The organism is Duganella sp. CF517, assembly GCF_900110275.1.
In the GTDB taxonomy this organism is placed as follows: Bacteria; Pseudomonadota; Gammaproteobacteria; order Burkholderiales; family Burkholderiaceae_D; genus Rugamonas.
This window is the reverse complement of record NZ_FODC01000007.1, coordinates 171,122-286,464: the sequence shown is the minus strand read 5'-3', so window position 1 is coordinate 286,464 and position 115,343 is coordinate 171,122. Positions and strand designations below refer to the sequence as shown.

The 115,343-nt window shown below is 64.8% G+C and carries 101 protein-coding genes, 1 pseudogene and 1 riboswitch (2 of these 103 running past the window's edge); of the genes and pseudogenes, 41 read left to right on the top strand and 61 right to left on the bottom strand.

Going from position 1 to position 115,343, the window contains the following annotated elements:
• On the bottom strand, window positions 1-1,398 hold the 5' portion of the coding sequence (locus BMX85_RS25215; protein ID WP_090325345.1) for a M48 family metalloprotease. The gene continues 327 nt to the left of window position 1, outside the view; 1,398 of the gene's 1,725 nt are visible here — the first part of the coding sequence; the start codon lies at window positions 1,396-1,398; its stop codon lies beyond the left edge, outside the window.
• Window positions 1,399-1,522: 124 nt separating this feature from the next.
• On the opposite strand from BMX85_RS25215, the gene moaC reads away from it, so the two are divergent.
• A complete protein-coding gene (gene moaC / locus BMX85_RS25210) occupies window positions 1,523-2,029 on the top strand; it encodes a cyclic pyranopterin monophosphate synthase MoaC (RefSeq protein ID WP_090325343.1) in 507 nt (168 codons plus the stop codon).
• Window positions 2,030-2,232: 203 nt separating this feature from the next.
• Window positions 2,233-2,943, top strand: coding sequence for a flagellar brake protein (locus BMX85_RS25205; RefSeq protein ID WP_090325341.1), 711 nt, complete (start codon window positions 2,233-2,235; stop codon window positions 2,941-2,943).
• 56 nt (window positions 2,944-2,999) lie between these two features.
• On the opposite strand, the gene BMX85_RS25200 is transcribed toward BMX85_RS25205, so the two are convergent.
• The 6 genes from BMX85_RS25200 to recA all read right to left on the bottom strand — a co-directional run bounded on the left by BMX85_RS25200 (window position 3,000) and on the right by recA (window position 8,590).
• Entirely contained in the window at window positions 3,000-3,464 is a 465-nt protein-coding gene (locus BMX85_RS25200; RefSeq protein WP_304529060.1) for a pilin, read from the bottom strand.
• Between the two features lie 190 nt (window positions 3,465-3,654).
• Window positions 3,655-4,230 (bottom strand): FHA domain-containing protein, encoded by a 576-nt coding sequence (locus BMX85_RS25195; RefSeq protein ID WP_090325340.1) that lies wholly within the window; start codon window positions 4,228-4,230, stop codon window positions 3,655-3,657.
• A gap of 70 nt (window positions 4,231-4,300) precedes the next feature.
• Window positions 4,301-5,182, bottom strand: coding sequence for a succinate--CoA ligase subunit alpha (sucD, locus tag BMX85_RS25190; RefSeq protein ID WP_019923788.1), 882 nt, complete (start codon window positions 5,180-5,182; stop codon window positions 4,301-4,303).
• Between the two features lie 13 nt (window positions 5,183-5,195).
• Window positions 5,196-6,365, bottom strand: coding sequence for an ADP-forming succinate--CoA ligase subunit beta (sucC, locus tag BMX85_RS25185; RefSeq protein ID WP_090325339.1), 1,170 nt, complete (start codon window positions 6,363-6,365; stop codon window positions 5,196-5,198).
• 575 nt (window positions 6,366-6,940) lie between these two features.
• Window positions 6,941-7,405 carry a recombination regulator RecX gene (gene recX, locus BMX85_RS25180; RefSeq protein ID WP_090325338.1) on the bottom strand — a complete coding sequence of 155 codons (465 nt, stop codon included), beginning with the start codon at window positions 7,403-7,405 and terminating at the stop codon, window positions 6,941-6,943.
• Between the two features lie 75 nt (window positions 7,406-7,480).
• Window positions 7,481-8,590: a recombinase RecA gene (recA, locus tag BMX85_RS25175; RefSeq protein WP_090325337.1), complete on the bottom strand. Its 1,110-nt coding sequence runs from the start codon at window positions 8,588-8,590 to the stop codon at window positions 7,481-7,483.
• Window positions 8,591-8,763: 173 nt separating this feature from the next.
• Here recA and BMX85_RS25170 point away from each other — a divergent pair, with 173 nt between their 5' ends.
• The 9 genes from BMX85_RS25170 (at window position 8,764) to BMX85_RS25130 (ending at window position 20,351) form a co-directional block, all read left to right on the top strand.
• The gene (locus BMX85_RS25170; protein WP_090325335.1) at window positions 8,764-9,480 is read left to right on the top strand and encodes a response regulator; all 717 of its coding nucleotides are present in this window, start codon (window positions 8,764-8,766) and stop codon (window positions 9,478-9,480) included.
• A 23-nt stretch (window positions 9,481-9,503) separates the two neighbouring features.
• Window positions 9,504-11,018 (top strand): sensor histidine kinase, encoded by a 1,515-nt coding sequence (locus tag BMX85_RS25165; RefSeq protein WP_373924146.1) that lies wholly within the window; start codon window positions 9,504-9,506, stop codon window positions 11,016-11,018.
• On the top strand, window positions 11,011-11,313 hold the full coding sequence (locus BMX85_RS25160; RefSeq protein ID WP_090325331.1) for a DUF4212 domain-containing protein: 303 nt from the start codon (window positions 11,011-11,013) through the stop codon (window positions 11,311-11,313). Before BMX85_RS25165 ends, BMX85_RS25160 begins: the two co-directional genes overlap by 8 nt.
• Window positions 11,310-13,373, top strand: coding sequence for a sodium:solute symporter family protein (locus tag BMX85_RS25155; protein ID WP_090325329.1), 2,064 nt, complete (start codon window positions 11,310-11,312; stop codon window positions 13,371-13,373). Before BMX85_RS25160 ends, BMX85_RS25155 begins: the two co-directional genes overlap by 4 nt.
• Window positions 13,374-13,468: 95 nt before the next feature.
• Entirely contained in the window at window positions 13,469-15,511 is a 2,043-nt protein-coding gene (locus BMX85_RS25150; RefSeq protein WP_090325327.1) for an alpha/beta hydrolase family protein, read from the top strand.
• Window positions 15,512-15,598: 87 nt separating this feature from the next.
• On the top strand, window positions 15,599-17,650 hold the full coding sequence (locus tag BMX85_RS25145) for a S9 family peptidase (protein WP_090325326.1): 2,052 nt from the start codon (window positions 15,599-15,601) through the stop codon (window positions 17,648-17,650).
• Window positions 17,651-17,702: 52 nt separating this feature from the next.
• A complete protein-coding gene (locus tag BMX85_RS25140; RefSeq protein WP_090325324.1) occupies window positions 17,703-18,917 on the top strand; it encodes a 6-phosphofructokinase in 1,215 nt (404 codons plus the stop codon).
• 19 nt (window positions 18,918-18,936) lie between these two features.
• Window positions 18,937-19,629 (top strand): purine nucleoside phosphorylase YfiH/LACC1 family protein, encoded by a 693-nt coding sequence (locus BMX85_RS25135; protein ID WP_090325322.1) that lies wholly within the window; start codon window positions 18,937-18,939, stop codon window positions 19,627-19,629.
• A complete protein-coding gene (locus BMX85_RS25130; RefSeq protein ID WP_143068063.1) occupies window positions 19,590-20,351 on the top strand; it encodes an alpha/beta hydrolase in 762 nt (253 codons plus the stop codon). Before BMX85_RS25135 ends, BMX85_RS25130 begins: the two co-directional genes overlap by 40 nt.
• Before the next feature lie 33 nt (window positions 20,352-20,384).
• Here BMX85_RS25130 and BMX85_RS25125 read toward each other — a convergent pair whose 3' ends face one another.
• The 3 genes from BMX85_RS25125 to purM form a co-directional block, all read right to left on the bottom strand.
• Window positions 20,385-20,834, bottom strand: coding sequence for a type VII toxin-antitoxin system HepT family RNase toxin (locus BMX85_RS25125; RefSeq protein WP_090325310.1), 450 nt, complete (start codon window positions 20,832-20,834; stop codon window positions 20,385-20,387).
• Window positions 20,815-21,228, bottom strand: coding sequence for a type VII toxin-antitoxin system MntA family adenylyltransferase antitoxin (locus BMX85_RS25120; RefSeq protein WP_307174209.1), 414 nt, complete (start codon window positions 21,226-21,228; stop codon window positions 20,815-20,817). The genes BMX85_RS25125 and BMX85_RS25120 overlap by 20 nt, the downstream gene beginning before the upstream one ends.
• Before the next feature lie 67 nt (window positions 21,229-21,295).
• Window positions 21,296-22,339 carry a phosphoribosylformylglycinamidine cyclo-ligase gene (purM, locus tag BMX85_RS25115; protein WP_090325308.1) on the bottom strand — a complete coding sequence of 348 codons (1,044 nt, stop codon included), beginning with the start codon at window positions 22,337-22,339 and terminating at the stop codon, window positions 21,296-21,298.
• Window positions 22,340-22,695: 356 nt separating this feature from the next.
• Between purM and hda the strand changes: the two genes are divergently transcribed.
• The 5 genes from hda to panB all read left to right on the top strand — a co-directional run bounded on the left by hda (window position 22,696) and on the right by panB (window position 26,946).
• Window positions 22,696-23,382 (top strand): DnaA regulatory inactivator Hda, encoded by a 687-nt coding sequence (gene hda, locus BMX85_RS25110; protein WP_090325307.1) that lies wholly within the window; start codon window positions 22,696-22,698, stop codon window positions 23,380-23,382.
• A gap of 10 nt (window positions 23,383-23,392) precedes the next feature.
• Window positions 23,393-24,064 carry a histidinol-phosphatase gene (locus BMX85_RS25105; protein ID WP_090325306.1) on the top strand — a complete coding sequence of 224 codons (672 nt, stop codon included), beginning with the start codon at window positions 23,393-23,395 and terminating at the stop codon, window positions 24,062-24,064.
• Window positions 24,057-25,469, top strand: a complete 1,413-nt coding sequence (pcnB, locus tag BMX85_RS25100; RefSeq protein ID WP_090325305.1) for a polynucleotide adenylyltransferase PcnB — start codon at window positions 24,057-24,059, stop codon at window positions 25,467-25,469. Before BMX85_RS25105 ends, pcnB begins: the two co-directional genes overlap by 8 nt.
• A gap of 15 nt (window positions 25,470-25,484) precedes the next feature.
• Complete coding sequence (gene folK, locus BMX85_RS25095) at window positions 25,485-26,000, top strand: 2-amino-4-hydroxy-6-hydroxymethyldihydropteridine diphosphokinase (RefSeq protein WP_090325304.1); 516 nt, start codon at window positions 25,485-25,487, stop codon at window positions 25,998-26,000.
• A gap of 67 nt (window positions 26,001-26,067) precedes the next feature.
• A complete protein-coding gene (gene panB, locus BMX85_RS25090; protein WP_177196882.1) occupies window positions 26,068-26,946 on the top strand; it encodes a 3-methyl-2-oxobutanoate hydroxymethyltransferase in 879 nt (292 codons plus the stop codon).
• A gap of 42 nt (window positions 26,947-26,988) precedes the next feature.
• Here the strand turns inward: panB and BMX85_RS25085 are convergent, their stop codons facing one another.
• Window positions 26,989-27,660: a PEP-CTERM sorting domain-containing protein gene (locus BMX85_RS25085; RefSeq protein ID WP_229210659.1), complete on the bottom strand. Its 672-nt coding sequence runs from the start codon at window positions 27,658-27,660 to the stop codon at window positions 26,989-26,991.
• Between the two features lie 257 nt (window positions 27,661-27,917).
• On the opposite strand from BMX85_RS25085, the gene tkt reads away from it, so the two are divergent.
• Entirely contained in the window at window positions 27,918-29,978 is a 2,061-nt protein-coding gene (tkt, locus tag BMX85_RS25080) for a transketolase (RefSeq protein ID WP_090325300.1), read from the top strand.
• Window positions 29,979-30,064: 86 nt separating this feature from the next.
• On the opposite strand, the gene tal is transcribed toward tkt, so the two are convergent.
• The 9 genes from tal to BMX85_RS25035 all read right to left on the bottom strand — a co-directional run bounded on the left by tal (window position 30,065) and on the right by BMX85_RS25035 (window position 40,987).
• The gene (gene tal / locus BMX85_RS25075; protein WP_090325298.1) at window positions 30,065-31,135 is read right to left on the bottom strand and encodes a transaldolase; all 1,071 of its coding nucleotides are present in this window, start codon (window positions 31,133-31,135) and stop codon (window positions 30,065-30,067) included.
• Complete coding sequence (locus BMX85_RS25070) at window positions 31,132-31,815, bottom strand: HAD family hydrolase (protein WP_090325296.1); 684 nt, start codon at window positions 31,813-31,815, stop codon at window positions 31,132-31,134. Before BMX85_RS25070 ends, tal begins: the two co-directional genes overlap by 4 nt.
• Entirely contained in the window at window positions 31,812-32,831 is a 1,020-nt protein-coding gene (gene gnd, locus BMX85_RS25065; RefSeq protein ID WP_090325288.1) for a phosphogluconate dehydrogenase (NAD(+)-dependent, decarboxylating), read from the bottom strand. The genes BMX85_RS25070 and gnd overlap by 4 nt, the downstream gene beginning before the upstream one ends.
• A 171-nt stretch (window positions 32,832-33,002) precedes the next feature.
• Window positions 33,003-34,364, bottom strand: a complete 1,362-nt coding sequence (locus tag BMX85_RS25060) for an aspartate aminotransferase family protein (protein WP_090325286.1) — start codon at window positions 34,362-34,364, stop codon at window positions 33,003-33,005.
• Between the two features lie 10 nt (window positions 34,365-34,374).
• Entirely contained in the window at window positions 34,375-35,712 is a 1,338-nt protein-coding gene (locus tag BMX85_RS25055; protein WP_090325284.1) for a glutamine synthetase family protein, read from the bottom strand.
• A 17-nt stretch (window positions 35,713-35,729) separates the two neighbouring features.
• The gene (locus BMX85_RS25050; RefSeq protein ID WP_090325282.1) at window positions 35,730-37,217 is read right to left on the bottom strand and encodes an aldehyde dehydrogenase; all 1,488 of its coding nucleotides are present in this window, start codon (window positions 37,215-37,217) and stop codon (window positions 35,730-35,732) included.
• A 36-nt stretch (window positions 37,218-37,253) separates the two neighbouring features.
• Window positions 37,254-38,705, bottom strand: coding sequence for an aspartate aminotransferase family protein (locus BMX85_RS25045; RefSeq protein WP_090325280.1), 1,452 nt, complete (start codon window positions 38,703-38,705; stop codon window positions 37,254-37,256).
• Window positions 38,706-38,733: 28 nt separating this feature from the next.
• The gene (locus tag BMX85_RS25040) at window positions 38,734-40,104 is read right to left on the bottom strand and encodes a glutamine synthetase family protein (protein ID WP_090325279.1); all 1,371 of its coding nucleotides are present in this window, start codon (window positions 40,102-40,104) and stop codon (window positions 38,734-38,736) included.
• 124 nt (window positions 40,105-40,228) lie between these two features.
• A complete protein-coding gene (locus tag BMX85_RS25035; RefSeq protein WP_090325277.1) occupies window positions 40,229-40,987 on the bottom strand; it encodes a gamma-glutamyl-gamma-aminobutyrate hydrolase family protein in 759 nt (252 codons plus the stop codon).
• Between the two features lie 98 nt (window positions 40,988-41,085).
• Here BMX85_RS25035 and BMX85_RS25030 point away from each other — a divergent pair, with 98 nt between their 5' ends.
• Window positions 41,086-42,612, top strand: a complete 1,527-nt coding sequence (locus BMX85_RS25030; protein ID WP_090325447.1) for a MocR-like pyridoxine biosynthesis transcription factor PdxR — start codon at window positions 41,086-41,088, stop codon at window positions 42,610-42,612.
• A complete protein-coding gene (locus BMX85_RS25025) occupies window positions 42,609-43,622 on the top strand; it encodes an SRPBCC family protein (protein WP_143068062.1) in 1,014 nt (337 codons plus the stop codon). Before BMX85_RS25030 ends, BMX85_RS25025 begins: the two co-directional genes overlap by 4 nt.
• Window positions 43,623-43,629: 7 nt before the next feature.
• Here BMX85_RS25025 and BMX85_RS25020 read toward each other — a convergent pair whose 3' ends face one another.
• The 18 genes from BMX85_RS25020 to BMX85_RS24935 all read right to left on the bottom strand — a co-directional run bounded on the left by BMX85_RS25020 (window position 43,630) and on the right by BMX85_RS24935 (window position 65,017).
• Window positions 43,630-44,475 (bottom strand): ABC transporter permease, encoded by an 846-nt coding sequence (locus tag BMX85_RS25020; protein ID WP_090325272.1) that lies wholly within the window; start codon window positions 44,473-44,475, stop codon window positions 43,630-43,632.
• Window positions 44,472-45,380 carry an ABC transporter permease subunit gene (locus tag BMX85_RS25015; protein WP_090325270.1) on the bottom strand — a complete coding sequence of 303 codons (909 nt, stop codon included), beginning with the start codon at window positions 45,378-45,380 and terminating at the stop codon, window positions 44,472-44,474. Before BMX85_RS25015 ends, BMX85_RS25020 begins: the two co-directional genes overlap by 4 nt.
• Window positions 45,381-45,392: 12 nt before the next feature.
• Complete coding sequence (locus BMX85_RS25010; RefSeq protein ID WP_090325268.1) at window positions 45,393-46,520, bottom strand: ABC transporter ATP-binding protein; 1,128 nt, start codon at window positions 46,518-46,520, stop codon at window positions 45,393-45,395.
• A 113-nt stretch (window positions 46,521-46,633) separates the two neighbouring features.
• The gene (locus BMX85_RS25005; RefSeq protein ID WP_090325266.1) at window positions 46,634-48,004 is read right to left on the bottom strand and encodes a glutamine synthetase family protein; all 1,371 of its coding nucleotides are present in this window, start codon (window positions 48,002-48,004) and stop codon (window positions 46,634-46,636) included.
• Window positions 48,005-48,055: 51 nt separating this feature from the next.
• Entirely contained in the window at window positions 48,056-50,779 is a 2,724-nt protein-coding gene (locus BMX85_RS25000) for a nitrate reductase (RefSeq protein ID WP_090325264.1), read from the bottom strand.
• 24 nt (window positions 50,780-50,803) lie between these two features.
• Window positions 50,804-52,042, bottom strand: coding sequence for an NAD(P)/FAD-dependent oxidoreductase (locus BMX85_RS24995; protein ID WP_090325262.1), 1,239 nt, complete (start codon window positions 52,040-52,042; stop codon window positions 50,804-50,806).
• A complete protein-coding gene (gene nirD / locus BMX85_RS24990; protein WP_090325260.1) occupies window positions 52,039-52,386 on the bottom strand; it encodes a nitrite reductase small subunit NirD in 348 nt (115 codons plus the stop codon). Before nirD ends, BMX85_RS24995 begins: the two co-directional genes overlap by 4 nt.
• A gap of 11 nt (window positions 52,387-52,397) precedes the next feature.
• The gene (gene nirB, locus BMX85_RS24985; RefSeq protein WP_090325258.1) at window positions 52,398-54,929 is read right to left on the bottom strand and encodes a nitrite reductase large subunit NirB; all 2,532 of its coding nucleotides are present in this window, start codon (window positions 54,927-54,929) and stop codon (window positions 52,398-52,400) included.
• Window positions 54,930-54,946: 17 nt separating this feature from the next.
• Entirely contained in the window at window positions 54,947-56,251 is a 1,305-nt protein-coding gene (locus BMX85_RS24980) for an MFS transporter (protein WP_090325256.1), read from the bottom strand.
• 414 nt (window positions 56,252-56,665) lie between these two features.
• Window positions 56,666-57,337, bottom strand: coding sequence for a methyl-accepting chemotaxis protein (locus tag BMX85_RS24975; protein ID WP_090325253.1), 672 nt, complete (start codon window positions 57,335-57,337; stop codon window positions 56,666-56,668).
• Window positions 57,337-58,143, bottom strand: a complete 807-nt coding sequence (locus BMX85_RS24970) for an ABC transporter ATP-binding protein (protein WP_090325251.1) — start codon at window positions 58,141-58,143, stop codon at window positions 57,337-57,339. The genes BMX85_RS24975 and BMX85_RS24970 overlap by 1 nt, the downstream gene beginning before the upstream one ends.
• 11 nt (window positions 58,144-58,154) lie before the next feature.
• Window positions 58,155-59,051, bottom strand: a complete 897-nt coding sequence (gene ntrB, locus BMX85_RS24965) for a nitrate ABC transporter permease (RefSeq protein ID WP_090325249.1) — start codon at window positions 59,049-59,051, stop codon at window positions 58,155-58,157.
• 26 nt (window positions 59,052-59,077) lie between these two features.
• Window positions 59,078-60,250 carry a CmpA/NrtA family ABC transporter substrate-binding protein gene (locus BMX85_RS24960; RefSeq protein WP_090325247.1) on the bottom strand — a complete coding sequence of 391 codons (1,173 nt, stop codon included), beginning with the start codon at window positions 60,248-60,250 and terminating at the stop codon, window positions 59,078-59,080.
• A 419-nt stretch (window positions 60,251-60,669) separates the two neighbouring features.
• The gene (locus tag BMX85_RS24955; RefSeq protein ID WP_090325445.1) at window positions 60,670-61,293 is read right to left on the bottom strand and encodes an ANTAR domain-containing response regulator; all 624 of its coding nucleotides are present in this window, start codon (window positions 61,291-61,293) and stop codon (window positions 60,670-60,672) included.
• Between the two features lie 77 nt (window positions 61,294-61,370).
• Window positions 61,371-62,243, bottom strand: coding sequence for an ABC transporter permease (locus BMX85_RS24950; protein ID WP_090325244.1), 873 nt, complete (start codon window positions 62,241-62,243; stop codon window positions 61,371-61,373).
• The gene (locus BMX85_RS24945; protein WP_090325243.1) at window positions 62,240-63,097 is read right to left on the bottom strand and encodes an ABC transporter ATP-binding protein; all 858 of its coding nucleotides are present in this window, start codon (window positions 63,095-63,097) and stop codon (window positions 62,240-62,242) included. The genes BMX85_RS24950 and BMX85_RS24945 overlap by 4 nt, the downstream gene beginning before the upstream one ends.
• 4 nt (window positions 63,098-63,101) lie before the next feature.
• A complete protein-coding gene (locus BMX85_RS24940; protein ID WP_090325242.1) occupies window positions 63,102-64,121 on the bottom strand; it encodes an ABC transporter substrate-binding protein in 1,020 nt (339 codons plus the stop codon).
• Between the two features lie 26 nt (window positions 64,122-64,147).
• On the bottom strand, window positions 64,148-65,017 hold the full coding sequence (locus BMX85_RS24935) for a TauD/TfdA dioxygenase family protein (protein ID WP_090325241.1): 870 nt from the start codon (window positions 65,015-65,017) through the stop codon (window positions 64,148-64,150).
• 308 nt (window positions 65,018-65,325) lie between these two features.
• Between BMX85_RS24935 and BMX85_RS24930 the strand changes: the two genes are divergently transcribed.
• From BMX85_RS24930 to BMX85_RS24915, 4 genes are all read left to right on the top strand, one after another.
• Window positions 65,326-68,055, top strand: coding sequence for a type VI secretion system Vgr family protein (locus BMX85_RS24930; RefSeq protein ID WP_090325239.1), 2,730 nt, complete (start codon window positions 65,326-65,328; stop codon window positions 68,053-68,055).
• Window positions 68,052-69,716: a hypothetical protein gene (locus BMX85_RS24925; protein ID WP_090325238.1), complete on the top strand. Its 1,665-nt coding sequence runs from the start codon at window positions 68,052-68,054 to the stop codon at window positions 69,714-69,716. Before BMX85_RS24930 ends, BMX85_RS24925 begins: the two co-directional genes overlap by 4 nt.
• Window positions 69,713-70,312: a HEAT repeat domain-containing protein gene (locus BMX85_RS24920; protein ID WP_090325236.1), complete on the top strand. Its 600-nt coding sequence runs from the start codon at window positions 69,713-69,715 to the stop codon at window positions 70,310-70,312. Before BMX85_RS24925 ends, BMX85_RS24920 begins: the two co-directional genes overlap by 4 nt.
• Window positions 70,313-70,774: 462 nt before the next feature.
• The gene (locus BMX85_RS24915) at window positions 70,775-71,089 is read left to right on the top strand and encodes a PAAR domain-containing protein (protein WP_307174233.1); all 315 of its coding nucleotides are present in this window, start codon (window positions 70,775-70,777) and stop codon (window positions 71,087-71,089) included.
• Window positions 71,090-71,282: 193 nt separating this feature from the next.
• Here the strand turns inward: BMX85_RS24915 and can are convergent, their stop codons facing one another.
• From can to BMX85_RS24865, 10 genes are all read right to left on the bottom strand, one after another.
• Complete coding sequence (gene can / locus BMX85_RS24910) at window positions 71,283-71,960, bottom strand: carbonate dehydratase (RefSeq protein WP_090325232.1); 678 nt, start codon at window positions 71,958-71,960, stop codon at window positions 71,283-71,285.
• Between the two features lie 110 nt (window positions 71,961-72,070).
• A complete protein-coding gene (gene dnaJ / locus BMX85_RS24905) occupies window positions 72,071-73,201 on the bottom strand; it encodes a molecular chaperone DnaJ (RefSeq protein ID WP_090325230.1) in 1,131 nt (376 codons plus the stop codon).
• Between the two features lie 128 nt (window positions 73,202-73,329).
• Window positions 73,330-75,285 carry a molecular chaperone DnaK gene (gene dnaK / locus BMX85_RS24900; protein ID WP_090325224.1) on the bottom strand — a complete coding sequence of 652 codons (1,956 nt, stop codon included), beginning with the start codon at window positions 75,283-75,285 and terminating at the stop codon, window positions 73,330-73,332.
• Between the two features lie 108 nt (window positions 75,286-75,393).
• Window positions 75,394-75,933: a nucleotide exchange factor GrpE gene (gene grpE / locus BMX85_RS24895; protein WP_090325222.1), complete on the bottom strand. Its 540-nt coding sequence runs from the start codon at window positions 75,931-75,933 to the stop codon at window positions 75,394-75,396.
• 316 nt (window positions 75,934-76,249) lie between these two features.
• Entirely contained in the window at window positions 76,250-77,371 is a 1,122-nt protein-coding gene (hemH, locus tag BMX85_RS24890; protein WP_090325221.1) for a ferrochelatase, read from the bottom strand.
• Between the two features lie 81 nt (window positions 77,372-77,452).
• The gene (locus BMX85_RS24885; RefSeq protein ID WP_090325219.1) at window positions 77,453-79,414 is read right to left on the bottom strand and encodes a hypothetical protein; all 1,962 of its coding nucleotides are present in this window, start codon (window positions 79,412-79,414) and stop codon (window positions 77,453-77,455) included.
• A 101-nt stretch (window positions 79,415-79,515) separates the two neighbouring features.
• Entirely contained in the window at window positions 79,516-81,450 is a 1,935-nt protein-coding gene (locus BMX85_RS24880; protein WP_090325218.1) for a hypothetical protein, read from the bottom strand.
• Between the two features lie 240 nt (window positions 81,451-81,690).
• The gene (gene recN / locus BMX85_RS24875) at window positions 81,691-83,349 is read right to left on the bottom strand and encodes a DNA repair protein RecN (RefSeq protein WP_090325216.1); all 1,659 of its coding nucleotides are present in this window, start codon (window positions 83,347-83,349) and stop codon (window positions 81,691-81,693) included.
• Window positions 83,350-83,366: 17 nt separating this feature from the next.
• Complete coding sequence (locus BMX85_RS24870) at window positions 83,367-84,275, bottom strand: NAD kinase (RefSeq protein WP_090325215.1); 909 nt, start codon at window positions 84,273-84,275, stop codon at window positions 83,367-83,369.
• A 187-nt stretch (window positions 84,276-84,462) separates the two neighbouring features.
• Complete coding sequence (locus tag BMX85_RS24865; RefSeq protein WP_090325213.1) at window positions 84,463-85,458, bottom strand: DUF3667 domain-containing protein; 996 nt, start codon at window positions 85,456-85,458, stop codon at window positions 84,463-84,465.
• A 144-nt stretch (window positions 85,459-85,602) separates the two neighbouring features.
• On the opposite strand from BMX85_RS24865, the gene BMX85_RS24860 reads away from it, so the two are divergent.
• The 4 genes from BMX85_RS24860 (at window position 85,603) to gloA (ending at window position 88,290) form a co-directional block, all read left to right on the top strand.
• Window positions 85,603-85,854, top strand: a complete 252-nt coding sequence (locus BMX85_RS24860; RefSeq protein WP_090325443.1) for a hypothetical protein — start codon at window positions 85,603-85,605, stop codon at window positions 85,852-85,854.
• A gap of 86 nt (window positions 85,855-85,940) precedes the next feature.
• Entirely contained in the window at window positions 85,941-87,284 is a 1,344-nt protein-coding gene (locus BMX85_RS24855) for a PQQ-dependent sugar dehydrogenase (protein ID WP_090325212.1), read from the top strand.
• A 94-nt stretch (window positions 87,285-87,378) separates the two neighbouring features.
• Window positions 87,379-87,810 carry an OsmC family protein gene (locus tag BMX85_RS24850; RefSeq protein WP_090325210.1) on the top strand — a complete coding sequence of 144 codons (432 nt, stop codon included), beginning with the start codon at window positions 87,379-87,381 and terminating at the stop codon, window positions 87,808-87,810.
• Window positions 87,811-87,882: 72 nt separating this feature from the next.
• Window positions 87,883-88,290 (top strand): lactoylglutathione lyase, encoded by a 408-nt coding sequence (gloA, locus tag BMX85_RS24845; RefSeq protein WP_090325208.1) that lies wholly within the window; start codon window positions 87,883-87,885, stop codon window positions 88,288-88,290.
• A gap of 13 nt (window positions 88,291-88,303) precedes the next feature.
• On the opposite strand, the gene BMX85_RS24840 is transcribed toward gloA, so the two are convergent.
• From BMX85_RS24840 to BMX85_RS24825, 4 genes are all read right to left on the bottom strand, one after another.
• On the bottom strand, window positions 88,304-89,653 hold the full coding sequence (locus BMX85_RS24840; RefSeq protein ID WP_090325207.1) for a TolC family outer membrane protein: 1,350 nt from the start codon (window positions 89,651-89,653) through the stop codon (window positions 88,304-88,306).
• A gap of 85 nt (window positions 89,654-89,738) precedes the next feature.
• Window positions 89,739-90,062, bottom strand: a complete 324-nt coding sequence (locus tag BMX85_RS24835; protein ID WP_090325206.1) for a rhodanese-like domain-containing protein — start codon at window positions 90,060-90,062, stop codon at window positions 89,739-89,741.
• A gap of 14 nt (window positions 90,063-90,076) precedes the next feature.
• Window positions 90,077-90,730 carry a protein-L-isoaspartate O-methyltransferase family protein gene (locus BMX85_RS24830; RefSeq protein WP_090325204.1) on the bottom strand — a complete coding sequence of 218 codons (654 nt, stop codon included), beginning with the start codon at window positions 90,728-90,730 and terminating at the stop codon, window positions 90,077-90,079.
• Window positions 90,731-90,899: 169 nt separating this feature from the next.
• Window positions 90,900-91,544 (bottom strand): TetR/AcrR family transcriptional regulator, encoded by a 645-nt coding sequence (locus BMX85_RS24825; RefSeq protein WP_090325202.1) that lies wholly within the window; start codon window positions 91,542-91,544, stop codon window positions 90,900-90,902.
• Between the two features lie 148 nt (window positions 91,545-91,692).
• Here BMX85_RS24825 and BMX85_RS31605 point away from each other — a divergent pair.
• Window positions 91,693-91,863, top strand: a pseudogene (locus BMX85_RS31605) (hypothetical protein); the annotation flags it as partial.
• An 11-nt stretch (window positions 91,864-91,874) separates the two neighbouring features.
• Here BMX85_RS31605 and BMX85_RS30600 read toward each other — a convergent pair.
• Window positions 91,875-92,021 (bottom strand): hypothetical protein, encoded by a 147-nt coding sequence (locus BMX85_RS30600; protein WP_177196881.1) that lies wholly within the window; start codon window positions 92,019-92,021, stop codon window positions 91,875-91,877.
• A 147-nt stretch (window positions 92,022-92,168) separates the two neighbouring features.
• Window positions 92,169-92,399: riboswitch (cobalamin riboswitch) on the top strand.
• A 157-nt stretch (window positions 92,400-92,556) separates the two neighbouring features.
• On the opposite strand from BMX85_RS30600, the gene BMX85_RS24815 reads away from it, so the two are divergent.
• Entirely contained in the window at window positions 92,557-94,659 is a 2,103-nt protein-coding gene (locus BMX85_RS24815) for a TonB-dependent receptor (RefSeq protein WP_090325201.1), read from the top strand.
• Window positions 94,660-94,776: 117 nt separating this feature from the next.
• Here BMX85_RS24815 and BMX85_RS24810 read toward each other — a convergent pair whose 3' ends face one another.
• From BMX85_RS24810 to BMX85_RS24790, 5 genes are all read right to left on the bottom strand, one after another.
• The gene (locus BMX85_RS24810) at window positions 94,777-97,260 is read right to left on the bottom strand and encodes a glycoside hydrolase family 95 protein (protein WP_218147406.1); all 2,484 of its coding nucleotides are present in this window, start codon (window positions 97,258-97,260) and stop codon (window positions 94,777-94,779) included.
• Between the two features lie 30 nt (window positions 97,261-97,290).
• Window positions 97,291-99,258, bottom strand: a complete 1,968-nt coding sequence (locus BMX85_RS24805; RefSeq protein WP_090325199.1) for a sialate O-acetylesterase — start codon at window positions 99,256-99,258, stop codon at window positions 97,291-97,293.
• A 240-nt stretch (window positions 99,259-99,498) separates the two neighbouring features.
• Window positions 99,499-100,899, bottom strand: coding sequence for a glycoside hydrolase family 88/105 protein (locus BMX85_RS24800; RefSeq protein ID WP_229210658.1), 1,401 nt, complete (start codon window positions 100,897-100,899; stop codon window positions 99,499-99,501).
• 208 nt (window positions 100,900-101,107) lie between these two features.
• Complete coding sequence (locus BMX85_RS24795; protein WP_090325197.1) at window positions 101,108-101,920, bottom strand: DUF2145 domain-containing protein; 813 nt, start codon at window positions 101,918-101,920, stop codon at window positions 101,108-101,110.
• Window positions 101,917-102,411 carry a hypothetical protein gene (locus BMX85_RS24790; protein ID WP_177196880.1) on the bottom strand — a complete coding sequence of 165 codons (495 nt, stop codon included), beginning with the start codon at window positions 102,409-102,411 and terminating at the stop codon, window positions 101,917-101,919. The genes BMX85_RS24795 and BMX85_RS24790 overlap by 4 nt, the downstream gene beginning before the upstream one ends.
• Window positions 102,412-102,545: 134 nt before the next feature.
• Between BMX85_RS24790 and BMX85_RS24785 the strand changes: the two genes are divergently transcribed.
• The 3 genes from BMX85_RS24785 (at window position 102,546) to BMX85_RS24775 (ending at window position 104,764) form a co-directional block, all read left to right on the top strand.
• On the top strand, window positions 102,546-103,562 hold the full coding sequence (locus tag BMX85_RS24785; RefSeq protein WP_090325190.1) for a M14 family zinc carboxypeptidase: 1,017 nt from the start codon (window positions 102,546-102,548) through the stop codon (window positions 103,560-103,562).
• A complete protein-coding gene (locus BMX85_RS24780) occupies window positions 103,559-104,347 on the top strand; it encodes an alpha/beta fold hydrolase (RefSeq protein WP_090325188.1) in 789 nt (262 codons plus the stop codon). Before BMX85_RS24785 ends, BMX85_RS24780 begins: the two co-directional genes overlap by 4 nt.
• A 138-nt stretch (window positions 104,348-104,485) precedes the next feature.
• Window positions 104,486-104,764, top strand: coding sequence for a YkgJ family cysteine cluster protein (locus tag BMX85_RS24775; protein WP_090325186.1), 279 nt, complete (start codon window positions 104,486-104,488; stop codon window positions 104,762-104,764).
• Here BMX85_RS24775 and BMX85_RS31340 read toward each other — a convergent pair.
• Window positions 104,761-104,892 carry a hypothetical protein gene (locus BMX85_RS31340; RefSeq protein WP_255372394.1) on the bottom strand — a complete coding sequence of 44 codons (132 nt, stop codon included), beginning with the start codon at window positions 104,890-104,892 and terminating at the stop codon, window positions 104,761-104,763. The genes BMX85_RS24775 and BMX85_RS31340 overlap by 4 nt on opposite strands.
• A gap of 155 nt (window positions 104,893-105,047) precedes the next feature.
• On the opposite strand from BMX85_RS31340, the gene BMX85_RS24770 reads away from it, so the two are divergent.
• The 5 genes from BMX85_RS24770 to BMX85_RS24750 all read left to right on the top strand — a co-directional run bounded on the left by BMX85_RS24770 (window position 105,048) and on the right by BMX85_RS24750 (window position 110,235).
• Complete coding sequence (locus tag BMX85_RS24770; protein ID WP_090325184.1) at window positions 105,048-105,959, top strand: LysR substrate-binding domain-containing protein; 912 nt, start codon at window positions 105,048-105,050, stop codon at window positions 105,957-105,959.
• A gap of 74 nt (window positions 105,960-106,033) precedes the next feature.
• Window positions 106,034-106,774, top strand: a complete 741-nt coding sequence (locus tag BMX85_RS24765) for a substrate-binding periplasmic protein (RefSeq protein ID WP_090325183.1) — start codon at window positions 106,034-106,036, stop codon at window positions 106,772-106,774.
• A 245-nt stretch (window positions 106,775-107,019) separates the two neighbouring features.
• The gene (locus BMX85_RS24760) at window positions 107,020-107,859 is read left to right on the top strand and encodes an undecaprenyl-diphosphate phosphatase (RefSeq protein ID WP_090325175.1); all 840 of its coding nucleotides are present in this window, start codon (window positions 107,020-107,022) and stop codon (window positions 107,857-107,859) included.
• A 25-nt stretch (window positions 107,860-107,884) separates the two neighbouring features.
• A complete protein-coding gene (gene recQ / locus BMX85_RS24755) occupies window positions 107,885-109,708 on the top strand; it encodes a DNA helicase RecQ (RefSeq protein WP_090325173.1) in 1,824 nt (607 codons plus the stop codon).
• Between the two features lie 2 nt (window positions 109,709-109,710).
• The gene (locus tag BMX85_RS24750) at window positions 109,711-110,235 is read left to right on the top strand and encodes a DUF1993 domain-containing protein (RefSeq protein ID WP_090325171.1); all 525 of its coding nucleotides are present in this window, start codon (window positions 109,711-109,713) and stop codon (window positions 110,233-110,235) included.
• 5 nt (window positions 110,236-110,240) lie between these two features.
• Here BMX85_RS24750 and BMX85_RS24745 read toward each other — a convergent pair whose 3' ends face one another.
• Window positions 110,241-111,155 carry an AraC family transcriptional regulator gene (locus BMX85_RS24745; RefSeq protein WP_090325169.1) on the bottom strand — a complete coding sequence of 305 codons (915 nt, stop codon included), beginning with the start codon at window positions 111,153-111,155 and terminating at the stop codon, window positions 110,241-110,243.
• A 104-nt stretch (window positions 111,156-111,259) separates the two neighbouring features.
• Here BMX85_RS24745 and BMX85_RS24740 point away from each other — a divergent pair, with 104 nt between their 5' ends.
• Genes BMX85_RS24740 through BMX85_RS24725 form a run of 4 tightly spaced genes read left to right on the top strand, consistent with a single transcriptional unit; the run spans window position 111,260 to window position 114,924 of the window.
• Window positions 111,260-112,156, top strand: coding sequence for a DMT family transporter (locus tag BMX85_RS24740; protein WP_090325167.1), 897 nt, complete (start codon window positions 111,260-111,262; stop codon window positions 112,154-112,156).
• A 12-nt stretch (window positions 112,157-112,168) separates the two neighbouring features.
• Complete coding sequence (locus tag BMX85_RS24735; RefSeq protein ID WP_090325164.1) at window positions 112,169-113,965, top strand: amidohydrolase; 1,797 nt, start codon at window positions 112,169-112,171, stop codon at window positions 113,963-113,965.
• Window positions 113,966-114,004: 39 nt separating this feature from the next.
• The gene (locus BMX85_RS24730) at window positions 114,005-114,523 is read left to right on the top strand and encodes a hypothetical protein (protein ID WP_090325160.1); all 519 of its coding nucleotides are present in this window, start codon (window positions 114,005-114,007) and stop codon (window positions 114,521-114,523) included.
• Entirely contained in the window at window positions 114,523-114,924 is a 402-nt protein-coding gene (locus BMX85_RS24725) for a hypothetical protein (protein WP_090325158.1), read from the top strand. Before BMX85_RS24730 ends, BMX85_RS24725 begins: the two co-directional genes overlap by 1 nt.
• Here BMX85_RS24725 and trmB read toward each other — a convergent pair whose 3' ends face one another.
• On the bottom strand, window positions 114,925-115,343 hold the 3' portion of the coding sequence (gene trmB, locus BMX85_RS24720) for a tRNA (guanosine(46)-N7)-methyltransferase TrmB (RefSeq protein WP_373924115.1). Its footprint extends 301 nt past the window's final position; only the last 419 of its 720 coding nucleotides appear in the window; its start codon lies off the right edge, out of view — the gene reads right to left on this strand; its stop codon occupies window positions 114,925-114,927.

Below are 115,343 nucleotides of genomic sequence, written 5' to 3'. Positions count from 1 at the left end.
GCCGCCCTGCAACACATACGACTCCGCCAGCGCCAGGTGCTGCAAAGCCATCTTGCCCTGCTTCGCATACGCCTGCGCCAGCAAATCATAGGCGTTCGGGTCTTCGCGGTAGGACTGCACCTGGTCGCGCAGATAGCTGGCCGCCTCCTCGTATTTTCCGGCGGCGATCAGCGCCTCGCCGTACAGGTGCGCGATGCCGCGCGACAGCGGATAACGCTGGTGCGCCGCTTCGGCGTCGACCACCGCCTGCGCGAGGACGGCCTTGTCGTTGGACTGCGCCAGCTTGATCTCGATGGCCGTGCTGACGAAGATCGCATCCGACGATGGTTTCGGCGCCGCGCTGAAGGTGCCGGCGGCGGGCGCCTTGCCGAACGTCGCGCGCGCCTTGTCCAGCCACACCTGCGCGTTGGCGGTATCGCCTTTTTTCAGCGCCAGGAAGGCCATGCCGTACTGCCCCGCCGTCAGTTGATGGCGGTTCTCCTGCAACATCTGATTCTCGAAAAACGTCCTGGCCTCGACATAGCCCTGCGAGGTCTGGTCCTGCAACACGCGGGCGCGCGAACGCACCAGATAGAAATCGAGGCTGTCGACGCGCTGCTTGTACGGCTGGTCGCGGATGCGCGCCTGGATGTCGGCGATGCGCTCGGTCGTCAGCGGGTGGCTCTGCAGATAAGCCGGCACCAGATCGCTGTAATTGCGCGACGCGGCCTGCATGCGCTGGAAGAAACCCACCATGCCGGAAGTATCGAAACCGGCCTCGCCCATGATCTGGAAGCCGATGCGGTCGGCCTCGCGTTCGGCGTCGCGGCCGAAATTGAGTTGCCGCTGGATCGCCAGGCCCTGCCCGCCCATGAACACGCCCATGGCCGCGTCGCCGCCGGCGCGCGACGCCAGCGCGGCAAGGATCATCGCCGCCAGCGGGATCAGCGCGTCCTGCTTTTGCTGGCCGATCGAACGGGCGATGTGGCGCTGCGCCACGTGGCCGATCTCGTGGCCGAGCACGGACGCCAGCTCCGATTCGGATTGCGCCGCCAGCAGCAGCGCCGAGTGCACGGCGATGAAGCCTCCCGGCAGCGCGAACGCGTTCAGGTTCGGGTCGCGCACGGCGAAGAAGTAATAGTCGAAATTGGCCTCGCCGCGCGCGTCGGGGCGGGCCGCCACCAGCGCGTTGCCGAAGGTGTTCAGGTATTCGAGGATGGGGCCGTCGTCGAGGAAATCGCGGTCGCGGCGGATATCGCGCATGATCTCCTCGCCCAGCTTGCGCTCCATCAGCGGCGACAAGTCCTGGCGTTCGGTATCGCCCAGCGCCGGCAGGTTGGGGATCCTGGCGGGCGCGAGCGCGTTCTGCGCCATGGCCATCGGCATGGCGACCAGCAGGGCGGCGGCGATCATGCGCATGCGCAGCGGACGGCGGCCATCGGAGGGAGGGGGGCAACGGTTCGATTTCACGGTGATATGATACCCGCATCTCGGGTGCTCACGCACAGTGCCCGCCACCGAAATATTTTGTTAGCCCTTCATCATGACCGACACCACTTCCGCCCCGCCATCCGACCACCTGACCCACTTCGACGCCTCCGGGCAAGCCCACATGGTCGACGTCGGCGCCAAGCAGGAAACCCACCGCATCGCGGTCGCCAGCGGCACCATCCGCATGAAGCCGGAGACGCTGGCGATCATCACCGGCGGCACGGCAAAAAAAGGCGATGTGCTCGGCATCGCGCGCATCGCCGCGATCATGGCGTCCAAGCGCACCAGCGACTTGATTCCGCTGTGCCATCCGCTGGCGTTGACGCGGGTGACGGTCGATTTGGAGACCGATGTGGCCAATTCGAGCGTTCACTGCAAGGCGCAGGTCGAGACCTTCGGCAAGACAGGCGTGGAAATGGAAGCGCTTACCGCGGTCCAGGTCGGCCTGCTGACTGTGTATGACATGTGCAAGGCGGTCGATCGCGGCATGGTCATGAGCGATATCCGGGTCATGGAAAAGCACGGCGGCAAGTCGGGGGATTGGAGCGCGACCAGCTAGCTGGCAACCAGATTAAGCGATTGGTCTTGCTTGGTTTTATGGTCGAAACACAACGCTTTGCTTGCTTGCTCGCTGTCCATGACAGCCTCGTCGATTGTCGCTTTGTTACTTTTCATTAACCTGTATATAATAAATAGCACGGAAGTAATTTTTTGACAGCCACCTTGCCGTGGCCGCCCACGCGTCTACGAGAAAGAAATTGAATGAGCAGCAACCCTCCCCCGAGCGAAGCCAAGACTCAGGAATACGAATTCGAACAGATGAACCTGCAGGTGGGCGGCAGGATCCAGTTCATCACCCATCGCACCATCAAGCCGATCCAGCACTTTTCGACCATCATCGGTTGGGTCAAGGACGAATACATGATCGTCAAGGTGCCGTTCGAGAACAACGCGCCGATCTCGATCAACGAGGGCGACAAGCTGACCATCCGCGTGTTTTCCGGCGTGAACGTGTGCTCGTTCTCGTGCGTCGTCCAGCGCGTGTTTCCCCGCCCATTCTTCTATGCCCATCTGTCGTTCCCGGTGTCGATTCAGGGAACCAGCCTGCGCGCGGCGATGCGGGTCAAGGTGGATATTCCGGCGCAGGTGACGACGCCGGTCGGCACCACCTCGGTGTTCCTGGTGAACCTGAGCGTGTCGGGCGCGCTGATCGAGTCGGCGAAACGGTTGCCGGAGGATGACGCGCACGTGGCGTTGTCGTTCTATTTGATCGCGCAGCCGGGGAATCGGCAGGTGCGCGTGAATCCGAAGGCGACGATCCGCAATATCAATGTGGTGAAGCCGGCGGCCGGGGACAAGCCGGAAGTGTTTACCTACGGCGTGCAGTTTGTCGATCTGGACCCGGTGCACTACACGATGTTGCAGAATTTGACGTACGAGGCGTTGATCGCGGATCGGCAGAAGATCGTTTGAAGAAGCCGCAGCGAAAAAAAACCGGCGTAGCCGGTTTTTTTTTACCGCTTGCGGAGTTACGGTACGATGTTGTTTTTGGTCAGCGCAGTTTTGGCCGCGTCGTTGGTGGCTGTCGTGCTGACCTTCCAGGTCAAATTCGTCGCGCCGGCCGCAATGGTCGGTTCGTAGACCACATTGCCGGTGACGCCAGTGCCGAGACCCGAGGCCAACACCATGGTGATCGTGCCAGCGGTGACAGTTGCCGAGGCGACTTCCTTGGTCGGGGTAAATGCCGGCACGCCGTTGCTGCCGGTGGTGCAATCCGTCACCACACCGCCGGCTTCTTGCGCGCACAATGCCACCGCGGTTTTCAGCGAGTCCGCCGCCCCTTGAACATTGGCGATTTTGGCTTTGATCGTGTAGTCGCTGTACGCAGGGATCGCGACCGCCGCCAGAATGCCGATGATCGCGACGACGATCATCAGTTCGATCAGGGTGAAGCCGGCCTGGGCTTGTTTCTTCATCATTTTCATGGATTTCATTTTGCGACTCCTGTGGGGTGAAAAAATTGGGTGGTACACCTGTCTTATCGCAAGCGGTGTGCCAGCCTCTTTTTCAGGCAAAACGGGCCGGAACATTTTCATTAGCGCCATTTTAGCCCCCTGCGCTGCCGTTTTTTGTCAGTTCCGACCGCCGCGTTTTGTCAGCCGTGACAATCTGTGACAATTATTGTCAGCCGATGCGGAAGGCCATTCGCGTGCCGCCGAGGTCGATCACGTCGCCATCCGCTAGCCGCCAAACCTGCTCGCCGAGCGCGACGCCGTTGACCAGCGGCGCCTGCGCCCCCTCGCTGTGCGTCAGCGTATAGGCGTCCGGCCGGCGCTCGACCACCACGACCTGCACGCCGGCGCGGCCGAGCGTGGTCTGCGGCTTGGTCAGCGCCATTTGTTTACCAGCATTGTTGCCATTTAAGACTTCGATGTGGGCCAGCAGCGGTTCGGCGGCCATGCTCGGCCGCACGCCGTCGGCCAGAAACTCGACCTGGAACCTGGCCATCTTGATGACATCCTGGTGTTGCAGGAAGTGCTTGCCGATGCGGTGGCCGTTGACGAAGGTGCCGTTGGTGCTGTGCAGGTCTTCCAGGAAGGAGTCGTCGAGGATGGTGACGATGACGGCGTGCTCGCCGCTGACGGCCGGATGCGTCAGCACGATGTCGTTGCGCGGATGGCGCCCGATGGTCATCCGTTCTTTGCCCAGCTGAACCTGCCGTTCCACCAGGCCGTCGCGCGTGACGATGATCTTCGCCAATCCGGTTCTCCAAAAGATAAAGGGGAGCACGAGGCTCCCCTTTATTATTCCACATTCAACCGGGCTGTTATTACAGCATGGCTTTCAGCAGACGCGCCATTTCGGACGGGTTCTTGGTGACAGTGATGCCGCAAGCTTCCATGATTTCCAGTTTGGCTTGCGCGGTGTCGGCGCCGCCGGAGATCAGCGCGCCGGCGTGGCCCATGCGCTTGCCCGGAGGAGCGGTAACACCGGCGATGAAGCCGACCACCGGTTTTTTCATGTTGTCTTTGATCCAGTAAGCCGCGTTGGCTTCGTCCGGACCGCCGATTTCGCCGATCATGATGACCGCGTCGGTATCAGGATCGTCGTTGAACATCTTCATGACGTCGATGTGCTTCAGACCGTTGATCGGGTCGCCGCCGATGCCGACTGCCGACGATTGGCCCAGGCCCAGCGCGGTCAGCTGGCCGACTGCTTCATAGGTCAGGGTGCCCGAACGCGAAACCACGCCGATGCGGCCCTTCTTGTGGATGTGGCCCGGCATGATGCCGATCTTGATTTCGTCGGGGGTGATCAGGCCTGGGCAGTTAGGGCCCAGCAGCAGGGTCTTCGAGCCGGCTTTGGCCATGCGGTCCTTCAGGGCCATCATGTCGCGGACAGGAATGCCTTCGGTGATGCAAATTGCCAGGTCCAGCTCGGCTTCGACGGCTTCCCAAATAGCGGCGGCGGCGCCTGCTGGCGGGACGTAGATGACCGACACGTTGGCGCCGGTTTCTTTTTTCGCTTCAGCGACGTTGGCGAAAATTGGAATGCCTTCGAAGTCTTCGCCGGCTTTCTTCGGGTTCACGCCGGCGACGAAGGCATTTTTGCCGTTCGCGTAGTCGCGGCAGCCGCGGGTGTGGAACTGGCCGGTCTTGCCGGTGATCCCTTGGGTAACGACTTTGGTATCTTTATTGATCAGAATGGACATGTTGATTCCTTAATTAAGCTTGACCGGCAGCGGCTGCTACGACGCTCTTCGCTGCATCTTCCATGGTGTCGGCAGCGATGATAGGCAGACCGGAATCGGCCAGCATCTTCTTGCCCAGGTCTTCGTTGGTGCCCTTCATGCGGACCACCAGCGGCACGTTCAGCGAGACAGCCTTCACCGCGGTGATCACGCCTTCGGCGATCACGTCGCAGCGCATGATGCCGCCGAAGATGTTGACCAGGATGGCTTTCAGGCCCGGGTTTTTCAGCATGATCTTGAATGCTTCGGTGACTTTCTCAGCCGTCGCACCGCCGCCCACGTCCAGGAAGTTGGCCGGCTCGCCGCCGAACAGCTTGATGGTGTCCATGGTGGCCATGGCCAGACCGGCGCCGTTGACCAGGCAGCCGATGTTGCCGTCGAGGGAGATGTAGGCCAGGTCGAATTTCGATGCTTCGACTTCGGCTGGATCTTCTTCGTCCAGATCGCGGTAGGCGACGATTTCCGGTTGACGGAACAGCGCGTTGGCGTCGAAGTTGAACTTGGCGTCCAGCGCGATGACCTTGCCCGAACCGGTCAGTATCAGCGGGTTGATTTCGGCCAGCGACGAATCGGTTTCCCAGTAGGCTTTGTACAGGCCTTGCAGGTTGGCGCGGGCGTCGGCGATCGACTCGGCAGGCACGCCGATTTTGGTCGAGATCGCGTCGGCATCGGCGTCGGTCAGGCCGACGGCCGGATCGATGGCGATCGAGTGCAGCAGTTCAGGGTGGGACTCGGCGACTTCTTCGATGTCCATGCCGCCTTCCGACGAGGCCATCAGCACGACGCGCTGCGAGACGCGGTCGGTGACCAGCGACACGTACAGTTCTTTTTTGATGTCCGCGCCTTCTTCAATCAGCAGGCGGCGTACTTTTTGGCCTTCAGGGCCGGTCTGGTGCGTGACCAGCTGCATGCCGAGGATCTGCTCGGAGAATTCTTTGACTTGTTCCAGCGATTTCGCCACTTTCACGCCGCCGCCTTTACCACGGCCACCGGCGTGGATTTGTGCTTTCACAACCCAGACCGGGCCGCCCAAGGTTTCCGCAGCTTTGACTGCTTCTTCAACGGACATGCACGGAATACCGCGCGGAACCGTCACTCCGTATTTTCGGAGGATTTCTTTGCCTTGATACTCATGGATTTTCATGCTGGCTTCCCTTCTGATGCTGATGTGTATAAATCGGTTGATACTGCGAAATGTGTGATGCTAGATAAGCAGATGTTGCTACGCGCTACCCGGTGCTGCTTTGTCCACCCAGCGCGGGTAAAACCGGCCCGTGCGACGGCGTCGTGACGCAGTGCGGGGCGATGTTTTGGAATTGGGGGGTAAGGCGACGATCAGGGGGGTGCAGCCAGCGCGATGGCCGGAGGTGAAACAGGCGTCAATCTTCCATAGGCAACCGGTATGCGGATATGCTGGGACGACCGTGCGCAACGCACGACAGTGATCAGGTATTGACAGTGACATAAGAATATACCGCTCTCGCGGCATGAGTTAGTTAGCAGCCTTGCGCATTTCTCTTATCGAAAATGCACGTTGCCGTAGCTTCTACGGACAACCACCGCACCCACGGTGCTGCAAAAACCCTAAAAGTGTAGCACACCCCAGCCCGACTTGCGACGTGCCTGATGCCAAGTAATCATAAATGCTGCGGTGCGGGGGGACGATGTCGCGCGCGCGCACCGCTTTGTCGGCGCGGCGGATCGGTGGCGCGCGTACGATCAGTTGCCGTCGAACTCGTCGAGGTCGGCGCCCTTCATCGCCGCTTGCACGGCGCGCTGGGAAAAACCGCGCAGCATCATGAACCGCATCTGCTTGTTGCGCTCCTTGGGGTCGCTGGCGACGACGCCGAATTTACGCTCCCACACCTCGCAGGCGCGCGCGGTTTCGCTATCGGCCAGGCCGGCCTTGAGTTCCTGCAGCGCTTCGCCCTTGACGCCGTGGCTTTGCAGTTCCGCCACGATCCGGCTGTTGCCGAACCGCGCGGACCGGCGGTGGATCAGCGATTCCGAAAACCGCTGCTGCGACAGCCAGTTGTTTTTTTCCAGCAGGTCGAGCAGCGCTTCGATGTCGTCGCCCTCCTCCGCGTACTTGGACAGCTTGCGGCCCAGCTCCAGCCGGCTGTGCTCGCGCATCGATAAAAACCGCAGCGCGCGTCCCTTCAGACTAAGTTGAGGTGCGGCCATAAAACCCTCTGCACAATGAGAAAACCACCGGCCATGGGAATGGCACGGTGGCTGCGGTCAGGACCACGGGCGAATTTACGCCGCGTCGGCCTTGTCGCCCTTGTCCGCCTTGTCGACCGACTTCAGCTTGACGACGCTGTCGGCCTTGTCGGCCGCCAGCGGCGGCAAGGTGCGCACGCCCAGCGATTCGCGGACCTTGTTTTCGATTTCCCACGCCAGCGCCGGACGCTCCTGCAGGAAAATACGGGCGTTGTCCTTGCCCTGGCCGACGCGCTCGCCGTTGTAGCTGTACCACGAACCGGACTTCTCGACGATCTTCGCTTCCACGCCCAGGTCCAGGATCTCGCCTTCGCGCGAGGTGCCGGCGCCGTACAGGATGTCGAAGTGCGCTTCCTTGAACGGTGGCGCGATCTTGTTCTTGACGACCTTGACCTTGGTTTCGTTGCCGATCACCTCGTCACCCGATTTGATCGAGCCGGTGCGGCGGATGTCCAGGCGCACGGAGGCGTAGAACTTCAGCGCGTTGCCGCCGGTGGTCGTTTCCGGCGAACCGAACATGACGCCGATCTTCATCCGGATCTGGTTGATGAAGATGACCAGCGTGTTGGTGCGGTTGATCGAGCCGGTCAGCTTGCGCAGCGCCTGCGACATCAGACGCGCTTGCAGGCCCGGCAGCGAATCGCCCATGTCGCCTTCGATCTCGGCGCGTGGCGTCAGCGCGGCGACGGAGTCGATGACGACCAGGTCGACCGAGCCCGAACGCACCAGCGCGTCGCAGATTTCCAGCGCTTGCTCGCCGGTGTCCGGCTGCGAGATCAGGAGTTCATGCAGGTTGACGCCCAATTTTTGGGCATAGCCGACGTCCAGCGCGTGTTCCGCGTCGATGAACGCGCAGGTGCCGCCCAGTTTTTGCATTTCGGCGATGGTTTGCAGCGTCAGCGTGGTTTTACCGGACGACTCGGGACCGTAGATTTCCACCACGCGGCCGCGCGGCAAGCCGCCGACGCCCAGCGCGATGTCCAGGCCCAGCGAGCCGGTCGACACCACTTGCACGTCCTCGATCGGCGCGTTGGCGTCCATGCGCATGACGGAGCCTTTGCCGAATTGCTTTTCAATCTGTGCCAGCGCGGCGGCCAGCGCCTTGGCTTTTTCAGATGCGGGAATTACAGCTTTTTTGTCGTCCATAATGTGCTTTCAACCAGTGGGTGGTGGGACAATTCGTCGGTTCAGGCAGTACTGTATAAAAAAACAGTGATCAATGCAAGCGGATTTGTATCGAATCGCCCAAATCGTACAAAAACTCGCCACCTTGCGGGAAATGAAACACAATACGATCTTCTGCAGCCGGAGTGCCTTACATGCGTATTTTACTTGCCGAGGATGACAGCGTGCTGGCCGATGGGCTGACGCGTTCGCTGCGCCAGTCCGGCTACGCCATCGATTGCGTGCGCAACGGCCAGGAGGCCGACACCGCCCTGTCGACCCAGGAATTCGACCTGCTGATCCTGGACCTGGGCTTGCCCAAGCTGTCCGGGCTGGAGGTGCTGCGGCGGCTGCGCGCGCGCGCGTCGCTGCTGCCGGTGCTGATCCTGACGGCGGCCGACTCGATCGAGCAGCGGGTCAACGGCCTCGACCTGGGCGCCGACGATTACATGGCCAAGCCGTTCGCGCTGTCCGAGCTGGAGGCGCGGGTGCGCGCGCTCACGCGCCGCGGCGCCGGCGGCGGCGCCACCATCATCAAGCACGGGCCGCTGGCGTACGACCAGGTCGGCCGCAGCGCCTATATCAACGACCAGATGCTGGACCTGTCGGCGCGCGAACTGGGCCTGCTGGAAATCCTGCTGGCGCGCACCGGCCGCCTGGTGTCGAAAGAGCAGCTGGTCGACCACCTGTGCGAATGGGGCGAGGAAGTGAGCAACAACGCCATCGAGGTCTATGTGCACCGGCTGCGCAAGAAGATCGAGGTCGGCGGCGTGCGCATCGCCACCGTGCGCGGGCTCGGCTATTGCCTGGAGAAATATTCCGACGCGGCCCGCGCCAGCGCCAACGCCGACCTCGGCGACGCCGCCAAGTGAACCGCCTGCCCGCGCCCGAGCCCATCGCGGACGCGGAGGCGGACGGCCCGGTCTACCAGCCGCCCGCCGCCGAGGTCGACGAGGGCGTGCAAAATTCGCTGTTCGGCGAAATCCTCGACTGGATGCTGGCGCCGCTGCTGTTGCTGTGGCCGATGAGCATCGCCATCACCTACCTGGTCGCCAAGTCGATCGCCAACCAGCCGTTCGACCACGCGCTGGAGGACAGCGTGACGGTGCTGGCGCAGCAGGTGCGCACGGTCGACGGCAAGATCATCAAGAGCCTGCCCGGCTCGGCGCGCGACATCCTGCGCGCCGACGACGTCGACAATGTGTACTTCCAGATCCACGGCCCGCGCGGCGAACACATCGACGGCGACCGCGACCTGCCGGCGCCAACTATGGACGAGGACGAGCGCTACCGCGCCGGCAGCGTGCGCTTCCGCAACGACAGCATGCACGGCACGCCGGTGCGCGTGGCCTATTCGTATGTGCGGCTGGAACCGGTGGGCGACGACGCGCCGCGGCTGGCGCTGGTGCAGGTGGCCGAAACCCTGGAGAAGCGCGGCCAACTGGCCAACGAGATCATCAAGGGCGTGATCCTGCCGCAGTTCATCATCCTGCCGATCGTGCTGGCGCTGGTGTGGTTCGCGCTGGCGCGCGGCCTGTCGCCGCTGGCGCAACTGCAGGAGCGCATCCGCGCGCGCGGGTCGGACGACCTGAGCCCGATCGAGTCGAGCGACGTGCCGGAGGAAATTTCTCCGCTGGTGCGCTCGCTCAACGAGATGCTGGCGCGGCTGTCGCTGTCGATCGAGATGCAGAAACGCTTCATCGCCGACGCCGCGCACCAGATGCGCACGCCGCTGGCGGGCATGCGCATGCAGTCGGAGCTGGCGCTGCGCCAGACCGACGGCGGCGAGATCCACCGCTCGCTGGAGCAGTTGGCCAAAAGCTCGCAGGCGGCCACGCGGCTGGTGAACCAGCTGCTGGCGCTGGCGCGCGCCGAAAACCAGCCGCAGACCGGCGCGGCGATGCTGCCGCTGGAACTGTCCGAACTGGCGCGCGGCGTGGTGCAGGACTGGGTGCAGGCGTCGTTCGCGCACCGCATCGACCTGGGCTACGAGGCGCCGCCCGAGCCGGTGCAGATCGTCGGCGATCCGACCATGCTGCGCGAACTGCTGTCCAACCTGATCGACAACGCGCTGCGCTACACGCCGGCCGGCGGCAGCGTCACGGTGCGGGTGCGCGGCCAGCACGGCGAACCCGGCTACCTGGAAGTGGAGGACACCGGCCCCGGCATCGCCAAGGCCGAGCGCGAGCGGGTGTTCGAGCGCTTCTACCGCATCCTCGGCCACGCCGCCGAAGGCAGCGGCCTGGGGCTGGCGATCGTGCGCGAGATCGCCCAGCAGCACGGCGCCGAGGTCGATATCTACAGCAATCCCCGTTCGCTGCAACCGAAGCTGCCGGGCTGCCTGTTCCGCGTCGGCTTCCCGCCGCCGCCGGCGCCGGAAGCGGAAAGCGAAGCGCCACACTATGGATGACACCAAAGCCCCGTCCGGCGCGCCGCTGACGCGCAAACAGCATTGGCGCAAGACCCGCGCGATGACCGGCTGGCTGTTGCTGCTGTGGCTGCTCACGGGATTTTGCGTCGCCTTCTTCGCGCGCGAGCTGACCGGCCTGAGCGTGTTCGGCTGGCCGCTGTCGTTCTACCTGGCCGCCCAGGGCGCGTCGCTGGTGTCGCTGGCGATCCTGGCGTTCTACGCCTGGCGCATGCGCCGCCTCGACCTGGCCGCCGCGCCGCGCCAACCCTCCGCCATCAAGGAGCCACCCGTTTGAAAGAACCCGGCACCTTCTTCCGCCGCCTGAGCCGCTACTACCTGCTGTTCACGCTCGGCTTCGTCTTCTTCCTGATCTCGCTGGCGGTGCTGGAACAGGAGGGCATGCCGCGCGTGTGGATCGGCTACCTGTTCATGTTCGCCACCATCGTGCTGTACGCCACGCTCGGCGTGCTCAGCCGCACCTCCAACGTGCTGGAATACTACGTCGCCGGGCGCCGCGTGCCGGCCATGTTCAACGGCATGGCCACCGCCGCCGACTGGATCTCGGCCGCCAGCTTCATCAGCCTGGCCGGCGGCCTGTACCTGCACGGCTTCGACGGCCTGGCCTACATCATGGGCTGGACCGGCGGCTACTGCCTGGTGGCGCTGCTGATCGCGCCCTACCTGCGCAAGTTCAGCCAGTACACCATCCCCGACTTCCTGGCCGTGCGCTACGGCGGCGCCAGCGACGACAGCCGCGGCGGCCGCGCGGTGCGCGTCATCGCCGTGATCGCCACCATCATCGTTTCGTTCACCTACGTGGTGGCGCAAATCTACGCGGTGGGACTGATCGCCTCGCGCTTCACCGGCGTCGACTTCTCGGTCGGCATCTTCCTCGGCCTGGCCAGCATCCTGGTCTGCTCGTTCCTGGGCGGCATGCGCGCGATCACCTGGACCCAGGTGGCGCAATACATCATCATCCTGGTCGCGTTCCTGATGCCGGCCATCTGGCTGTCGGCCAAGCACAGCGACAACCCGATCCCGCAGGTGGCCTACGGCAAGCTGCTGCCGCAACTGAGCGCGCGCGAAGCGGTGCTGCAGGAAGACCCGAAGGAGGCCGAGGTGCGCGCCATCTTCCGCCAGCGCGCCGACGACTACCAGTTGCGCCTCAACACCCTGCCGTCGTCGTGGGAGGCGGGCCGGCTGCAAATGCAGCGCAAGCTCGACGACGTCAAGCTGCGCAACGCCTCGTTGCTGGAGATCCGCAACGCCGAGCGCGCGCTGATCGCCTATCCGAAGGACGCCGACGAGGCGGCCCGCATGTGGTCGGACGCGCGCGCCCAGAACCTGGCCCGCGCCGAGCCGATCACGCCGCACGCCACGCCCTACCCCGGCGATCCGGCCACCTCCGACATCAAGCGCAACAACTTCCTGGCGCTGGTGTTTTGCCTGATGCTGGGCACGGCCGCCTTGCCGCACATCCTGATGCGCTCGTACACCACGCCGTCGGTGCACGAGACGCGCGTGTCGGTGTTCTGGACCCTGTTCTTCATCCTGCTGATCTACCTCACCATCCCGGCGCTGGCGGTGCTGGTCAAGTACGACATCTACAGCGCGCTGGTCGGCAGCGACTTCGCCCACCTGCCCAACTGGGTGTCGTACTGGAGCAATGTGGACAAGGTCAATCCGCTGTTCAGCATCAGCGACATCAACCGCGACGGCGTGGTGCAGCTGGCCGAGATCACCATCGACGCCGACGTGCTGGTGCTGGCCACGCCGGAGATCGCCGGCCTGCCGTACGTCATCTCCGGACTGGTGGCGGCCGGCGGGCTGGCGGCCGCGCTGTCGACCGCCGACGGCCTGCTGCTGGCGATCTCCAACGCGCTGTCGCACGACATCTATTACAAGATCGTCGACCGCACCGCCTCCACGCAAAAGCGCGTGACGATCTCCAAGTTGCTGCTGCTGGGCGTGGCCTTCATCGCCGCCTACGCCGCCTCGACCAAGCCGGGCGACATCATCTCGCTGGTGGGCGCGGCGTTCTCGCTGGCCGGCTCGGCGATGTTCCCGGCGCTGGCGCTGGGCGTGTTCTGGAAGCGCGCCAACTACCAGGGCGCGGTGGCCGGCATGATCGCCGGCTTCTCCGTGTGCCTCTACTACATGCTGCACACCAACCCGATCCTCGGCGGCAGCGCGGCCGGCCAGTGGTTCCACATCGCGCCGATTTCGGCCGGCATCTTCGGCGTGCCGGCGGGCCTGCTGACGATGCTGGCCGTCAGCCTGATGACGCCGGCGCCGGCGCCGGAGACCGCCGCCCTGGTCGACTACATCCGCGCGGCCGAACCCAAGGAGATGTAACGTTACATTTCAAGCATCGCGTCGATGTGGCGGATTTGATAACTTGGTGATACGCTCCCGGCGTCATCCCCATTATCCTACTTTCATAGCGCGCCATGAGACTCCAGCAATTGTTCGTCCGCTCCACCCTGATCGCCCTCGCAGTGCTGAGCTTGTCGCCGCTGGCGGCGGCGGCCGACACGCCGCCGGCCGCCGCCGCGCGCCCGCCGATCGCCGACTTCTTCAGCAATCCCGAGTTCAGCGGCGCGCTGCTCTCGCCCAGCGGCAAATACCTGGCCGTGCGCCTGGGCAAGAAGGACCACCGCGACGCGCTGGCCGTCATCACCTTGAGCGACAACAGCGTCAAAGGCGTGGGCAACTTCAGCGACGCCGACATCGGCACGTTCGACTGGGTCAACGACGAGCGGCTGGTGTTCACCGCCACCGACCGCAGCGTCGGCCAGGGCGATGCGCGCTACGCCCCCGGCCTGTACGCGGTCAACCGCGACGGCAGCAAGTTCGTGCAACTGGCCAGCCGCGCCGGCAAACCGTTCATCACCAGTGGCGGCGCCACCGCCATCCGCAGCCGCGAGCTGCTGCCGTGGAATACCTATTTGCTGGGCCAGCAGGACCGCCAGGATTCGGAATTCGTCTACGTGGTCAAGCCCGCCATCCAACCGACCCGGCAAATCGACTATGTCGAGCTGCAGCGCCTCAACACGCTCACCGGCCGCTACACCTCGGTCAAGCGTCCGGGCGACAGCATGCACTGGCAGCTGGACCTGAACGGCGAGCCGCGCTTGACGACCACGATCGAGAACGGCGTCAGCACGATCTACCACCGCGACCCGGCCAAGGACCCCGAGTGGCACAAGCTCGTCAGCTTCAGCACCTTCACCGGCGGCAAGGGCGCGTTCACGCCGCTCACCTTCGGCCCGGACGGCACGCTGTATGTGACCAGCAGCGCCGGCCACGACAAGTCGGCCGTCTACACCTTCGATTTCGCCACCAACAAAATCGCCGACAAGCCGCTGATCGTGCTCGACGGCTACGATTTCAGCGGCAATCTGATCTTCGGCAACAACAAACTGCTGGGCGTGCGGCGCCTCACCGACGCCTGGGACACGACCTGGCTCGACGCCGGCATGAAAGCGATGCAGGCCAGGATCGACGAGATGCTGCCCAACACCATCAACCTGCTGACCCTGCCGACCAAACCGGAGTCGCCGTGGGTGCTGGTGGAGGCGTACTCGGACCTGTTCCCGTCGCGCACCATGCTCTACAACGGCGACACCAAAAAGCTGACCCTGGTCGGCGGCCGTTTTCCGCAAATCGATCCGGCGCGGATGGCGCAGCAATCGCTGGTCCACTACAAGGCGCGTGACGGCCTGGTGATTCCGGCGTGGCTGACGATGCCGCGCGGCGCCGCCAAGAACCTGCCGCTGGTGGTGCTGGTCCATGGCGGCCCCTACGTGCGCGGCGGCAGCTGGGGCTGGGACGCCGACGCCCAGTTCCTGGCCTCGCGCGGCTACGCGGTGCTGGAGCCGGAATACCGCGGCAGCACCGGCTTCGGCAAAACGCTGTTCCGCGCCGGCTGGAAGCAATGGGGCTTGAAGATGCAGGACGACATCGCCGACGGCGCCCGCTGGGCGATCGCCCAGGGCACCGCCGACGCCAAGCGCGTCTGTATCGCCGGCGCCAGCTACGGCGGCTACGCCACCCTGATGGGCCTGGTCAACGATCCCGACCTGTACAAATGCGGCATCGACTGGGCCGGCGTGACCGACATCAACCTGCTGTACGACGGCCAGTGGAACTTCAGCTCCGACATGCAGGACGCGTGGAAGCAATACGGCATGCCGGCGCTGGTCGGCGACCAGGTCAAGGACGCCGAGCAATTGAAGGCCACCTCGCCGCTGCTGCAGGCGGCGCGCATCAAGCAGCCTCTGCTGTTGGCCTACGGCGGCGCCGACCTGCGCGTGCCGCTGCCGCACGGCACCCGCTTCTATAAGGCCGTCAAGCAGGGCAATCCCGACGTCGAATGGATCGAGTACGAGGAAGAAGGCCACGGCTGGGCGCTGCCGAAAAACCGCATCGACTTCTGGGGCCGGGTGGAAAAATTCCTGGACCAGCATATCGGCCCGGGCGCCACGCCGTAGGCGGCCAACAACAGCGCCAAGGGGAAATGTGGCGGATTTGATAACGCGGTGGTATCGTGCGGGACCTCCACCATTTCCCGACCGCCCATGCGATTCCATCAGTTGCTCGTCGGCGCCACCCTGACGGCCGCCGCCGCGTTGTCGCACCCGCCGGCCGCCCATGCCGCCGACGCGGCGGACCCGGCCGCCGACGCCACGCCGCCGCCGATCGCCGCCTTCTACGACAATCCCCAGTTCAGCGGCGCGCTGTTCTCGCCCAGCGGCAAGTACCTGGCGGTGCGCGTGGCCGGCATGGACGGCCGCGACCGCCTGGGCGTGATGACCTTGAGCGACGCCAGCGTCAAGGTGGTGGGCGCCTTCGCCGACGCCGACATCGGTTCCTTCCAATGGGTCAACGACGAGCGGCTGGTGTTCACCGCCACCGACCGCAGCGTCGGCCAGGGCGACGCGCGCTACGCGCCGGGGCTGTTCGCGATCGACCGCGACGGCGGCAAGTTGCTGCAACTGGTCAGCCGCAGCGGCAAACCGCTCAACGGCGGCGGCGGCGGCGGCGGCGGCGGCCCGGGCGCCCGCGGCCGCGAACTGCTGCCGTGGAACACCTATCTGCTGGGCCAGAAGAACGGCCAGAATTCCGACGACATCTACGTCACCTACCGCGCCGGCACCAAGCGGGGCCAGCTCGACTATGTCGATCTGCAACGCCTGAATACGAAGACCGGCCGCTACACGTCGTTCAAGCGTCCCGGCGGCAGCCGCAGCTGGCTGCTCGACCACAATGGCGAACCGCGCCTGACCACCACGCGCGAGGGCAGGGTCAGCACCATTTATTACCGCGACCCGGCCAACGGCGACGAGTGGCGCAAGCTCGTCAGCTTCGACGTGTACACCGGCGGCAAGGACACCTTCAGCCCGCTGGCCTTCGGGCCCGACGGCACTTTGTACGTGGCCAGCCACGCCGGCCAGGACAAGTCGGCCGTGTACACCTTCGACTTTGCCACCAACAAGATCTCCGACCAGCCGGTGGTGCGCTTGGCGGACTACGATTTCTCCGGTAGCCTGCTGTTCGGCAAGGGCAAGCTGCTCGGCGTGCGCCGCCTGACCGACGCCCGCGACACCGACTGGCTCGACGACGACATGAAGGCGATGCAGGCCCGGGTCGACCGCATGCTGCCCAACACCGTCAACCTGCTGTCGCTGCCGACGCGGCCGGAGTCGCCGTGGGTGATGGTGACGGCCTATTCGGACCAGTCGCCGGCGCGCACCATGCTCTACAACAGCGACACCCAAAAGCTGCGCTTGCTCGGCAGCAGCCATCCGCAGATCGATCCGCAGCGGATGGCCCGGCAAACGCTGGTGCGCTACACGGCGCGCGACGGGCTCGAGATCCCTGCCTGGCTGACCGTGCCCAACGGCGGCGGCAAGAACCTGCCGCTGGTGATGCTGGTCCACGGCGGCCCGTATCTGCGCGGCGGCAGCTGGGGCTGGAACGCGAACAGCCAGTTCCTGGCCTCGCGCGGCTACGCGGTGCTGGAACCGGAATTTCGCGGCAGCACCGGCTTCGGCGAAAAGCACTTCCGCGCCGGCTGGAAGCAATGGGGCTTGAAGATGCAGGACGACATCGCCGACGGCGCGCGCTGGGCGATCGCCCGGGGCACCGCCGACCCCAAGCGGATCTGCATCGCCGGCGCCAGCTACGGCGGCTATGCCGCCCTGATGGGCCTGATCAACGACCCGGACCTGTACCGCTGCGGCATCAACTGGGCCGGCGTCACCGACATCAACTTGTTGTACGACGGCCACTGGAACTTCAGCTCCGACATGCCCGACGGCTGGAAGCAGTACGGCATGCCGGAACTGGTCGGCGACCAGGTCAAGGACGCCGGACAACTGAAGGCCACCTCGCCGCTGCTGCAGGCGGCGCGCATCAAGCAGCCGCTGCTGCTGGCCTATGGCGGCGCCGACCGGCGCGTGCCGCTGCCGCACGGCACCAAGTTCTACCAGGCCGTCAAGGAAGGCAACCCCGACGTCGAATGGATCGAGTACGAGGAGGAGGGCCACGGCTGGGCGCTGCCGAAAAACCGCATCGATTTCTGGGGACGGGTGGAAAAGTTCCTGGATAAAAACATCGGTGGCAAATAAAAATTTCGCTGTATAGTCACGGCTCAGTCTTATCCACGATAAGGAGCGGAACATGTCTTCAGGCAAAATTCTGGTCGCCCAGGGCGGCGGCCCGACCGCCGTCATCAACCAGTCGCTGGCCGGCGTGGTGCTGGAGGCGCGCCGCTTCCGCGACGTCACCCGCGTCTACGGCGCCATGCACGGCGTGCGCGGCATCGTCAACGAGGACTTCGTCGACCTCACGCGCGAGACCAGCAACAACCTCGAACTGGTGGCCGCCACGCCGTCGTCGGCGCTCGGCTCGACCCGCGACAAGCCGGACATGAAGTATTGCGAAGAGATCTTCAAAGTGCTGCGCGCGCACCAGATCGAACAGTTCTACTACATCGGCGGCAACGACTCGTCGGACACGGTGCGCATCGTCAGCGAGCAGGCGCAGCAAGCCGGCTATCCGCTGCGCTGCATGCACATCCCCAAGACCATCGACAACGACCTGGTCGGCAACGACCACACGCCCGGCTTCCCGTCGGCCGCGCGCTTCGTCGCGCAAGCGTTCGCCGGCGCCAACCTCGACAACGCCGCGCTGCCGGGCGTGTACGTCGGCGTGGTGATGGGCCGGCACGCCGGCTTCCTGACCGCCGCCGCCGCGCTGGGCAAGAAATTCCACGACGACGGCCCGCACCTGATCTACCTGCCCGAGCGGGTGTTCTCGCTCGACCGCTTCCTGCTCGACGTCAAGGACGTCTACGAGCGCTACGGCCGCTGCGTGATCGCCGTCTCCGAAGGCATCCACGACGCCTCCGGCGAAGCGATCGCCAGCCTGCTGGCCAAGGAAGTGGAGCGCGACGCGCACGGCAACGTCCAGCTGTCGGGCACCGGCGCGCTGGCCGACCTGCTGTGCGACGAGATCAAGGCCAAGCTGGGCATCAAGCGCGTGCGCGGCGACACCTTCGGCTACCTGCAGCGCTCGTTCATCGGCTGCGTCTCCGACGTCGACCAGCGCGAAGCGCGCGAGGTGGCCGAAAAGGCCGTGCAGTTCGCCATGTGGGGCGACCGCGACGGCTCGGTCGCCATCAAGCGCACCGGCTTTTACTCGGTCGACTACGAACTGCAGGCGCTGCAAGCGGTGGCCGGCAAGACGCGCGTCATGGAGGACGAGTTCATCAGCGCCAGCGGCACCGATGTCACGGACGCCTTCCGCCTGTATTTGCGGCCGCTGCTCGGCTCGGGCATGCCGGACGCCTTCCGCCTGCGCCCGGCGCCGGTGGAGAAAATCCTTAAACGATAGAAAGAGTTAGCAGCAAACGATGGTTATCAGAAGCACGGTTTTAGCGTCGGTGGAATCGGTCGTGCACGGCTTCGGCGGGCGGCACGACGACATGGCGCGGCACTTTCCGCACTACTGGGCGCGGCGGCCGATGCAGCACGAGCGGCACGGCACGCACATCGCCATCGCCGACCGCGAGCGCCAGGACTGCGGCGAGGCCGACGGCATGTTCACCGAGCGCCCCGGCCTGCTGCTGGCCATCGCCACCGCCGACTGCGTGCCGGTGCTGCTGGCGCGCAAGGACGGCAAGGCCGTGGCCGCGTTGCACGTGGGCTGGCGCGGCGCCTACGCCGGCATCATCGCGCGCTTCGGCGGGATGCTGGCCGCGCGCGGCGAACAGGCCGGCGACTGGCTGGCCGCGACCGGACCGGCGGCGGGCGACTGCTGCTATCAAGTCTCGCCCGAACTGATCGCGCAATTCGGCGCGCGTTACCCCATGCCGGCGCGCGTGATCGCGTCGGAGGCGGGCAATTTGAACCTGGCAGGCATCACCGCCTGGCAACTGGCGCGCGCCGGCTTCACCACTTTCTCCGCCGCGCCGGAATGCACGATGTGCCATCCCGGCGACGCCGGCTTCGCCTTTCACAGCTACCGGCGCGACCGCGAAACCCGCACGCCGATCAAGGATGTCCAATGGTCCGTCATCGCAATCTCCGAATCATCTCCGCGCTGATGCTGTCGCTCGGCGGCGCCGCCCCGGCCGCGTCGGCCGCAAGCCTGGACCTGACCTTGCAGGACCAGGCGCGGCAGCGCGCGATCCCGATCGAACTGTCGCTGCCGGCCGCGCCGTGCACCAAGGCGCCGTGTCCGGTGGCGCTGCTCAGCGCCGGCTACGGCAACGGCTACAAGCAATACCGCTTCCTGGTCGAGGCGCTGAACCGGGCGGGCTGGCTGGTGGTCAGCGTCGACCACCAATTGCCGACCGACGCCAAGCTGGACAGGAATGAAGACGTCGGCCCGCAACTGAAGACCATGCGCCGCCGTGGCGTCGCCAACCTGCGCTTCGTGCAGGACAGCCTGAGCAAATCGCATCCCGGCTACGACTGGCGGCACGTGACATTGATCGGCCACTCGCTGGGCGGCGACATCTCGGCCGAGCGCGCCGGCGAAGGCGACCCGACGATCACCCGCGTGGTCACGCTGGACAACCGGCGCGGCGCGCTGCCGCGCACGGCGGCGGTCAAGGTGCTGTCGATCCGCGCCAGCGACACGCAAGCGGACCCCGGCGTGCTGCCGGACGCGCAAGAGCAAAAACAGTACGGCACCTGCATCGTCAAGCCGCCCGGCGCCAGGCACAACGACATGTACGACGGCGGCCCGGCCGAGCTTAAGGCGGCGATCGCCAAAATCACGCAAGCGTTCCTCGTCAAAAACGCCTGCGAAGCCGCCCCATAATCAAAAGCAACTCCGGGGTCAGGTCCACCATTGCTACACGGGCTGGTGTGTATGAGGCCTCCCCCGTTGCAGCATGGACTTACTGAAGCGCAAAAAGTCCTCCAGGTGCTTATCAATGATGGTCACAACGATAGGCAAGTGCAAAATCTGGTAATCGTGTACGGCGATGTTGCGAAAGCCGACCATTCGTTTTAGCGCGTCGGCCAGTTCGGCCTGGATGATGTGCGCCTTGGACAACAAATCGAACACATCCCTCGCACTCTGCGGTACGCCGAGGCGTTCGCTGCGGATGACATGCTGTCCTATATCGAGCGCGGCTTGGCATGCGCGCTGAATGTTCATGATCGCAGCATCCTGGCGCGTGAAATCGCGATCAAAGGTCGCCGGATCTTTCAGATACTCCTCGCGGGCTCGGGCGACGCAGCGCTCGATCGTGGCGGCTTTGTTAAGAACGACATCATCATTACCGTTGGGTGCTGCCATACACTTGTCCTTCGCGTTGTATATCCACAAGCAAGCCCGCCCTTGCCTCGTCGAGCTCGGTTTTATCGCTGAGAATAAAGCATTCGTATAACGCGGCTTGGCTGTCTTTTTTCCACAGGAGTATCCCTGTCGTGATGACTTGGTACTGCATGACCGTTGACGCGCCACGCAGGTCGACCAGATCGACATCGCAGTTGGCCTGATTGGCTAACAGTTGAGCAAGTTCCCACGTCGTGACCGGATCGAGCTTGCCGGCCACCAGCACGGCCATATCGACATCGCTGTCCGGCCCCGCGCGACCGTTCGCGCGGCTGCCAAACAGATAGACCGCCAACAACGCCGGCAACCGTTGCCGCAAGATGGCGACCAGGCGCCCCCTCATCATCTCATCCATGCCGATTCTCCATAAAAAAAGCGGACCACGCCAAGGCATGGTCCGCTCTTTCCGCTCGCATGTAAAGTTACACGACGATGGTCTGGTGCTCGTCGCCGACGCGGGCGCGGATCTTGCCGATGGTGTAGACGATCTCGCCGGCCTCTTCCAGCTGCTCGATGGCGGCGGCGGCGTTTTCCTGCGAAACGATGACCGTCATGCCGATGCCGCAGTTGAACACGCGGTGCATCTCGGCGTCGGCCACGCCGCCGTGCTGCTGCAGCCACGTGAACAGCGGTGGCAAGGTCCAGGATTTCGAATCGAGCTCGGCCACCAGGCCCGGCTGCAATACGCGTGGAATATTTTCCACCAGCCCGCCGCCGGTGATGTGCACCATGCCTTTGACTTCCATCGAGGCCATCAGCGCCAGCAGCGGCTTGACGTAGATGCGGGTCGGCTGCATCAGCACGTCCGCAAGCTTCCTGCCGTGGAAGTCGCCTTCCAGGTCCGGCTTGGCCACTTCGATGATCTTGCGCACCAGCGAGTAACCGTTCGAGTGCACGCCCGACGAGGCCAGGCCCAGGATGACGTCGCCCGGGGCGATCTTGGTGCCGTCGATGATCTTCGATTTTTCCACCGCGCCGACCGCGAAACCGGCCAGGTCGTATTCGCCGGCCGGGTACATGCTCGGCATTTCGGCCGTTTCGCCGCCGATCAGCGCGCAACCGGCCTGCTCGCAACCCTGGGCGATGCCCTTGATGACGTCGGTGGCGATGGCCACGTCGAGCTTGCCGCAAGCAAAGTAATCCAGGAAGAACAGCGGCTCGGCGCCCTGCACCAGGATGTCGTTGACGCTCATGGCGACCAGGTCGATGCCGACCGTGTCATGACGGTTGAGCTCGAATGCCAGCTTGAGCTTGGTGCCGACGCCGTCGGTGCCGGACACCAGCACCGGCTCCTTGTACTTCTTGCTGATCTCGAACATGGCGCCGAAACCGCCCAGGCCGCCCATGACGCCCTCGCGCAGGGTGCGCTTGGCGAAAGGCTTGATTGCTTCGACTAAAGCGTCGCCCGCGTCGATATCGACGCCGGCGTCACGGTAGGACAGGGAAACATTTGAAGTTTGGCTCATGGTGTATTTCGCAGCGGAGGCGGTAAAATAGAAGGCGGAGACCGTTTCGTAACAAAATCGCACGTTTTCAGCGCTATTCTGCACAAATCCGCGCAAATAAGCCTGCGCGAACCCGGTCAATCCGCTATTTTATCAAAATGCCCCGTCCACCTGCCGTTTTTAACCATCTAAATCACATTCCATGCCATTTCCCCTCGCGCTAGAGCACAAGCACACGGCATTCTGGCTGGCGGCACGGGCGACCCACCCTTGGCATTTCGGCACCACGCGCCCCGGCGCCCCTCTATAATGCGTGACGTATCTAAAAAAAGCGTCAAGAAAAGCGTTATGCAAACGATCAAACCAAGGCGAACGCCATGAAACAGCTGGTGCTCGATTTAGGCGCGGACCAGGCGCACAGCCTCGCATCGTTCGAGGTGGGACAGAACGCCGAGGCGGCGGCGCTGATGGCGCAATTCGCCGATCGCAGCTCGCGCGAGCACTTCGCCTACCTGTGGGGCCTGGGCGGCGTGGGCAAGACCCACCTGCTCAAGGCGCTGGCCAGCGCCGGCGGCGAGGACGAACAGCGGCGCGCGCGCTACATCTCGCCGTTCTCGATCGAGTCCGAATTCCAGTATTCGCCCGAGGTGGACCTGTACCTGCTTGACGACTGCGAAAAACTGTCGCCGGTGGCGCAGATCGACGCCTTCGCGCTGTTTAACGAAATCCGCGCCAACAACGCCTTCATGGTGTGCAGCGGCGCCGTCGCCCCGGCGGTGCTGCCGGTGCGCGAGGACCTGCGCACGCGCATGGGCTGGGGCTTGATCTACCAGATCCACGGCCTGACCGACGACGAAAAGGTGGCCGCGCTGGGCGCCGCCGCCACCGCCCGCGGCTTGACGCTGTCGCCCGGCGTGATACCCTACCTGCTGTCCCATTTTCAGCGCGACATGCGATCGTTATCGACGATGCTCGACTCGCTGGACCAGTATTCCCTTGAAACCCAACGCCCGATCACCCTGCCGCTGTTGCGCGAGTGGTTGCAGGCGGAAGCGAAAGAATGACGAATCCCGCATGAAGCTTGCCCTCTTTGACCTTGACCACACGCTGCTGCCGATCGACTCCGACCACGAGTGGGGCGAGTTCTTAGTGCGCATCGGCGCCGTGGACGCGGCCACCTTCAAGCGCCGCAACGACGATTTCTACGCGCAGTACCAGGCCGGCACGATCGATCCGGTCGAATACCTGGAGTTCGCGCTCGGCACCCTGGCCGGCTTCCCGCCGGTGAAGCTGGCCGAGATGCAGGCGCAATTCATGAACGAGGTGATCGTGCCGGCGATCCGCCCGGCCGCGCTGGCGCTGCTGAAAAAACACCAGGACGCCGGCGACCTGGTGGCCATCGTCACGGCCACCAACCACTTCGTCACCGAACCGATCGCCAAGGCGCTGGGCGTCGAGCACCTGATCGCGGCCATGCCGGAACGCGACGCCGACGGCGTCATGACCGGCCGCCTGCTTGGCACGCCGACCCAGGGCGCCGGCAAGATCGTCCACACCAAGGCCTGGCTCGAAAAGATGGGCAAGACCCTGGAGGACTTCGACACCGTCTACTTCTACAGCGACTCGCACAACGACCTGCCGCTGATGTCGATCGTCTCGCACCCGATCGCGACCAACCCGAACGCCACCCTGAAAACGCACGCCACCGCTCAAGGCTGGGCATTAATTGAACTATTCAATGATTAAGAAACTGATCCGAAAAATCCTCGGCACCAAAGACAAGACCGCCAAGGCCCGCGACACCAACACGCCGGTGATACTCGGCCCCGACGCCCACGGCATCGATCCGAAGCTGCTGTCGTCGAACGCGGTGCGCGTCACCAGCACCTTGCAGGAAGCCGGCTTCGAGGCCTTCGTCGTCGGCGGCGCCGTGCGCGACCTGCTGCTGGGCGTGAAGCCGAAAGACTTCGACATCGCCACCAACGCCACGCCGGAGCAGGTGCGCAAGCTGTTCCGCCGCGCCTTCATCATCGGCAAGCGCTTCCAGATCGTGCACGTGATGTTCGGCCAGGACCTGCTGGAGGTGACCACCTTCCGCGGCACCACGCTGGACAACGCGCCCAAGGACGACCATGGCCGCGTCCTGCGCGACAACACCTTCGGCTCGCAGGCGGAGGACGCGGTGCGGCGCGACTTCACCATCAACGCCATGTACTACAACCCGGCCAACCAGCAGGTGCTGGACTACCACGGCGGCATCGAGGACATCCGCGCCAAGACCTTGCGCATCATCGGCCAGCCGGAAGCACGCTACCGCGAAGACCCGGTGCGCATGCTGCGCGTGGTGCGCTTCGCGGCCAAGCTCAAATTCACCATCGAACCGGTCACCGCCGCGCCGATTCCCGTGATGGCGTCGCTGATCGACAACGTGCCGCCGGCGCGCGTGTTCGACGAGATGCTCAAGCTCCTCATGAGCGGCCACGCGCTGGCCTGCCTGCAGCAGCTGCGCAAGGAAGGCCTGCACCACGGCCTGCTGCCGCTGCTCGACGTGGTGCTCGAGCAGCCGCTCGGCTTCAAGTTCGTCACGTTGGCGCTGGACTCGACCGATTCGCGCATCGCCGCCGGCAAGACGGTGTCGCCGGGCTTCCTGTTCGCGTCGCTGCTGTGGCACCAGGTGCTGGAGAAATGGACCGCCTACCGCGCCGCCGGCGAGCAAACCATCCCGGCGCTGCACCTGGCCGCCGACGACGTGCTCGACTCGCAGACCGAGAAGCTGGCCTTGCAGCGCAAGATCGGCACCGACATGCGCGACATCTGGTCGATGCAGCCGCGCTTCGAGCGCCGCACCGGCAAGTCGCCTTACAAGCTGCTGGAGCACCTGCGCTTCCGCGCCGGCTACGACTTCCTGCTGCTGCGCTGCGCCTCCGGCGAGATCGACGCCGAACTGGGCGAATGGTGGACCGCCTTCTACGAGGGCGACGAGGCCACCCGCGAGGATTTGATCGCGACGGCCGGCCAGTCGTCGTCGGCCACCGGCGGCGCGGCGAGCAAGCGCAAACGCGCACCGCGCCGCGGCGGCCGTAGCAAGGGCCCTGCCGAGGCGGCCGAAGGCGGCGCGCCCGGCACCGGCGGCAACGGCGGCGGCGAGTAAACCGCACTCGCGACCATGGGCATCATCGGCAAAAAGGATGAAGGCGGCTTCGCCTTCACCATCGCCTACATCGGCATCGGCGCCAACCTTGGCGACGCGCGCGCCAACGTCGCCGACGCCGTCGAACGCCTGCAAAGCCTGCCCGGCTGCACGCTGATGGCCACGTCAAACCTGTACCGCACCGCGCCGATCGACTCCGGCGGCGACGACTACATCAACGCCGTCGCCCGCGTCGCCACCACCCTGGACGCCGAGGCGCTGCTGCGCGCGCTGCACGACATCGAACAGGCGCACGGGCGCGAACGCCCGTACCGCAACGCCCCGCGCACGCTGGACCTGGACCTGCTGCTGTACGGCGACGCCGTCATCGCCAGTCCGACCTTGACGGTGCCGCACCCGCGCATGACCGAACGCGCCTTCGTGCTGGTGCCGCTGCTGGAACTGGCGCCGGCGATCCATATTCCGGGACGCGGCCCGGCGCGCGATTACGCGGCCGGCGTCGCCGGCCAGGGCATCGCCCCGGCCACCTGACCTTCTGCACGCGATAGCATTCAGGACTACACTATCGCGGTCCGACTTCATCTCTAAAGGAACCACCATGTCTGGTTATTTGCAAGGAAACGAACTGGCCGCGAGCCAAAAGCCCGCCGCCACCACCTCACCTGCACCGGCCAAAGCGGCCGCCACCAAGGCTGTCACCGTGCACACGCTTGCCGCCCTGCGCGCCGCCGGCGAAAAAATCTCCATGCTGACGTGCTACGACGCCAGCTTCGCCTCGCTGATGGACCGCTGCGGCGTTGAGATCCTGTTGATCGGCGATTCGCTCGGCATGGTCTGCAACGGCCATCAATCGACGTTGCCGGTCACCGTCGCCGAAGTGGCGTACCACACCGCCTCGGTCGCGCGCGGCAGCAAGTCGGCGCTGATCATGGCCGACCTGCCGTTCGGCGCCTACGGCACGCCGGAGACGGCGTATGCCAACTCGGTGCAGCTGATGCAGGCCGGCGCGCACATGGTCAAGCTCGAAGGCGGCGCGTGGCTGGCCGATACGGTGCGCTTCCTGACCGAGCGCGCCGTTCCGGTGTGCGCGCACCTGGGCCTGACGCCGCAGTCGGTACACCAATTGGGCGGTTACAAGGTGCAGGGCAAAACCACGGAAAGCGCGGAACTGCTGAAAGCCGACGCACTGCGCATGCAGCAGGCCGGCGCTTCGATGGTGCTGCTCGAAGCGATCCCCGCGCAGCTGGGCAAGGAGGTCACCGACCTGCTGGCGATACCGACGATCGGCATCGGCGCGGGTCCGGACTGCACCGGCCAGGTGCTGGTGATGCACGATCTGCTGGGTGTCTTCCCGGGCCGCAAGGCGCGCTTCGTGAAGAACTTCATGGAAGGCCAGACCAGCATCGACGCCGCCATCGGCGCCTATGTCGCGGCGGTCAAGGACGGCAGCTTCCCGGCGCTGGAGCACTGCTTCTAACAAGGCATCGGCGGTCCACGGCCGCCGATGCCCCGCTGCCGATTACGCCCGCTGGCGTTTGCGACGGGCGATAAACCCTAGCACGCCCAGGCCCGCCAGCATCATGCCGTAGGTTTCCGGTTCCGGCACCGGCGTCGTCACCGCGGCGGGGCCCGACAGGTGCAGGTCGTTCACCGTCGCCCATACGCCCGGCTGGTCGCCCGCCGTGACGCTGAAGGACACCAGGCTGCCCGTCGAGACGAAGCCGACGAACGAATTAAACTTCGGCGTGTTCAGCGTGAAGCTCACGGTCGACCCGGTGCTGTCGGTGGCCGACAAAGTCAGGTAGGCGGCCGGCGTCGAAAACCCGAACAGGTCGGAGCCGAAGAAGAAGCCGCCGACACCCGCGAGCGGCGCGCTCGGCGCGAACGTCACCAGATCCAGGCGGTTGCCGCCGGTGAGCCAGATATCCGAGAAGTCGTCGGTCGCCCCCCAGATTTCCCCCGAATTCGGCGCCGCGCTGACCGTGTAGCCATAGCCGCCGGCGGTGCGCGTCAGCGGGCCGTCGTATCCGGTGGATTCGAGATCGTCGAAGGTATCGACGCCGGTCGTACCGACCGCCGCCAGATAGGATGACTGGCTGGTGTAGGTGGTGATGTCGGCATGGGCGGCGCTGGCGGCCAGCAGGAAAACGGCGGATGCGAGGACGGATTTGGCGGAAAACAATTTACCCAAGATAGCGCTCCTAATCAAAAGTTAATTTGCGAAGACTTCAACTGGTTTTTTTGCGTGCGACGTAGCGACTATAAGCTTGTCATTTCAGCATTGCAAATATTATATTCATTTTTGATAAGCGCTTTTTCTTCTTAGCGAAGCGCGCACGGCAAGGTGGCGTGCCGCACAGAGCCGGAAGCATTGCTGGGCTAGCCTGACGGAGGCGGCCGCCCCATTCCGGCGTCGGCCTCCTATGTATGTGCTACGAGGAGTCACGCATGAACAACACCGATCAGCTCAGCGTCAACACGCTGCGCTTCCTGGCCGTCGACATGGTCCAGCAAGCCAACAGCGGCCACCCCGGCCTGCCGCTCGGCGCCGCCCCCATGGCCTACGTGCTGTGGACGCGCTTTCTGAAACACCACCCCGCCGATCCGCACTGGTTCGACCGCGACCGCTTCGTGCTGTCGGCCGGCCACGGCTCGGCCCTGCTCTACGGCCTGCTGCACCTGAGCGGCTACGACCTGTCGCTGGACGACCTGCGCCAGTTCCGCCAATGGGACAGCCGCACGCCCGGCCATCCGGAGCGCGGCCACACGCCGGGCGTGGAAATCACCACCGGCCCGCTGGGCCAGGGCTTCGCCAACGGCGTCGGCATGGCCATCGCCGAAGCCAGCCTGGCCGCGCGCTACAACCGTGAGGGCCACAACGTCATCGACCACCACACCTACGGCATCGTCAGCGACGGCGATTTAATGGAGGGCGTGGCGTCGGAGGCGGCCTCGCTGGCCGGCCACCTCAAGCTGGGCAAGTTGATCTACCTGTACGACGACAACCAGGTCACGCTGTCGGCCGGCAGCGACATGACCTTCAGCGAGGACCGCGCCGCGCGCTTCGCGGCCTACGGCTGGCATATCCAGACGGTGGAAGACGCCAACAACATCGAGGCGATCGAGCAGGCGCTGGCCACCGCGCGCGCCGAGGTGCACAAGCCCTCGCTGATCCTGGTGCGCAGCCACCTGGGCTTCGGCTCTCCCAACAAGCAGGACAAGATCGACGCCCACGGCTCGCCGCTGGGCGCCGACGAAGTGGCGCTGACCAAGCGCGCGCTGGGCTGGCCGGAAGACCCGCCGTTCTTGATTCCCGACGGTGCGGCCAGCCCCTTCACCAACGGTGGCGCCCACGGCGCGCGCCACCAGGCCGAATGGATGGACCGGCTGGCCGCCTACGAACAAGCCTTCCCCGACGAGGCGCGCGAACTCAAACAGCTGATGCGCGACGGCGCCGGCGAGCTGCCTGCAGGCTGGGATACCGACATCCCCGTGTTCCCGGCCGACGCCAAGGGCGTGGCCACGCGCACCGCCGCCGGCAAGGTGGCCAACGCCATCGCGGCCAGGCTGCCGGCGCTGATCGGCGGTTCGGCCGACCTCGATCCGTCGACCTTCACCGCGCTGGCCGGCTTCGGCGACTTCCAGCCGGACGGCATGGACGAGAGCACCGGCGACCGCCAGGGATCGAACGGCGGCGGCTGGAGCCGGCGCGGACGCAACCTGCACTTCGGCGTGCGCGAACACGCGATGGCGGCCATCAGCAACGGCATCGCCGCGCATGGCGGCGCGCTGCCGTTCAACGCCACCTTCTTCGTGTTCTCGGATTACATGCGGCCGGCGATCCGCTTGTCGGCGATGATGGGGCTACAAGTGGTGTACGTGTTCACGCACGACAGCATCGCCCTGGGCGAGGATGGCGCCACGCACCAGCCGGTGGAACATCTGGCCAGCCTGCGGGCGATACCGGGGCTGGTGGTGATCCGGCCGGCCGACGCCAACGAAACGGCGGTGGCGTGGAAGGTGGCGGTGGAATCGTCCGGCCGACCGGTGGCGCTGGTGCTCACGCGCCAGCACGTGCCGACCTTGGACCGCGAGCGATATGCGGCGGCCGAAGGCTTGCGGCGCGGCGCGTATGTGGTCAGCGAGGCGGACGGCGGCAAGCCGGAACTGGTGTTGATCGCGACCGGCTCCGAAGTGGACCTGGCTTTGCGGGCGCAGGCGCGGTTGTTGGAGGACGGCGTGCGCGCGCGCGTGGTGTCGATGCCAAGCTGGGAGTTGTTCGAGGATCAGCCGCAGGCGTATCGCGACGAGGTGCTGCCGCCGGCGCTCGATGCGCGTCTGGCGATCGAGGCCGGCGTGGCGCAGGGGTGGCATCGCTACGTCGGGCAGCGCGGCAAGGTGCTGTCGATCGAGGGCTATGGCGCCTCGGCGCCGGGTGAGCGGCTGCTGCGGGAGTATGGTTTCGGGGTGGAGAATGTGCTGCTGATGGCGCGGCAGGTTCTGGGCTAACGAACCTGCACGCCGAACGTGCTTGACACGTAAAACACGTAGGGCCGATTACGCTGCGCGCCGTAATCGGCCCTACGTCAACCGGCTCACCGCCCGCTCTTCTGCTCTATCACCTCGAGCAGCTTCGCCCACGATTTGCTGAACGCCTCCGCGCCCTCGCGCTGCAATCGTTCCGCCAACTCGTCGCCGTCAATGCCAGCATCGGCGAACTTGGCGATCACCTTCTCCGCATCGCCCCCCTCTGGCGGCATGCTGCCATTGACGATGCCATGGTCGGCGAACGCCAGCAAGGTCTTCTCGGGCACGGTGTTGATCGTATTCGGCGCCGTCAGCGACGTCATATACAGAACATCCGACGCCTCGGGGTCCTTCGTTCCTGTGCTGGCCCACAGCAGCCGCTGCGCCAACGCGCCCCGCTCCGCCAACAGCTTCCAGCGCTGCGACGCCAGCAACTCGCGATACGCCACATAGGTGCGGCGCGCCATCGCGATTCCCAGCGTGTTGTTCGCGCCCTCCGGCCCCTTGTCCTTCACCGCCGTATCCCAGCGGCTGACGAACACCGACGCCACCGACGCCACCTTCGGATCGAGCCCCTTCTCAAGCCGGCGCTCGACGCCGCGAATATACGCCTCCGCCGCAGCCAGATACTGCTCGCGCGAGAACAGCAAGGTCACATTGACCGGAATGCCGGCGAAGATCGCCTCCTCGATCGCCTTCACGCCCTCGGGCGTGCCGGGAATCTTGATGAACGCGTTCGGGCGGCCCAGCCGCTCGTGCAGCGTCTTCGCCTCCCGCAGGGTGCCCTCGGCGTCGTGCACCAGCAGCGGCGAGACCTCCATCGAGACCCAGCCGTCATGCCCATCCGACGCTTTATGCATCGGCAGGAACAGATCGGCGGCGGCGCGCAAATCCTCCAGCGCCAGCTCCAGGAACAGCGCCTCCCCCGACTCGCCGGCGGCGCTGCGTTGCGCGATCGCCTTGTCGTAGAAATCGGCGCCGTGGATGGCCGCCTCGAAGATGCTCGGATTCGACGTCAATCCTTTCAGGTCGTACTCGCGGATGTACTTCTCCAGCGTGCCGCTGGTGAGTAGTCCGCGCGTGATATTGTCCAGCCACAGGCTTTGCCCGAGCTCATACAGACGCAATGCAGGGTTCATGGTGTGCTCTCCTTTTCACGGCCGGCGAACGCCGGCAACTGGTGCTGCAAAAGATCGCCGATACGTTCGACGGTCAAATCGGGGGTGGTGAAGCTGGCGACATCTGGCGCGGTGGCGTAGTGTCCCTGGCGCGGAAACACCGTGGTAAGGCGATCGCCCCAGCCGGACTTCATCGCCGCCAGTATCCTCACCTTGTCGTCGACCATCACATAGTGGCGCGCCGGGTAGGCCTTCTCGACCTCGCACAGCATGGTCTCCTTGTGGATGTAGATCAGCACCCGGCCTTCGACCGCGTCCCACAGGCCGGAATACTCCACCTTGCGCGGCTGGAAGACCACGTCGCCATCCGACAGGATCACCACCTTGCCCCACTGGCCAAGGTGCTTGATGACATCCAGCGCCTGCGGATACAGGCGGTCGGCGAAGCGATAGTTCATCAACCAGCCGGCCATCAGCAGCAGGCGCGGCTCGTTGAGCGCGTCGACGCGGTAGCGCTGCAGCGCGCCCAGGTAGTCGGCGTAGCCGAGCTCCGAGCGCAGCTCCTCGAAGATCTCCCAATAGCGGTCGCGCGCCTCGGCGCCGAACTCGCGTTCCAGATGGTCGCGCAGGTCACGCTGGACGGCATCGTTGTCCATCAGCGTGTTGTCGCAGTCGACCAGAAAAACGATATCGTCCATCATGGCTTGGCCGGTTTCTCGGCGTGGCCGCCGAAGCCGGCGCGCATCGCCGACAGCACCTTGCCGGAGAATTCGGCGTTGCCGCGCGAGCTGAAACGCTCGAACAGCGCGGAACTCAGGATCGGCACCGGCACGCCTTCATCGATGGCGGCGTTGATGGTCCAGCGGCCCTCGCCGGAATCGGAGACGCGGCCGGCGAATTGGTCCAGATGCGGGTCCTTGAGCAGCGCGTCGGCGGTCAAATCCAGCAGCCACGAGCTGATCACGCTGCCCCGGCGCCATACCTCCGTGATCTCGCCCAGATCTAGGTCGTACTGGTAATGCTCTGGATTGCGCAATGGCGTGGTCTCGGCGTCGACTTCGTGTTCGAGTTTGCCGATATTGGCGTTGCGGAGGATGTTCAGCCCTTCGGCGTATGCGCCCATGATGCCGTACTCGATGCCGTTATGGACCATCTTGACGAAGTGACCCGCGCCATTCGGCCCGCAATGCAGGTAGCCCTGTTCGGCGCTGCTGTTTGGCTTGTCGCGGCCCGGTGTCGGCGTGGCCGCCGCGTGGCCCGGCGCCAGCGACACGAACAGCGGCTCGAGATGGCCGACGATCTCCTTCTCGCCGCCGATCATCAGGCAGTAGCCGCGCTCCAGGCCGTGCGTGCCGCCGCTGGTGCCGACATCGACGTAGTGCAGACCGAGCTCCTTGAGCTGCGCGCCGCGCCGGATATCGTCGTGGTAGTGCGAGTTGCCGCCGTCGATGACGATGTCGCCCGCTTGCATTAGTGGCTTGAGGGTGTCGAGCGTGGCGTCGACCGACGCCGCCGGCACCATCAGCCACAGCACGCGCGGCGTCTCCAGCTGCGACACCAGATCCCCCAGCGAGGAGGCGCCGGTGACGCCCTCGCGCAGTACCGACTTCACCGTCTCCGCGTGCCGCGCATAGGCGACGCACTGGTGACCGTTCCTGGCGAGCCGCCAGACCATGTTGGCGCCCATGCGCCCCAGACCTATCATGCCGATTTTCATATCATATCCTCGCACTGTCAAAGTGCGCGGGCATGTCGAAATGCAGGCCCCGCGCTCTGACGAGGGTAGACCTGGCGGGCGATCGTATCGGTTCGGTGGAGCACATAGCGAGCTCATCGTTGAGCCGTTGGTGCGTCGATTTGTATCCCGATTGTTTCAGTGGCGGTTTTGTTAGACCAGCTCCCGCAGGCAATCGTCGAAGGTGGACAGCAAGCGGGCGACATCGGCCTCGCCGGTGCCGGGGCAGACCAGCAGCATGTTGTGGAAGGGTGTGATCAACAGGCCGCGATTGAGCAGGTACAAATGGATGATCTGTTCCAGTTCGCCGTCGAGGATCGCCTGCGCCTCGCCGCCGTTGCGCGGCGCGGTGGGGGCGAACTGGAATTCCGTGCGGGCGCCAACCCGCGTCACGCACCATGCCAGCTTGTGGCGGGCGATGACGTCACCCAGCCCCTGCGCCAGCGTCGCCGCCAGCGCGAACATGTGCCGGTATGCCGCGTCGGTCATGACCTGTTCGAGATTGGCGCGCATCGCGGCCATCGCGAACATATTGGCGCTCAAGGTGGTGCCGACACCCGAGTGGCCCGGCGGCGCGCCGCGTTTGGCCTGCTCGACCCTGCGCGCCAGCTCTTCGGTGAAACCATACACCGCGCAGGGGATTCCACCGCCGACCGGTTTGCCGATCACCAGCGCGTCCGCCCGCATGCCGTGCGCCTGGGCGTAGCCTCCCGGGCCGCTGCTGATCGTGTGCGTCTCGTCGATCACCAGCAGCGTGCCGTGACGCTGGATGATCCGCTGCGCCGCTTCCCAATAGCCGGGCTGCGGCAGCACCATGCCGATATTGGTCATCACCGGCTCGGCCAGCACGCAGGCGACATCGCCTTTCGCCAGCGCCGCTTCCAGCGCCGGCAAATCGTTGAACTCGACGACCACCGTGTGATCCGTCAGCGCGTGAACCTGCCCTAGCAGGCTATCGCGCTGGGTCGGCACGCCGTCGACCAGGTCGACGAACACGTCGTCCACCGTGCCGTGATAACAGCCATTGAAGACCAACACCTTGTCGCGCCCCGTCGCCGCGCGCAGCCAGCGCAGCACGAAGCGGTTGGCGTCCGAAGCCGATAGCGCGAACTGCCAATAGGGCAAGCCGAAGCGCCGTGCCAGTTCCGCCGCCACCGGCGCCGCGTCCGCCGACGGCAGCATGGCCGTGTAGCCGCGCGTGGCCTGGCGCTCGATCGCCCGCGCCACAGGGGGCGGCGCATGACCAAACATGGCCCCCGTATCGCCCAGACAAAAATCGACGTATTCATGGCCGTCGACGTCGCGGAAGCGCGCGCCGGAAGCCTCGTCCACCGCCAGCGCGAAGGGCGTCGACCAATCGTTCATCCAGTGCATCGGCACGCCGAACAGGAGATTCCTCCCCGACTCCGCCGCCAGCCGCGCCGATTCGGGATTGCTTGCCACGTAGGCTGCGCGTTCCCGCGCCGCGAGCGCCTGCGCGCGCGGCCAGTTCAATCCATCGCGTGTGTTGCGCATCGCCCCCTCCTCACACCAGCAGCATCAGATGCTCGCGCTCCCAGGAACTGATCACGCGGCTGTAGGTGGCGAATTCCAGCTCCTTGACTTCGCAGAACGCCTGCACGAACAGATCGCCCAATATATCGCTCAAGGGTTTGCATTCACGCAGCCGCAAGATCGCATCCTCCAGATTGCGCGGCAGCTGGTCATGCACATGCTCGGCGCTGCCCTCGGTCGGCTCGGAAGGCGTCAGGCCGTCGACCATGCCGAGGTAGCCGCACGCCAGCGTCGCGGCCATCGCAAGATAAGGGTTCACGTCGACGCCGGGCACGCGGTTCTCCACCCGGCGATTGGTCGGCGTGGAGTTGGGAATACGGAAGCCGCAGGTGCGGTTGTCGTAGCCCCAATGGACATTGGTCGGCGCCGACATGAAGCGCGACAGCCGCCGGTAGGAATTGACGTGCGGCGCGAACAGCAAGGTGGCCGCCGCCGTGTAGCGCTCCAGGCCCGCGATATAGTTGAAGAACAGGGGGCTCGGCTCACCTTTTTTGTCGCTGAAGATGTTGTTGCCGGTCGCCGCATCGAGGATGCTTTGGTGGATGTGCATCGCGCTGCCCGGCTCCGTCTCCATCGGCTTGGCCATGAAGGTGCCGAAGATCCCGTGCCGCAGCGCCGTCTCGCGTACCGCGCGTTTGAACAGGAACACGCGGTCGGCCAGTTCCAGCGCGTCGCCGTGGGTGAAGTTGATTTCCATCTGGCCGGCGCCGGCTTCGTGGATAAGCGTCTCGACGCCCAGTTGATGCTGCTTGCAGAAGGTCGATAGCTCGAGGAAGAAGGGATCGAAATCGTTGACCGCGTCGATCGAGTACGACTGCCGGCCGGATTCGGTCTTGCCGCTGCGGCCCAGTGGAGGCGTCAGCGGCTCGTGCGGATTGCTGCTGCGCGCGACCAGGTAGAACTCCATTTCCGGCGCCACCACCGGCTGCCAGCCACGGTCCGCGTACAGCTTGAGGACCTTGCGCAGCACCGCGCGCGGTGACAGGCCGACCGGCGTGCCGTCGAAGTTCTGGCAATCGTGGATCACCAGCGCGACGTTTTCCGCCGCCCACGGCACCTGCCGCAAAGTGGCCAGATCCGGCACGCAGATCATGTCCGGATCGGTGGCGCCGGTGTAGGGCAGGTTGTTCGGCTGTTCGCCATTGACGGTGTTGAGCAGGACGCTCTTAGGCAGGCGCATCTCGCCCTCGCTGAGGAACAAGTCCTTCGGCAGGATTTTCCCGCGCGCGATGCCGGTCATGTCGGCGATCACGCACTCCACCTCGTGGATATTGCGCTCGCGTAGAAAATCCTTCATTGCCTGGCTCATCGCCGTCTCCCTTTTCGCTAGCCTATCTGAATCCAGGTGGTTTTCAGTTCGGTGTATTTATCGAACGCGTGCAGCGACTTGTCGCGGCCATTGCCGGACTGCTTGTAGCCGCCGAAAGGCACGGTGATATCGTCGCCGTCGTACTGGTTCACGTGCACGGTGCCGGCCCGCAGCGCGCGCGCCGTTTGTATAGCCTTGGTCATGTCGGACGTCCACACGGCCGCCTGCAAACCGTAGGGCGTGGAATTGGCTTGCTTGATCGCTTCCTTCAAGTCGGTAAAGGCCAGCACCGAGAGCACCGGCCCGAAAATCTCTTCGCGCGCGATGGTCATGCCGCTGTCGACCTGGTCGAACAACGTCGGCTCGACGAAGAAGCCGCCGCTCTCGGTGCGCGCCTGCCGTCCGCCGGACAGCAGCTTGGCGCCGCCCGCCTTGCCGGCCTCGATATAGCCCATCACCGTTTTCAGCTGCGTCGCGTCGACGATGGCGCCCATCACCGTGTTCTCGTCGAGCGGATCGCCCGGCTGGAAGTCAGGCATCATCGCCAGCGCCTTCTCGATGAACTGGTCCTTGATCGACGCTTCGACGAACAGCCGCGATGGCGCGTTGCAGCTCTCGCCCTGGTTGAAGTAGATCGAGCCGATGGCCGACGCCACCGCCGCATCGAGGTCGGGACAATCGGCGCAGACGATGTTGGCGGACTTGCCGCCCAACTCGGTCCACGCGCGCTTGAGGTTCGACTGGCCGGCCATCTGCAAAATCTGCTTGCCGACGCGCGTGGAGCCGGTGAAGCCGATGCAGTCGACATCCATGTGCAGCGCTAGCGCGGCGCCGGCCTCGTGGCCATAGCCGGGCAGCACATTGAACACGCCCGCCGGAATGCCCGCCTCCAGCGCGATGTCGGCCAGGCGCAGCGCCGTCAGCGGCGACTTCTCCGAAGGTTTGAGCACCACGCTGTTACCGGCGGCGAGCGCCGGCGCGATCTTCCACGCCGCCATGATCATCGGATAGTTCCACGGTACGATGGCGGCGACCACGCCGACCGGCTCGCGGGTGATCAACGCCAGGCTGTTCTCGGCGGTCGGCGCGATCTCGTCGTAGATCTTGTCGATCGCCTCGCCGTACCAGCGCAGGCAGTTGGCGGTCGCGCCCACGTCCACGCTCTGGCTGTACTTGATCGGTTTGCCCATGTCCAGCGTCTCGAGCAGGGCCAGCTCCGGGCCGTACTTTTGCACCAGATCGGCGAACTTGATCATGATGCGCTTGCGCTGGGCCGGCGACTTGCCCGCCCAGCTGCGCGCTTCGAAGGCCTCGCGCGCGCTGGCGACCGCCGCGTCGACATCGGCGCCGTCGCAGCGCGCCACCATGCCCAGCTTGCGTCCGTCGATCGGCGACAGGTTCTCGAACTGCTGTTCGTTCTTGGCCCATACGCGCTGGCCGCCGATGAAGGCGCGGCCATCCATCTGCAGGCCGGCCGCCTGCTCATGCCACGATGCTGGCACCATCTTTGTCGTCATTTTTCGCTCCAATCCAATTCGGGTTTAGACCCAGCCGCGTTCCTTGATGTCGGCGTAGGTCAGGTCCAGACACTTGCGGATCAGCGCCACCATCTCGTCGATCTGGGCCACGGTCATCACCAGCGGCGGCGCGATGATCATGCGGTCGCCGACGGCGCGCATGATCATGCCGTTGTCGAACATGTATCCACGGCAGACCATGCCCACGCCCAGCGCCTCGTCGAACGTCACGTTGTCGTGCGCGATAGCTCCCTTGCTGCGCACCAGATTCAGGCCCGCGACGAAGCCGCAGCTGTCAGCGTATCCGACCAGCGGATGGTCCGACAGTTCCGCAAAGCGCTTCTTCAGATATGGCCCGGTTTCGTTGGCGACGCGCTCGACCAGCTTCTCGTCTTCGATGATGCGGATATTTTCCAGGGCGGCCGCGCAGGCCACCGGGTGGCCGGAATAGGTGAAGCCGTGATTGAACTCGCCGCCCTGCCCGATCAGCACATCGGCCACACGGTCGCCGACCAGCACACCGCCCAGCGGCACGTAGCCGGACGTGACGCCCTTGGCGAAGGTGATCAGATCGGGCTTGATGCCGAACAGCTCCGACGCGAACCACTTGCCGAGCCGCCCGAAGCCGCAGATCACCTCGTCGGCGATCAACAGGATGCCGTACTTGTCGCAGATGCGCTGGATCTCGGGCCAGTAGGTGGCGGGCGGGATGATCACGCCGCCGGCGCCCTGTACCGGCTCGCCGATGAAGGCCGCCACCTTGTCGGCGCCGACCTCCAGGATTTTCTGCTCCAGCCACGAAGCGGCCTCGATGCCGAATTCGTCCTCGGTCATGCCGCGCCCGGACTCCAGGTAATTGGGCTGGCCGATATGGACGATGCCGGGAATCGGCAAGCCGCCCTGCGCGTGCATGCCGTCCATGCCGCCCAGCGAAGCGCCGGCGACGGTGCTGCCGTGATAGGCGTTGTGGCGGCTGATGATGGTGTGGCGTTCCTTGTAGCCCAACACGTCCCAGTAGCGGCGCACCATGCGCAGATTGGTGTCGTTGCCTTCCGAGCCGGAGCCGGTGAAATAGACGTGGTTGAACTGCGGCGGCGATACCTTTACCAGCTTGGCCGCCAGCTCCACCGCCGGCACGTTGGTGGTGTTGAAGAAGCTGTTATAGAACGGCAGCGTCTCCATCTGCCGGTACACCGCTTCAGAGATGCTGGTGCGGCCGTAACCGACGTTGACGCACCACAGGCCGGACATGCCGTCGAGGACCTTCTTGCCCTGCGAGTCCCACAGGTAGATGCCTTCGCCGCGCACCATCACGCGCGCGCCCTTTTCGCCCAGCGCCTTGTGGTCGGTGAACGGGTGCATGTAGTGGGCGGTATCCAGCTTCTGGATCGCGGCGGTGTCGTACACCTGCGGCGCGGCGGGATTTTTTACCGACGCGACCAGCGCGGCGCTTGGTGCCAATGAGTTGTTAGCCATAGTGATTCCTTGTTGGAGAGTTGGACGGTCAGACGTGCAGCAGCAGGTGTTCGCGTTCCCACGGGCTGATGACGGTCATGAATTCCTGATGCTCCAGGTCCTTGATGGCGGCGTAGACGTCGATGAAACGGCCGCCCAAAACGCTGCGCAGCTTGTCCTCGGCGCGCAGGTGCTGCAGCGCCTCCGGCAGGCCTTGCGGCAGTTCTACTTTGAGGTCGTAGGCGCTGCCCACGGTCATCGGCGTCGGTTCCAGCTGTTCGGTCATGCCGAGATAGCCGCAGGCCAGCGTGACGGCCAGCGCCAGGTACGGATTGGCGTCCGCGCCGATGATGCGGTTTTCGACGCGCCGATCCTGCACACCCGATTCCGGCACGCGGAATCCGACGGTGCGGTTGTCCATGCCCCACTGGATATTGATCGGCGCCGCCGTATGGCGCACCAGGCGGCGGTACGAATTCACGTACGGCGCGACGATCGCCATCGCCGACGGCATGTAGCGCTGAAGGCCCGCGATGTATTGCTTGAAGATCGGCGCGGCCGATCCATCCTCCGCGCTGAAAATGTTCATGCCCGTTTTGACGTCGACCACGCTCTGGTGCACGTGCATCGCGGAACCCGGTTCACCCGCCATCGGCTTGGCCATGAAGGTCGCGTACATATCGTGCTTGAGCGCCGCCTCGCGCAAGGTGCGCTTGAAGAAGAACACCTTGTCGGCCAGTCCCAGCGGGTCGCCGTGCAGGAAGTTGATCTCCATCTGGCCGGCGCCGATTTCGTGAATCAGGGTGTCGACGTCGAGGTTCATCAATTCGCAGTAATCGTAGATGTCCTCGAACAGCGGATCGAACTCGTTGACGGCGTCGATGCTGTAGACCTGGCGGCTGGTCTCGGCGCGGCCGCTGCGGCCGATCGGTGGTCGCAATGGCAGGTCCGGGTCGGTGTTCTTGGCGGTCAGGTAGAACTCCAGCTCCGGCGCCACCACCGGCTTCCATCCCTTGTCCTCATACAGCTTGAGCACCCGGCGCAACACGGAGCGCGGGGCGAAATCGACCAGGCGGCCGTCGGAGAAGTAGCAGTCGTGGATCACCTGCGCGGTCGGATCGCTGGCCCACGGCACCATGGTGATGGTGGTCGGATCGGCCTTCAGGATCATATCGCGGTCGGTGCTGGAGATGGCGCGGTCGTAGCCCGCGTCCTCGGTCGGGTAGTTGCCGGTCACGGTCATGCCCAGCACCGCCTCCGGGATGCGCATGCCGCGCTCCTGGGTGAATTTACCGCGCGGGAGTATCTTCCCGCGCGCCACGCCCGTCAGATCGGGCACCAGGCATTCAATTTCGGTGACGTGTTTTTCGTTCAGCCACAGATCCATATCTGTGTACGTAAAGTTCTCGCGGATTGCCATGTGATTCTCTCATTGTTGTTTTGATCGTGCGGGCGGCCGCCTGCGGGCCGCCGTTGCCGTGGTCTTGCGCGATGTCGCGAATAGGGGCACTAAGGGACCCGCCGCGCCCACTGTTCGTAGGTCTTCATGCGTCTCTCCCTTGCTTGTAGATGCGGCAGGCCTCACCGAAGGCCTGGAACAACTTGATCGAGTCGGGGTTCTCGGATAACCGCCACTCGGGGTGCCACTGTACCGCGAGCGTGAATCCCGTGTCGCCCGGCAGGCTGTAGGCTTCGACCAGTCCATCGTCGGCGCGCGCCTCGATCACCAGGCCCGGCGCCAGTTTGGCGATGCCCTGACCGTGCAGCGAGTTGACCATGATCGTCGAGACGCCACCCAGGATTTGTGCCATGCGTCCCGCCGGGTTTAAGGTCACGCGGTGCGACGCCGCGTACTGCTGCTCAAGCGTTAGCGTCTTCTGCTCGCGGTGGTCGGACATGCCCGGCACATCGTGCACCGCCTGGTGCAGCGTGCCGCCCAGCGCCACGTTCATCTCCTGGAAGCCGCGGCAGATCGCCAGCAGCGGAATGCCTCGTTCAAGGGCGGCGCGGATCAACGGCAGCGTGGTGGCGTCGCGCGCGGGGTCGCGCGGCAGCGAGGGATCGAGCACCGATTGTCCGTACAGGGCAGCGTCGACATTTGAGGGGGAACCGGTCAGCATGATGCCGTCCGCCAGATCGAGCACCGCATCGAAATCGGTGGCCGCGCCGAGCGCGGGTAGGATCAGCGGCGTGCAGCCGGCGCCGTCGGCCACGGCGGCAACGTACTTGAGATGCGCGGTGTGGCTGGCGTGGACGCCGACCAGATTGACGCAGGCTGGGACCAAAACGATAGGGCTGCGCATATTTATCGATTTAACATGAATTACATTTGATCATATTCCTATTTTGGTATCATGGTGAGCACCACTTGTTGATATTTGTTAGAACCACTTTGCGCGCCATGTCCCCCACCTCCGAGCTGCTGGCCCAAACCTTGGCGCAAACCGGCTTCCATCCGCGTTTGCCACAGCAGCGCCGCTTGTACGAGGCGGCCAAGGTGGCAATCCATCAACAGCAGTTGACCGCCGGCGGCAAGCTGCCGTCCAGCCGCGACCTCGCGGCGGATCTGGGCATCGCCCGTAACACCGTGATCGCCGCCTTCGAGCAGCTGGCGGCGGAGGGCTACGTCACCAGCCGGCTCGGAAGCGGCACCTACGTGGCCGACCTGCAGGCGCACAGTGCCAGCATGCGCGGCGGTCCGTCGCATGCGCCGCAAAGCGGACGAACCGCGCAAAGAGCGCAGCTGGCCGTCAGGTTGTCGAAACGCGGCCAGGAGGTCACACGCGTGGCGGCCGGTCCAAAGTTCGAGATACAGCCGTTCGCGCCGGGCGACCCGGACTTCTCGTCGTTTCCGCTCAAGCTTTGGCATCGGCTGCAAAACCGCGTGTGGCGCGAGGTGGGCAGCGACCTGCGTTCCGACCTGCTGGACTATGGACAGGCCGGCGGTTACGCGCCGCTGCGCCAGGCCATTACCGAGTATCTGCGCTTATCGCGCTCGGTCAAGGTATCGGTGGAACAGGTGCTGATCACCGGCGGCACGCAGCAATCGCTCGATCTGTGCGCGCAGTTGCTGGCCGACGCCGGCGATACGGCGTGGATCGAGGACCCTGGCTATTGGGGCGCGCGGCGGGTGTTCCAGGCGCGCGAACTTAAACTGCACCCGGTGGCGGTGGACGGCGAAGGCATGGCGATCAAGGCGGCGGATCTGGCGACCAAACCGCGCCTGATCTACGTGACGCCTTCCCATCAATATCCAACCGGTGCGGTCATGAGCCTTGCGCGCCGGCGCGAGCTGCTCGATGTCGCCGTGCGCAAGGACGCGTGGATACTGGAGGACGACTACGACAGCGAGTTCCGCTACACCGGCCGGCCGCTGGCAGCGCTGCAAGGGCTGGACAACGACGACCGGGTACTCTACATGGGCACCTTCTCCAAGGCGCTTTACCCCGGCATCAAGATCGGCTATCTGGTGGTGCCGCCCGGGCTGATCGACGGCTTCAAGACCGCGCTGTACGATTTGCAGCGGCCCGGCCAGTTGATGGTGCAGGCGGCATTGGCCGATTTTATCTCGCTCGGCCACTTCACCGCGCACCTGCGCAAGATCCGCCAGACCTACGGCGCCCGGCGCGAGCTGCTGCGACGCACGCTGGTGAACCAGTTCGGATCGCGCCTCGATGGCCGCGTCACCATCTCCAGCGAGGAATCGGGACTGCACCTCGTGGTGCAACTGCCCGGCAACGCGGACGACGTGGCGCTGGAGCGCAAGGCCGCGGAAGCGGGCATCCAGGTCAAGGCGCTTTCAACCTATTATCTGTCGCCGCCGACGCGGCGCGGCCTGCTGGTCGGCTACGCCTACTGCACGCCGGAGCAGATCACCCATTATGGCCGGATTCTGGCCACCATCATCCAGTCGGAGGTACGCCGTTGAGAACCCCATCCCCATACAAAAAAAAGATAGCGGGTGTTCTCATCGGCGCGGCCTACGGCCTGGCGGTCCGGCTTGGATTGGCCGATCCCGAGGTGCATTCGTTCTTGAATGCGATTTCCGCCGCCTTCCTGTTCGTATGTCCCTTCAGTGTCGGCGCGATCGCTGTGCTGTGGGGAGCGGAGCGTGGAACGCGGATCGAACCTTCCCGCCAGGTTGGCCTCGCGAGTTCCGCGATGGCGCTGTTCCTGATTTCGATGTTCGTAACGTTCGTGGAGGGTCTGCTCTGCATCGTGCTGGTCGTACCAGTTTTCATGATCGCCGGCATTCTGGGTGGCCTGATCGGAGGCGCGATCCACAATCACTCGCGGATCAACCGCTCAACGCTGCCAACATTGGCGCTGCTGCCATTCCTGATTGGACCGCTCGAGAGCCTGCTGCCGCCCGAGCGCAGCATACAAACCGTGAGCAACACCATCCACATCGATGCGTCGCCCGAGGCGGTATTCAATAAGCTGGCGGACGTTCGCGACATCAAACCGAGCGAGCTGGGATTCACTTTCGTGCATCTGGTCGGACTACCGAAGCCGCTCGAAGCGCAAATGAGCGGCAGTGGCGGCCCTGGCAGCGTGCGTACCAGCCGTTGGGAAAAGGGAGTGTGGTTCCACGAGGTGATCACCGAATCGGCCATGCCGCAAGCCCTGCGATACCGCTTCGTCGTCCCGAAGGGCGCGATTCCACGCGAGGCGCTTGACGAACATGTTGAGATCAATGGTCGATATTTCGAACTAGTCGATGGCGGCTATGCACTGAAACCGACTTCGGACGGCGGCACCGATCTAAGCATGACGACGCGGTTCATCAACAAGTCGCGCTTGCAAGCGTATGGCAACCTGTGGGGCAAAATGGTTTTGAAGGACTTTCACCGTTCGATTCTCGGACTAATGAAATCGCGCTCGGAGCAGCGCGTGGATCACCATCCGAAGACGCCCTGGCCCGGCGCCCCCGGATGATTCACGTTCAACCCTTGGCGGCCGACGAAATCTGCTTCTGGCGCAGCCGCTCGTTGCGGGCGATGTAGAGGCTCGACGCGATCACGCCGATGGTGACCACCAGGATGGTCAGCGCTGCCACCGCGTTCACGCGCGGGTCCAGGCCCAGACGAGCACGCGAGAAGATCACGATCGGCATCGTCGACGATCCGGGCCCGGACAGGAAAGCTGACAACACCACGTCGTCAAGCGACAAGGTGAACGTCAGCAGCCACGCGGAACCCAGCGCCTGCTTGATGTTCGGCAGCGTCACCAGGAAGAACACCTGATACGGCCGACAACCCAAATCCATCGCCGCCTCCTCGAGCGACTTGTTCATCTCCTGCAGGCGCGATTGCACCACCACCGCCGCGTAGGCCATGCCCAGCAAGGTGTGGCCAATCCAGATCGTCATCATGCCGCGCTCGGGGAAGCCGAACACCTTCTGCACCGACACCAGCATCAGCAGCAGCGACAGGCCGATGATCACCTCCGGCATCACCAGCGGCGCGCTGACCATGCCGGCGAACAGCGTGCGGCCGGTGAAGCGGTGATAGCGATTGAGCACGAAGGCGGCGAAGGTGCCCAGCACCACCGATGCGCAGGCGGTCATCAGCGCGATGCGCAGCGACAGTCCGAGGCCGCTGATGATCTCCGTGTCGTTCATCAGCGCCGCGTACCATTGCAGCGAGAAGCCGCTCCACACCATGTCCTGGCGCGAGCTGTTGAACGAGAAGACCACCAGCACGACGATCGGCAGATACAGGAACAGATAGCCCATCGACAGCCAGCCGCGCCCGAACCAGCGCTGCATAAAAGTGGTATTGCCTTTCATGAGCGGGCCTCCTGCTCTGCCTTGTATTTATTGAAGATCGCCATCGGCACCAGGATCAGCAGGATCACCACCACCGTCACGGAGGACGCCAGCGGCCAGTCGTTATTGGTGAAGAATTCGTCCCACAGCTGGCGGCCGATCATCAGCGTCTCGGGACCGCCCAGCAGTTCTGGAATCACGTATTCGCCGATGGCCGGAATGAACACCAGCATCGAGCCGGCGATGATGCCGGACTTCGACAACGGCACGGTGATGCGCCAGAACGCCTGCAGCGGCGTCGCGCCAAGATCGGCGGCCGCCTCCAGGAAGCGTGTATCCATTTTCACCAGGTTGGCGTACAGCGGCAGGATCATGAACGGCAGATAGGCGTAGACCATGCCGATGATCAGCGAGAACTGGGTGTTCATCAGGTGCAGCGGCTCGCTGATCGCGCCGATCCCGATCAGTAAGTTGTTGACGATGCCGTTGTTGGCCAGGATGCCCTTCCAGGCGTAGATGCGCAGCAGGAAGGAGGTCCAGAACGGCAGCATCACCAGCATCAGCAGCACCGGCCGGACGGTCGGCTTGGCGCGCGCCATGAAGTAGGCGAACGGGTAGCCGATGACCAGGCATAGCGCGGTGGTGATGGCGGCGAACTTGAGGGAGCTGAGATACGTCAGCACATACAGCTCGTCCTCGGCGATGAACAGGTAGTTCGAGATCTTGACCTTGAGCGTGATGACGCCGTCGACGAGCGTCATCAAGGTGCCGAACGGATTGCCCATGTCCGACTCGGTGAAGCTGATGCGCAAAACGATCAGGAACGGCACCAGGAAGGCGAACGTCAGCCACAGGAAAGGCACGGCGATGACGACGCGGCGGCCGGTCAGCCATCGCAAGGTCAGTAAATTCTTCAGGAAGTTCATGCGCGCCCCGCCTTAGCTGGTCAGCACGACGACATCGGCGCCGTCCCACCAAGCGTAGACGCGCTGGTCGCGCTTGAGGGCCGCGTCGTCATGACGGGCGGCGTTGGTGCGCGACACCTTGATCTCCATGCCGCTGTCCAGGCGCACGTGATACAGCGTCTCGTTGCCGAAGTACGCCATCGCGGTGATCGCGCCCTGCACGCAGTTGTAGCCATGCTCGCCGGCGTTGGCGCGCTGCTCGAGGGTCGGCGCCTCCGTTTGCAGGGCGATTTTTTCCGGCCGCACGGCCACCGACACCGGCATCCCCATCGTGCCGGTGATGCCGTGGGTGACGTAATGGCGCCCCTCGGGCGTGTCGATGATGACGTGGTCCGGCTCATCGACCGCCACGCTGCCGTTGAACAGATTGACGCTGCCGATGAAGTCCGCCACGAAGCGGCAGTTCGGCGTTTCGTAGATTTCGCCCGGCGGCCCGACCTGCAGGATGCGGCCTTCGCTCATGACGGCGATGCGCGTCGCCATGCTCATCGCCTCGTCCTGGTCGTGGGTGACCATCACGCAGGTGACGCCGACTTCCTCGATGATGCCGACCAGTTCCATCTGGGTGCGCTCGCGCAGCTTCTTGTCCAGCGCGCCGAGCGGCTCGTCGAGCAGCAGCAATTGCGGCCGCTTGGCCAGGCTGCGCGCCAGCGCCACGCGCTGCTGCTGGCCGCCGGAGAGCTGGTGCGGCTTGCGCTTGCCGTATGCGGCCAGTTGCACCAGATTGAGCATCTGCTCCACGCGCGCGGAGATTTCGTCTTTCGGCAGGCCGTCGCGGCGCAGGCCGAAGGCGATGTTGTCCCACACCGACAGGTGCGGGAACAGCGCGTACGACTGGAACATCATGTTGATCGGGCGCTGATACGGCGGGACGCTGACGATGTCCTTGCCGGCGAGCGTGATCTGACCCTGGGTCGGCGTCTCGAAACCCGCCAGCATCCGCAGCAGGGTCGATTTGCCGCAGCCCGAGCTGCCCAGCAACGCGAAAATCTCGCCCTTGTTGATGGCGACCGACACGTCGTTGACAGCGCGGACACCGTCGAATTCCTTAACCAGATTGCGGATCAGGAGGAAGGGTTCAGCAGCTCGCTCTATGGTCATGTTATAAGAATATAAATGATATTAATAATATATCAGAAGCGGTCATCCGCAGGCCGCCCGATTTTTGGACACGTGATTATAAATGCTGCCAGTTATAGTCGCCTATAAGTCGCCTATACATGCAGCAATAAGTGTTCCCGCTCCCAAGGGCTGATGACGGTCATGAACTCCTGGTGCTCGACTTCCTTGATCGCCGTGTAGACGTCGACGAAGCGCTCGCCCAGCACCTCGCGGATGCGGTCCTCGCGGCGCAGCCATTCCAGCGCCTGGGGCAATCCCTGCGGCAGCTCGGAGGCGTGGTCGTAGGCGCTGCCGGAGATCATCGGCGTCGGCTCCAGTTTGTCCACCATGCCGAGGTAGCCGCAGGCCAGCGTCACCGCCATCGCCAGATACGGATTGGCGTCGGCGCCGATGATGCGGTTTTCGACCCGGCGCTGCTCGACGCCGGAAATCGGAATGCGGAATCCAACGGTGCGGTTGTCGTTCCCCCACTGGACGTTGATCGGCGCGGCGGTGTGGCGCACGATGCGGCGGTACGAGTTGACGTACGGCGCCATGATCGCCATCACCGCCGGCGTGTAGCGTTGCAGGCCGCCGATGTAGTGGCGGAAGTCGGCCGAGGGCGAGCCGTCCGCCGCGCTGAAGATATTGCGACCGGTGGCGGCCTCGCTCACGCTTTGGTGCACATGCATCGCCGACCCGGGCTCGCCGGCCATCGGCTTGGCCATGAAGGTCGCGTACATGTCGTGTTTGAGCGCCGCCTCGCGCAAGGTGCGCTTGAAGTAGAAGACGTTGTCGGCCAACGCCAGCGGATCGCCGTGCTGGAAGTTGATGCCCATCTGGCCGGCGCCGGTCTCGTGGATCAAGGTGTCGACATCGAGGTTCATCAACGCGCAGTAGTCGTAGATATCCTCGAACAGCGGATCAAACTCGTTGACGGCGTCGATGCTGTACACCTGCCGGCTGGTCTCGGCGCGGCCGCTGCGGCCCACCGGCGCCCGCAAGGGCAGATCGGGATCGATGTTCTTTTCGGTCAGGTAGAACTCCAGCTCCGGACCGACCACGGGCTTCCAGCCGCGCTCCGCGTACAGCTTCAACACGCGGCGCAGCACGGAGCGTGGCGCGAAATCGACCAGCGTGCCGTCGGCAAAGTAGCAATCGTGGATCACCTGCGCGGTGGGGTCGACCGCCCACGGCACGGTGGTGATGCTGCCCGGGTCCGCGCGCAGGATCATGTCGCGGTCGGTGGAGGAGATGGCGCGGTCGTAGGCCGCGTTTTCGATCGGGTAGTTGCCGGTGACGGTCATGCCCAGCACCGCCTCGGGGATGCGCATGCCGCGCTCCTGGGTGAATTTCGCGCGCGGCAGGATCTTCCCGCGCGCGACGCCCGTCAGATCGGGCACCAGGCATTCAATTTCAGTGACTCGGTTCTCGTTGAGCCACTGGTCCATATCGGCGTCGGAGAAGTTTTCACGGATAGACATGTTCGCTCTCTGTAGTGATGATCAAGCGATCGATAGTCTAATTTACCATATTTACAACCTTGCCTCCGCCGCCTCCACGCGCGTTTGCACAAGAATCTTCTTGATTTCGGGGACACAGGAGCCGCAATTGCCGCCCGCCTTGAGGCAGGACGTCACCTGCGCGACCGTCTGCAAGTCCTTCTCGACGATCGCGTTGCAGATCGTGTTGCGGCCCACGCCGAAGCACGAGCACACGGTCGGACCGGTGTCGGCGCCCTTCTCGACCGGCATGCCGACCAGCAGGCCGACGCGGTCGATTTCGCTCAACTGCTCCTTGACGAACAGGCTGGCGAGCCACGCGCGCGACGGCATGTCCTGGCGCGGCGACAGGAAGATGCACTGTTCGATGCGGTCGTTCACCACGTGCACGGCGCGGTACACGCCGGCGGTGCGGTCTTCGTATTCGAGCCAGTCGGCATCGAGATCATCAACACCCAGCACGCCGCGCGCCCACGGGCCGAAATCGGAGATGGTGTTGCGGCCGGCCAGTTCGTAACGGGCGAATTCGCGGCCCTGGATGCGGGTCCAATGGGCCACGCTCTCCAGATCCACTTCGGTGCGGCTCAGGATGAAGCTGTGCCAGTTGACGCGGAACTGCTCGATGCGCACCGGCGTATGCTTGAATTCCGGCTCGCCCGACACCGGATCGACCACCGGGTTGACCAATGCGCCGACGCGGGCGTCGGACGACGTCTGGCCCGACCAGTGGATCGGAATGAACACCGTGCCGCGCGGGATGCCGCCACCGTGCTGCACGCGCGCCACCATCGCGCCCCACTCGGAGCTGACGCGCGCCAGGTCGCCCTCGCGCACGCCGTGCAGCAGCGCGTCCTGCGGGTGGATGTCGACGAACGACTCGGAGATGTGATCGGCCAGCGTGAAGGATTTGCCGGTACGCGTCATCGTATGCCACTGGTCACGCACGCGGCCGGTGTTGAGCGCCAGCGGGAAGTCCTCGCTGATGGCGTTGGCCGGCGCGCGCGGCACGGTAACGATGAAGCGCGCCTTGCCGTCCGCGTGGGCGAAGCGCTTGTCGGCGAACAGCCGCTGTTCCACATCGAAGCCGCCGTCGGCGCCGCGGCGCACCGGCCACTGTATAGGTTCGAGACCGTCGTACTCGTTCTTGTTCAACCGCGCCAGGCCGGACATGTCGAAGGCGCGCGGCACGTCGGCGGCGCTGTTGCGGAAGCCGCTCAGGCGCGCGTGTTCGTCAAACACGCTGTTGGCGCCGGCGAAGTCGAAACCGTTGAAACCCATGCGCTGCGCGAACAGCGCCAGGATCTTCCAGTCGGCCATGGCTTCGCCCGGCGCCGGCAGGAAGGCGCGCTGGCGCGAAATTCGGCGCTCGGAATTGGTGACCGTGCCCTCCTTCTCGCCCCAGCCCAGCGCCGGCAGCAGCACGTCGGCGTAGGCGTTGGTGTCGGTGTTTTGCATGATGTCGGTGGCGACCACCAATTCGCACTTTTCCAGCGCGCGCCGCACCTGGTCGGCGTCCGGCATGCTGACCACGGGATTGGTCGAGATTACCCACACCGCCTTGACCTTGCCGTCCTCGATCGCCTTGAACAGATCGACCGCCTTCAGGCCTGGTTTGTCGGCCATGGCCGGCGATTCCCAGAAGGTTTGCACCACTTCGCGGTGGTCGGCGCGGTCCAGGTCCATGTGCGCCGCCAGCATGTTGGCCAGGCCGCCCACTTCGCGCCCGCCCATGGCGTTGGGCTGGCCGGTGATCGAGAACGGCCCCATGCCCGGCTGGCCGATGCGGCCGCCGATCAGGTGGCAGTTGATGATGCTGTTGACCTTATCGGTGCCGGAAGACGACTGGTTCACGCCCATCGAGTAGGCGGTGATGGTCTTGTGCGTGGACGCGAACAGTTCGTAGAACTCCATCAGCACCGGCAGCTCGATGCGACAGATCCTGGCCACGACGGCCGGGTCGCTGCAATCGGCGTTGGCGGTGGCGAGCGCCGCGTCGACGCCGTTGGTGTGGTCGGCCACGAAGGCCGGATCGACCGCGCCGATGCGATTCAGATAGCTGAGCAAGCCGTTGAACAGCCAGACGTCGGTGCCCGCCTTCACCGGCAGGTGCAGGTCGGCCAGCTCGCAGGTCGCCGTGCGGCGCGGGTCGATGACGACGATCTTCATCTCCGGCCGCTGCTCCTTGGCCTTCAGGATGCGCTGGAACAGGATCGGATGGCACCAGGCGGTGTTGGAGCCGACCAGCACCACCATGTCGGCCAGTTCCAGATCGTCGTAGCACAGCGGCACCAGGTCCTCGCCGAAGGCGCGCTTGTAGCCGGCCACCGCCGACGACATGCACAGGCGCGAGTTGGTGTCGATGTTGGCGCTGCCGATGTAACCCTTCATCAGCTTGTTGGCGACGTAGTAGTCCTCGGTCAGCAATTGCCCGGAGACGTACAAGGCCACCGCGTCCGGGCCATGCTCGTCGATGATGGCGCGCCAGGTGCCGGCGACCTTGTCCAGCGCCTCGTCCCACGAGACGCGGCGCAGGCCCTCATCGCCGCGAACCTGCGGATACAGCAGACGGCCGTCCAGGCCAACCGTCTCGCCCAGCGCCGAACCCTTGACGCACAGGCGCCCCTTGTTCGCGGGGTGCAGCTTGTCGCCGGCGATGGTGACCGTGCCGTCGCCCTTGGGGGTGGCGCTCACACCGCAACCGACGCCGCAATAGGCGCAGGTGGTGCGGACTGACAGATGGTCTTGGGACAGGTTCAAAATTCGCTCGCTTAGACTATTGAATCACGCGGCCCTGGCGCTGAGCGCCTCGCCGAATAACAGGGTTTGCCGGATCGAGGTGATGTCGGTGTTGTTCTGGATCAGGCCGAAATACCAAGGGCCGTCCTTGACGTCGCCATACAGCACGGCGCCGGTGACGCGGTTGTTCTTCAACACCAGCCGCTTGTAGACGCCGCGCCGCGCATCGCGCAGCACCAGGTCCTCGGAGCCCTCGCCGCCGACGAAATCGCCGACCGAGTACAAGTCTACACCGGTGACCTTCAGGCGTGTGGGCGAAGTTTGCTGCACGTAGCGGCGCACGCCGGCGCCGGCCAGGTGGGCGCCGCAAACGCGCGCCTGGTCCCAGATCGGCGCCACCAGGCCGAACGTCGCGCTGCGGTGCTGCACGCACTCGCCGACCGCGTAGATGCGCGGATCGTAGGTTTGCAAGGTGTCGTCGACGATGATGGCGCGGTCGCAGTGCAAGCCGGCCGCCTTGGCCAGCTCGATGTTCGGGCGCACGCCGGCGGTCATCACCACAAGATCGGCCGGGATCTCGCTGCCATCCTTGAAGCGCACGGCGGTGGCGCGATCGGTGCCGACGATTTCGGCGGTCTGCGCGTTCAATCTGAATTTCAGGCCCTTGTCCTCCAGCGCCTTTTGCAGCAGTTGCGCGGCGGGCTTGTCGAGCTGCTGGTTCATCAGCGCGTCGGTCACGTGGACCACGGTGACGGACATGCCCTGGCGTTGCAGGCCGTTGGCCGCTTCGAGTCCCAGCAGGCCGCCGCCGATGACCACCGCGTGCTTGTGGTTGCGCGCCGCCTCCAGCATCGATTCCACATCCTGGATATCGCGGAAGGCCAATACACCGGGAAGCTGGTGGCCCGGTACGGGAATGATGAACGGCTTGGAGCCGGTGGCGATCAGCAGGCGGTCGTAACGCACTTCCAGGCCGGAGCGCGCGCGCACGATGCGATTGCGGCGGTCGATATGCTCGACCGGATCGCCGGCGTGCAGCGTGATGCCATGCTGGACGTACCACTCACGCGTGTTGAGCATGATGTCGTCCATCGTCTTCTCGCCGGCCAGCACCGGCGACAGCAGGATGCGATTGTAGTTACCATGCGGCTCGGCGCCGAACACGGTGATGTCGTACATGTCCGGATCGAGTTTGTGCAGCTCCTCGACCGTGCGCATGCCGGCCATGCCGTTGCCGATGACGACCAGCGCAGGCTTCGATTCCACGCGCTCCGGGGATTTCATAGGCCTACCCAGACTTTGCCGTCTGCCACGCGTGCCGGATAAGTGCCGACCGAGTTGGCCGGCGCTTCCAGGCATTCGCCGGTTTGCAGGTCGAAGTGCTGCTTGTAGATCGGCGAAGCGACCACGATGCGTTCGCCCAGGCTGCCCACCAGGCCGCGCGACAGCACTGCGGCTTCCGAGTTCGGATCGTAGTTATCGATGGCGAACACGCGCGGGCCGCCGTCGTTGACGTGGAAGACGGCGATCTGCGCGTTGTTCAGCAGTGCGCACACTCCAGTGTTGGGCACGATGTCGTCCAGGTTGCAGACGGCGATCCAGTTATCAGTTTGAATATCGCGATGCATTTGTATTCTCCTCAAGCCGCGCTGACGGCGATCGGAATCACGCGTTTGCGTTCTTCCACGGTGGCCGGACGAATCTGGCCGCGTTCCTCCATGAAGACGACGTTGTCGTCGCCCTTCTCGCTGTTGACGAAGGTGCGGAAGCGCTTGCGCGTCTCCGGATTCTCGACGGCTTCCTTCCACTCGCACGCGTAGGTGTTGACGACGTGCTGCATGTCCGCTTCCAGGTCGGCGGCGATGCCCAGCTTGTCCTGCACGACGACCTGCTTCAGGTAATCGAGGCCGCCTTCCAGGTTCTCGCGCCAGGTGCTGGTGCGCTGCAGACGGTCGCCGGTGCGGGTGTAGAACATCAGGAAGCGGTCGATGTACTGCACCAGCGTGGCCTTGTCCAGGTCCGTCGCCAGCAATTCGGCGTGGCGCGGCTTCATGCCGCCGTTGCCGCACACGTAGAGGTTCCAGCCTTTTTCGGTGGCGATGATGCCGACGTCCTTGCCCTGCGCCTCGGCGCACTCGCGGGTGCAGCCGGACACGCCGAACTTGATCTTGTGCGGCGTGCGCAGGCCCTTGTAGCGGTTTTCCAGTTCGATGGCCAGGCCGATCGAATCGTCGACGCCATAACGGCACCAGGTCGAGCCGACGCAGGATTTGACCGTGCGCAGCGACTTGCCGTAGGCGTGGCCGGATTCGAAGCCGGCGGCGATCAGTTCTTCCCAGATCAGCGGCAGCTGCTCGACGCGGGCGCCGAACAGGTCGACGCGGGCGCCGCCGGTGATCTTGGTGTACAGCTGGTACTTCTTGGCGACCATGCCGACCGCGATCAGACCGTCGGCCGTCACCTCGCCGCCCGGCATGCGTGGAACGACCGAGTAGGTGCCGTCCTTCTGGATATTACCGAGGAAGTAGTCGTTGGTGTCCTGCAGGCTGGCATGTTCCTTCTTCAGCACGAAGTCGTTCCACACCGACGCCAGGATGCTGGCGGCCAGCGGTTTGCACACGTCGCAACCGAGGCCCTTGCCGTGCTTCGCCAGCAGGTCGTCGAAGGACTTGATCTGGCCGACTTTGATCAGATGGAACATCTCCTGGCGCGAATAGGCGAAGTGTTCGCACACGTGGTTGTTGACCGCCATGCCGAGCTTTTTCATCTCGGCCTTCATCACCTGCGTCACCAGCGGCACGCAGCCGCCGCACGAGGTGCCGGCGTTGGTGCAGCTTTTCAGATCGCCGATGGTGCAGGCGCCGGCGGCCACCGCCGCGCACAGCGCGCCCTTGGAGACGTCGTTGCAGGAGCAGATTTGCGCGCCTTCCGGCAAAGCGTCCACGCCCAGGCCAGGCTTGGCGGCGCCGTCCGACTGCGGCAGGATCAGGAACTCCGGCGATTCCGGCAGTTCGATTTTATTCAGCATCATCTGCAGCAGCGTGCCGTATTCGGCGGCGTCGCCGACCATCACCGCGCCTTGCAGGTATTTACCGCAGTCGGAAACGACGATCTTCTTGTAGATCTGTTTGCGCTCGTCGGTGAACTGGTACGAGCGGCTGCCGGCGATGTTGCCGTGCGGGTCGCCGATACTGGCCACGTCCACGCCCATCAATTTCAGCTTGGTGCTCATGTCGGCGCCGGCGAATTCGCCCGCCTCGCCCAGCATGTGCTTGGCCGCGACGCGCGCCATCTCGTAGCCCGGCGCCACCAGGCCGAAGATCAAGCCGCCCCACAGCGCGCATTCGCCGATGGCGTAGACGTCCGGGTTGGAGGTGACGCAGTTGTTGTTGATTTCGATGCCGCCGCGCGGGCCGACGGTCAGGCCGGATTCGCGCGCCAGCATGTCGCGCGGGCGGATACCGGCCGAGAAGACGATCATGTCGGCGTCCAGATGGCCGCCGTCGGCGAACTCCATGCGGTGGGTGCCATCGACGCCGTCGACGATGGCGGTGGTGTTTTTGCCGGTATGGACGGTCACGCCCAGCTCTTCGATTTTACGGCGCAGAACGCGCGCGCCGCCATCGTCCACCTGCACCGCCATCAGGCGCGGCGAGAATTCGACCACGTGGGTTTCCAGCTTCAGGTCGCGCAGCGCCTTGGCGCATTCGAGGCCCAGCAGGCCGCCGCCGATGACGACGCCGGTCTTGGAGCGCTGGCCGCATTCCATCATCGCTTCCAGATCCTCGATGGTGCGGTAGACGAAGCAATCCTTGCGCTCCTTGCCCGGCAGCGGCGGCACGAACGGATAGGAACCGGTGGCGATCACCAGCTTGTCGTACGGGAGCACGTCGCCGTCGCCGGTGGTGACGGTCTTGGCGGCGGTGTCGATGGCGGTGGCGCGGGTGTTCAGGCGCAGCACCATGTCGTCGCGTTCGAAGAAACCGGGCTTCACCAGCGACAGGTCTTCGGCGGTTTTACCAGAGAAGAATTCCGACAGGTGCACGCGGTCGTACGCGGGACGCACTTCCTCGCACAGCACCGTCACCTGCAGGTTGGTCTTGCCGCTGGCGGCCAGGCTTTCCAGGAATTTGTGGCCGACCATGCCGTGGCCGATAACGATGATTTTCATGATAGGTTCCTTTAAGCTTAAGCTGCCAGTTTGGTAGCGGAGACGGATTCTTCGATGGCGGAGGTGCCGAAGCGGGCGGCCAGCGCGCACAGCGCGGTCGCGGCGACGACGATGCCCAGGATGCTCAAGGTCTGCTGCGTGTCGCCCAGGCCCTTCATCAGGAAGCCCGCGGCCACCGCGCCGACGTTGCCGCCGGCGCCGATGATGCCGGCCACGCCGCCCAGGGCGCGCTTGTCGACGAACGGCACCACGGCGTAGGTCGCGCCGCAAGCCATGTGGGTGAACAGGCCGAAGATCAGCATCGCGCCGATCGCCAGCGCGGCGGTGCCGGCGTGGGCGAACATCAGCAGGCCGGCGCCTTCGCCGAGCATCAGCACGAACAGCAGTGTGACGCGGTTATTCAGGTTGCCCTTGGCGGCGAATTTGTCCGAGGCCCAGCCGCCCAATGCGCGGGCGAACAGCGCCAGCAAACCGAAGCTGCCGGCGGCCATGCCGGCCTGGCCCAGGGTCAGTTTGAAGTGATCGACGTAGTAGATCGCGGCGATGTTGTGGATGAAGATCTCGATGCCGAAGCAGGCGCCGTAGGTGATGAACAGCAGCCATACGCGGTAGTTGGCGGCGGCCAGCTTGAAGCTCTCCCAGCCGCCCTTCTTGCCGCCTTCGATCGGGATGCCGGCGGCGCGCAGCTCGCTGTAATTACCTTGCGGGCAGTCCTGGGTGTAGCGGTAGTAGACGCCGGCCATGATGATCATCAGGACGCCCGGCACGATCAGCGCGGCGCGCCAGCCGAAGGTCTCGGAGACGCCCAGCATGACCATCGCCGTCATCAAGAGCGGCATGACAGCCTGCGCGACGCCACCGCCGGCATTGCCCCAGCCGGCGGCGGCCGCGTTGGCGGTGCCGACCACTTTAGGCGCGAACATCACCGAGGTGTGGTACTGCGTGATGACGAAGCTGGCGCCGGCCGCGCCGATCCCCAGGCGGAAGAACAGGAAGCTCTCGTAGCTCTGGGCGAAGGCCACGCCGATCACCGGGATGGAGCCGAGCAGCAGCAGGCCGGTATAGGCCTTGCGCGGGCCGAAGTGGTCGCACAGCGGGCCGACGATCAGGCGCACCAGGATCGTGATGGCGACGGCGGCGATGTTGATGTTGGCGATCTGCGCGACGCTCAGACCGAATTCGCCTTTAATGACAGGCATCAGCGGCGCGCAGGCGAACCATGCGAAGAAGCAGACGAAGAACGCCATCCAGGTCAGGTGGAACGCCCGCATCTGCGGCGTTGAGATCGAGAAGAGCTTGATGCTGGTAGCTTTGCTGGCCATTTTTTATCCCGTTCAGAAAACAAAAAGGCGCCCGCTCAACCAAGGTGTTCTAAACCAGGTCAGGCGGACGCCGTTGTCCTGCCGGTCCTTCTTTGGACCGGCCGTATGTATTTGGGAGGGATCGCCGTTGATCCCCTGCTTCAACTAATGCAAGAGGCGTGCCAATGGTCCGGATATTGGCGCTACAGAGGGAGAACGTGTTTGTGAAGTTTCAGTAAAGAAATTACAAGCTTGTCGCGGTGCGATGTTGCGGTGCATGGCGCACGCTGACGGTGCGCGATGGCGGTGCGTTGCATCCATCACATCCAAGCGGTGGCCAAGCGGGGGGTCAAGTCTGGCATTCGGACAGGAGCTCGTCCGTAAAGCCGCGATACGGTCCAGCTTGTGTCCGAATGCCAGACTTGACCCCGGGTGTTAGCCGGCGGCGGCCAGGGCGGCGGCCACCATTTCGTCGATTTCGCCGCTGATGCTGGACAGCACGCCCGCCACCACCGAGAACTCCTTGCCGGCCGCGCCGGCGCGCGCGGCGACGATGCGGGCGTTGAAGGCCACCATCCGCGCCTGGCGGTTGATCGTCTCGATATCGGTGATCACGCCGCGCAGCTGCTTGCGCACCAGGCGCGCGTTCTGCTTGGCCTGCTCCTCGTAGATGCCGGTGATCTGGTTCAGGATTCCCAACGTTGGCGTTGTGATACGCACCAGCTCCTCCAGCAGCTCCGCCGCCTGCGCCGAACCGCGCGCGATCGCGTTCAGCGTGCGCTCGCCCAGGTCGGCGAAGGCGACGATCTGGCGGTCGCCGTCCATTTTGCCGAAGTAGGCTTCGCGCAGCTCCGGACAAAATACGCCCGGCAGGCCGTCCGCCTCGCTCAACAGCGACTTGTGGGCGCCCCGGAACAGCGCCAGCGCCTCCCGCGCGGTTGCCGCGCCCTCCTCCTGCCCCTGCGACGCCAGCAGCGCGTACAGCACGATGCGCTGCGAGGTGAAGCGGCGCCGCCCCGAGAGGTTGATCAAGGCGCTGAATACCTCGCCGGTCAGCGCCTTGGGGGCGGCGCCGGGAGGCGGCAGCGTGCCCGTGGACAGGTCCATTACGCCGCTTCCTTCGCGGGATGCGCCTGTTTCCGGTATAAGAACTCCAACACGGCCGTGCGGTACTCGGTGTAGCGCGCGTCCTGCGCCAGCGCGACGCGGTCGCGCGGACGCTCGAGCTGTACATCGACGATCTCGCCGATGGTGGCGGCCGGGCCGTTGGTCATCATGACGATGCGGTCAGACAGCAGCACCGCCTCGTCGACATCGTGCGTGACCATCACCACGGTGGATTTGGTGGCGGCGACGATCTTGAGCAGTTCGTCCTGCAGGTGGGCGCGGGTGAGCGCGTCGAGGGCGCCGAACGGTTCGTCCATCAGCAGCACTTTCGGCTCCATCGCCAGCGCCCGGGCGATGCCGACGCGCTGCTTCATCCCGCCCGAGATCTCGTGCGGACGCTTGGTCTCAGCGGCCGTCAGGCCCACCAGCGACAGCGCCTGCATGGTGCGCTCGCGCAGCTGCGCCTTCGATTCGGCCTTGCCGAACACCCGCTCGACGCCCAGGTGGACATTTTCGTAACAGGTCAGCCAAGGCAGCAGCGAGTGGTTCTGGAACACCACCGAGCGCTCCGGCGACGGCCCGGCGATCTCGCGGTTGGCGCACAGCAGCACGCCGTCGGTTGGTTTCAGCAGCCCGGCGATCAGATTGAGCAAGGTCGATTTGCCGCAGCCCGAGTGCCCGATCAGGGTGATGAATTCGCCCTTGCGCACCGTCAGATCGATTTCACGCAGCGCGTGGAACACACCTTTTTTGGTGTGGAAGACCATTTCCACGCCTTCGACATCGATGAATTTTGGATCGTCCATGACAGTGCTCCTTAGTTGGATACTTGTTCGTAGGTGAAGGCGCGGGCCAGCGCCATCAGCGCCTGCTCCAGCAGCAGACCGACAAAACCGATCGCCACGATCGCGATGATGATGTGCGGGACGTTCAGGTTGTTCCACTCGTCCCAGACCCAGAAGCCGATGCCCACGCCGCCGGTCAGCATTTCCGCCGCGACGATGACCAGCCACGCGGTGCCGATCGACAGGCGCACGCCGGTCAGGATGTACGGCAGCGCCGATGGCAGCAGGATCTTGGTCAGCACCTTCCACTCCGACAGATTGAGCACGCGCGCCACGTTCATGTAATCCTGCGGCACGCGCTGCACGCCGACGGCGGTGTTGATGATCATCGGCCAGATCGAGCAGATGAAGATCGACCAGATCGCGGCCGGATTGGCCGACTGGAACACCAGCAGGCCGATCGGCAGCCACGCCAGCGGAGACACCGGCTTGAGCAAGCTGATAATGGGGCTGAACATATTGCCGATGAACTGCACGCGGCCGATCAGGAAGCCCAGCGGGATGCCCACCACGGCGGCCAGGCCGAAGCCGATCGCCACCCGCTGCAACGACGCCAGCAGGTTCCAGCCGATGCCCTGGTCGTTCATGCTGTTGCGGTAGAACGGATCGGAGAACAGCTTGATCGCTTCCTGCAAGGTCACCAGCGGCGTCGGGAAGGAGGTGTTCTTTACGGTGATGAGCTGCCACACCAGCACCAGCAGCGCGGCGCCCAGCAACGGGGCGACGATCTTCAGGGCGGTGGCGGAGACCTGCTTGCGCACCCGCGCCGTCGAATTGGCGGCGAGCGGGCGGCGTGGACGGCGGGCCGGTTTGGTGTCGAGTGCCGCCGCTACCGGGGCGGCGCTATCGGGTTTGAGCATGGCGTTCATGGCGTTCCTCTATCTGGGTAGGGACATCAGGCTTTGATCTTGAACGAGGCGGCGAAGGCTTTCGGGTCTTTGCCGTCCCACACCGAGCCGTCCATCAGCTTCGATGTCCGCAGCGGGCTTTTCGGAATCGGCGTCTTGGTCATGGTCGCCGCGTCCTTGTACAAATCGATCTGGTTGACCGAGGCGGCCACGGCCAGGTAGTTAGGATCGTCCTTCAGCAGGCCCCAGCGGCGGTGCTGCGTCATGAACCACATGCCGTCCGACAGGAACGGATAGTTCACCAGGCCGTCGTTGTAGAACTTCATGTGATTCTGGTCGTCCCAGGTCTTGCCCAGGCCATTCTGGTAGCGGCCCAGGATGCGCTGGTCGATCGCATCCTTGCTGGTGTTGACATAGGATTTGTCGGCAATGACCTCGGCCATCTTGTTCTTGTTGGCCAGCGAGGCGTCGATCCATTTGCTCGCCTCCAGGATGGCGGCCATCATCGCGCGGCAGGTGTTCGGGTTCTTCTTGGCGAATTCCAGCGTCGAGCCGAGAACCTTCTCCGGGTGGTCCTTCCAGATGTCCTGGGTGGTGGTGGCGGTGATGCCGATGCCGTCCATGATGGCGCGGTGGCCCCATGGCTCGCCCACGCAGAAGCCGTCCATGTTACCGACCCGCATATTGGCCACCATCTGCGGCGGCGGCACGGTGATGACCTTGGCGTCCTTCATCGGGTTGATGCCGTTGGCGGCCAGCCAGTAGTACAACCACATCGCGTGGGTGCCGGTCGGGAAGGTCTGGGCGAAGGTGTACTCGCGCTTTTCGGAGTTCATCAGCTTCGCCAGCGAGGCGCCATCGACGGCGCCCTTGTCGGCCAGCTTCTTCGACAGCGTGATCGCCTGGCCGTTGTTATTGAGGCCCATGAGCACCGCCATGTCCTTCTTCTGGCCGCCGATGCCCATCTGGACGCCGTACAGCAGGCCATACAGCACATGGGCCGCATCGAGGTCGCCGTTGGCCAGCTTGTCGCGCACGCCGGCCCACGAGGCCTCTTTACTGAGCACGAATTTGACGCCGTACTTTTTGTCGAAGCCCAGGACCGAGGCCATGACCACCGACGCGCAATCGGTCAGTGGAATAAAGCCGATCTTGATTTCTTCCTTTTCCGGTTTGTCCGAACCCGCCGCCCACACGCCACCCGTCGATAAACCCAACATACTTCCTCCCGCTACTAAACCCGCACCATGAATCACTTTTTGAATTGCCGCTCTGCGCGAAACATTAACGTCGCTGGCGGCCGGTGGCAAGGCGGAATCTGCTGGTAGCTTCTTATCGTTCATGACTATCCCTCTGTAGACAGTAAAACCGTTCGGACAAAAAAAACGCCTACCCCGCATGAACGCATTCATGTTCGGTAGACGTCGTTGTCTGGTGTGCCCCACCGCCGTTGGCAAGGCTCATCGGCGCATCATTGCGCTTGCCTACGGACTATGCAATGTCCGTGCCAGCGGTGTTTACAGAGGGAGGAAACGAAAGCGCGATCGGCCCGCGCACCGCTAAATGACTGGCGCGCGGCGAAAAAAGCGCACCGGCGGTGCGCCTCGCATCATTTTGGACGGGGGACTAAAATAAAGTATTAACCTAGCAGGTCTTCGACGTCGAGGATGCGCTGGGCCACCTCGGAGAGCTTGAGGTTCTTGCTCATCGCCATACCGCGCAGCTTTTGGTAGGCCTGCTCCTCGGTGAAGCGCTGGCGCTCCATCAGCAAGCCCTTGGCGCGCTCGATGACCTTGCGCTCGGCCAGTTTGCTCTTGGTGTCGGACAGCTCCTCGAGCAGCTTTTGCTCGCGCTTGAAGCGCGCCAGCGCCACCTGCAGCACCGGCTTGATGCGGTCGCCCTGCAGGCCGGCCACGATATAGGCCGACACGCCGGCCGCCATGGCCGCATCCATGCTCTCGGTGTCGGCGCTTTCGGTGAACATGACGATGGGGCGGCGCTCGTCGCGGGTGGCGATGACGATGTGTTCGAGGACGTCGCGGGCGTCCGATTCGGCGTCGACGATGATCATATCGGGCTGCAGCTGGGCGATCCGCTCGGGCAGGTACATGTCCGGCGGCAGCGAGGCGACGATGTCGTAGCCCGCTTCCAGCAGGCCGATACGCAGCACCCTGGCCCGTTCGACCTGGGCGCGCAACGACTCGTCATCCTCGTCGCCGGCGTGGATGATGGCGTTGACAACCACGATACGTAAATTACGCATGGTCATAACAAACCGATAATTTTGATGTGCATGGGCAGATTCTAAGGCACAAAGGCCGAATCCTGCCAGCCCTCAAATTATCGTTGCATGCCCCAGCGCTTGACGGTGACGCTTTCGAGTGGTCGGAATACCACGTTTTCCACCAGCAGTCCGATGAGGATCACGGCGGCCAGCCCGGCGAACACCTTGTCGGTGTAGAGCTCATTGCGGTTCTGAAAAATGTACCATCCAAGCCCGCCCTGCCCGCCGGTGGTGCCGAACACCAGCTCGGCGGCGATCAGCGTGCGCCACGCGAACGCCCAGCCGATCTTGAGTCCCGACAGGATCGACGGCAGCGCGGCCGGCACCAAAATGTGCAGCACCAGCCGCAGGCCACTCAGGCCGTAATTGCGGCCGGCCATGCGCAGCGTCTCGGGCACGCTCTGGAAACCGGCGTAGGCGCCCAGCGCCAGCGGCCACAGGACCGCATGCACAATCACGAAGATCAAGCTACCCTTGCCCAGGCCGAACCACAGCAGCGCCAATGGCAGCAGCGCGATCGCCGGCAGCGGGTTGAACATCGACGTCAGCGTCTCCAGCAGGTCGCGGCCGACACGCGTGGACGCGGCCAGCGCCGTCAGCGCGAAGGCGGCGACGATGCCGGCCACATAGCCTTGCAGCAGAACGGCCAGCGAGATGCGCACGCGGTCGAGTAGTTCGCCGCTGGCGACGCCGCTGACGAAGGCTTGCGCCGTTTGCACGAAGCCCGGCAACAGCAGGTCGTTGTTCTGCCAGCGGGCCACGCCTTCCCACAGCACCGCCAACAGGATCAGAATAAAGCTCTTACGCAGCCATGCCTGTTGCCACGCGCGCCGGACCAGCGGCAGCGGGATGTCGACCGCGCGCGGCGCGGCGGTGTTGGTGGCGTAGACATACTCCTGACGCACCGGCGGATCGAGGACGAGGCTCATGACACGCGGCTCCTCTCAAGCGGTGCGCCGGCGGCGGCGGGCACGGAGGCCGGCACCGGGGCGGGGTGAGCCTGCGCCGGGGCGCCGAAAAGTAACCCGTGGATGCGCTGCGTCGCCGCCTGGAAGTCGGCGCCGCCGGCGCTGTCCAGGCCAAACTGGTGGCTGTTCAATTCCGCCCTGACCTGCCCCGGGTGCGGCGACAGCAGCAGTATGCGGTTGCCCACCACCAGCGCCTCCTCGATCGAATGGGTGACGAACAGCAGCGTGAAACGCAGCTCTTCCCACAGCCGTCCCAGCTCCTCCTGCATATTACGGCGCGTGAGCGCGTCCAGCGCGGCAAAGGGTTCGTCCATCAGCAGTATCTCCGGCTGCATGGCCAGCGCGCGCGCGATCGCCACCCGCTGCTTCATGCCGCCGGACAGCGTGTGCGGATGCGCGTCCTCGAAGCCACCCAGTCCCACCTTGGCGATCCAGTGCCGCGCGCGCTCCTCGGCGTGATGGCGATTCAGGCGCTTGGTCATCAGCAGCGGGAACATGACGTTTTCCTTGACCGTCTTCCAGGGCGGCAGCTGGTCGAACTCCTGGAACACGACGATGCGGTCCGGCCCCGGTCCGTCGATCGTCCTGCCGTCGATGCTGATGCTGCCGGCGGCCGGCTTGATGAAACCCGCCGCCGCCTTCAGCAGCGAGGACTTGCCGCAGCCCGAAGGCCCGAGCAGCACGAACCGGTCGCCACGATAGACGTTGAAGCTGACGTCGTGCGTGGCGCGCGTGGCGCCGTATTCCAGGCTCACGCCATCGGCAATCAGCAACGGCGCGATGCCGGTGTTGGGACGAACCACCTGGAAGGCCATGATCTCACCCGCCTTTCGTGATGACCGGATCGTCGAAGAAGTAGTCGCGCCAGCTGGCGGGCTTCTTCTTGATGGCGCCCACGCGGTGCAGGAACTGCGCCAGGCCGAGCGTATTTTGCGGCTCGACGCTGAAGCGCACTTCGGGGTTCTTGAAGATCTTCAGCAGCAGATCGCGATCGACCTTGCTCTTCGAGACGCGGATGTAGGCATCGGCCGCGCCTTCCGGATTGGCGCTCGCGTACTTCGCCGCCTCGGCCAGCGCGCCGGTGAACGCGCGATAAGTCTTCGGATTCTCGGCGCGGAATTTCTCGGTCGCGTACAACACGGTGGCCGAACTCGGACCGCCCAGCACATCGTACGAGTTGAGGATGATGTGGGCGTTCGGATTGCCGGCCAGTTCCTGGTCCTGGTACGGCGGATTGCCGAAGTGGCCGTTGATCTCAGTGCCGCCGGCGATGACGGCGGCCGCCGCATCCGGGTGCGGCAAGGTCTGGGTGAATTTATCGAGCCGCGCGAATTCCTTGTCGCCCCACTGCTTGGCCGCCGCGTACTGCAGGATGCGCGCCTGCACCGACACCGTCACCGCCGGCAGGCCGATGCGATCCTTCTCGGTCAGGTCGGCGATCGTCTTCACCTTGGGATTGGTGCTGACCAGGTAGTACGGGAAGCTGCCCAGCGAGGCCACGCCTTTGACATTCTGCCGGCCGGCGGTGCGGTCCCAGATCGTCAGCAGCGGGCCGACGCCGGCGCCGGCGATATCGACCGCGCCGGACAGCAGCGCGTCGTTGACGGCGGCGCCACCGGACAGCTGCTTCCACTCGACCTTGACGTCGACGCCGTGCTTCTTGCCTTCCTTCTCGATCAACTGCTGGTCCTGCGCGACGTTGAGCAGCAGGTAGACCACGCCGAACTGCTGGGCGATGCGGAGCGTGCCCTCGGCCCGCGCGCTGGAGGTGGCGGCAAGGCTCAGGACAAGGGTGGATGCGATTGCGGCTGCGAGGGCGCGGGGAGTAAGTCTGGACATCGGATTCCTTAGGCTATTTGAAGATCTCAGAAAGGCGCGTCGCCCTCGATGGTGGTGCGATAGAGCTTGCGGCGCAGATGCTCCGGCGTGCCGCCGGCAAGGTGCATCAGCGAGCGGTTGTCCCAGAAGACCAGATCGTGCGGCGCCCACTTGTGGCGATAGATATGCGCCGGCAGCACGCTGTGCGCGAACAACTCGGCCAGCAGCGCGCGGCTTTCGTCGTCGGGGATACCGACGATGCGCGTGGTGAAATGCTCGCTGACGAACAAGGCCTTGCGGCCGGTTTCGGGATGCGTGCGCACCACCGGATGCGTCACCGGTTTGACCTCGTCGATCTGCGCCTGCGTCAGCGCCGGGCGGAAGGGGCTGCGGCGGCGCAGTTCCTCGTACTGCGCCAGATAGCTATGTTCGGCGCGCGCGTCCTGCACCGCGTGGCGCAGCGCGGCGGGCAAGGTGTCCCACGCCAGATGCATATTGGCGAACAGCGTATCGCCGCCCTCCGCCGGCAGCTCCTGCGCGTGCAGCAGCGAGCCGAGGCTGGGCTTCTCCTTGTACGACAGGTCGGAATGCCAGAAGTGGCCGGCGTCGCCCAGGCCGATCGGCTGGCCGCCCTCGATGATGTTGGAGATGATCAGCACCTCCGGGTGGGACGGCAGCTGGAAGTTGCGCAGTACATGAATCTGCAGCGGCCCGAAACGGCGGCTGAAATCGACCTGCTGCTGCGGCGTGATGCGCTGGTCGCGGAACACCAGCAGGTGGTGGTCGAGATGGGCTTTGTGGATGCGCTGGAACTGGCGCGGCGACAGCGGACGGGTCAGGTCCAGGCCGAGTATCTCGGCGCCGAGCGGCGCGTCGAACAATTCGATGTCGAAAGCGGATTGGAGAACGGCAGACATGGCACACGCCCATTCGATAAGTAGTCGCCTAGTCTATGCCGCACGCCATATAAACAAAACGAACTTTATCCGATATCCATATGCGGATTACTGCTTAGACATGCGGTCCTCCCCCATTTGACTGACCGCAAGAAGGATGGACACAGCGATAGACAGCACTATGGCGCAGTGGGCAGAATCAATGATCACCCCCGCTTTGGATAACGTTGTTCACCGTGCGGCGGTCGTACTTGCCAATCTATCAGCGCGCGGTGCTTCCTCTCACGCCATTTTGCGCTGCGTTGATCAACACAAGGTAGCCGTCCACCATGGCCGATTTGAATACCCTCCCGTCGCCGGATCAAGTACTCGTTGAACAGCACGACCGCCTCGTCAAATTAACCACGCCACTTGGCGAAAACGTGCTTATACCGCAACGCGTGCTCGCCGATGACCGGCTGGCGCGAGGCTACGAATACTGGCTCGATTGCCTTTCGGTCGTCCACGATATCGAACTCAAAAAGCTCATTGCGCAACCCGTCACACTATGGGTGCGGCAGCAGGATCGGAACTATTTGCCCGTCCATGGCTACGTGCATACCATGAAGCGCCTGGGCAGCGACGGCCAGCTCACGTTTTACCAGCTGGCCTTCGCGCCATGGCTGCACTTCCTTAAATATCGGAAAGACGCACGGATCTGGCAAGACAAAACCGCCGACGACATATTGCGCGACGTATTTAACGTCCATCCGCAGGCGCAAGGGAATTTCCGCTTTGACGTGCGGGAGCCCGCGCGGCGGCGGTCGTATTGCACGCAATGCGATACAGACTGGCATTTTGCCCAACGGTTGATGGAAGAAGAAGGCTGGTACAGCTATCACGAGCAACTGCCCGACGGCTCCGGGCACGTTCTGGTGATCACCGACAGCGCCTTTGAACTAAAGCCTATCGCCCAGGAAGAAATTCACTTCCACTCTGGGGATACGGAAGACGAATTAAACAAGATCACGCATTGGCGCGCGGATCGCGGTATGGCGGCCAATCAACTGACCATCACAACGGACGATTACAAGGCGCCGAGCGTATCAAAGCAAAGCAATACCGTCGTGCGTGCAGAGCATGGCGATCTGCCTGCGCAGTTGGAAATCTATGAATACGCCGGCGCTTATAGCTATTCGAGACAGGAACACGGCGACAAGCTGGCACGCTTAAGGGTCGAGCAATGGGAATCGTGCATGAAACGGTACTTCGCCGTTTCGGGTGTGCGCTCGCTGCCAGTCGGTCGCTACTTCACCTTTGAAGACCATCGGGTGCATCAAGCCGATGCGCCGGAGGACCGCCAGTTCCTGGTGATTGCGGTGGAATGGTGTATCGAAAATAATCTACCGCTGTCGGACACACTCGCGAACTTTCCCGGCAGCCTGTTGGCGCAACTGAACGCGGCTAAGGCATCCATGGGGCGAGACATGGCGCGCGAGCACACGGGTCATTGTTTCAACCGCATGGAAGTCCAACGCCGCAAGGTTCCCTTCCGTAGCCCCTTCGAGCACACCAAGCCCGTTTTGCATCCGCAGACCGCGATAGTCGTCGGACCGGCGAATGAAGAGATTTATACCGATCATCTCAACCGCGTTAAAGTCCAGTTTCGCTGGGACCGGCAAAATCCCGGCGACGAGCGCGCTTCGTGCTGGGTGCGCGTCAGCTATCCCAACGCCGGTCAAGGCTGGGGAGGTGTCAATGTCCCGCGCGTGGGGCAGGAAGTCATTGTCACCTTCCTCAATGGCGATGCGGACCGTCCCGTGATCTCGGGACGTTTGTACAACGAGGAGCAGGCCCCGCAATGGCGCACGGACGGCAGGCTCTCGGGCTACAAGTCCAAGGAGTACAAAGGCAGTGGTTTTAATCAACTGGTGCTTGACGACACCACCAAGCAAAACAGGGTTCATCTCTATAGCACCAGCGCCCATGCGCAACTGACCCTTGGCTACCTCGTCAGCCAGCAAGGCAATACGCGCGGCGCCTTCTATGGATCGGGGTTTGCGCTCAGCACCGATGATTTCGGGGCGGTCGTCACGCAAAAGGGACTGTACCTGAGTACCTTTGGCCGAGCGGGACCGCAAGGCACGCAACTCGATGCGACCGAAGCGACCACGCAACTGAAAGCGGCCGCGTCGCTGACAAAAAACCTGTCTGACACAGCATCGAAGGCGGGCGCCGAAGCGCTGCTCGGCCAGGACGCGCTCAATCAATTCATCGACGCCACCCAGGAACGGTACGAAGGCGACGGCCAAGGCGGCGCCAACCGCTTTAAGGAGCCGATCCTTGTGGCGGCGTCGGCCGCAGGCATCGGCCTAGCTAGCACCAAAGGCACGCATGTGCACGCGGGCGCCGAAGTGACGCTGTCATCGGGCACGGATATCAATGTCGCGACGGGCAAAAGCCTACTCGCCAGCATTGCCGAAAAAATTAGTCTATTCGCCTACAACGCCGGCATCAAACTCTTTGCCGCCAAGGGCAAAGTCGAGGTCCAGGCGCAAAGCGACGACCTCGATCTTATTGCGGAAAAGGTGGTGCGCCTTTTGTCGACGACATCGCGTATCGAAATCCACGCCAAAGAAGAGGTTACGATTTCCGCAGGCGGCTCGTTCATCAAAATCAACGCATCCGGCATCACTAACGGAACGCCTGGCACCTGGACCGCGCAGGCATCGATGCATACGATGCCGGGGCCGACGAACAAGTCCTACTTGATGCCGCACGTGCCCAAATCCGAACTGCAAAAGACCGACGTGGAGTTCCGCCATCTCACCGACTGGGGAGCGCCGTTGGCCGGTGCCGCCTACAAGGCGACATTAAGCGATGGCAGCGTACGCAAGGGCATCCTCGACGCGCTGGGTGTCGCCCGGATCAGCGACGTGCCACCGGGCGCCGGCGCAAAGATTGAATATGACTACAAGCCTTTGCAGGCAAGCTCCACCGTCAGTACCGAATTGGATGACGACATCCATGAGCTACTGAACTGGACGCCGCGCGGCGCGAAAAAAGAGGGTCAGGTATGACCAAGCGGCCAGACGAAAACGGTATTCTGGACGACGCCTGGGAGCAGATCGTCGGCGGAATGGATTGGCTCAAATCCGTGTTCTTCGGCGAGTTCGTCGACAATCGTCCGCTATCGGCCGTCATGGCCGATATGTTGGTGAGCTTTCTGCCTGGCGTGGTCATCGTCACCAGCGCCCGCGACGCGGTCGCGGTCATTCTACGGTTGGCCAACCATCCGGAGAAGCGGGAAGACTTGATGGAGTGGGTGTTGTTGTGCGCCTGTCTTATCGTCATCGCGTTGCCACTGGCGATGGCTGCCGGCGGTTTCGGGGCGGCCGGCGTTGGCGCTATTGTCGGCGGCATCGCCGGCTCGGAGTTGGGTGCGGCGCTGCGTGCGGTCATGCTGTTGTTGATCAAGGAGGCGTCCGAGCTGGTGGAACTGGTGCGCTTCCTGCAAAAGTTCATCAAGGGTGACATCTTAAAGTTTTTGCGCGCAGTTAAATTTGCGCAGTACGAAAAGGCCCTGCTTCAGGCGCTGCGCAAGATCAGCGGTAAGCTGCTGGAAATCGTCAAGTCGCTGCGTGTGCACTTGGAAAGCCTGAAGTACTTCGATAGCGTCAAGGCCGCCATTGCCAAACTTGTCGAGTGGGAGAAGAAGTTTTACGCAGTACAGCAGGACGGGCTGAAACAAATCCCCAAAGCGCTGGTCGAACTCGACGCGCGGTTGGGAAAGGTGTTGGCACAGGCCGCGCCCAAGGAAGCGCACACGGTGTCCGCTGGCGTCCAGGCCGACAAAACGGTGGCGGCGGTCCCGGCAAAGCAGCGGGTTAGGGACACGCCGGGAAAAGTACTGGCGAAAGTAGAGGATGAAGCGCCTGCGGCAGGCGCTACGCTAAAGCCAACCACCAAGCCCGCACCCAAACCAAAGGGAACTCCAAAGCCAGTTCCGGATCCACCGTTAAAAGACAGCCCTCATCCGGGCAAGCCTCCTGACGATGGAGCCAACACGAAGAAGCAAGCCGCAGCTGATGCGACGGCGGCGGCCGATCTCGAGCGGGTCACACAATTATCGAACGAAGCAAAGGAAGCGGAAAAAAGTGGCGACACGGCGCTCGCCGCAGCAAAAATTAAGGAAGCTCGCGACATATTGGAGCCGCACCTGCCCAAAAATCCGGGCGATAACTGGGATGAGGTGATAAAAAGGCTAGACGTATCATCGCCAAAAGATGGTGCAGTGTTCTGGTCAGGCACGTCTTATCAGGCAAAGCTTACTGGCCACCCAGACGCGGCGAGAACATTTGCAGAGAAGATTGGCGGGGTAACTTTGGAAACCACGCCGGGCGGCCGGATAATTGATAATTGGCCAGAGGTGAACAGCAAATTCGCATGGAACGCCGATAAAGGCCCACCACCGTGGACAAGCGATTTATGGGAAAACGTTTCGAAAAAATATGCCGAAGCAGTGACTGGGCAAGTAAATCTTGTACAGACTCCGGCTAAGCTATGGGACCCGACGACCATCTGGCATACTCAAGAAAAACCCACCTTAACCTATCTTCAAAAAATGGGACAGATAAGTGAAATCAAGGTGCATGTCGTAGATGGCAGTTCAACAACGAATGTACTTTCCCAAGGGTACATTGAACAGCTACTAAAATTTGATCAAAGACCGAAACCATGAATGCATATCAACGATTTTTAGACTTCTTTTCGATGCAGAATAAGGAACGCTTGGACGGACTGAGTGAAAGTTATTTCACTGACATGACCCATGAGGAAAGAGAGATGGCATTTGATTACCTGTTAAAACTTGTGGAGAAAGGAGGGACTGAAGAAAGCGTTCATGGCCTTTTTAGAGCCGACCGTAATCGTGCTGGTGAGTCGATTAAGCGACTAATGGCGATGGGCGTGTTAAATGGTGATGCACAGATTGCCGCCGCCTGGAATCTTTCTCGTATAGAAAACGACGAGAGTCTGATTCAGATTTTCATTCGGTTTATGGCTGATCCAGACGAAAGATTAAGAGAAAAAGCAGCCTACTACGTGCCCGCGAGCAAGCTCACCCCTGAACTTAAATCCTGCCTCCAAGCAATGATTCGGGTAGAAACAGAGCAACTTGCGCGGATACATGCCGTGGACAAACTTTTAGAATGCTATGGCGTGAGCGAAGAATCGGTGGGTAAGAAAGAGTATTTGAGCATATACAGAAATCTGCATAATGAAGACCTACGGACCAAGGAAAATGCGTTCAAACAACTCGAAAAACTTTCCACGTAAAAATTACAATTTCCTCTCACGCACATGGCTTTTTCTTTACGTTTAGACAGAAGCCACTTAAGCAGGAAGAAAAAGATGCGTGGCGACGGATATGCACGCGCGTACATGCTTCAGGAAGAGTTACTCGATCACACCAGCGATCTTTCCTATCAAAAACATATGATTGAAGATCACTCGGATTACGTCGATTACCTGAGACCATTGGTGATAGATGCCATTGGTCGAACACCTCCGACCATAGAATCGGTTAGCTTTCTTAAACAAGTTATCTTAATCGAAACCGACAGTGACGAGGTGGCAAGAGCGGCACGCAGGTTGCTAAACGCGCTTAACGTTCCGCACGTACCGAAGCTGATCAGACGAACTATAGAAAGTTGATCGGAGAATTACGAAGCGATAGCATCGCGGAAAAACTAAAGGTTTTTACACGCCTAACAAAGCTTGAAACCGAATTATCATCGAATGCCTGAGTCGAAATTAAACGCAAACACTCCTGAGATAGGAACTAGCATGGCGCTGCCCATTGTTCGGTTGGGGGATATGACGTCTCATGGTGGTACCGTCACCACCGCATCGCCGACTCACAGTATCGGAGGCATTGGCATCGCACGCATGGGTGACAAAATTTCATGTCCGATGCCGGGACATGGCGTAAATGTCATTGTCGAGGGCACGGCGACTTATCTGGTTGGTGGACGAATGGTCGCTTTGCACGGTCACAAGTGCGCTTGCGGATGTACGCTTATCTCCAGCCTCGCCTCAGCAACGCATGGGTAGCACAATTTTTGGGGGGCTTCCAGAAGGCGTCAGAGACGAGCGCCTAACGCCATCGAAAACGACGTCATCAATCGTCGCGACAGCTGCCTCCAAAGTACTCAGAAATGAAAGCACGAGTAAGTCTTCAAAGACAGCTGCGGGTTGTGCCCTACTCAACGATTTAGCGGGCAGAAATGATACCGCTGAAGCCGAATCAGCTCAACTGATCCTCATACTTGCCCAGCCTGACAGCCGAACGCGGCGCCAATTCATGCGCGGCCGTGACGGTCATGCCCAGGTCGTGCAGCTTGCCATCCTCGATACCGTAGACCCAACCATGGACGGTGACGTCCTGGCCGCGATCCCACGCATCCTGCAAAATCGTGGTCTGGCACACGTTGGAGACCTGCTCCACCACATTCAACTCCACCAGCCGTTTCGACCGCTCCTGGCTTGGCATCACATCGCCCATGTAGCGGCCATGCTTCTGGTTGACGTCCTGCACATGGCGCAGCCAGTTGTCGACCAGGCCGAAACGCTGGCCCGTCATCGCCGCGTGCACGCCCTTGCAGCCGTAGTGGCCGACGATGATCACATGCTTCACCTTCAGCACATCGATCGCGAACTGCAGCACCGACAGCGCGTTCAGGTCCGAGTGCACCACCACGTTGGCGATATTGCGGTGGACGAAAACGTCGCCCGGGGCAAGGCCCAGCAGCTCGTTCGCCGGCACGCGGCTGTCCGAACAACCGATCCACAGATATTCCGGCGCCGCCTGCGTGGCGAGGCGGTTAAAGAAATCCGCATCGCGTGCCACTACCGAATCGGCCCACTTGCGGTTGTTTTCCAACAGGCCGCGCAACGGGGAATTGCTGATGTCTTGATCGCTCATGAATGCTCCTCTTGTACTTGTACATAAGAAGACCGCCGAGCCGCCCAAGATGGGCTGCACGGCGGTCCGATATTACGCGTCCTGTGTGACGACGGGGTTACACAAAACGGTTACTCAAAAAAGTCCTTCACCTTGTCGCGCCAGGTTTTGCTTTGCGGGCTATGCTTGGCGCCGCCCTCGGTGGTCAGCTTCTCGAAATCGCGCAGCATGTCCTTCTGCTTCTCGGTCAGCTTGACCGGGGTCTCGACCGCCACGTGGCAGAACAAGTCGCCCGCGAAGCCGGAACGCACGCCCTTGATGCCCTTGCCCTTGAGGCGGAAGGTCTTGCCCGACTGGGTGCCTTCGGGGATCGTGAACGACACTTTACCAGAGAGCGTCGGCACTTCGATTTCGCCGCCCAGCGCCGCCTTGGCGAACGAGATCGGCATCTCGCAATGCAGGTCGTCGCCCTCGCGCTGGAACACCGTGTGCGGCTTGATGTGGATCTCCACATACAAATCGCCCGACGGTCCGCCGTTGGTCCCCGGTTCGCCGTTGCCGGACGAGCGGATGCGCATGCCGTTGTCGATACCGACCGGTATCTTCACTTCCAGCGTCTTGTTACGCTTGATGCGGCCCTGGCCCGCGCACGCGGCGCATGGCTCGGGGATGATCTTGCCGGTGCCGTGGCACTTCGGGCAGGTCTGCTGGATGCTGAAGAAGCCCTGCTGCATGCGCACCTGGCCGTGGCCCGCGCACGTGGTGCAGGTGACCGGCGAGGTGCCCGGCTTGGCGCCGGATCCGTGGCAGGTGTCGCACTTGTCCCACGACGGCACGCGGATCGTCGTGTCGAAGCCGTGCGCCGCCTGCTCCAGCGTGATCTCGAGGTTGTAGCGCAGATCGGCGCCGCGATAGACCTGCGGGCCGGCGCCGCGGCCACGGCCGCCACCACCGAAGATGTCGCCGAAGATGTCGCCGAAGGCGTCGCCGAAACCGCCGGCGCCGCCGCCAAAGCCGCCCCCGCCGCCCATGTTCGGATCGACGCCGGCGTGACCGTAACGGTCATACGCCTCGCGCTTTTCCGGATTGGTCAGCATCTCGTACGCTTCTTTGACTTCCTTGAATTTTTCTTCCGACTCTTTGCTATCCGGATTGCGGTCCGGATGGTATTTCATCGCCAGTTTGCGATAGGACTTCTTGATCTCGTCTTCCGACGCGTTTTTTGCGACACCAAGTGTCTCGTAGAAATCACGCTTTGCCATTTTGTCGGGACCTTGCTGTATTTATACTGTGTGCTGATTACGCTAAAAAGCCGAGCCGGCACCGCTTACACGGCCGCACGGCTCGGCGCTCGCCGCTTCGTAGGGGAAGCGGCGCTCTTGCGGACAAATTACTTGCTGTCTTTGACTTCTTTGAAGTCGGCGTCGACCACGTCGTCCTGTGGCTTGGCCTGTTCGGCGCCGGCGCCCGCGCCCGGACCACCCTGGGCACCTTCGCCGCCGCCGGCCGCAGCCTGCTGCGCCTGCATGTCGGCGTACATCTTCTCGCCCAGCTTCTGCGAGGCGGTCGACAGCGCGGCCACCTTGGCGTCGATGTCGGCCTTGTCGCCCGACTTGATCGAACCTTCCAGCTCGGTGATCGCCGCTTCGATCGCTTCCTTCTCGCCCGCTTCCAGCTTGTCGCCGTATTCGGTCAGCGACTTGCGGGTCGAGTGCACCAGCGCGTCGGCCTGGTTGCGCGATTCGGCCAGCTCTTTCACTTTCTTGTCTTCTTCGGCGTTGACTTCGGCGTCCTTCACCATCTTCTGGATTTCCGCTTCGGTCAGGCCGGAGTTGGCCTTGATCGTGATCTTGTTCTCTTTGCCGGTGGCCTTGTCTTTGGCGCCGACGTGCAGAATGCCGTTGGCGTCGATGTCGAAGGTCACTTCGATCTGTGGCGTGCCGCGCGATGCCGGCGGGATGCCTTCCAGATTGAATTCGCCCAGGCCCTTGTTACCGGCGGCGATTTCGCGCTCGCCCTGATACACCTTGATGGTCACGGCAGGCTGGTTGTCGTCGGCCGTCGAGAACACTTGCGAGAACTTGGTCGGAATCGTCGTGTTCTTGTGGATCATCTTGGTCATCACGCCGCCCAGGGTTTCGATACCCAGCGACAGCGGCGTCACGTCGAGCAGCAGCAAGTCCTTGCGCTCGCCCGACAGCACGGAACCCTGGATCGCGGCGCCGACGGCGACCGCTTCGTCCGGATTCACGTCCTTGCGTGGATCCTTGCCGAAGAACTCTTTGACTTTTTCCTGCACCTTCGGCATGCGGGTCATACCGCCGACCAGGATGATGTCGTCGATGTCGGACACTTTGACGCCCGCGTCCTTGATCGCCATGCGGCATGGCTCGATGGTCGCGTTGATCAGTTCCTCGACCAGCGATTCCAGCTTGGCGCGGGTCATCTTCAAGGTCAGGTGGACCGGCGCGCCGTTCGCCATGGCGATGTACGGCTCGTTGATTTCGGTCTGTTGCGACGACGACAGTTCGATCTTCGCGCGCTCGGCCGAAGCCTTGATGCGCTGCAGGGCGATCGGATCTTTCTTCAGATCCAGGCCGTTGATCTTCTTGAACTCGTCGATGATGTAATCGATGACGCGCTGGTCGAAGTCTTCGCCGCCGAGGAAGGTGTCGCCATTGGTGGCCAGCACTTCGAACTGCTTCTCGCCATCGACGTCGGCGATCTCGATGATCGAGACGTCGAACGTGCCGCCGCCCAGGTCATACACGGCGATCTTGCGGTCGCCCTTTTCGTTCTTGTCCAGGCCGAAGGCCAGCGCGGCCGCGGTCGGCTCGTTGATGATGCGCTTGACGTCCAGGCCGGCGATGCGGCCGGCGTCCTTGGTGGCCTGGCGTTGCGAGTCGTTGAAGTACGCCGGCACGGTGATGACCGCCTCGGTGACTTCTTCGCCGAGGTAGTCTTCGGCGGTTTTCTTCATTTTGCGCAGCACTTCGGCCGAAATCTGTTGCGGCGCCAGTTTCTTGTCGCGCACGCCGATCCACGCGTCGCCGTTGTCGGCCTTGGTGATCGTGTAAGGCATCAGGCCGATGTCCTTCTGCACTTCTTTTTCGTCGAACTTGCGGCCGATCAGACGCTTCACCGCGAACAGCGTGTTCTTCGGATTGGTCACTGCCTGGCGCTTGGCCGGCGAGCCGACGAGAATTTCACCATCTTCTTGGTAAGCAATGATCGATGGCGTCGTACGCGCGCCTTCGGCGTTTTCGATTACCTTTGGCTGACCATTTTCCATGATGGAAACGCAGGAATTTGTGGTTCCCAGATCGATACCGATAATTCTACCCATGATTTTTCTTCCTCTTTGCTAAGTTCAGATGGTACTAATATGTGGAAAAGCTGTATGTTTTCAAGTGCTTAAGTTCGGCTGACGGTGAAAATATTTTCACCCCGGACATCACTTCGCTTGCGCGGCGGTCACGATGGCGGGACGCAGCAGGCGGTCCGCGATCATATAACCTTTTTGCAGCACGGAAACTACGGTGTTGGCTTCCTGGTCCGCCGGCACCACGGCAACGGCCTGGTGCTTGTTCGGATCGAGCTTGTCGCCCTGCGCCGGCTGGATCTCCAGCAGGCGGTTCTTTTCAAACGCGGCGGTCAGCTGCTTGAGCGTCATTTCCACGCCTTCCTTCAGCGACTCGATCGATGGCGACTCGACCTTCAGGGCCATTTCCAGGCTGTCTTTGACCGGCACCATGGCTTCGGCGAAGCTTTCCACCGCGAATTTATGCGCCTTGGCGACATCTTCCTGGGCGCGGCGGCGGATGTTCTCGCTGTCGGCCTTGGCGCGCATGAACGCGTCATGCATTTCCGCCAGACGCGCTTCGGTGCTGGCCAGCTGTTCTTCCAGGGAAGGCTGCTGGTCAGGAGTCGATGGCGCGGCCGGCTCGGCGGCCGCTTCCGGATTAGGTACTGCTTGATTTTCCTGATCTTGCATCTAAAGACTCCTACAATCGTATTTGTTTGACATTACTTTTGTTACCGCACTGGCTGCAAATGGGGCGATATCCTATGTTTTCAAGGGTTATTCTGCCCACTGATTAATCAGCTGGTCACCAGCCCAGCGCCGGCTCCGGCGCGCGCCGGCGCCGCGCGCAGGCGGCGTCGGGCGGATCCAACAGTTGGCTATTTTAACAGGCTGGCACTCAACGACCGCAAGTGCTGATTATCCCGGAACCGGGCGGGTGTGGTGTAGTTGTCACTTTTTCAGCGGTTTCGGCGGCCGCACACCGCCGCGGCGCCGGTCGGCGGCGCTAGTCGGCGGCGCCCAGCCGCAGCGCGGCGGCGCGGCCGGTGTCGGCGTCCTTGCGGCGCTCCTCGTGCTGGGCGGGCGACATCTGGGTCGGCCAGCCGATCATGTGCTGCTCGGCGATCTCGCCCAGCGCGGCGATCCAGTCGGGCGCTTCGTTCAGGCACGGGATGTAGTGGAATCCGACGCCTTGGCGGCCGCCGGCCGCCTGTTCGAAATCATGCCGCACCTCCATCGAAATCTCTTCCAGCGTCTCCAGGCAATCGCTGGTGAAGCCCGGGCACATGATGTCGATGCGCTTGACGCCGTCGCGCGCCAGCTGGGCGACGGTCGGCGCCGTGTACGGCTGCAGCCACTCGGCCTTGCCGAAGCGCGACTGGAACGTGACCATGTACTGCTCCGGCTTCAATTTCAGCGCGGTAGCCAGCAGGCGCGCGGTCTTGAGGCACTCGCAGTGGTAGGGATCGCCCAGCATCAGGGTGCGCTTGGGCACGCCGTGGAAGCTCAGCACCAGCTTGTCGGGGCGGCCGTGCGCTTCCCAATGGGCCAGCACCGAGTTCTGCAGCGCGCGGATATAGGCGTCGTGGTCATGGTAGTTGCGCACGAAACGCAGCTCGGGGATGTTGCGCACCGAGCCGTAGTGGTCGAACACGGCGTCGTAGATCGAGCCGGTGGTGGTGCCGGAATACTGCGGATAGGCCGGCAGCACCAGGATGCGCTCGCAGCCGTCGGCCTTCAGCTTGGTCAACACTTCGGGAATCGACGGCGAGCCGTAGCGCATGGCCATGGCCACGGTCAGGTTCTCGTGGCCGCGTTCGCCGAGCGCGCCCAGCAGGTACATCGCCTGGGCGGCGGTGTGCACTTTCAGCGGCGAGCCCTCGCGGGTCCAGATGGTGGCGTATTTCTTGGCCGACTGGCCCGAGCGGAACGGCAGGATGATCAGGTTCAGGATGAACCACCAGACCGCGCGCGGGATTTCCACCACGCGCGGATCGGACAGAAACTCCTTCAGGTAGCGGCGCACCGCCGAGCGGGTCGGGGCGTCGGGCGTGCCCAGGTTGACCAGCACGATCGCGCTGCGGCCGACGGTGCCGTGCTTGTAAGGAGGTTCTTTGGAGAAAGTCATGGGGGCCAATGGCGGTTTGAATAGGACAGGTCGCCATTATAGATAAGAAACCCAATCGGCTGTGATGCCCGCTCCCGGGGTCTATTGTCGCAGCGTCAGCCCGCCCTCCACCACCACGGTGCGGTCGGCGCCCGCCGGCGGCCGCGCCGGCTCGTTGTCGTAATCGACGACCTCGGCGCCGGCGGCGTCGGCGTGCGTCACCCGCAGCCGCAGGCGGTCGAGCCGCGCGCCCTGCAGCGCGCCGCCATCGACGGCCTCGAGCACGAAACGATAGCCGGCCCGGCCGTCGAGCCGGCCAGTACCCGTCACCCGCGCGCGGCCCTCGCCGGTCCTGGTGGCGCGCGTCACCGCATCGCTGCGGAAGTGGAACGGGCCGGAAAACCACGCCATCGGCGCGCCGGCGGCGACGCCTGCCGTGGGCGCCGCGCCGTCGAGCGGCGCCCACAGCGCGAACCGCAGCGGCGCGTGTGGAAAGCCGCGCTGCCCGCGCCTGCCCGGTGTCGCGGCGCCGGCCAGCACGCCCTCGCCGCTGAGCGAGGCCATGCCGGGCGCCTCGACGAAGACGTTGCGCCGCAGCTCGGTGGAGCGGCCGCCCGAATCGGTGACCACCACCGTCACGGCGTAATAGCCGACCGCGCAGAACCGGTGCCGCAGCCTTGCCTGGCCGACGCCGCCGGCCTCGGTGACGCTGGGCGCCGGCGACGGGCAGCCGTCGGCCCAGGCCACGCCGGCCGTGTGCGTTTGCGCCCAGGCGTTGTCGGTGAAGTTGAGCGTCAAGTCCAGCTCCTGGCCGAGCTCGACCACGACCGGCAGGCCGACGATCGGGCCGAGCACCGGCGCGTCGGTGCCGCGCAGGCCGGGGCGCAGCATGACCAGCCCGGCGTTCGATGTCGCCAGCATGGCGCCGTTGTCGTTGATCGCCAGCGCCTCCCACAACGCCAGGCCGGCCGGCGCGCGGTACAGGCGCGTGGTCAAGTCGACCGGCAGCGTGGTCGACGACGGCCAGCGCACCGCGCGCTGGATGAAGCCGTCGGCCGTGGCGCGCAAGGTCGAGCCGGCGATCTCGCCGCGCTCGTTGATGTCGGCCGCGTGGCTGAACAGGCTGGCGTCGACCGGCAGGCGCGCCAGGCCGCGTCCCAGGGTCCAATGGACGGCCTTGCGCTGCTCGCCGACCTCCCCGCTACCGACCAGCTCGCCACGGTTGTTCAGGTCGCCGGGACGGTAGTCGATGCCGGCGTCGATCGACAGCGTGCCCGTGGCGCGGCTCCAGAACAGGGCTTTCCAGGGGGCGAAAGGGCCTTCGTTGATCAAGCCGCCAACTTCGCCGCGGTCGTTGATGTGGACGCCGTAGCCGAAGCCGCCGGGCACCGCGCTGATGTCGGTGGCGGCGCCGGCGCGGTCCCACAGGACGGCGTGCGGCACGCTGTTGCCGGTGGTGCCGGTGGAGACGCCGGTGGCGTAGCCGGTTTTGTTGATGGCGCGCGCTTCGGAATACTCGGCCAGCGGCGGCCCCAGGCGCGTGGCGCCGCCGAGCGGATTCCAGCGCACCGCGCGCACCATGCCGCCGGGATCGGTCAGCCGGCCGACGATCTCGTTGCGGTCGTTGATATCGGCCGCCGCCGACGGCGCCGTGCCGGGCAACGCGCGCATGCCGCCGGCCAGGGTCCAGGCGTAGGCGATCCCGCCGGCCTGCCCGGCGCCGGCCGAGGCGCCCACCACCACGCCATGGCTGTTCAGGGCGCCCACATAGGTGAAGCCGCCGCCCAGCGAGCCGATCGGCCGGATGCGGTCGCCGTCGAAGTAGTGGCTGACGGTGTCGGGGAAATTGTCGTCGGTGAACGCCGCCTGGCCGCGCTCGTTGAGCACCGCCGCGGTCGGCTCCGGCCCGAGGTTGATAACCGTGTAGAGGCCGAAGGGAAACTGGCCGGCCTGGTTTTTCGGCTCGGCCGGCGGGGTCTGCGCGCCGGCCCAGAATGGCAGCGACGCGCACAGCGCGGCGATGGCGCGCCGGCGCGCGACGCCGCAAATCGATGAAGTGTGCATGATGGAGCTTCCTCGCAAAAAGAAAAGGCGCGCAAGCGGGCGCCTGCGCGGACGGGGCCGGCACGCCACGGCAACGCGCGCCGGCCCGCACACCGATGCCGCTAGCGGCGCAGCGTCAGCCCGCCCTGGACCACGGCGCCGCGCTGGCCGCCGGCCGCCGCGCCCGGCGCGCCGTTGTCGTAATCGGCCACCTCGGCGCCGGTGGCGTCGACGTGGGTCACGCGCAGCCGCAGGCGGTCGGCGCCGGCGCCCTCCCCGGCATCGCCATCGACGGCCTCGAGCACGAAGCGGTAGCCGTCCAGGCCGTTGAGCCGGCCCGCGCCTTCCAGCCGCGCCTGGCCGCCGGTCGAATCGGCCCGCGTCACCACGTCGCCATCGAACTGGAACGGGCCGGAGAAGCGGAGCACGGCCTTGCCGGCGGCGGCGCCCGGCGCGTCGCCGAGCGGCGCCCACAGCGCGAAGCGCAGCGGTGCGTGCCGATGCCCGGGCGCCGCCAGCGCGCCGCCGGCGGCCAACGCGCCCTCGCCGCTGAGCGCGGCCAGCGTCGGCGACACGACCAGTAAGTTGCGCCACGTTTCGGTCGCGCGTCCGCCCGAATCGGTGACCAGCACCTTGACGGTGTGATAGCCGGGCGCGCAAAAACCATGCTGCAGCCGCACCTGGCCGGTGCCGCCGCCCTCGCCGGCGGTCGACGCCGACGACGGGCAGCCGTCGCTCCAGACGGCGCTGGCGGTGTGGGTTTGCGCGGCGTTGTTGTCGGAGAAGTTGAGCGTCATCGTCAAGTCTTGGCCGAGCTCCGCCATGGCTGGCAGCCCGATGACGGGACCGAGCACCGGCGCGTCGGTGCCGCGCCGGCCGGGGCGCAGCAGCACCAGGCCGGCGTTCGAGTCGGCCAGGATGTCGCCGCGGTCGTTGATCCGGAAGGCCGCGCGCAGCTCCAGGCCCGCCGGCGCCCGGTACAGTTGCGTGTTCAGGTCGATCGGCACGGCGGTATAGGACGGCCATAACGCCGCGCGCCAGGCCGCGCCCTCGGCCGCGGCGACGGCGCCGACGATCTCGCTCCGGTCGTTGATGTCGTAGGCCTGGCTGATGCTGCCAAAGCCCAGCTGCAACGGCACGATACCGCGCCGCAAAGTCCAGTAGAAGCCGCGGGGACGGCCGCCGATCTCGGCGCTGCCGACGATCTCGCTTCGATTGTTCAGGTCGCCGAGGCCGAATGCCGGGCCGGCGTCGATGCGCACGGTGCCGGTGTCACGGCTCCAGAAAAACCCCTCGGTGCGGCCGGTGGCGGGGTAGTTGAACACGCCGGCCACCTCGTTGCGCTCGTTGATGCGCAGGCCGAAGCCGTCGCCGCCGTCGAACGGACCGAGGTCGGTCTGGGCGCCGTTGCGGTCCCACAACGTGGCATGGGCGTGGATGGCGCCGTCGGCGACGGTCGTGTAGCCGGTCGCGTAACCCCGGTTGTTGATGGCGGTGCCTTCCGACGACGACGCGGGAAGCGGCCCCAACAATGTCGTGCCGCCGTCCGGATTCCAGCGGATCGCGCGCGCCACCACGCCGGGCGCCGAGACCCAGCCGACGATCTCGTTGCGTTCGTTGATGTCGAGCGCCGTCGACGGCGCCGCGCCGGGCAGCACGCGCAGGCCGCCGGCCAGCGTCCACGAGAACGCCCGCGCGGCGGTCTCGTCGGCCGTTCTGGTCGCGCCCACCGCCACGCCGCGGTCGTTCAATCCGGACACCAAGGTGAAGCCGCCCGCCGTCGGGCCGATCGGCCAGATGCGCTCGCCGTCGAAGAAGCGGCTGATGGTGTCGGTGGCGTTGAAACCCGTAAACGCCACCTCGCCGCGCTCGTTGAGCACGGCGTTGGCGAGTTCCGGCCCGAGGTTGATCACCGTGTATTGGCTGACGCGCTGCTGGTCGACCGGGTTGGCTTGCGGCTCGGCGGCGCGGCACGGCAGCGCGGTGAACAAGGCGGCGATGGCGGCGGCGATGACGCGGCGGCGCGCGCCGGTGGTGCGGATCGATTGACGTTGCATGATGGCTTCCCCTCGCAAGAAATGCGCGCAAGCAGGCGCTTGCGCTGCGGCCACACGGATCGCGTCGGGAACGCTGGTCCGGTGCTGCCTTTAACTCTAGGCGCACGCGGCGGGCGGGGACTGACGGGGCGCAAACGTACCGGCGACAGCGGCGCCGGTCTTTCGGGCAAGGTTGGAGAGGGGAACTCGTCGGACGGATCAGCCCGTGTCGCAATGACAGACTTGACCCCGGGGTACGGATCAGGAGGCGAGCAACTCGCGCGCGTGCTTGCGCGTGGTGGCGGTGATCTCCAGCCCGCCCAGCATGCGCGCCACTTCCTCGACGCGCGCCTTGGCGTCGAGCACGTCGATGCGCGAGGCGGTTTTGCCGTTGTCCAAGGTTCCCTTGGCGACCTGGAAGTGCTGGCCGGCCTGGCTGGCCACCTGCGGCAGGTGCGTGACGCACAGCACTTGCCGCTCCTGCCCCAGGCGGCGCAACAGGCGGCCGACCACTTCGGCCACGCCGCCGCCGATGCCGCTGTCGACTTCGTCGAAGATCAACGTCGGCGTGGTGGTGGCGTTGGAGGTGATCACGGAAATGGCCAGCGAGATGCGCGCCAGTTCGCCGCCCGAGGCCACCTTGGCCAGCGGCCGCGCGGCCACGCCGGCGTGGCCGGCCACCAGGAACTCGACCTGCTCGAGGCCATGGGCTGTCGGTTCGCCGGGGTTGAGCGCGACCTCGAAACGCCCGCCCGTCATGTTCAGTTCCTGCATCGCCTTGGTGACCGCTTCGCCCAGCTGGCGCGCGGCCTGCGCGCGCGTGGCGCTCAGGCGACCCGCCACGTCCAGGTAGGCCGCCTTGAGTTTTTCCTCCTGCTTGCGCAGGCCCTCGATGTCGCTGGCGTCGGCGATTTGCGTCAGGCGCTCGGCCAGCTTCGCGTGCTCGTCCGGCAGATCCTCCTCGGTGACGCGGAACTTGCGCGCGGCCGAATGGATCGCCTCCATCCGCGATTCCACCTGGCGCAGCCGCTCCGGGTCCAGGTCGACGCGGTCGAGGTAATCGTTGATCGCGTACACCGCCTCCTGCAGCTGGATGCGCGCCGGTTCGATCAGGTCGACGATCGCTTGCAGGCCGGTGTCGATGTTGGCCAGCTTGCCGAGTTTTTGGTTGAGCGACGACAGCTGCGACAGGATCGGATGGTCCTCCGATTCCGACAGCGCCGCCAAGGCCTCCTGCGCGCCTTCGAGCAGGCTGGCGGCGTGCGACAGGCGGCTTTGCTCATTGGTGACCTCGGCCCATTCGCCCGGTTTGACGGCCAGCTTTTCCAGCTCGTTGACCTGCCACTCGAGGCGCTCGCGTTCATACAGCACGTTGGCGGCGTTGGTCTCGAATTCCTGCAGCTGCCTGGCCAGCGCGCGCCAGGCCTTGTGGCTGGCGGCCACCGCCTTGACGTCGGCGTCGGCGCCGGCGCCGGCCTGGCCGTCGAGCAGCACGCGCTGCGCCTCGGTTTTCATCAGCGACTGGTGCGCGTGCTGGCCGTGGATGTCAACCAGCATGTCGCCCAGCTCGCGCAGCTGCGCCGCCGTCGCGGCCACGCCGTTGATGTAGGCCTTGCTGCGGCCGGCGTTGTCGATCACGCGGCGCAGCAGCGCGCCGCCCTCCTCCACCGAGAACTCGTTGGCGGCGAGCCAGTCGCGCGCCTGTTCGTTGACGGCGAAATCGGCGGTGATGTCGGCCTTGGCCGCGCCCTCGCGCACCACGCTGGCGTCGCCGCGCCCGCCCAGCGCCAAGGTCAGCGCGTCGATCAGGATCGATTTGCCGGCCCCGGTCTCGCCGGTGAAGACGGTGAAGCCGGCGGAAAATTCCAGTTCTATCGAGTCGACGATGACGAAATCACGGATGGACAGGGTACGGAGCATGGATGCCTGGAGAGTGGTTAATTGAGTTTGCCTTCGCCCGACGGATACTCGTTCCAGTGGAGCTTGTCGCGCAGCGTGTTGAAGTAGTTCCAGCCCTCCGGGTGCAGGAAGGTGATCGCGTGCGGCGAGCGCTGGATCACGATCTGGTCCTGCGACTGCAGGCTGGCGAAGGTTTGCATGTCGAAGTTGACGCTGCAATCGCGCCCGCGCACGATCTCGATGACGATCTGGCTCGATTCGGGCAGCACGATCGGCCGGTTCGACAGCGCGTGCGGCGCGATCGGCACCAGCACCACGCCGCCCAGGCTCGGATGCAGCAGCGGGCCGCCGGCCGACAACGCGTACGCGGTCGACCCGGTCGGGGTCGAGATGATCAGGCCGTCGGAGCGCTGGTTGTACATGAAGTGGCCGTCGACGTCGACCCGCAATTCGGCCATGCCGGCGCCGGCGCCGCGCGCGACGACGACGTCGTTGACGGCCAGGCCGAAGTGGATGTCCTTGCCGTCGCGCCGCACGCGTCCCTCAAGCAGCGTGCGGCGTTCGGCCTTGTAGCTGCCGCCGAGGATCTTGGCCAGCACGTCGAGCATGCCCTCGAGCGGGATGTCGGTCATGAAGCCGAGCCGGCCCTGGTTGATGCCGATCAGCGGCACGTCGAACGGCGCCAGCTGGCGCGCGATGCCGAGCATGGTGCCGTCGCCGCCCATGACGATGGCGGCGTCGCATTCGGCGCCGATCTCGCCGGCGGTGAGCGCGCGCACGCCGTCGAAGCCGCCCGCCAGGTGTTCGGCGGTCTGCTCCTCGAACACCACCGTGCGTCCGCCCCGGCGCAGGAAGTCGACCACGCTGCCCACCGAGTCGGCGATGCCGTCGGTGTTGGGGCGCACGACCAGTGCTATGGTTTGAAAATCGGCGTGCGTGGCGGTCATAAAAGTCTCGGCAAAAAGGGGGGATCGACGACACGCAGCAGAGTAACCCATAACGCCGGCTTCTGCCATCACCCGTCGGCCCACCCGTTACTGTACGTTTAGACAGTATTTTCCGCAGTATAGTGCGCGGGCCGCCAGACTGCAAGCACCGGCCCGCTTTTGAACCGCCGTCGTCCCGCAGCAGCGCTCAGTGCAAGGTCATGATGCCGCTGGCCGCGCTCAGGGCGCTGGCGACGAAGATGCAGACCATGAACGACGCCATCAGTACCGCCCAGCGCCAGAAGGTGCCGAAGCGGCCGCTGTGGTAGACGCGCCGCATCGCCCACGGCAGGTACGCCAGCAGCCAGCACCACAGCGCGAAGTCGACGATGCCCACGTTGATCAGCAACATGGCGCAGAACATGAAGTAGGCGAAGGCGTTGGTGTGCAGCGCGAACAGCACATGCTCGCCGAAGCGCCGCCCCGACCCCAGGTAGAGTATCTTCAGGAACAGCGCGAACACCGGCATCAGGCAAAAGATCGCGTACGGCGCGTACCGGTAGAAGGCGTCGACGAACACCTTTTTCTGCTGCTCCTGCGGCAGCGCGTCGAACCGGTGCCATTGCTGCCGCACGCGCGGCCAGCCGCTCAGCAGGTCGTCGACCTGCCCGGGGCCGAAGTCGTCGCCGTCCCCGGACTTGGCCGCCTTCGGCGCCGCCGCGTCCGGCGCGCCGGCTTTGAGTTCCTGTTCCATGTCGGCGATGGCCGCTTCGGCCGCCGCCTTGCCCGCTTCCGCGTCCGGCGCGTCGCGCCCGGCGGTGGCGGCCACCTTGGCGCCCGGCCTGGCCTGTTCGTCGATCACCGGCTCGAAGCCGCCGGTGAACTTGAGCACCGCGAAAAACAGCAGGCTCAGTGTGAGATAGATGCGCAGCGGCTGCACGAACCGCACGCGGCGGCCGCGGATGTATTCGTTGGTCAACTCCCCCGGGCGCAACAGCAGGCGCGACATCGTGCCCCACAGCTTGCCCTCGATCGCCACGTAATGGCCGATGAACTCGTGCAGGAATTCGCGCGTGCTGGCGTGGTGCAGGTGGGCCTCCTGGCCGCAGTTGGCGCAAAACGCGCCGGTGAGCACCGCCTCGCAGTTGGGGCAGCGGCCGGCCGGCGCGTGGCTGTCCGGGACGGAATGTGCGGCAGTGCTCATGCGATCAACCCTGTCGGAGGAAAAGTAGACTAAATGATAAACGATGATAAACGAGTTCGCGCCGATGTTGTCGAAATTCAATCTAGCGACTGACGGAAAACCAACTCGCTACTATTGTTACAACAACGATTGAAGGAGAACATCATGAAGGACCACCAAGTCAATACCGACACCAAGGTCAAAAACGACGGCGAGCAACGCATGCCGCACGAGCGCGACGAGTCGCCCGACGGCCAGGACATCGAGCCGCGCAGCGTCGGCAAGCAGGCCGCCGCCGACGTCGACAGCGGCATGGTCGACACCGACGCGCGCAACAAACCGGGCGTCGAGCATGTCAAAACGCCGATCCCGCGCGACGCCACGGCGCGTCCGCAACCGGGCACGAAGCGAGATTAAATACGAGATTAAATACGAGATTAAAGGCGCGACCAGGCCGCCGGCCGGTCCGCCACCGCGACAACTTACCAGGTAACGACACCACTATGAAAAACACCACCGCAAGCGCAGCCCTTCTGATCCTCGGCGCCGTGCTGGCGCCGCACGCGGCGCTGGCGCAAGGGGCGCCGGGCGCCTATCCGGTCGGCTTCGGCCCCAATCCGGCGCTGCCGGAGCCGGACAAATCGCTGATCCCCACCGTCAACGTCGCGCCGGTCGACCGCTGGACCGCGCAGGAAACCCCGCAGCCGGCCGCCGGCTTCGCCGTGACCGCCTACGCGCGCGGGCTCGACCATCCGCGCTGGGTCTACACCCTGCCCAACGGCGACGTGCTGGTGGCCGAAACCAACGCCCCGCCCAAGCCGGACGACAGCAAGGGCATCAAGGGCGCCGTCATGAAGCACCAGATGAAAAAGGCCGGCGCCGTCACCGAGTCGGCCAACCGCATCACCTTGCTGCGCGGGCTCGACGCCAAGGGCGTGGCGCAGACGCGCACCATTTTCCTCAAGGGCTTGAATTCGCCGTTCGGCATGGCGCTGGTCGGCAACAACCTGTACGTGGCCAACAGCGACGCCATCGTGCGCTTCCCGTACAAGGAGGGCGAGACCAGCATCACCGCCGCCGGCGTCAAGGTGATGGACCTGCCGGCCGGCACCATCAACCACCACTGGACCAAGAACATCATCGCCAGCCCGGACGGCAAGTTCCTGTACGCGACGGTCGGCTCGAACAGCAACGTCGCCGAAAACGGCATGGAGGCCGAGGAAGGCCGCGCCGCGATCTGGGAGCTGGACCTGGCCACCAACAAGTCGCGCCTGTTCGCCACCGGCCTGCGCAACCCCAACGGCATGGGCTGGGAGCCGCAAACCAAAACCCTGTGGACCGCCGTCAACGAGCGCGACGAGCTGGGCAACGACCTGGTGCCCGACTACATGACCTCGGTCAAGGACGGCGGCTTCTACGGCTGGCCGTACAGCTACTTCGGCCAGAAGGTCGACGCCCGCGTCAAGCCGCCCAAGCCGGAGCTGGTGGCCAAGGCCATCGCGCCCGACTACGCGCTGGGCGGCCACACGGCCTCGCTCGGATTGGCGTTCTACGATGCCAAGCTGTTCCCGCAGAACTACCAGGGCGGCGTGTTCATCGGCCAGCACGGCTCGTGGAACCGCAAGCCGCACAGCGGCTACAAGGTGGTGTTCGTGCCGTTCAGCGGCGGCAAGCCGTCGGGACCGCCACAGGACTTCCTGTCCGGCTTCCTCGACAAGGACGGCAAGGCGCAGGGCCGGCCGGTGGGCGTGGCGGTCGACAAGGCCGGCGCGCTGCTGGTGGCCGACGACGTCGGCAACATCATCTGGCGCGTGGCGCCGGCCGCCGCCAAGACGGCCGCGCGCTAACGGCCCGACGCAGTGTGCGGCAGCGAACGGACCGGGCCGCGCACTGCCGCCATGATGAGACTCCTATAGACAGACCCACCACACGGAGAACATCATGAGCAACGAACGCGCAGGATCGGCAGTATGGAGCGGCGCCCTGAAGGACGGCGCCGGCAAGATCTCCACCGAGAGCGGCGCCATGGACGGCGTGCAATACGGCTTCCACACGCGCTTCGAGGACGGCCCCGGCACCAACCCGGAAGAATTGATCGGCGCGGCCCACGCGGGCTGCTTCACGATGGCGCTGTCGGGCATCCTGGCCGACGCCGGCATGACGGCCAAGCATCTGGCCACCACGGCCACCGTCACGCTGGACAAGGTCGACGGCGCCTTCGCCATCACCAAGGTGCACCTGAACCTGGTGGCCACGATCCCCGGCGCCGACCAGAAGAAATTCGACGAGGCGGCCCTCAAGGCCAAGCTGAACTGCCCGGTGTCGAAGCTGCTCAACGCCGAGATCACGCTCGACGCCCAGTTGCAAGGCTGACGTCCGGCACGAGCAAGGATGCGGCAAAACGCATAAAATCGCGGTTTCTCACTTCACCAACGAAAGACCACGATGCGTATTTTGCACACCATGCTGCGAGTCGGCGACCTTCAGCGCTCGATCGATTTTTACACCAAAGTGCTGGGCATGAAGCTGCTGCGCACCAGTGACAACCCGGAGTACAAGTATACGCTGGCGTTCCTGGGCTACGGTTCCAATCCCGACCATGCCGAGCTGGAGCTGACGTACAACTACGGCACCACCAGCTACGACATGGGCAACGCCTACGGCCACATCGCCATCTCGGCCGACGACATCTATGCGGCCGCCGCGGCGGTGCGCGCCAACGGCGGCACCGTCACCCGCGAGCCCGGCCCGGTCAAGGGCGGCTCGACGGTGATCGCCTTCGTCACCGACCCGGACGGCTACAAGATCGAATTGATCGAACGCAGTTTCGACGGCCGGGGCGCGGGACTGTAAACGGGCTTGCGGCTTAACGCGCCAGCAGCGCGTTGACCGGCGCCAAATCCTCTTCCTTCAACGTGCCGGCCGCCGACCTCAGGCGCAGGCCGTTCATGATCGTGTCGTAGCGCGCGCGCGACAGGTCGCGCTGGGTCGCATACAGCTGGCGCTGCGCGTTCAGCACGTCGATGTTGATCCGCACGCCGACCTGGTAGCCCAGCTTGTTCGAGTCGAGCGACGACTTGCTCGACAATTCCGCCGCCTCCAGCGCCTTGACCTGGGCCAGGCCGCTGTTCATGCCGAGGAAGGCCTGGCGGGCGTTTTGCGACGCCAGCCGCTTGGTCGATTCCAGATCGTTGCGCGCCTTGTCTTCCAACGCGATGGTTTCGCGCACCTTGCTGGTGATGGCGAAGCCGTTGAAGATCGGGATGTTCCACGTCACGCCGATGGAGTTGGTCTTGGTGGTGCCGCTCGCGGTCACGCTGTTGTGCTGGGTCTGGGCGATCAGGTTCGCCGTCGGCAGGTGGTTGGCGCGGTTGCGCGCGATTTCGCGCTTGGCGATCTCCAGCGACAGCTGGGCCGAGATGACGGCGAAGTTCTGGTCTTCCGCCGAGCTGATCCAAGGATCGACGGCGGCCGGCTCCGGCGCGGCGATGGTCACGCCGGCGCGCAGCGGCGCCAGCTCGCCCGGCGTCTGGCCGATGATGACCTGCAGCGCGGCGCGCTTGTTGTCCAGATCGTTGATGGCGGCGAATTCCTGCGCCACCACCAGATCGTAGGCCGCCTGCGCCTCGTGGGTGTCGGTGATGGTCTGGGTGCCGACCTCGAAGTTGCGCTTGGCCGAGGCCAGCTGCTCGGTCGTGGCCACTTTCTGCGCCTGCGTCGAGGTCAGGTTGTCCTGCGCCGTCAGCACGTCGAAGTACGCTTGCGCCACGCGGGTGATCAAGTCCAGGCGCGCCTGGGCGAAGGTGGCCTCGGCCTGCGCCTGGGCCAGCTTGCTTTGCTGATAGGTTTGCCACAGGCTCAGGTTGAACAGCGGCTGCGCCAGGGCCACGGTGTAGATGTTGTTGTGGTTGTCGGCGTCGCGCTTGGTGGCGTAGATCGGCTGGCCAAGGATGTTGGTGTCGATTTGCTGGCCGACGTTGAACGGCGTGACGTCGCCCGTGTTGCGGGTGTTGGAACCGCTGGCGCTGATGACCGGCAGCAGCCCGGAGCGCCCTTGCGTGATCCGCTCGCGACCAGCTTCAACCGAAGAGCGGGCGCTGGCGTACGTGGCGTCGTTCGCGAGCGCTTGCTGATAGACTTGAAGAAGATCGGCCGCCTGTGCGTTGAGCGTCAAAAAGGCGCTGGTGATCAGCACGGCGATAAGGGGTCTCTGCATTGCATTCTCCGTTGGAGTCATCAAAAAAGTTGATCAAATCAAAAACACTGCCACCCTGGCGCCGCGCCGACTCCGTCGCGCGCGGCTAGTACTTCGGCATCGCCGGGTCGACCTGCAACGCCCACGCGTGGATGCCGCCGGTCAGGTTGACCGTCTTGCCGAAGCCGTTACGCTCCAGGAAGGCGGCCACCTGCAGGCTGCGCGCGCCGTGGTGGCAGATGCAGACGATTTCGGCGTCCTCATCGAGGTCGTCGATGCGCGCCGGTATCGTGTTCATCGGGATCTGCAGCGAGCCGTCGATGCGGCAGGTCTCGAATTCCCAATTCTCGCGCACGTCCAGCAACACCGGCTTGGGACGCGCGTCGTCGGCCAGCCACGCGGCCAGGTCCGGAGCGGTAATATGCTGCATACGCCGCCCGCCGCTTAAAACTGGAACGCCGACGGCGTCGTCGCCGAGGCCAGCGGCTTGACGCTGGTTTCAAACAGGGTGCGCGTGTCGTAGCCGGCTTCGCCGGTACGGGTAATCAGTTGCGCCTTCATCGCCGGCGCCTGGCCGATGATGACGGCCAGGCGGCCGCCCACCTTCAGTTGCTGCAACAGCGACTCCGGCAGCACCGGCAGCGAGCCCGACACGACGATGACGTCGTACGGGGCGCCGTTCGGCCAGCCCTGCGCGCCGTTGCCCAGCTCGACCTTCACATTGGTCACGCCGTTGTCGGCCAAATTCTTTTCCGCCAGCGCCTTCAGTTCCGGCGAGATTTCCACCGTCGTCACGTGGCGGCCCTTGTGCGCCAGCAGCGCGGCCATGTAGCCGGAACCGGCGCCGATCTCGAGCACGTTCTCGTGCTTTTTCAGGTTCACGTCCTGCAGCAGGCGCGCCTCGATCTTCGGCATCAGCATCGATTCGCCACCCGCCAGCGGGATCTCGGCGTCGACGAAGGCCAGCGCCTTGTGCGCGGCGGGGACGAAATTCTCACGTTTAACCACGTGCAACAGCTCCAGAACCTCCGGGTCCAGGACGTCCCAAGGGCGGATTTGCTGTTCGATCATGTTGAAACGGGCTTGTTCGATATTCATCTTATGACTCGGTCGGGATTAAATAATCCGTCATTTTATCGTTGAACTGGCATGGAGGCACATATTAACGAGTTGACGGCCATATCGCGGGAAATTGCGACAGTCTGCAGTTTAAGGGGGATGAACCTACCAAATTGGCAACTTGGACGGAAAACGCCACGGGAAGCGCTCAAGGCGCGGCCATCTGCAAGCCGCCCAGGGTGGTGTCGATGAAGGTATTCATGAACGCGTGCGGATCGATCGCCGGCATCTCGCAGGCCGGCATGAAGGAATTGGTCCACATCATCAGCATCATCACCGGCGCGATCAACACCGGCGTCATGACGGCCGGATCGACCGGCCGGAACTCGCCCCGGCCGATGCCGCGCACCAGCACGCTGGTGATCAGGTCGCTGCCGCGCTTGACCACCTCTTCGTTGTAAAACTTGGCAAGTTCGGGGAAATTGTGGCCTTCGGACAGCATCAGCTTCGTAATGCCGGCCAGGTGCGTGGTGCAGATCTCGTCCCACCAGGCCATCAATATAGTGCGCAGCAGCTCGCCGCTGTGGCCCTCGAACACGGCCGCGTCCTGCTCGGCCTCGCCGATGGCTTGCACGATGGTCTCGCGCACCACGGCCTTGAACAACTCTTCCTTGTTGGTGAAATACAGGTATAGCGTGCCCTTGGACACGCCGGCGCGCTTGGCCACGTCTTCAAGGCGGGTGGCCGCGTAGCCACGTTCGACGAACTGCTCCAATGCGGCGGCCAGCAATTCCTGCGGCCGCGCGTCCTTGCGCCGCTCCCAGCGTGGCTTGGTGTCTTGAGGGGCTTGCATGGGTGGTTTTCATATTAACTTACTTGTAAGTCATTAATATAAGCGCAAGGGTCCGCAGCGTCAAGCGGCGGCTTTGTTGCCCGCCCGATCCCCTAAGTGAGCCTGTCCATCCGCCACGTGGCCGGGGTAGCGCCAATACGACGAAAACATCACGCCTTTCCTCGATGCGCTCGAGAAGCTGAACCAGAGGACGCCGCTCGACGGCCTGCGCTGGAGCCTCGAACACGCCGAGACGATCAGTCCGGCGGACATCGCCAGGGTCAAGGCGCTGGGCGGCGGCATCGCGCTGGACACCAAGACGGCGCTGCATGGCGACGCCTTCATCAAGACCTACGTCCGCGACAAGGCGTCGCAGACCCCGCTCGTCGAACAACTGCTGACACCGAGGCGCAGCCCGCGCAGCAGCACGTCGCCGGCCTCATACACCGTCTCCAGCGCCTTGGTACCGATACCGTCAACGTTCTGGATGTTGGTCACGTTCGCCTTCCCGCCTGGGACGGTAGGCAACCAAACGGCGTTGCCGCCGGTCAGTCCGCGTCGATTCAGGAAATGAGGCATGTCTTTATTGTAGTTCTTGCATCGGCGCCTCCCTGTTAATCAAATTGCCATGGACGCCGCCACACAGTATCATCGTGGTGTTTTGGTGCTCGCGGTCATGCCTTGACCGCAGTTAAACGGGAAACACGCGCTGGGAGGCCAGCGGTCAACGTGTGCTGTCCCCGCAACGGTAAAACAGGCGCCGGCGTGTTGTGATGTGCCGGCGGTCAGTCCAACAGTCCACTGTGCGTTCGGCATGGGAAGGCGGGGTGATTTGTCCTGTTAGCCCGGATACCGGCCAGAACGGATGGAAGCAAGCGGCCGGGACCTGTCGTATTGGCGGAGGAGGCACTGCCGGCGCGCACCGCCGCGCCGGTGCATCGTCCGCCCTTGGCCGCGCCTGTTTCTTTTTTGTTCGGCACACGAGGGATGTGCCGGAAAAAAAGACCGCGACGCGGTCACGATCGACAATCCCATGAAAACCATACTATTGACGCATTCCCCATCGCGGCTATGCCTGCTGCCATCCATGTTGCTGGCCGCCCTGCCGACCTTCGCCAGCGAGGCAGCCAGCGCCGAAGACATCCAGCCCTTGCAACAGGTGCAAGTCTCCGCCAGTCTGATCCCGCTCGGCGTGGCCGACTCCGCCAACCAGGGCACGGTGACCGCCAAGCAGCTGGAAAATCGCCCACTGTTGCGCACCGGCGAATTGCTTGAGGCCGTGCCGGGCCTGATCGTGACCCAGCATGCCGGCGACGGCAAGGCCAATCAATACTTCGCGCGCGGCTTCAATCTCGACCACGGCACCGACTTCCGCACCACGGTGATGGGCATGCCGGTCAACCTGCCCACCAACGCCCACGGCCAGGGCTATTCGGACCTGAACTTCCTGATCCCAGAACTGGTCAGCACCATCCAGTACAAAAAGGGAACCTACTATGCGGAGGAAGGCGATTTTTCCGCCGCCGGCGCGGCCGCCTTCGACTACGTCCGGCAGCTGGCGCAAGGCTTGCTCAGCGTGGAGGCGGGCCAAAACCGTTTCCACCGGATACTGGTCGCCAACTCGACGCCGCTGGCAGACGGCACCCTGCTTTACGCGCTCGAGCGGGCCGGCCAGGACGGGCCGTGGGATACGCCGGAAGACTATAAGCGCGTCAACGGCGTGCTGTCGTACAGCTGGGCCCGTGGCGACGACGACCTGCGGCTGACCGCGATGGGCATGCATTCGTCATGGAACTCCACCGACCAGGTGCCGCAACGCGCCCTCAACAGCGGACTGATCGGACGGTATGGCGCGCTCGATCCCACCGACGGCGGCGAGACCTCGCGCTACAGCCTGTCGGGCGACTGGACCCGCCGTTACGCCGACGGCATCGGCAAGGTCAACGCCTACTTCATCAAATCGCGACTCGACCTGTTCAGCAACGTCACCTACGTGCTCGACGACCCCGAACACGGCGACCAGTTCCACCAGGCCGAGAGCCGACAGATCCTGGGCCTGAACGGCGAGCGCGCCTGGCAGCACGCCCTCGGGCCGTTCGCGTCCGAGACGTCCATCGGCGTGCAACTTCGCCAGGACCGTCTGTCGCCGGTGGGCCTGTACCTGAGCGAGGCGCGGCGCCGCCTGTCCACCGTGCGCGAGGACGACGTCACCGAGCGCAGCGGCGCACTGTACCTGTCCAACAGCACCAGCTGGACGCCGTGGCTGCGCACCGTCGCCGGTTTGCGCTCGGACCGCTACACCTTCGATGTGGACAGCGATACCGCCGCCAATTCGGGCAAGGTGGACGCCGTCATCAACAGTCCGAAATTCACCGCGATCTTCACGCCGGGGAAAAACGCCGAGCTCTACCTGAATTGGGGCCGGGGCTTCCACAGCAACGACGCGCGGGGCGTCACCGGCACCGTCGATCCCAAGACCGGCCTCGCGGTGGACGGCGATGGCGCGCCCATCGCGCGCGCCACCCCGCTCGTCAAGGCCACCGGCAAGGAGGCCGGCTTGCGGCTGGTGGGCCTGGTGCCCGGCCTGCAAACGACCATCGCCGCCTGGCAGCTGGACCTCGATTCCGAGCTGATCTTCATCGGCGACGCCGGCACCACCGAAGCGGGCCGTCCAAGCCGCCGCCACGGCGTGGAGCTGACCAACTTCTACTCGCCGGCCAAGGACTGGATCATCGACGCCAACCTGGCCTGGTCGCACGCGCGCTTCAGCGACAGCGACGCAGCCGGCAAATTCATACCCGGCTCGATCAACCGCACCGCGTCGGTGGGCGTGTCGGGCGAATCCGGCCAGTGGTCGGGCGGCGTGCGGCTGCGCTACTTCGGTGCGCGCGCGCTGGTGGAGGACGACGCCATACGCTCGCCCTCGTCGACACTGGTCAACATGAAGCTCGGTTACCGACTGGCGGCCAACCTTAAACTCACCGTAGAAGTGCTCAACCTGCTGGACCGGCGCGTGAGCGACATCGATTACTACTATGAATCGCAACTGGCCGGCGAGGCGGCGCCGGTGGCGGATATCCATACCCATCCGGGCGAGATGCGCACGCTGCGAGCCGGCCTCGCCTGGCGTTTCTAAAAGCCGGCGCTTTCGGCATGGTGACCGCCACGGCGGTCCCTGTAGTCGCCCTCTAGCCGCCGGCCCCGTCCCGGGCCCTGAAATGGTCAGCCGCGCGGGAAAGCAAAAGCCCCACGGCTACAGCACCGCGCCGGCGCCTTTTTTATCCAGCACCACCTGTAGTACGCGGTCGCGGTAGCGTACCCGGACCTTGTCGCCCGGTTTGCCGCGCAGGCGCAGGCGCGTCATCCGGCCGCCGGCCCAGTCCAGGTCCAGCTCGACGCCGCCCTTGGCGCGCACGCCGCGCAGCGAACCTTCCGGCCAGGCCTTGGGCAGCGCCGCGAGGATGTGGATCTCGCCGCCCCAGGACTGCACCAGCATGTCCAGGATCGCCGCCGCGCCGCCGAAGTTGCCATCGATCTGGAACGGCGGATGGGAGTCGAACATGTTCGGATAGGTGCGCTCCGGTCCCAGCAGCCCTTGCAGGATCGAGTAGGCGCGCTCGCCCTCGCCCATGCGCGTCCACAGCGCCAGCCGCCACGCCGTGGCCCAGCCGGTCGATTTGTCGCCACGCGTGTTGAGGGTGACTTTGGCCGCCGCGATCAGCTCCGGCGTGTCGCGCACGTTGATTTGCTCGCTCGGATACACCGCGTACAGATGCGATACGTGGCGGTGCTGCTGCTCCGGCGCGCCGGCGTCCCAATCCTCCAGCCATTCCTGCAACTGCCCCTGCGCGCCGACGCGGTCGGCCGGCAGGCGCGCGCGCATCGTCTCCAGCGTGGCGGCGAAGGCGGCGTCGCCATCCTCGAGCAGCGCGTGGGCCTTGAGCGTCCAGCCAAACAGGTCGCGCACGATCTGGCGGTCCATCGCCGGACCGGCGCAGGTGGCCACGCCTTTGTGGTGCTCGTTCTCGGGCGAGATCGATGGCGACGTGACCAGTCCCCTGCCCTGCGGGTCTTCGACCAGCGTGTCGACGAAGAACAACGCCGCCCCCTTCAGCAGCGGGTAGATGCGGCGCAGCCAGGCCTGGTCCGGATTGTATTCGTAGTGCTCCCACAACGACTGGCACAGCCATGCGCCGCCGCACGGCCACATCCCCCACTTGGGGCCGTCGATGGGCGCGGCGGCGCGCCATAGATCGGTGTTGTGGTGCGCCATCCAGCCGCGCGCGCCGTAGCCCTTGCGCGCGGTGACGGCGCCGGTGACCGACAAATCCTCGACCATGCGCAGCAGCGGCTCGACGCATTCGCCCAGGTTGGCCGATTCGGCCGGCCAGTAATTCATCTGGGTGTTGATGTTGATGGTGTACTTCGAGCCCCACGGCGGATTGGTGCCCTCGTTCCACAGGCCTTGCAGGTTGGCCGGCTGGCTGCCCGGGCGCGACGACGACATCAACAGATAACGGCCGTACTGCACGTACAGCGCCGCCAGCGCGGCGTCCGCGCGCGCCTCGACGGCGGCGATGCGTTCGTTGGTCGGCGCGGACGCGGCGGCATTGGCGCCGGCGCTGGAACCGATGCGCAGCGACAGCCGGCGGAACAGCTTCCGGTGCGCCGCCAGGTGCGCGGCGCGCAGGCGCGCATACGGTTTGGCGGCGGCCGCCTCGGTCTGCGCACGCACGGTCTTGAGCGGATCGCCGCCGACGTCGGCATAGTTGACGTAGCTGGTCGCCGCCGCCACCAGCAGCGTCACCGTGCGGGCGCCGCGCACCTCGATGCGGTCGCCGCGCGGCGTGATCGTGCCGTCGCCGACGGCCTTCACGCGCACCGCGTAACGCAGCGCCGCCGGTATGCCGGCCGCCTCGATGTTGCGGCCTTCGACCAGCAGCGCGTCGCCACCATCGGCGCGCACGGACAGCGTGGACGGGCGCTCGCCGGCGCGCGGCGGTTCAAGGTAGTCCCACGCCACGCCGATCGGCGCCGATGTCCCTTTCCGGCGGCCGTCGTAATCGGTGTCGCCGTACCTGGCGGCGGCCGGGTGACGGTAACCGAGGTCGAAATCGAGCGTGCCGCCCTGCGCTGTCAGGCGTATCACCAGTACCTGGTCGGGCGCGCTGGCGAACACCTCGCGCAGATGCCGCGCCTTGCCGTCGTTGAAACGCGTGGTGGCGATGGCGGTGTCCAGTTCGAGCGAACGCCGGTAGTCGCCGGCGCCCGCCAGGCCCGCGAAGTCGAGCAGCAGGTCGCCGGCCGCGCCATACGGCATCTGTATCAATGGCTGGGCCATCATCGAGGAGGAGATCATGTCGGCCGCCTCGGCAAGCTTGCCCTGATCGACCAGCTTCCGGATCGCCGGCAGTGCCTCCAGCGAACGCGGGTTGTTCGGGTCATACGGCCCGCCGGCGAACAGCGTGTCCTCGTTCAGCTGGATGCGTTCCTGGGCCACGCGGCCGAAGCACATCGCCCCCAGGCGGCCATTGCCGACCGGTAGCGCTTCAACCCAAGCGCCTGCCGGGCGCTGGTACCACAACTCCAGGTTTTCGCGGCCGCCGCCGGCCGGCGTGGCGACCATCGTGGCGCCGGCCAGTCCGGGAAACGCCATCGCCAGTCCGGCCGATACCAGCAACTGCCGCCGGCCTTCCGAAACACTCTTTTCCACACCGTCGGTCTTCTTCTTGTTCAAGTCATCCTCCACATGGATCTGATTGCCCGCTTACCTGACCTCCAGCTCGAACGGCGCCGCCGGCAGGTCCTCGGCGCCGTAGAGATTCACGAAGGGGGCGTCGGCCCAGGCATAGCGGACATGCGTCGTGCCCGGGGCGTTGGCCCCTTTCAAGACCACCGTGTCGCCTTGCGGCGCCGCCAGCACATAACGGCACTCTGCGCCGGCGCACGCCTCGAAACCGATCGCGTGGCCCGCGCTATAGGTACGCAAGCCGCCACCGGCGCTCTTGAATTTGACCAGCAAGTCCTCGCCCGCCCGCGTCACGCCGGTCGCCTCCGGCCCGCCGGGCGCGATCGCCTCGCCGTAGGCCAGCGCGCGCGCCGCCCGGGCCAGCCGTTCGCCCACGATCGCTTTTTGCGGCGGATGAATATCGGCGCGGTCGCCGACGTCGATGGTGACGGCCAGGCCGGCATGCGCGTCGTTGCGGACGGTTTTGGCCTGGGCCTCGCGTAACCGCGCCCAATTCGACTCAGCCGGCTTGGTCGCGACCGCGCCGAACGACGACAATTGGGCGACCAGGAAGGGCAACCGCGGCTGGCCGAAGGTCTTGCGCCAATCGGCGATCAACAGCGGCAGCAAGGTCTCGTACTCCTTCGGCTCGCCGGCGTTGGACTCGCCCTGGTACCACGCCGCCAGTTTGAACTTGTAGCCGGCCAGCGGCGCGATCATCGCGTTGTGCAAGGTCGACAGGCTGGTCGGAATATCCCACGGCGCCGGCGGGATCGACAACCCTTTCAAGCGCGTGCCCACTTGATACTTCCACGGCGCCGACAGGGCGATGAACTTGCCGTCGCCGGTACTGACGCCGCGATGTTCCGGCTGCCCGGTCAAGCCGCCGCCAGTGCCGCCGCTAAGCACGTGAACGGCGATGACGTTACGGCCCGGCTTGAACACGCCGGCCGGCACGGGATAGTCGCGCCACACCCAGGCGGTGCTGCCGCCGCCCACGCGCACGCCGTTGACCCAGGTGCTGTCGTAGGTGTCGATAGGGCCGAGCTGGAGCTTGTTCGCGGCCCGCGCCTGCGCCTCGTCCAGCGTCACGGAGGTGCGGAACCACGCGGAGCCATCGAAGTCCGCCAGCGCCGCGATGCCGGCCTCCTTCCACGACCCAGCTGGCGTTACGGCGGGCCAGGCGGCGTCGTCGAAGTCCGGCGCGCTCCACGCGCGCTGCGCCTTGGCCTGCGGATCGTGCGCCTCCCACCATTGCTGGTGCCGGCGCGCCTCGCCGGCCATCGCCTTGGCCGGATTCGACGCCATGTCGGCCAGCGCGTCGAGCCGCTTTGCGTAGGCGGGCAAAGTCTTCAGCGACGACGCGCCGATCCAGCCCTGGATCGTGGTGCCGCCCCAGCTCGAATTGATGAAGCCGACCGGCACCTTCTGTCGCTGTTGCAGCGCGCGCGCCATGTAGTAGCACACCGCCGACGCCTCGCCGGCCGTCTTGGGCGACACCACCTGCCATGCCAGCGGCCGCGCCAGATCGCCCTGGACGGCCGCTTCGCTGACGTTTTGAACATTGACGAAGCGCAGATCCGGATTGGCGGGAAGGTCGGACCACGCGCCGGTCGACAGCCGCGCCGGGAACGCCATGTTCGACTGGCCGCCGCACAGGTAGACGTCGCCGATCATGATGTCATTGAGCGTGGTGGCGGCGCCGCCGCCGGAGACGGTCAACCGATGCGGCCCGCCCGCAGCCATCGCCGGCATGGCCAGCCGCCAAGCGCCGCCCGGCGAAGCTTTCGTCTCGGCGGTTTCGCCGCCCAGGCTCACCGACACGCGCTGCCCCGGGTCCGCCGTGCCCCATACGGTCAAGGGTTCGCCGCGCTGCAACACGGCGTGATCGCCAAAAATGGCAGCGAACGCCGGTGGCGCCGCCCGCGCCGCCACCGGGGCGGCGATCGACGACACGAGCGCAAGGAAGAACAGGCCGGCAACGCGGCTGCGGGATGGATTTTTCATATTGGCGCCAGAATCAGGCGAAAGTTTTCGCAGCATGAAGTGTGGCCGCATTTCCCCGCTTGCCATAGTCTATTTTAATAACGAAAACCACCATCTCCGGTTACATTTTTTGCCATGACGGCGGCACTTTCGCCGATGTCGACACAATTACAGGGCCTGGACTGAATTCCGATCCGTTAAAACCGCTTGTCCAGGAATTTCGCAAGCGGGCCCGGCCCAGCGTGCCGCCGCATCCGGCGATCAGTGCTCGCTGATCTTCGATCCGTTCTCGCGCGGCATGTAGTGATAGGTGCGCAGTTTGTGCTGGATGTCGATGGCGGGATTCTTGAGCAGCTTGACCATCTCGGCGCCGGCCAGCAGCACCGGACCGTAGCCGTGCATGGCGTCGACGCTGACCGGGCGGTTGTAGTAGTACACCTGGTCGCTGGCGAACGTGGTGCCGACGCAGGTGCCTTCCACTTGGCCCTTGGCGTTGATGCGCGTGCTCAGGCCGATCCATCCGGCCTGGGCGATCGAGCCGTAGGTGGTCGGACTGATCCAGCCCTGGTTGATCGCGTGCGCGTAGACGTAGACGAAAATCGCGGTGGCCGACGTCTCCAGGTAGGAGTCGTTACGGTCGAGCATCTGGTGCCACAGGCCGGTGCCGGACTGCAGCTCGGCGATGCCGCGCAGGCTGGCGCGCAACTGGGCCAGCACCTTCGGATAGGCCGGGTGGTCCTTCGGCAGCACGTCGAGCAGGTCGCTCATCGACAGCACCGCCCAGCCGTTGGCGCGCGCCCAGTAGAAGCGCGGCGCGTCCGGGTTGTTGGCGTTCCAGCCGTGCGTGAACAGGCCGTTGCGCTCGTTGTACAGGCGCTGCGCCATCGTCAGCACGTTGGAGGCGGCGTCGTCGAACCAGGCCTTGTCGCCGGTCAGGTGGCCCATCTCGGCCAGCGCCGGAATGCCCATGTACATGTCGTCGGCCCACAGCGACGAGGCCTGCGGACGCTGGCGCGCGAAGGTGCCGTCATCGAGCCGGTACTGCTTCTTCTGCACGTAGCCGCTGCAGGTGTCGATCATGCCCTTGAGGTCGGGGCCGACCTTGGCGAAGCGGGCGCGCACCAGCGCGGCGCACATCGAGCCGCTGTCGTCGAGCGAGCGCGGCTCCAGGAAGCGGCTGAAGCTGTTGGCGCGGCCCAGCTTGAACTGGGTTTCCTGCGCCTGGAAGTACGGCTGCGCGTCCTTGAAAAATTGCAGGTGGCGGCGGGTGACGTCGCTGTAGCGCTTGTCGCCGGTGACCTCGGCCGCTTTCAGCAGGCCGGAGTGGATCACGCCCATCTCGTACACCATCAGGCCGAAGTCGCCCGGCGACGGCTCGAACACGGCGCCCGCGACCGGCTTCTTGAGGTCGGTGACCGGCTTGCCGGTCGCCTTGTCGACGATGCGGGTCGGCGTGATGCTGTCGATGTAGCCGCGCACGCGCTCGAGCGCGCCGACGATCTCGGCCTCGGTCGGCTTTTTGTACGGCACCGGATAGGTGCCCTCGCCGGCGTCGTTGGCGCTTTTATTGTCGGGATTGCGGAACGGGCCTTCGGCGCAAACGGCGCCGGCGGCCAGGACGGCGGCTACCAGCAGGGTCAGTCGGCTGGACAATTGCTTCATTTTCAACCTTTCTATTTATATCGGTAATTGGTGTCTCCGATACGAAGGCTAGGCAAGGTCGATCATTACGTCAAGCACTAATTAAACGTTTACCTATCAGACCACAATTTCAAGTGGTCTGACCGCCTCGGGCGCCACGCACCCACCCGATCGCGCATGCCGCAGCCGTCTTGCAGGCGCCCCGGCGGGCGGACAGCCGGTGCAACGGTCAGCGGCGGCCCTTGATCTCCTGCACGCGCCAGCCCTCGTCGCGCGCGCGCACGAACGCCAGCATCGAATCGACGGTGACCGCGTTGATGCGGTCGGAAAAGCGCAGCGCGCTGGGATGGTCGTCGAAGGCGATGTGGGCCTTGAACACGCGCCCGCCCAGCCGCGTCAGCGGACCGATGCGCATCTCGGTCGGCGTGTAGCCGACCATCTTCAGCCACGACTGCGCCTGCTCGCGGGTGCGGATGCGGACATCGCTGGCGCCGGCCGAGGCCAGCACCTCCAGCACCCACTGGTTGGAGTTCTGGTACTTGGTGGCGAACGGATAGGCCACCATGCTGTAGCGGCTGCCATGGAAGCCGTGCAGGGCCGCCGGATCGCGCAGCACCTCGGCCAGCTTCGCGGCCGTTTTCGGCGGCGGCACGACCACCAGCGCATCGAGCGTGAACGGATCATCCAGGAAGAAATTGGCCAGGCCGTCGACCCACAACGCGGAATCGGCGGTGCCGCATTCGTTGAGCAGCTCGTACACCCGCCACGGCTGCCCCGGCGCGGCGCGGAACGCCAGCCCGGCGTGGCTGTACTTCAGGCCATACTTGGACAGATCCTGTCCCTGGCGCGCGACCATCGCCACGTCGCTGCCGGTGGCGTCCAGCGCGGCCTGCAGGGCTTGGCCGGTGGCCAGCGCATCGGCCAGCGCGGTCTGCGTCACCGGATGCTCTTCGCAGGAACGCCCGGCATGCGCCGGCGCGGCGGCCAGCATGGCGAGCGCGGCGACCATGCCCGCCGCGCGCCGCAGCGTGCGCCCGCTCATTGCGCCGGCAGGCGTTTTTGCGACAACAGCGCCTCGCCCAACGCGTTGGGAATGAAGGCCACCACCTTGCCCGAGGCGACCAGCAGGGTGCCGGTGGTCTCGGACACCACCTGCACCGTCGTGCCGACCGACAGGCCGATCGCGTTGGCCGTCTTGCCGGCCAGCTTGACCGACAGCTTGCCTGCCGAGCCGACCGAGGTCAGCACCACCTCGACGCCGTCCGCCAGGCTTTGCCCGACGCCGCTGACGACGTAGGCGCCGCCGAGGGCCACCGCGCCCGAGCCGGCGGCCGGGCCGGACGAATCGCCATGGGCGGAGCCGGCCACGCTGACCACCGGCGCGGCCAGGATGGACATGGTGCCGAGCGAGATTTTCTCGGACGGCGTGAAGTTGGACACGCCGTTTTGCGCCAGCGCCGGGGCGCCGCCCAGCGCCAGCACCAGCATGGTGGAGGCGGCGATGGTGGTCGAAAGTACTGTTCTTGCTGTCATGGGTAAGCTCCCGTTGTGGGTGGATGTCACAATATTCCCACAGGATAACATTAAATACAAAACAACATTCAACATAACGCAAACCTGCCGCGAGTGGGCTACACTGTCGGTCACCGCTATCCTCCGCCGCCTACATGCCCGAGAAGAACCTGCCCGAACTGATCACCCTGAAACGTCTGATCGACGAAGGCGGGCGTCATCTGGAAGTCGCCACCCCCTGCACGGTGGCCATGGACGGCCGCCGGTTTCCCGTCTATACGATCGCGCTGGGCAATCCGAGTCCGGACGTGCCGGCGCTGGGTTTTTTCGGCGGCATCCACGGCCTGGAACGGATCGGCACGCAAGTGATCCTGTCGTTCCTCGAAAGCCTGCTGGCGCGGCTGCGCTGGGACAGCACGCTGCACCAGCAACTCGAATCGATGCGGCTGGTGTTCATGCCCTTGGTCAATCCGGGCGGCATGTGGCAAGCCACGCGCTGCAATCCGCAGGGCGTCGATCTGATGCGCAACGCGCCGCTGAGCGCGGTGGAAAAAGTGCCGTTCATGCTGGGCGGCCAGCGCTACAGCCATCATCTGCCGTGGTATCGCGGGGTGGCCGGCGCGCCGATGGAGCCGGAAAGCCAGGCCGTCTGCGACCTGGTCACGCGCGAGCTGCTGACGCGCCAGTTCAGCATGGCGCTCGACTGCCACTCCGGCTTCGGCCTGCGCGACCGCATCTGGTTCCCGCACGCCCACACGGCCACGCCGATTGCGCACCTGGCCGACATCGGCGCGCTCGAGCAACTGTTCACCCAGAGCTATCCCAATCATAACTACGTGTTCGAGCCGCAAAGCCGCCAGTACCGCACCCATGGCGACCTGTGGGATTACCTGTACCTGAACGGCACCACCGGCAGCGACCGCGCGTTCCTGCCGCTGACCCTGGAGATGGGTTCGTGGCTGTGGGTGAAGAAAAATCCGCGCCAGATCTTCGACCGCGTGGCCTTCTTCAATCCGACGGCGGCGCACCGCCTGCAGCGGGTGCTGCGGCGCCACCTGATCTGGTTCGACTTCCTGATGCGGGCCGCCAACAGCCACGGACGCTGGATGCCGGAGGGCCTGGCGCGCAAGGTGCAACACCGGCGCGCGTTGTCGCAGTGGTATCACTCATGAGCACGCCACTTCCTGCCGGCGCCGGCCCCTGGGTGCTGTTGCGCGGCCTGATGCGCGAGCAACGCCACTGGGGGCGTTTCCCCAACCAGCTGGCCGAGACCGTGGCCGGCGCCGAAATCGTCACTCCCGACCTGCCCGGCAACGGCCAGCGGCACGCGTTGCGCAGTCCGACGGCGGTGGCCGACATGGTGGCCTTCTGCCGCCAGGATCTGCTGGCGCGCGGCGTGCGCCCGCCCTACTCGCTGCTGGCGCTGTCGCTGGGCGGCATGGTGGCGGTGGAATGGGCCAGCCGCCATCCGGGCGAGCTGACCCGCTGCGTGCTGATCAACACCAGCATGCGTCCCTACAGCCGCTTCCACGAGCGGCTGCGCTGGCGGAACTATGGCGCCATCGTGCGCCAGTTGCTCGACGGCGGCGTCGAACAGCAGGAACGGCTGATCCTGCGCCTGACCAGCCGCCACGGCGACGCCGCCGAACGCGCCGGCCTGCTGAACCGCTGGTTGGGCTACCAGCGCGAATACCCCGTCACGCGCGCCAACGCGCTGCGCCAGTTGTGGTCGGCGGCGCGTTTCCGCGCGCCGGCGGCGCGTCCCGCCGTGCCGCTGCTGGTGTTGAGCAGCGCCGGCGACCAGCTGGTCGACCCGCGCTGCTCGCGCCGGCTGGCCGAGGCCTGGCAAGCCGAGCACCGCGAGCATCCCGACGCCGGCCACGACCTGCCGCTGGACGACGGCGCCTGGGTCGCCGGCCACATCGAGAAATGGCTGGCCGCCGGCAAAGCCGGGTAAAATACCGGCCCTATGACCTCGACCACACCGGCGATGGCACGCCGCCCGCGCTGTGGCGCCTGCCGCACCGCCCCCCCCTTCTCCAGCGCCCTCCGCGGTATGCCCAACGGCGAACCGCTTGTCCACTAAAGAGATGCCATGAACTGCCGCGACAACTGCGGGGCGTGCTGCATCGCCCCCTCGATTACGAGTCCGATACCGGGCATGCCACACGGGAAACCGGCTGGCGTCAAATGCGTGCAACTCGGAGAAGATAATCGATGCCTCATCTTCGGACAACCGGAACGGCCAGCGTTTTGTGCAGGATTACAGCCGGCCGAAGATATGTGCGGAACCAGCCGAGAGATGGCGATACGCTGGTTGAACGATCTCGAGCAAGCCACCAGCCCGGATCGGATTGACACGCGCGGCCCCTAGCGCACCGCCATCTGCGCCAACATCCGCAGCAGCTGGGCGACCACGCGCCCGTAAAAGCCCGCGCGGGACGCGCGCGCGCCCGCACTTGGATGGACGACCTGAGGCGAAGGAATGGTGGAGCGGGACATGATGCCTCCTGGCTGGTTCATTGGCGCCTTCCCATCAATAAATCTTACTCATGGAGTTTGATCGGCGCATGGGGTATATTTTCATCCCGCATGCACGCGCGATCAAACGAGTTATTTTCGCTTGATGCATAAGAAAAACTTAACCTCGGAACTCCATGAACAAACCGTTGCGTTCGCTCTCCGGCCTGGTCGACTTCGACTGCGCCGCCCGCTGGGGCAGCTTCAAGCTGGCCGCGCAGGAGTTGCACAAGACGCCGGCGGCGATCAGCCTGCAGGTCAAGCAGCTCGAGGCCGCGCTCGGGTTCGAGCTGTTCATCCGCCACCCGCGCCACATCACGCTGACGGAAAAAGGCCAGGAGCTGGCGGTGACGGTGCGCCGCGTGCTCGGCGAGCTGCGCGCCAAGGTCGAGGCGCTGCGCGGCGGCGACGAGGAGAAAATCCTGCGCATCTCGACCACCCACTCGCTGGCGATCAAATGGCTGGTGCAACGCATCGACCGCTTCACCAAGCTGCATCCGGAGCTCGATATCCGCATCGACTCGACCGACCGGCTGGTCGATCTCAACGACGACAACACCGACGTCGCGCTGCGCATCATGACGGTCGACCACGACGATCCCGACTTTCTGTTCCACGTGCGGCTGGTGGCGGTCTACAGCCCGTCGCTGCTGGCGCCCGGCGAGACGGCGCTGACGCCGGCCGACTTGCGGCGTTTTCCGCTGCTGTACGAGGACTCGACCGACAACTGGATCAGGCTGCTGCGCGACCACGGCCTGCTCAAAGGAAAGCACGACTTCTCGCGCTCCTACACCAACGCGGCGGTGCTGGTGCAGGCGGCGCTGGCCGGCCACGGCGTCGGCCTGACCCACTACACGATCGCCTACGAGGATATCCGCAGCGGCGCGCTGAAGATGATTCCCGGCTTCACCGCCACCTACGAGCGCGGCTACCGGCTGCTGGTCAACCCCGGCAAGCGCGGGATGGGCAAGATCGCCCACTTCAGCGCGTGGCTGCGCGCCGAGATCGCCGAGGTGGAGCGCTCGTTCCCGCCGTCATCGGCGGCGTGATCGGCGCCGTCATTCGATTGACGGCGCGCGGGGAATCGGCTACCTTCTGGCAAGTCAACATCCCCGGGCGCCGCATGACCGCATCACTCCGTGCACTACTCCCCCCGCTTGCCGCCGCGCTGCTGGCGGCGCAGCCGTTGATGGCATCGACGGCGGCGGCGGCACCGGCCAAGCCCGCGCTGCGCTTCGTGCAAAAGATCGAGGACGCACCGGCCCAGTCGGGTCCGCGCAAGGGCGGCTTCCAAGAGGCGCTGGGCAACGCGCTGGGCAAGCAGCTGGGCATGCCGGTGCAGTTCGTCGGCCTGCCGCGCAAACGCATGACGAGCGCGCTCGAATCGGGCGAGGGCGACGTCGTGTGCGGCTATCTGCCGGCCTGGTTCAAGGGCGACTTCAACTGGAGCCGCACCTTCATTCCCACCTCCGAAGTGCTGATCGCCTCGAAGCGGGTGCCGGCGCCGATGTCGATCGACGCGGTGCGCGGCAAAACCGTCGGCACCGTGCTCGGCTTCCACTATCCGGACATCGAACAAAAGCTCGGCGCCGACTTCCTGCGCGACGACGCGCCGTCGCTCAACCTGACGGTGCGCAAATGGCAGGCCGGGCGCTTCGACTACTTCCTGACCACCGGCCAATCGATCCAGAAGCAATTTCCGCACGGCGAGCTGGCGGCCGGCTACAACCTGCTGGTCGTCAGCGAGGTCAAGAGCGGTTGCGCGGTCTCGCGCAAGGGCCGCGTCACCGTCGAACAGGTCAGCGCCGCCCTCGACGCGCTGGAGAAAAGCGGCGAAATGGCGCGTGTGCTGCAGCTGCGCTGACCCCCGAACGTTATCTCGCAGGCATCTTCGCGATGCGCTGCAACACGCTCCCGATGCGTCCACAACGGCTGTCGCCACGCGGCGAAACACGCGCGCCACGGGCTTTTTTATGCCGCATCGCACCATCGCGGTATTACGGTTGAGTTAGATTACGAAAAGACAACGCCGAACATGGTAAGCTTCGACCCCGGCGCTATGCACTTCGCGGCACTCCCTCAAACTCCCTCGCGTAACTACTTAATTACATGGATATTGTCCTCGCACTAAAAGCCATCATCATGGGCCTCGTCGAAGGTTTCACGGAATTCCTGCCGATCTCCTCGACCGGCCACCTGATCCTCGCGGAGCACCTGCTGGGCTTCCAGGGCATGGAAGAACAAATGAACGTGTTTGAAATCGTGATCCAGGCCGGCGCCATCTTCGCCGTCTGCTGGGAGTACCGCGCCCGCATCGCCAAGGCCTTCGCCGGCGTGACCTCGGACCGCGCCCAGCAGCGCTTCGTCCTCAACATCGGCATCGCCTTCCTGCCGCTGGCCGTGCTGGGCCTGATCTTCGGCAACCTGCTCAAGACCTATCTGTTCAAGCCGGTGCCGGTGGCGATCGCGCTGATCGTCGGCGGCATCATCATCCTGCTGGTCGAGCGCCACGCGGCGGCCAACCCGGTCAGCGTGCGCGTGCGCTCGGTCGAAGACATGACGGCGCTCGATGCCTTAAAAATGGGCATCGCGCAGGCCTTCGCGCTGATTCCGGGCACCAGCCGCTCCGGCGCGACCATCATCGGCGGCATGATGTTCGGCCTGTCGCGCCAGGTGGCCACCGAGTTTTCCTTCCTGCTCGGCATTCCGACCCTGCTGATCGCCTCGGCCTACTCGCTGTACAAGGCGCGCGCGCTGCTGTCGGTGTCGGACCTGCCGATGTTTACCCTCGGCACGGTGGCGGCGTTTATTTCCGCGTTCTTCTGCGTGCGCTGGCTGCTGCGCTATATCGCCACCCATACTTTCACGATATTTGCGTGGTATCGCATCGCTTTTGGCCTGCTGGTGCTCATCACAGGTTACACTGGCGTGATCGTCTGGAAGGACTAACTTTTTGAGTAGTTGCAGTGGCATCATGAATCACCAGGAAAATAACGAACGCGCCCTCGACCTGCTGCAAACCGTGTTCGGTTATCCGGCCTTCCGCGGCCAGCAGGCGGAAATTGTCGGCCACGTCAGCGGCGGCGGCGACGCGCTGGTGCTGATGCCCACCGGCGGCGGCAAGTCGCTGTGCTACCAGATTCCGGCCTTGGTGCGCGACGGCGTCGGCGTGGTCATCTCGCCGCTGATCGCGCTGATGCAGGACCAGGTCGACGCGCTGGCCGAGGTCGGCGTACGCGCGGCCTTCCTGAACTCCACCCAGACCTACGAGGAAGCCCAGCGCATCGAGCGCCTGGTGCGCACCGGCGAGATCGACCTGGTCTACGTCGCCCCCGAGCGGCTGATGACCGAGCGCTGCCTGAACCTGTTCCAGGCGTCGAAGATCGCGCTGTTCGCCATCGACGAAGCGCACTGCGTCTCGCAATGGGGCCACGACTTCCGGCCCGAGTACATCAAACTGTCGGTGCTGCACGAGCAATTCCCGAACGTGCCGCGCATCGCGCTGACGGCCACCGCCGACCCGCAAACCCGCGCCGAGATCGTGCACCGCCTGCAACTGGGCGACGCGATGCAGTTCGTCTCGTCGTTCGACCGCCCCAACATCCGCTACCAGATCGTCGAGAAGGCCAACGGCCGCAAGCAATTGCTCGACTTCATCACCACCGAGCACGGCGGCGACTGCGGCATCGTCTACTGCCTGTCGCGCAAAAAGGTCGAGGAAACCGCCGAGTTCCTCAACGAAAACGGCGTGCGCGCGATGGCCTACCACGCCGGCATGGACCACGCCAAGCGCGCGGCCAACCAGGCCAAGTTCCTGCGCGAGGAAAACATCGTCATGTGCGCCACGATCGCCTTCGGCATGGGCATCGACAAGCCGGACGTGCGTTTCGTCTGCCACCTCGATCTGCCGAAAAGCATCGAAGGCTACTACCAGGAGACCGGCCGCGCCGGCCGCGACGGCGCCCCCGCCAACGCCTGGATGGCCTACGGTTTGCAGGATGTGGTGCTGCAGCGGCGCATGATCGACGAATCGGAGGCCGACGAAACCTTCAAGCGCGTGCTGGGCAACAAGCTCGACGCGATGCTGGGGCTGTGCGAAACGCTGAGCTGCCGGCGCGTGCGCCTGCTCGACTATTTCGGCGAGCGCTCCGGCCCGTGCGGCAACTGCGACACCTGCCTGATTCCGCCGGTGTCGTTCGACGGCACGGTGCCGGTGCAAAAGCTGCTGTCGGCGGTGTACCGCGTCGACCAGCGCTTCGCCGCCGGCCATGTGATCGAAGTGCTGCGCGGGGTCGAGACCGAACGCATCAAGACCTGGCACCACGATTCGCTGTCGGTGTTCGGCATCGGCGCCGACCGCAGCGAGCAGGAATGGCGCGCCATCCTGCGCCAGGCCATCGCGCTCGGGCTGGTGACGGTCGACCACGAGTCATACAGCTCGCTCAAGCTGACCGACGCCGCGCGGCCGGTGCTCAAGGGCGGACAAAAAGTGCAGCTGCGGCAGTACCAGAAACCGGTCAAGCAGAAAAGCGCCGGCCGCGCCTCCAAGGGCTATGTGGAGAGCGACCTGTCGACCGGCGAACAGGCCATCTTCGACAAGCTGCGCTGGTGGCGGGTGGAGACGGCGCGCGCGCACGACGTGGCGGCGTACATCATCTTCAACGACGCCACCTTGCGCGAGATCGCCAAGGCGCGGCCGACCACCTTGTCGGACCTGCGCGGCATCTCCGGCGTCGGCGAGAAAAAACTGGCGTCCTACGGCGACGAGATCGTCGCCATGATCAGCGAAATGGAGTAACCATGCATCCGTCGGCGATGTTCCATCGTTCGCTCGCGCAGTTGTGCGGGATGTTGGGCAAGATCGAGGCGGCCGACGGTGAAGCCGGCGGCGCTCTGCTGGCGGCGCGCCTGCATGAGGACATGCTGCCGTTTGCGCAGCATGTGCGGGCCACCGCCAATTTCGCGCTGCGCGGCTGCTGCCCGCTGGCCGGGGTGCCGGTGGTCAGCTTCGATGGCGACGAGATCTCGTTCGCCGGATTGCAGTGGCAGGTGGTCGAGACGATGCGTTTTATCGCCGACATCCCGCCGTCCCAATTCAACGGACCGGCGGACCGCATCTGCCGCGACCGCGCGGGCTTCGCCGACCTGGCGCTGCCGGCCGACGAATACCTGAATTTATATATCCTGCCGAATTTCTATTTCCACCTGAGCATGGTGTACGCGATCGCGCGCAGCCGCGGGGTGGCGATCGGCAAGGGCGATTTCGACGGCTATCACATTTACGCGCCGGGCTTTTCGTGGGAAAAGCCAGCGCAACCCGGGTAGCCTCCCTACGCCACGACGCTCCGCCACCGGCTTGGCGGCGCGCCGACGCTGTCGCGGAAGCGGTGGCTGAAATGGCTTAAATCCGCATACCCGCAGGCGTCGGCGATCTGCTGCAAGGGCTGGCTGGTGGTTTTCAACAACCGCCGCGCGTGCTCGATGCGCCGCTGCGCCACCCACGCCGACGGCGGCATGCCGAACGAAATCCTGAACATGCGCGCCAGGTGATACTCCGACATGCACGCCAGCTGCGCCAACGTCGCCAGCGACATTGGCCGCGCCAGATTCGCCTCGATGTAGTCGGCCAGACGGCGCCGCACCGCCGGCGCCAGCCCGCCGCGCACCCGCTGCGCCGGCGCCGGCATCGATTGCGACAGCAGCAGATGGCTCAGGGTCTCGTGCGTCACCTCGTTGGCGCGCAGCCGCGCGTCCGGCCCCTCCCACGACATCCGCGCCAGTCCGGCGCACAAGGCGCCGATGCGCTCATGCTCGAAATAGGTGCGGTCGGCCAGGGTCAGCTCGCGCGGCTCGCGGTCCAGCTCCACCACCGCGCGCCGCGTGAAATGCTCGGGCAAAAAGTAGACGTGCAAGAAGCGCAGCGGCCCGCGCACCATCCAGCTCGATTCGTGCCAGTCCGGCAGCGTGCAAAGCCGTTTCGGCGCGCCATAAAGCCCCGGCAGCTCGCCGCGCTCGGTGCGATAGCCGCCGCCCATGTAGTACGACAGCGTGTGGTGACCCGGCTTGTTGTAGCTGGTCTCGGCGATCTCGGTGTCGCGCCGCCAGATGGCGACGGCCAGATCGTCGCCCAGCCAGGCGAAACGCTCCAGCTGCGCGTCGGTTTCCGACATGGTCCGGAACACGGCGTGCGAAATCAGCCCGTCGGGCGCGGGAGCTGGCGATTTGAGAGGGGAACGTGCGGGCATGATGGATAAAGTCTAGCACGGGCGCGCGTCACGGCCGCGCCGCCGCCGCGAAATGCGCAATTTCAGACAAGCCGCCGGCCCCGCCGCTACGGCATGCTGACGGCATGAATATCTTCCTCTATTTGCTGACTGTCCTGATCTGGGGCACCACCTGGATCGCCATCACCTTCCAACTGGGCGTGGTGCCGGCGCCGGTGTCGATCGCCTACCGTTTCTGGCTGGCGGCAGCCGTGCTGATGGCCTTCCTGCTGATCACCCGCAAACCCTGGTGGCCGCCGCGCCAGGCCTGGCCCTACCTGTTCGCGCAGGGGATCGCGCTGTTTTGCCTGAACTTCCTGTGCTTCTACTACGCCAGCCAGTGGGTCGCCAGCGGGCTGGAAGCGGTGGTGTTCTCCACCGCGCCGCTGTGGAACGCGATCAACGGCCGCATCTTCCTCGGCCGGCCGATCCGCCGCCAGGTGATGATGGGCGCCCTGCTCGGCCTGGGCGGCATCGTGCTGCTGTTCGCGCCGCAGATGGCCGGCCACTGGAACGACAGCAAGGTGCTGTTCGGCCTCGCGCTGACCCTGGCCGGCACCTTGTGCTTCTCGTGCGGGAACCTGCTGTCGAGCCGCATGCAGTCGCTGGGACTGACGCCGGCATTGACCAACACCTGGGCCATGCTGATCGGCTCGACCACCCTGGGCCTGGCCGCACTGGCGATGGGGATGCCGTTCGCGCTCGATCCGTCGCCGCGCTACCTGGGCGCGCTGCTGTACCTCGCCATTCCAGGCTCGGTGATCGGCTTCACCGCGTATTTGCTGCTGGTCGGGCGCATAGGACCGGACCGCGCGGCCTATTCCACGGTATTATTCCCCATCGTGGCACTGACCATATCGACCATTTACGAAGGCTACCACTGGACGCCGCTCGCCTTGAGCGGGCTGGCGCTGGTGTTGGCGGGGAACCTGCTGGCGTTTCTGCCGCTGGCGCCGCGCACCAAACCAATGGAGGCCGCATAACCCGGGGGACGCATGACCAGCAGGGCTTATTTCGCAGGACTGACTTTACTGGCCGCTGTTTCAGCGCACGCCGCCGCACCACCCGCCGATACCGTCTACCGCAACGGCTACATCTACACCGTGGACGCCAAGGACAGCGTGCAACAGGCGCTGGCAGTGCGCGCCGGCCGCATCGTCTACGTCGGCGACAACGCCGGCCTCCAGCCGCTGACCGGCAAGGCCACCAAAGTCGTCGACCTGAAAGGGCGCATGCTGATGCCCGGACTGGTCGACGGCCATATGCATCCGCAATCGGGCGGCAGCCGCCTGCTCAATTGCAGCCTCGATTATCAAGCGCTGACGGTCGCCCAGTTCCAGTCGCGCATCCAGGCCTGCATCGACAAGGACAAGCTCAGTGGCAAACCCTCGGGCCCCGAGCGCTGGCTGGTGGTGGTCAATTGGTTCCAGCAAGGGATGCTGCCGGAAGGCGTGGAAACCACCGCCGCCACCTTGGACGCGCTGAAAACCGACCGCCCGGTGCTGGTTCGCTCGTCGTTCGGCCACTCCGTGCAGCTCAATTCCAAGGCGATCAAACTGGCCGGCATCACGCGCGAGACCAAGGATCCGGCCGGCGGAAAAATCACCCGCGACGCCGGCGGCAACGCCACCGGGCTGCTGGAGGACGCCGCCCAGGACATGGCGATGAATTTGCTGCCGCCGCTGACGGTGGCGGAGAACCTGGCCGCGTCCACCGCCGCGCTGGCGGCGATGCGCCAGCAGGGCATCACCTCCTTCCTCGACGCCTACACCGATCCGGAAACGATGACCGCCTTCACCGACCTGCACAAGCAGGGCAAGCTGACGGCGCGCGCCCACTTCGCGGTGCTGGTCGATCTGGACAAGGGCGCCACGCCGCAAAGCGCCGTCGCCGAGCTGCTCAAGCAGCAAAAGCAGTTCGACCAGGGCCCGACAGCGGTCGCGCCATCGCTGCAGGTGCGCCACGCCAAACTGTTCATGGACGGCGTGATCTCGGCGCCCGCCTTCACCGGCGCCATGCTGGAGCCGTACCTGGTCAACAAGGGCACCGCCGCCAAACCGGACTGGCAGCCCGGCGCCAGCAACGGACCGGCGAGCTACTTCACCCAGGAGGCGCTGAGGACCACGCTGACGGAACTGGCCAACGCCAAGATCGATCCGCACATCCACGTCGACGGCGACCGCGCCGTGCGCGAGACGCTGGACGCGATCGAGTACCTGCGCTCGACGCCCGCCGGCAAGGACGTGCGTCCGGCGCTGGCGCACGATGAAATCGTCGACCCGGCCGACTATCCGCGCTTCGCCAAGCTCGATGTGACGCCGGTGCTGTCGTTCCAATGGGCCAAACCGGCGCCCGACACCGTCGGCGCATTGAAGGACTATATGGGGCCGGCGCGCTACGCCACCGTCGAGCCGCAGGCGCTGCTGCTCGACGCCGGCGCCCGCATCGCCTATGGCAGCGACTGGCCGGTCGATCCGCTGGACGAATGGTTCGCGCTCAAGGTGGGCGTGACCCGCACCGCCGCCCCGGACGCCGGCAAGGAATACGCCGGCCGGCTGGGCAAGCAACCCGGCCTGACGCGCGAGGCCGCGCTGCGCGCCATCACCCTCAACGCGGCCTACACCTTGCGCCAGGAGGCGCTGACCGGCTCCCTGGAAGTGGGCAAGCTGGCCGACATGATCGTGCTGGACCGGAATTTCTTCACGATCCCGGCCCAGGACATCGCCAACATCAAGGTGCTGCAGACTGTCGTCGGGGGCAAAATTGTGTATCAGGCCAAGGGCATGCGTTAAGATGTCGGCCTCACACGCCAGCACTTGAACAGACCCGCCATGCAATTCGCCATCTCCCTGTTGATCATCGTCGCCACCGCGCTGGTGGTCTACGCGATCATCAAGACCAATCCCGCCAAGCCGATGGTGCTGCCACCGCGCCCGGCCACCCCGTACGAGCCGACACTGCCGGAGACGCCGGATACGCCGGCGGCGCTCCACTGGTCCGACGATGGCCGCTTCCTGGTCGAAGTGGTCAACGAGTCACGCTACCAGAACACGCTCAAGGAGCTGGCCGGCGACCATGGCGACCAGCCGGCCAGGGTGCCGTATCTGGCCACCTTGGTGCCGGACGACGCCAATCCGTACGAAAGCGCCGCCGTCGCCGTGTTCCTCGACGGCCGCATGGCCGGCTACCTGTCGCGCAAAGCCTCGCTGGCCTTCCGCGCCAACCTGAAACGCGAGGAAGTCGCCGACCGGATCACCACCTGCGACGCGCAGGTGCGCGGCGGCGGCGTGTGGAAGAACAGCCGCCTGGCGTATGTGGTGGTGCTGGATATGGAGACGCTGGAGGCGTGATGAAGTCGCTGGCCACACTGGTATTGGCGATGGCGGGCGGCGCGGCCGCCGGCCAGACCTTGACCGTGCATTACAGCGAACGGGCGGGGGTGCACTACACCACGCCGCAGGGCCGGTTGGCCGGGGAAGCGGCCAGGCCGGTGACCGAGGCCCTCGACGCCGCCGGCATCGCCTACGAAATCCGCCCAACGCCGGCCAAGCAGCAGCTGGTACTACTGAAGGAAAACCGCGAGCCGGCCTGCATGATGAGCTGGGTCGAGCTACCCGGCCGCGACGACAAGGGCAAATTCTCGGACGTGATCTATCGCGATACGTCCGAGCGCCGCCTCTGGTGCAGCAAGGTGGTGCCGGACGATGTGATCGAGCGCTTCAACGCGGCGCTGGCCCGGCAAGCCAAATAACTACTTTTTGGTGAAGACCAGATCCCACACGCCGTGGCCCAGTTTCAGGCCGCGGTTTTCAAACTTGGTCAGCGGACGGTAGGCCGGTTGCGGCGCGTAGCCGTCGGCGGTGTTTTGCAGGCCCGCTTCGGCGCCCAGCACTTCCAGCATCTGCACCGCGTAGTCTTCCCAGTCGGTCGCGCAGTGCAGGTAGCCGCCCACGGCCAGCTTTTGCACCAGCAGCTGGACGAACGGCGCCTGGATCAGGCGGCGCTTGTTGTGGCGCGCCTTGTGCCACGGGTCCGGGAAGAAGATGTGCACGCCGTGCAGCGAGCCGTCCGGGATCATCTGGTTCAGCACCTCGACCGCGTCGTGCTGGATGGCCTTCAGATTGGTCAGGCCCTGTTCGTCGATCAGCTTGAGCAGGCTGCCCACGCCGG

Bases quoted from the DNA above. Each gene is read 5' to 3' on its own strand.
- BMX85_RS25140 (WP_090325324.1), top strand. From the start codon at position 17,703: ATGTCTTCAGGCAAAATTCTGGTCGCCCAGGGCGGCGGCCCGACCGCC.
- BMX85_RS25200 (WP_304529060.1), bottom strand. From the start codon at position 3,464: ATGAAATCCATGAAAATGATGAAGAAACAAGCCCAGGCCGGCTTCACC.
- BMX85_RS24945 (WP_090325243.1), bottom strand. From the start codon at position 63,097: ATGGCCTTCCAGGTGGTTCGTCCCAACACCGGCATCGCGCCGTTGCTG.
- BMX85_RS25125 (WP_090325310.1), bottom strand. From the start codon at position 20,834: ATGGCAGCACCCAACGGTAATGATGATGTCGTTCTTAACAAAGCCGCC.
- recA (WP_090325337.1), bottom strand. From the start codon at position 8,590: ATGGACGACAAAAAAGCTGTAATTCCCGCATCTGAAAAAGCCAAGGCG.
- nirD (WP_090325260.1), bottom strand. From the start codon at position 52,386: ATGCATCGCGATATTCAAACTGATAACTGGATCGCCGTCTGCAACCTG.
- BMX85_RS24850 (WP_090325210.1), top strand. From the start codon at position 87,379: ATGAGCAACGAACGCGCAGGATCGGCAGTATGGAGCGGCGCCCTGAAG.
- BMX85_RS25005 (WP_090325266.1), bottom strand. From the start codon at position 48,004: ATGTCTATCCGTGAAAACTTCTCCGACGCCGATATGGACCAGTGGCTC.
- BMX85_RS24870 (WP_090325215.1), bottom strand. From the start codon at position 84,275: ATGACCGCCACGCACGCCGATTTTCAAACCATAGCACTGGTCGTGCGC.
- BMX85_RS24880 (WP_090325218.1), bottom strand. From the start codon at position 81,450: ATGCAACGTCAATCGATCCGCACCACCGGCGCGCGCCGCCGCGTCATC.
- BMX85_RS24785 (WP_090325190.1), top strand. From the start codon at position 102,546: ATGCCCGAGAAGAACCTGCCCGAACTGATCACCCTGAAACGTCTGATC.
- sucC (WP_090325339.1), bottom strand. From the start codon at position 6,365: ATGAAAATCCATGAGTATCAAGGCAAAGAAATCCTCCGAAAATACGGA.
- dnaK (WP_090325224.1), bottom strand. From the start codon at position 75,285: ATGGGTAGAATTATCGGTATCGATCTGGGAACCACAAATTCCTGCGTT.
- BMX85_RS25015 (WP_090325270.1), bottom strand. From the start codon at position 45,380: ATGAACTTCCTGAAGAATTTACTGACCTTGCGATGGCTGACCGGCCGC.
- BMX85_RS24860 (WP_090325443.1), top strand. From the start codon at position 85,603: ATGAAGGACCACCAAGTCAATACCGACACCAAGGTCAAAAACGACGGC.
- BMX85_RS25135 (WP_090325322.1), top strand. From the start codon at position 18,937: ATGGTTATCAGAAGCACGGTTTTAGCGTCGGTGGAATCGGTCGTGCAC.
- BMX85_RS24865 (WP_090325213.1), bottom strand. From the start codon at position 85,458: ATGAGCACTGCCGCACATTCCGTCCCGGACAGCCACGCGCCGGCCGGC.
- sucD (WP_019923788.1), bottom strand. From the start codon at position 5,182: ATGTCCATTCTGATCAATAAAGATACCAAAGTCGTTACCCAAGGGATC.
- recX (WP_090325338.1), bottom strand. From the start codon at position 7,405: ATGGCCGCACCTCAACTTAGTCTGAAGGGACGCGCGCTGCGGTTTTTA.
- BMX85_RS24800 (WP_229210658.1), bottom strand. From the start codon at position 100,899: ATGAAGCAATTGTCCAGCCGACTGACCCTGCTGGTAGCCGCCGTCCTG.
- BMX85_RS24835 (WP_090325206.1), bottom strand. From the start codon at position 90,062: ATGCAGCATATTACCGCTCCGGACCTGGCCGCGTGGCTGGCCGACGAC.
- BMX85_RS24940 (WP_090325242.1), bottom strand. From the start codon at position 64,121: ATGTCCAGACTTACTCCCCGCGCCCTCGCAGCCGCAATCGCATCCACC.
- BMX85_RS24750 (WP_090325171.1), top strand. From the start codon at position 109,711: ATGCATCCGTCGGCGATGTTCCATCGTTCGCTCGCGCAGTTGTGCGGG.
- BMX85_RS24975 (WP_090325253.1), bottom strand. From the start codon at position 57,337: ATGGACCTGTCCACGGGCACGCTGCCGCCTCCCGGCGCCGCCCCCAAG.
- BMX85_RS25020 (WP_090325272.1), bottom strand. From the start codon at position 44,475: ATGAAAGGCAATACCACTTTTATGCAGCGCTGGTTCGGGCGCGGCTGG.
- BMX85_RS24925 (WP_090325238.1), top strand. From the start codon at position 68,052: ATGACCAAGCGGCCAGACGAAAACGGTATTCTGGACGACGCCTGGGAG.
- recN (WP_090325216.1), bottom strand. From the start codon at position 83,349: ATGCTCCGTACCCTGTCCATCCGTGATTTCGTCATCGTCGACTCGATA.
- BMX85_RS25060 (WP_090325286.1), bottom strand. From the start codon at position 34,364: ATGCGCAACACACGCGATGGATTGAACTGGCCGCGCGCGCAGGCGCTC.
- folK (WP_090325304.1), top strand. From the start codon at position 25,485: ATGGGCATCATCGGCAAAAAGGATGAAGGCGGCTTCGCCTTCACCATC.
- BMX85_RS31340 (WP_255372394.1), bottom strand. From the start codon at position 104,892: ATGTCCCGCTCCACCATTCCTTCGCCTCAGGTCGTCCATCCAAGTGCG.
- BMX85_RS24725 (WP_090325158.1), top strand. From the start codon at position 114,523: ATGAAGTCGCTGGCCACACTGGTATTGGCGATGGCGGGCGGCGCGGCC.
- BMX85_RS25070 (WP_090325296.1), bottom strand. From the start codon at position 31,815: ATGATGGACGATATCGTTTTTCTGGTCGACTGCGACAACACGCTGATG.
- moaC (WP_090325343.1), top strand. From the start codon at position 1,523: ATGACCGACACCACTTCCGCCCCGCCATCCGACCACCTGACCCACTTC.
- BMX85_RS24775 (WP_090325186.1), top strand. From the start codon at position 104,486: ATGAACTGCCGCGACAACTGCGGGGCGTGCTGCATCGCCCCCTCGATT.
- BMX85_RS25160 (WP_090325331.1), top strand. From the start codon at position 11,011: ATGGATGACACCAAAGCCCCGTCCGGCGCGCCGCTGACGCGCAAACAG.
- BMX85_RS24855 (WP_090325212.1), top strand. From the start codon at position 85,941: ATGAAAAACACCACCGCAAGCGCAGCCCTTCTGATCCTCGGCGCCGTG.
- BMX85_RS24805 (WP_090325199.1), bottom strand. From the start codon at position 99,258: ATGAAAAATCCATCCCGCAGCCGCGTTGCCGGCCTGTTCTTCCTTGCG.
- BMX85_RS24780 (WP_090325188.1), top strand. From the start codon at position 103,559: ATGAGCACGCCACTTCCTGCCGGCGCCGGCCCCTGGGTGCTGTTGCGC.
- BMX85_RS25145 (WP_090325326.1), top strand. From the start codon at position 15,599: ATGCGATTCCATCAGTTGCTCGTCGGCGCCACCCTGACGGCCGCCGCC.
- BMX85_RS24790 (WP_177196880.1), bottom strand. From the start codon at position 102,411: ATGACAGCAAGAACAGTACTTTCGACCACCATCGCCGCCTCCACCATG.
- recQ (WP_090325173.1), top strand. From the start codon at position 107,885: ATGAATCACCAGGAAAATAACGAACGCGCCCTCGACCTGCTGCAAACC.
- BMX85_RS24740 (WP_090325167.1), top strand. From the start codon at position 111,260: ATGAATATCTTCCTCTATTTGCTGACTGTCCTGATCTGGGGCACCACC.
- BMX85_RS24770 (WP_090325184.1), top strand. From the start codon at position 105,048: ATGAACAAACCGTTGCGTTCGCTCTCCGGCCTGGTCGACTTCGACTGC.
- BMX85_RS24815 (WP_090325201.1), top strand. From the start codon at position 92,557: ATGAAAACCATACTATTGACGCATTCCCCATCGCGGCTATGCCTGCTG.
- dnaJ (WP_090325230.1), bottom strand. From the start codon at position 73,201: ATGGCAAAGCGTGATTTCTACGAGACACTTGGTGTCGCAAAAAACGCG.
- BMX85_RS25040 (WP_090325279.1), bottom strand. From the start codon at position 40,104: ATGGCAATCCGCGAGAACTTTACGTACACAGATATGGATCTGTGGCTG.
- BMX85_RS24915 (WP_307174233.1), top strand. From the start codon at position 70,775: ATGCCTGAGTCGAAATTAAACGCAAACACTCCTGAGATAGGAACTAGC.
- BMX85_RS25150 (WP_090325327.1), top strand. From the start codon at position 13,469: ATGAGACTCCAGCAATTGTTCGTCCGCTCCACCCTGATCGCCCTCGCA.
- BMX85_RS25120 (WP_307174209.1), bottom strand. From the start codon at position 21,228: ATGGATGAGATGATGAGGGGGCGCCTGGTCGCCATCTTGCGGCAACGG.
- BMX85_RS24960 (WP_090325247.1), bottom strand. From the start codon at position 60,250: ATGTTGGGTTTATCGACGGGTGGCGTGTGGGCGGCGGGTTCGGACAAA.
- BMX85_RS24825 (WP_090325202.1), bottom strand. From the start codon at position 91,544: ATGCAAGCCCCTCAAGACACCAAGCCACGCTGGGAGCGGCGCAAGGAC.
- BMX85_RS24955 (WP_090325445.1), bottom strand. From the start codon at position 61,293: ATGCGTAATTTACGTATCGTGGTTGTCAACGCCATCATCCACGCCGGC.
- BMX85_RS25105 (WP_090325306.1), top strand. From the start codon at position 23,393: ATGAAGCTTGCCCTCTTTGACCTTGACCACACGCTGCTGCCGATCGAC.
- BMX85_RS24735 (WP_090325164.1), top strand. From the start codon at position 112,169: ATGACCAGCAGGGCTTATTTCGCAGGACTGACTTTACTGGCCGCTGTT.
- BMX85_RS25170 (WP_090325335.1), top strand. From the start codon at position 8,764: ATGCGTATTTTACTTGCCGAGGATGACAGCGTGCTGGCCGATGGGCTG.
- BMX85_RS25030 (WP_090325447.1), top strand. From the start codon at position 41,086: ATGTCCCCCACCTCCGAGCTGCTGGCCCAAACCTTGGCGCAAACCGGC.
- BMX85_RS24840 (WP_090325207.1), bottom strand. From the start codon at position 89,653: ATGCAGAGACCCCTTATCGCCGTGCTGATCACCAGCGCCTTTTTGACG.
- BMX85_RS24795 (WP_090325197.1), bottom strand. From the start codon at position 101,920: ATGAGCGGGCGCACGCTGCGGCGCGCGGCGGGCATGGTCGCCGCGCTC.
- BMX85_RS24970 (WP_090325251.1), bottom strand. From the start codon at position 58,143: ATGGACGATCCAAAATTCATCGATGTCGAAGGCGTGGAAATGGTCTTC.
- BMX85_RS24980 (WP_090325256.1), bottom strand. From the start codon at position 56,251: ATGGCCAGCAAAGCTACCAGCATCAAGCTCTTCTCGATCTCAACGCCG.
- BMX85_RS25035 (WP_090325277.1), bottom strand. From the start codon at position 40,987: ATGCGCAGCCCTATCGTTTTGGTCCCAGCCTGCGTCAATCTGGTCGGC.
- BMX85_RS25045 (WP_090325280.1), bottom strand. From the start codon at position 38,705: ATGGCTAACAACTCATTGGCACCAAGCGCCGCGCTGGTCGCGTCGGTA.
- BMX85_RS24730 (WP_090325160.1), top strand. From the start codon at position 114,005: ATGCAATTCGCCATCTCCCTGTTGATCATCGTCGCCACCGCGCTGGTG.
- BMX85_RS25010 (WP_090325268.1), bottom strand. From the start codon at position 46,520: ATGACCATAGAGCGAGCTGCTGAACCCTTCCTCCTGATCCGCAATCTG.
- BMX85_RS24920 (WP_090325236.1), top strand. From the start codon at position 69,713: ATGAATGCATATCAACGATTTTTAGACTTCTTTTCGATGCAGAATAAG.
- gloA (WP_090325208.1), top strand. From the start codon at position 87,883: ATGCGTATTTTGCACACCATGCTGCGAGTCGGCGACCTTCAGCGCTCG.
- BMX85_RS24950 (WP_090325244.1), bottom strand. From the start codon at position 62,243: ATGAGCCTCGTCCTCGATCCGCCGGTGCGTCAGGAGTATGTCTACGCC.
- BMX85_RS24930 (WP_090325239.1), top strand. From the start codon at position 65,326: ATGGCCGATTTGAATACCCTCCCGTCGCCGGATCAAGTACTCGTTGAA.
- pcnB (WP_090325305.1), top strand. From the start codon at position 24,057: ATGATTAAGAAACTGATCCGAAAAATCCTCGGCACCAAAGACAAGACC.
- BMX85_RS24745 (WP_090325169.1), bottom strand. From the start codon at position 111,155: ATGCCCGCACGTTCCCCTCTCAAATCGCCAGCTCCCGCGCCCGACGGG.
- BMX85_RS25055 (WP_090325284.1), bottom strand. From the start codon at position 35,712: ATGAGCCAGGCAATGAAGGATTTTCTACGCGAGCGCAATATCCACGAG.
- BMX85_RS24935 (WP_090325241.1), bottom strand. From the start codon at position 65,017: ATGTCTGCCGTTCTCCAATCCGCTTTCGACATCGAATTGTTCGACGCG.
- ntrB (WP_090325249.1), bottom strand. From the start codon at position 59,051: ATGAACGCCATGCTCAAACCCGATAGCGCCGCCCCGGTAGCGGCGGCA.
- BMX85_RS24760 (WP_090325175.1), top strand. From the start codon at position 107,020: ATGGATATTGTCCTCGCACTAAAAGCCATCATCATGGGCCTCGTCGAA.
- hemH (WP_090325221.1), bottom strand. From the start codon at position 77,371: ATGACTTTCTCCAAAGAACCTCCTTACAAGCACGGCACCGTCGGCCGC.
- hda (WP_090325307.1), top strand. From the start codon at position 22,696: ATGAAACAGCTGGTGCTCGATTTAGGCGCGGACCAGGCGCACAGCCTC.
- nirB (WP_090325258.1), bottom strand. From the start codon at position 54,929: ATGAAAATCATCGTTATCGGCCACGGCATGGTCGGCCACAAATTCCTG.
- grpE (WP_090325222.1), bottom strand. From the start codon at position 75,933: ATGCAAGATCAGGAAAATCAAGCAGTACCTAATCCGGAAGCGGCCGCC.
- gnd (WP_090325288.1), bottom strand. From the start codon at position 32,831: ATGAAAATCGGCATGATAGGTCTGGGGCGCATGGGCGCCAACATGGTC.
- panB (WP_177196882.1), top strand. From the start codon at position 26,068: ATGTCTGGTTATTTGCAAGGAAACGAACTGGCCGCGAGCCAAAAGCCC.
- BMX85_RS24765 (WP_090325183.1), top strand. From the start codon at position 106,034: ATGACCGCATCACTCCGTGCACTACTCCCCCCGCTTGCCGCCGCGCTG.
- tkt (WP_090325300.1), top strand. From the start codon at position 27,918: ATGAACAACACCGATCAGCTCAGCGTCAACACGCTGCGCTTCCTGGCC.
- BMX85_RS25205 (WP_090325341.1), top strand. From the start codon at position 2,233: ATGAGCAGCAACCCTCCCCCGAGCGAAGCCAAGACTCAGGAATACGAA.
- BMX85_RS25050 (WP_090325282.1), bottom strand. From the start codon at position 37,217: ATGGTGCCAGCATCGTGGCATGAGCAGGCGGCCGGCCTGCAGATGGAT.
- tal (WP_090325298.1), bottom strand. From the start codon at position 31,135: ATGAACCCTGCATTGCGTCTGTATGAGCTCGGGCAAAGCCTGTGGCTG.
- BMX85_RS24995 (WP_090325262.1), bottom strand. From the start codon at position 52,042: ATGAAATCCCCGGAGCGCGTGGAATCGAAGCCTGCGCTGGTCGTCATC.
- can (WP_090325232.1), bottom strand. From the start codon at position 71,960: ATGAGCGATCAAGACATCAGCAATTCCCCGTTGCGCGGCCTGTTGGAA.
- BMX85_RS25130 (WP_143068063.1), top strand. From the start codon at position 19,590: ATGGTCCGTCATCGCAATCTCCGAATCATCTCCGCGCTGATGCTGTCG.
- BMX85_RS24830 (WP_090325204.1), bottom strand. From the start codon at position 90,730: ATGAATATCGAACAAGCCCGTTTCAACATGATCGAACAGCAAATCCGC.
- purM (WP_090325308.1), bottom strand. From the start codon at position 22,339: ATGAGCCAAACTTCAAATGTTTCCCTGTCCTACCGTGACGCCGGCGTC.
- BMX85_RS24885 (WP_090325219.1), bottom strand. From the start codon at position 79,414: ATGCACACTTCATCGATTTGCGGCGTCGCGCGCCGGCGCGCCATCGCC.